The following is a 114460-nucleotide window of genomic DNA, read 5'->3' as shown; positions in this document are numbered from 1 at the left end:
CGCCAACTGGCAGCGCTCTCATGCGAACGCCTCCACGCGGACGCCCGAGTGCTCCAGCCGGTCGCGCACCCTGCGGGCCAGCTCCACCGCGCCCGGCGTGTCCCCGTGCAGGCACAGGGACCGGGCGCGGACCGGGACGCGCTCCCCGGAGTGCGAGGTCACCACTCCGAAGCGGGCCAGGCCCACCGAGCGTTCGACGACCGCGTCCGCGTCCGCGATCACCGCGCCGGCCTGGGTACGCGGCACCAGGGTGCCCTCCTCGGTGTACGCGCGGTCCGCGAACGCCTCGGTGACGGTGGGCAGTCCGGCCTGCTCGGCCAGTTTCAGGAAGCGGGAGGAGGGCAGGCCGAGGACGGGCAGGGTGGCGTCCGCCAGCCGTACGCCCTCGACGACCGCCCCCGCCTGCTCCTCGTCGTGCACGACGCGGTTGTAGAGCGCGCCGTGCGGTTTCACATACGACACGCGCGTGCCGGCCGCGCGGGCGAAGACCTCCAAAGCGCCGATCTGGTACGCCACTTCTGCGGCCAGCTCGTCGGCCGGTACGTCCATCGCGCGCCGCCCGAACCCCGCCAGGTCCCGGTAGGAGACCTGGGCGCCGATCCGTACGCCGCGCTCGGCCGCCAGCTCGCACACCCGCCGCATGGTGGCCGCGTCCCCGGCGTGGAAACCGCAGGCCACATTGGCGCTGGTGACGACGGACAGCAGCTGTTCGTCGTCGGTCAGTCGCCAGCGGCCGAAGCCCTCGCCGAGGTCGGCGTTGAGATCGATCGGGGTCATGAGGTGCGGTCTCTCCTGTATCTCCGGATCGGGTCTTTCCGGGTCAAGTCTTTCCTGTTCAGGCCACGCGGTACTGCTCGTCGCGGGTGTCCGTGAGAAACATCTGGCCGGGCGCGTGGGTGATCGCGAACGGTGGGCGGGACGCCATCACGGCGGCCTGGGGTGTCACTCCGCAGGCCCAGAACACCGGGATGTCGTCCGGCGCCGCGTCCACCGGATCGCCGAAGTCGGGACGCGAGAGATCCTCGATGCCCAGCCCCGACGGCTCACCGCAGTGCACCGGGCTGCCGTGCACGGCGGGCAGCAGACTGCTCTCCCTGATCGCCGCGGCCAGGTGCTCGGGCGGGACCGGGCGCATCGACACCACCATCGGTCCGTGCAGCCGTCCGGCCGGACGGCACTGGCGCCCCGTCACGTACATGGAGACGTTGCGCCCCTGCTCGATGTGGCGCATGGGGACGCCCGCCTCGCTCAGCGCCCACTCGAAGGTGAAGCTGCACCCGATGAGGAACGACACCAGGTCGTCGCGCCAGCGGTCGGTCACGTCCGTGGGTTCGTCGACCAACTCGCCGTGTTCCCAGACCCGGTAGCGCGGCAGATCGGTGCGCAGGTCCGCGCCCTGAGCCAGCGGAGTGGTCCAGGAACCGGCGTCGGTGACGTCGAGGACCGGGCAGGGTTTCGGGTTGCGCTGGCAGAACAGCAGCATGTCGTACGCCCAGTCGGCGGGCACCGAGATCAGGTTCGCCTGGGTGTGACCCGCGGCGACTCCGGCGGTGGGGCCCGACACGCCTGAACGGAACTGGGCACGCGCCTTCTTGGGGGTCCACGCGTGCGCGTGGCCGTTGATTTCCAGCAGGGGCGACGGGCGGTCCTGGGCGAGGCTCAACGGTGGGTCCTGGACGGTGTCGTTCACAGGAGCTCCTTGCCACGGGTCTCGGGGAGTCCGATCAGTGCCAGCGCGGCGAGGGCGTAGCCGATCGCGCCGAAGACCAGCGCGCCGCCGACGCCCCAGCTGTCGGCCAGGAAGCCGACCGTGGTGGGGAACGCGGCGCCCACGGCGCGCCCCGTGTTGTACGTGAAGCCCTGTCCCGTGCCGCGCACCGCCGCCGGGTACAGCTCGCTGAGGAACGAGCCGAAGCCGCTGAAGATCGCCGACATACAGAAGCCGAGCGGGAAACCGAGCACAAGGAGAAGGGCGTTGGCGCCGCTGGGGATGTTCGCGTAGGTGAGGATGCAGGCCGCCGAGAGGATCGCGAAGAGCAGGATGTTGCGCTTGCGGCCCAGTTTGTCGGTGAGATAGCCGCCCGTGAGGTAGCCGATGAAGGCTCCGGAGATCAGGAACGTGAGGTAGCCGCCGGTGCCGACGACCGACAGGCCGCGCTCCGTCTTCAGGTACGTCGGTACCCAGGTGGCCAGCGTGTAGTAGCCGCCCTGGACACCGGTGGAGAGCAGGACCGCGAAGAACGTGGTGCGCAGGAGGCCGGGAGCCTCGGCCGTACCCGGCTTGAAGATCGCCGTGAACGAACCCTTCTGGGCGCTCTTCTCGCGCTCGGCGGCCGCCTCGGGAGCGTCCTGCACCCGGCGCCGCACCCAGAGGACGAGCAGCGCGGGCAGCGCGCCGGTCCAGAACATCACGCGCCAGGCCAGGTCGGCGCTGACGAACTGGAAGACCAGCGTGTAGACGACCACCGCCAGTCCCCAGCCGACGGCCCAGGAACTCTGGACCGCGCCGAGCGTGCGGCCCCGGTGCTTCGCGCTCGCGTACTCGGCGACCAGGATCGCGCCGACCGCCCATTCGCCGCCGAAACCGAGGCCCTGAAGGGCGCGGAACACCAGCAGCGTCTCGTAGTTGGGCGCGAAACCGCAGGCGACGGTGAACACCGCGTAGGTGATCACGGTGATCATCAGCGCCTTGACGCGACCGAACCGGTCCGCGGCCACGCCGGCGACGGCGCCACCGATCGCCGAGACGACCAGCGTGACCGTAGTGAACAGGCCGGTCTGGCCGCTGTCCAGACCGAAGTACGCCGCCAGCGCGACCATGCTCAGTGGCAGCGTGAAGTAGTCGTACGAGTCGAGGGCATAGCCGCCGAACGCGCCGGCGAAGGCGCGGCGGCCGCGCGGACCGAGCGCGTGCAGCCAGGCGAACGCGCTTTCCTGGGTGGTGAGTTGTTCCGTGCCGGGCCGGGCGTCGGCCGTCAGGGCCTGGGATGGAGGGGTCGTGCTCATGGGCACCTCACAGTGAGGGACGGAGGGTGCTTGAGGACTGAGCCGTGCCGTGCGGAAGCGGTCGGCGCCGGGGGAGCGGATGGCGCCATGAGGAGCAAGGTAGAGGATCGTTGAACGATCCCTCAATACCCATGTTGTTTCGTTCTTGTATCTGCGATTGAATTCCGGGCATGGCAGAGCAGCTGACGGGACTGGCCGACGACCGCGCCCTGCTGGGCCGCACCAGCACCGCCGAACGGGTCTCCGACATCCTCCGGAGCCGTATCGCCGAGGGGTACTTCCCGCCCGGTACACGGTTGTCCGAGGACAGCATCGGCGGGGCGCTCGGCGTCTCGCGCAACACGCTGCGCGAGGCGTTCCGGCTGCTCACGCACGAACGTCTGCTCGTCCATGAACTGAACCGGGGCGTCTTCGTGCGGGTGCTGACCGTCGAGGACGTCGAGGACATCTACCGCACCCGCGGCCTCGTCGAGTGCGCCGTCGTACGCGGCCTCGGTGAGCCGCCGTACGCACTGGAAGGCCTCGCCGCCGCGGTCACCGCAGGGCAGCTGGCGGCCGTCCAGAATGACTGGAAGGGTCTGGCTACGGCCAACATCCACTTCCACCGGGAGCTGGTGGCGCTGGCCGGCAGCGCCCGGACCGACGAGCTGATGCGCAGCGTCTTCGCCGAACTGCGACTCGCCTTCCACCTCGTGGACGAGCCGAGGCGGCTGCACGAGCCGTACCTCGCGCGCAACCGCCAGATCCTCCAGGCCTTGCAGGCCGGGGACCGGGGTGAGGCCGAGAGACTGCTCGCGGTCTACCTGGGCGACTCGCTGGACAGGGTCGTCGAGGTGTACCGGCGACGGGTGGCTGAAGGCGGCCAGGGCCTCGGCTGAGCCCCTCTCGCGCGGGTGTGACGGTAGTCGCTTCTGCGTCGTTTGGGTCGTTGTCAGACCGAGGACCTAGTCTGTGCACCGTGACTTCGCCTGCATCGACGGACAGCGTTCCGCCCCAGCTCAGCGCGGGGCCGCGCCCCGCGCCGGGCCCGGCCGCCGACGAGGGCCTGGCGCGGCGGCTGCGCGCGCTCGCCTGCACGGCGCCGCTGCACGACCTCGATGTGCGCAAGGCGAACCTCGCGGGTGAGTACACCGTGTATGGGATGGCGGAGGTCGCCCTCGCCGCCATCGACCTGGTCACGCTGAACATGGACTTCGACACGGGCGCCGACCACGACCAGATAGTGGCCAGGCTCATTCCGCGCATCGCCGCCCAGGCCCCGCGGCGGCCCGTCGCCGAGCACGAGCGCGTGGCCCGCTGGGTCCTCGAGAACCTGATCAACGTCGGCAGCGTCGACCGCGGCTTCCGGGCCGTATACGGCACCTTCGCGCCCGACGGCTCCTATGTGCGCCGCGACTACGACTTCAAGCTGATCGAGGAGGTGCCCGGCTACGGAGGGAGCGTCTATCTCCGTACGACCGACGAAGCGGTCAACGTCCTAGTCGGCGCCCTCGACACCGACGTCACCAGCGCGCAGATCGCCGCCGAGGTCAAGCTGGAGGTGCTGATCAGCCGCGGTCGGCTCGCCGACGCGCAGCTCGCCGCCGAGCAGGCCCGCTACCGGACGGTGCAGTACTCGGAGACGCTCCGCAGGGCGCTGGACGCGACCCGGCGCAATGTGCGGGCCGTCGACTGGCTCCAGGCCGTACCCGACATGATCGCCGAGGCCCTGGACCACGTCGCCGACCGCTACCGGCACGAGAACGCGATCCTCACCAACATCCGCAAGGCCCGTGACGAGTCCGAGGACCCCGAGCAGAAGCGCCGCGCCGCCGAGCTCGTCGACATCGTGAAGGACTGCATCCGCAGGCATACGCAGCTGCAGTCCCGCCTTCTGGAGGCGGGCCCGCTCTTCCGCGCCGAGCAGGACCGGCAGGCCTTCGCCACGCCCATGACGACCTCGGGGATAGACCTCTACGGGCATCTCGTCGCGCCCGTGCTGCCGCTGCCCGTGGAGCAGGCGCTGCGCGTGACGGACGCGTTCTTCGCGCGCGGAACGGGTCTGCGCACGCCTGTGGCCGTGCGCGTGGGGGACCTGGTCGACATACTGCTGACGCCGCCGGTGGAGCGGGAGCACCTCGGGGCGGAGATGCCCGAGCCGGACCTCATTGCCACGCCGGACGACAGCCGGTTCAGCGAGGAACAGCTCGCTTCCGCGATGGAACTGCTGGATCTGCCTTCGGACGCGCCCCGGCGGTTGTCGGGGCTGCTCGCGGAGGCGCGCCGCCGGGATCCCGAACTTCCCTACCTGGTAGCTCTGTTGGCTGTTCACGCGGCCAGTCCGCCGGTCGGCACCGCGTATCGGCAGGGCGAGGAGAAGCTGCTGTTCGCCGTGGACGACGGGGCCGAGCTGGATGATCCGGAGTTCGGCGGGGCCGATCTGATCGTGGGGATGGCTCTGCTGGATGCGGTCGGGATGGCGGCGGATCGGCAGTGAGCATGTCATTGGAAGAGCTGGGGAAGAGCGGGTTGTCTGTGACCTGCGGCTGGTCCGTGCTGGTCGCGCCCACCCGGCGGAGCCGCACATGACACAGCCCCGCGCCCCTTTCAGGGGCGCTCTTGTCCCCGTATCGCTGAACAAGGAGCCCCAGTCGTGACCGAGCACGTCGAGTGGAGTGAACCGGAAGCCGCCGCCGTACCGGCGAACGCGCCCGTCACGCCTGCCGACGCCGCCGACGCGGCGCGTCTCGTCGCCTTTGGGCTGCAGCCCAAGTTGCAGCCCGCGCGGGATCAGGAGTACGCGGAGCTGTTGCGGCGCTACCGGGAGGACCCGCCCTTCGCGCGGCTTGCCGACGCTGTGGCCGCCGGGCTCGGGCTGGTCGTCCTGGAGGTGTCACCGCGCGCGGGGATGGCGGTGACCGCCGCCGAGGACTCGGTGTTCGCCGTGCGTATGGGCGACTACGCGCGTCGTGCGTCGTCCGACTCGGGGGACCGTTTCCTGCACGGGCTCGCGCATCTCGCCGTCGCCGCCATGGCGTTCCCGCGCCCCGAGGACCTCGCGGACGACGGGTACATCGGGCGTGTCTCGGTCAACGGCGTCGATGCCTTCGTACGTCAGGCCTGCCATCGCCTCGAGGAGCGGGCCGAGGAGCAGGGCGAGAACACCGACCCGGCGACCGAGGCGCCCGGGCTTGAGTCGGCCTGGCGGATCTGGGCGCGGCGCAGCTCCACCGGGGCCACCAAGGACGCGCGAAGACTGGCCGGCTCGACCACCGGCATCGTCGGCAAGGCCGTCGCGTTCCTCACCGACTCCGGATTCCTGCAGCGCACCGGCGACGACTCCGGAGGGACATACCGGACGACGGCCCGCTATCAGCTCCAGGTCCGTGACATGGCGGGCAGCGCGGCGATGGCCGAGCTCCTTGAGCTGGGCATCGTCCCGGTGACCGACGGCACCGCGACTCTGCTGCCCGCCGAGGACACCGACGACCTGGAGCTGGCGGCCGACGCCGGACTGCCGTTCCACTCCTGACCGCCTGAACTTCGTTTACGACTACGAGAGTCCGCCGCCATGTACGAGCTGTCCCGGGTCCGCCTCTACTCCATCGGGCCTGCCGGTGCGCGCTATGCCGACACCGTGCTTGACCTGCGGGGTGTCGGCGAGCCCGTGCCCGACCCCGCGCCCACCCAGGCGGAGTTCTTCGAGGAGGAGCCCGTCGGGCCGCCGCGCCGGCCCGCGCCCGCGGGCGTGCTCTTCCTGGAGAACGGCGGCGGCAAGTCGGTGCTGCTCAAGCTGATCTTCTCGGTGATGCTGCCGGGCCACCGCAACACGCTGGGCGGCGCCAGCTCCGGTGTGCTGCGCAAGTTCCTGCTCGCCGACGACTGCGGGCATGTCGCGCTGGAGTGGCAGCACACGCTGACCGGCGAGTGCGTCGTGGTCGGCAAGGTGAGCGAGTGGCGGGGGCGGCAGGTCTCCAACGACCCGCGGAAGTTCGCGGAAGCCTGGTATTCGTTCCGGCCCGGTCCCGGGCTGAGCCTGGACAACCTGCCCGTCGCCGAGTCCACCGCCGTACGGCCGTCCGTCGAGGGCGCATCCGGCGCGCAGGGGCGGCGGCGCACCATGAAGGGCTTCCGGGACGCGATCACCGAGGCCGGCAAGGCGTATCCGCACCTCGAAGTGCACTGGGAGGAGATCCACGACCGCTGGAACGAGCATTTGACGGATCTCGGCCTGGATCCCGAACTCTTCCGCTACCAGCGGGAGATGAACGCCGACGAGGGCGAGGCCGCCGGTCTCTTCGCGGTCAAGAAGGACTCCGACTTCACCGACCTGCTGCTGCGCGCGGTCACCGACACCCGGGACACGGACGGACTCGCCGATCTGGTCGGCGGCTTCGGCAACAAGCTGGGGCGGCGCGCCGAGCTCATCGCCGAGCGGGACTTCACGGCCGGGTCCGTGGATCTGCTCGGCCGGATCGTCGAGGCCGCCGAGGCGAGGGCACGCGCGCGTGACATCCACGCGGGCGCCGAGCGGCGGACGCGGACGCTGGCGCGGCGGCTGTCCGCGCGGGCCGTGCAGGAGCGCGTGCGCGCCGGTGAACTCGCGCAGCGGGTGACGGCCGCCGCGTACGCCGTGACTCATGCGGAAGGCGCCCGTGAGCGCAGCTCCCTGATCGCCGCCGAACTCGCCTACCGGCACGCCTCGTTGGCACTAGCCGGGGCGGAGAAGTCCGCAGCCGCGCAGAAGCGCGAGCTGGCCGACGCCCGCACACTGCACTCGGCCTGGCAGGCCGCCGAGGCCGTGCTGCGGCACCGCGCCGCCGCCGACCGCTCCGCGCGCGTGGCCGCCGCGATTCTGGAGGCCGAGCGGGACGCCGCGCCCGCGCTCGCCGCGCGCGCGAGGGCCGCCGTCGACCTCGTACGCGCCCTGCACCGCGCCGCCGAAGGCGCCGAGGCACTCGCCAACGAGGAGGAGGAGCGGTCCGCCGGGCTCCAGGAGATCGGCGAGACGGCGTACGCGGACTCGACCGCTGCGGCCACCGCAGCGCAGCGCGCCCGCAGCGAGGTCGGGCATCTGCGCCAGCGTCTGAGCGAGGTCGAGCAGGAGACCGCCGAGGCGGTCCGTGCCGGCTGGCTCGACGACAGCGCCCCCGACGCCGACCCGGCCCGCGCCGCTCTCGCCGCCAGCGACGCCGAGAAGACGGCCGTCGCTGCCTGGGACACCGCGCGGGAGGCCTCGCGGCGCGCTTCGGAGCATGCTCGGGAGGCTGCGTCCGCCGAGTCGCGCGCCGAGCTCACGGCGGCGCGCGCGGCGGACGCCGCGACCGCGGCGGAGCTGGCCTACGACGGGGAACGGCGTACGGCCGAGGCGTTGGCGGGAGAGGAACGGCTCGCGGAACTGCTGAGCCTCCCCGGCACCGGCGTTCGCCACGGAGTTCCGCAGCCGCGGCGTGATGAGGAAGCCGACAGCTCCGCCAGTCCTTCCGGTGGCGCCCCGTTCACTCCCGAAGAGCTGGACAACTACGCCGACGAACTCCGCGAACTCCTCGACGACGGCGTAGCCTCCGCCGAACGTCAGCTCTTCGAGCTGCGCACCGCCGCGGCCGATGACGCACGCATCCTCGGGGCGCTCGGTGACGGAGGGCTGCTGCCCCCGGGGCCGGACGTGCTGGCCACCGTCGAGTACCTCGGCGAGCACGGGATCCCCGCACTGCCGGGGTGGCGCTACCTCGCGCAGGCCGTCGACCCCGTCGACCACGCGCGCGTGCTGGCCGCGAGGCCGGAGCTGGTCGACGGTGTGATCATCACCGACCCGGACACGCACGCACGGGCCCGCGAGGCGCTCAGCGACGCGGCACTGCTGCCGCGGTCCGCCGTGGCCGTGGGCACCGCGGCCGCGCTGCTCGCCCCGACTCCGGCCCCCGACGCGGGCGACGGCGACGTGTTCCTCGTACCGCCGAACCCGGCCATGCACGACGAGCACGCCGCCGACGAGGAACGGCAGGCGCTGCGCACCCGTGCGACCCAGCGGGACGAGGAGATCCGCACCCTCGCGGCACGGCTCGGCAAGGACCGTGAGCTGGCGGCGCGGCTGGCGTCCTGGCGGACCGGCTGTCCGGCGGGGCGGCTCGTCGAGCTCGCCACGGCCGCCCACGACGCGCGCGCGTTCGCCGAGGAGACCGAGGCCGAGCTGGCCGAGGCGCGTACCGTCCGGGCGGAGGCCGACGAGGCGGCGGCCGAGGCGGCCCACGTACGGGACGAGCGGCAGGAGGCCGCCCAGCGGGCCCGGCGTGCCGCCGACGCGCTCGCCGGACTCGCCTACCGGCTGCGCGAGCGCGCCGGCTGGCAGGTCAAGGTCCGCGAACTCGCCGATGAGGCAACGGAGTCGGAGGCCCGCGCCCAGGTCTGTCTGGAGCGCGCCCGCGCCGCTGACGAGGACCGCCGGGCCGCTCAGCGCGCCGCCGACGACGCCCGCCGCACGGCCCGCGCGCTGCGTGCCGAGCGCGCGGAGATCGCGGGCGCCCCCGACGACGTACCGGAGGACGAGACAGGCGCGTCGAAGTCGTCGCTGCCCGCCTTGCGTGAGGCCTACCGGGCCGCCTCCCAGCTGTACGAGAAGGTCGGCGTCGGCGCCGACCTGCGGGCCGAGCAGGCGCGGGCCGAGAGCGACGCGAGCGCGGCGCTGGCCGAGTGGGACCGGCTCAGCAACAAGGTGCGGACACGGGCGGCGCAGCTCCTGGAGTCGCCGGACGGTTCCGACGGGCCCTCCCGGCAGGCCGCCGCCGCGCGTGCGGAGGAGCTTGTGCAGCTCCTGGAGACCCGGATGTCCACGGCGAGCGAGCAGCTCGGACGCCTGCGCGGCGAGGCCGAGCGCCACGCACCCGAGGACGGCGAGGCCCACACCGAGCTTCCGGAGGAGCTGCTTCCGCGCGATGCCGAGCACGCGCAGAGCCTGCTGCGTACCGCCACCGCCGAACTCGCCTCCCGTACCGAGGCGTTGAGCCAGGCGCGCGAGGCCCACGCCGAACTGCTCGACGCCCACCGTGCCGCCGAGGATGCCGCCGGTGGCTTCGACGAGACGGCCGCCCTGCTCAGGGACCTGCTGCGGGAGCACGCCGACGAGGAGCAGGAGGAGCCGGAGCCCTATCCCGGCACCCTCGAAGAGGCCCGGCACTCCGCCGCAGAGGCGCGCCGCTCGCTGCGCGGCTGCGCCGCCGACCTTTCCGCCGCCGAGGGCGCCGTGCGCGAGGCGAGCGACATCCTCGTCCGGCATGCCAACTCCACGCGCTACGAGCAGGTGCGCACCCCGGCGCGGCAGCAGATCCGTGAGTTGCCCGCCTCTGCGCTGCCCGAGCACGCCCAGAAGTGGGCGGACGCGTTCGCGCCCCGACTGCGGGTGCTGACGGACGAGTTGGAGCAGCTGGAGCGCAACCGGGACTCGATTGTGGACCGGCTGCGCGGGCTGGTGGAGTCGGCTCTCGCCACGCTGCGGTCCGCTCAGCGGCTCTCCCGGCTTCCCGAGGGGCTCGGCGAGTGGTCCGGGCAGGAGTTCCTGCGCATCCGCTTCGAGGAGCCCGACCAGGCGACGCTCACCGAGCGGCTCGGCGAGGTCGTCGACGAGGCCACCCGCGCGGCGGTCAAGAAGAACTCCGACATGCGGCGTGACGGGATGTCGTTGCTGCTGCGCGGGGTCAGCGCCGCGTTGCAGCCGAAGGGCATCGCCGTGGAGATCTTGAAGCCGGATGCCGTACTGCGTGCCGAGCGCGTCCCCGTCGGGCAGATGGGCGACGTCTTCTCCGGCGGCCAGCTCCTCACCGCGGCCATCGCGCTGTACTGCACGATGGCCGCGCTGCGCAGCAACGACCGGGGCCGCGACAAGCACCGCCATGCCGGCACGCTCTTCCTCGACAACCCCATCGGGCGCGCCAACGCGACGTACCTGCTGGAGTTGCAGAGGGCCGTGTCCGACGCGCTCGGCGTCCAACTCCTCTACACCACTGGTCTGTTCGACACGACCGCGCTCGCCGAGTTCCCCCTCGTCATCCGGCTGCGCAACGACGCGGACCTGCGCGCCGGGCTGAAGTACATCAGCGTCGAGGAACATCTCCGACCGGGACTGCCGCAGCAGTCCCCGGCCGGGGAGGATGATTCGGTGCACAGCGAGATCACGGCGACGCGGATGTTCAAAAGGCCCGCGCCAAGCGCCTCGTAAGGGGGCGCGGGGAGCTGCCCGCCCAGCCACAAGCGGCCCGCGGGGCAGGCTCGTTGGAGCCGGCGGCACTGTGACGGCGTAACCGGGGATGCCCCCTTGGCCGTGACGAGAGCGGCAGCTCTTGGTCGTGGTCAAGAGGGGCGCCCCCAGGTCGTGCCTAGGAGTGCGACAACTGTCCGGCCCCGCCGCCCTGGCGACGTATCCGCTCCTGCGCGCGCTCCGCGGCCCGCGCCTGTCGCTTGGCCTTGCGTCGCTCGCGTCGCAAGGCCCGCGCGGTGCTGCTCGGTTCCGACACCACTCCGTTCCGCTGGTTCCACACCTGTCGTGTGACCCAGACGTCGAGGGCGGCCCAGGTGGCCACAACCGTGCTGCCCACGCTGCTCAGGACCATGGGGAAGGCCAGCCACGATCCCGTGACGGTGCACAGGAAGGCCACCACCGCCTGCGTGAGCGTCACGGCGATGATGATCACCGCGCGCACGGCCGCCGTACGCACCGGATCGGGCAACCGCCGTCTGCGCGCGGGCTCCTCGATCCACAACGGCCGGTAGTACCCCTCCTCTTCGTACCCTTCCGCCGCGACGCCTTGCTCAGGAGCCCGGCCGTGCTCGCTCATGGCGGCGCCCTGTCCGTCCGGCTCGTCGCGACCGCGCGTCGCGTCGCGTCGCTCAGTCAGCTGACCGCGTCCGTCCGCCGGAATGTCGCGATCCGGTGCCTGAGTGGCCGGTCGTGCCACCTCGGGCGTTGCCACCCCTGTCCCGAGCGCCCCGTGCCGCTCCGCCGTGCCCATCAACTCGTCACTCCCCACCGCCCAGCAGGCCCCTCGCACTGGTGTCATGCGACACCGGCTCCCCAGTGGCTGCCCGGCTTGCACTGTTTTACGCCGCCTGGACGCGGCATGCGGCCCCTGCGGCCGATTCCGCCCCCATTTCCCGTACAGAAAGACGAACGGAGTGCCTCGAAGATTCCCAACGAGCGAAAAAATCCGGCCAACTGACCAAGTTCACCGCTCCGATGGGATCCGGCCCCAACTGCCGGTTTCGGGGAGGCAATCTCCCCCAATGAACGGACAACTGCCCATGTCTCGTTCCCATCCCGGCGGAGCTGCGTCCGGACAGCGCTTCGAGTTACCTGTGCGTCAGTAGTAGGCTCACGCCGTTTGTTGACGCACATGTGTACCCCCCGGGCCGGAGGGGGTCGAGCTGGGGGAGGCCATGCGCTTTCGCGGGAAGTCCATCCGCCGGAAGATCGTGGCGCTGCTCCTCGTGCCGCTGGTGTCCTTGACCGCGATCTGGGCCTTCGCGACCGTGCTCACGGGGCGCGCGGCCAACCAACTGTTCAACGTGGCCGACATCGTGGAGAAGATCGGCTATCCCACCGAGGACGCCGTCCGGGTCCTCCAGCAGGAACGCCGCCAGACTCTCGTCTATCTGGCCGATCCGCGCGCCTCCGACGCGCTCGCGGCGCTCAAGCGCAGCCGGACCGCCACTGACAGCGTCGTGGCGAAGGTCCGCAAGAACTCCAAGGACGAGGACCTGCGCGAGGAGATGGGCGGGGGCACCTCGGAGCGCCTCACCGCCATCCTGGACGCCGTCGACGGAATCGACTCGCTGCGCCACAGCGTCGAGGAGGGCACCGTCAACCGGTCCCAGGCCCTCGACCAGTACAACCGTCTGATCGACCCCTGTTACGTCCTGATGGCCAACCTTCATGTGCTCGACGACGTCGAGATGGACAAGCAGGGCCGCGCCCTCGTCAACGTCGCCCGAGCCCGCGAGCTGCTCTCCCGCGAGGACGCCCTCCTCGGCTCCGCGCTCGTCGCGGGCCGCATCACCCGCGACGAGATCCGCGACATCTCCGACCTCGTCGCCCAGCGCACGCTGCTCTACGACACCAGCCTGCCGCTGCTGCCCTCCTCGGAACGCGATCGCTTCCAGCGCTACTGGAAGAACGCCGACACGGCGCCCCTGCGCGTCGCCGAGCAGTCCGTCGTCAACTCCGCCGCCGGCTCGCCGCGTGGCGTCACCGCGAAGAGCTGGGACAACGCGGCCGGACATGTGCTCGACGACCTCGCCAAGCTCGACGACAAGGCGGGCGACCGCTACCAGGACCGGGTCCGGCCCGTGGCCATGGCCGTCATCGTCAAGGCGGTCATCGCGGGCGTCATCGGGCTCATCGCTCTGCTGGTCTCGCTCGTGATGTCCGTACGCATCGGCCGGAGCCTCATCCGCGACCTGCGCCGACTGCGACTGGAGGCCCACGAGGCGTCCGGTGTCCGGCTGCCCAGCGTGATGCGCCGTCTGTCCGCCGGCGAACAGGTCGACGTCGAGACCGAGGTTCCGCGCCTGGAATACGACAAGAACGAGATCGGCGAGGTGGGCCAGGCCCTCAACACCCTCCAACGCGCCGCCGTCGAGGCCGCGGTCAAGCAGTCCGAACTGCGCGACGGCGTCTCCGAGGTCTTCGTCAACCTCGCGCGCCGCAGTCAGGTCCTGCTCCACAAGCAGCTCACCCTGCTCGACACCATGGAGCGCAGGACCGAGGACACCGACGAACTCGCCGACCTGTTCCGCCTCGACCACCTGACCACCCGCATGCGCCGCCATGCCGAGGGCCTGGTCATCCTCTCCGGCGCCGCCCCGTCCCGGCAGTGGCGCAAGCCCGTACAGCTCATGGACATCGTGCGCGCCGCCGTCGCGGAGGTCGAGGACTACGAGCGCATCGAGGTACGACGGCTGCCGCGCGTCGCCGTCACGGGACCCGCGGTCGCCGACCTCACCCACCTCGTGGCCGAACTCCTGGAGAACGCCACGGTGTTCTCGCCACCGCACACGGCCGTTCAGGTCCTCGGTGAGCGCGTTGCCAACGGCTTCACCCTGGAGATCCACGACCGCGGCCTGGGCATGGCCGCCGAGGCGCTCCTCGACGCCAACCTGCGGCTCGCCGAGACCCCCGAGTTCGAACTCTCCGACACCGACAGGCTCGGCCTCTTCGTGGTCAGCCGGCTCGCCCAGCGGCAGAACGTCCGCGTCTCCCTCCAGCCCTCCCCGTACGGCGGTACCACCGCGGTCGTGTTCATCCCCGACGTGCTCCTCACCGACGACGTCCCGGACACCAACGGCATCGGCTTCCGCCTCGACCGCACGCTGCCCACGAAGGAGGGCGAGACCGAGGAGGGCCGCAAGGCGGCGCTCTCCCAGGTGCCGGTACGGCTCCCGGGCCTGCCCGCCTCGATCCTGGACGGTCCGGTCGAACTGGAGGCGCCGGTCGACCTGGACACCCTCACCGGATTCCCGGGCGCCCTCGACGACGAGGACAGCGAGCGCGGCGGTCTGTTCCGGCCTCGTCGCTCCATAGCCGGTGTTCCGGGCGAGCTGCAGCAGACCCACGACGGCCTCGGCGAGCCCGCCCGCTCCGGCGACGACGACCTTCCGGCTGCCGCGCCGGTCCCGCTGCCGAGGCGCAGGACACCCAAGCTCGTCAGCTCGCACGGGCGCCCTGTGACCCAGACGAGGTCCCGGCGCGACGAGGCGGACGGGGAGTTCGCCGAGGACTTCGACTCGCTGCAGAGCCTGGAGCCGGTGCAGAACCTGGGGCCCGTGGGGAGCCCGGAACCGGTGGAGCGCGGCGCGGTGGACCTCGGCGGTGCGAAGCCGCTGCCGGCCCGCCGCGGAGAGCGTGGTGAGACCCCGGCCCGGCGTGGCGGCGAGCGCCCCGAGGCCTCGGGCCTTCGCGAAGCTGCGGGAGTGCGAGAAGCGGCCGGCCTTCGCGAGGCGCCCGCTCTCCGTGAGGCGCGCGGCCATGGAGACGCCCCCGCCCTCCCCCGGCGCACCCGTCGCACCACCGCGTCGCCGAGCACGGACGAGACCACCCCGCGCTCCGACGCCGCGACGGGAGAGGCAGAATCAGGCGTGGGCCCGCTGCCCCGCCGCGTCCGACAGGCCAATCTGGCCCCGCAGTTGAAGGACGGCCCCGAGCGGCGCACCGAGCGCGACAAGGCCCGTACCGGCACAGGAGCGGACCTCGCCGAGCGCGACGCGGACGAGGTGCGCAACCGGATGGCCTCGCTCCAGCGGGGCTGGCAGCGCGGCCGCGAGGAGAACGCCGCGGGCGACGACGCCCAGGACGGCACAGCAAGAGGAACGACAAAGGGGGACGGTCGATGACCGCACCGAAGGCCGCAGGGCCCACCACGACCAGCAAGGCGACAGGCGAGCTGAACTGGCTTCTCGACGAACTGGTGGACCGCGTCGCCAGCATCCGCAAGGCGATCGTGCTCTCCGGCGACGGCCTTCCCACCGGGGCTTCCAAGGACCTGACCCGGGAGGACAGCGAGCACCTGGCCGCCGTCGCGTCCGGCTTCCACAGCCTCGCCAAGGGCGTCGGCCGCCACTTCGAGGCGGGCAGCGTCCGGCAGACCGTCGTCGAACTCGACGAGGCCTTCCTGTTCGTCACGGCCGCCGGTGACGGCAGCTGCCTTGCCGTCCTCTCGGACGCCGACTCCGACGTCGGGCAGGTCGCGTACGAAATGACGCTCCTGGTCAAACGGGTCGGCGTACATCTGGCCGCCGCTCCACGCACCGATCTGCCTTCGGGCGGGTAGTGGGATGACATGAGCGTGAGCGGAGACGGTCAGGGAAGACGCCACTGGTTCGACGACGAGGCCGGACCGGTGGTCCGGCCGTACGCGATGACACGGGGCCGCACCACCAGTCCGGCCCAGCACCGCCTCGATCTGATCGCGGTGGTCGTCACCGAACCGCACGCCGACGACCCCGAAGCGGACCAGACGCTGTCCCCGGAACACGTGGACATCGTCGAACTCTGCCGCGACGCCCCCCAGTCGGTCGCCGAACTCGCCGCCGAACTCGACCTGCCCATCGGAGTGGTCCGGGTCCTCATCGGAGACCTGGTGGACGACGAAATGGTCCATGTGACACGTCCCGTACCCCCTGCCGAACTGCCGGACGAGAGTATTCTGCGCGACGTGATCAACGGCCTCCGGGCGCTCTGAGCAGGGCGGAAGCGGGGAACAGACGTGACAGGCTGGCAGTTCTGGGTCGATCGAGGCGGCACCTTCACCGATATCGTCGCGCGCCGCCCGGACGGCCGCCTGCTCACGCACAAGCTGCTCTCGGAGAATCCGGCCAGATACGCCGATGCGGCGGTCGCGGGCGTGCGCGAGCTCCTCGATGGCGAGGGTGGCGCGGGCGGTGACGGCAAGGGCTCCGAGGGTGCGCACATCGAGGCCGTCCGTATGGGCACCACCGTCGCCACCAACGCCCTCCTGGAACGCAAGGGTGAGCGCACCCTCCTCGTCGTCACCCGCGGCTTCCGTGACGCCCTGCGCATCGCCTACCAGAACCGGCCCCGCATCTTCGCCCGGGCGATCGAACTGCCCGAGCTGCTGTACGAGCGTGTCGTCGAGGTCGACGAGCGGATCGCCGCCGACGGTACGGTGCTGCGCGCCCCCGACCTGGAGGCACTCGCAGGGCCCCTCCAGGAGGCCTACGACTCCGGGATCCGCGCCGTCGCCGTCGTCTGCATGCACAGCCACCTCCACCCCGCCCACGAACAAGCCGTCGGCGAGCTGGCCGCCCGCACCGGGTTCCCGCAGATCTCGCTCTCCAGCGAGGTCAGCCCGCTGATGAAACTCGTCCCACGCGGTGACACGGCCGTCGTCGACGCCTATCTGTCGCCCGTGCTGCGCCGCTACGTCCAGCGCGTCGCCGACGAACTCCAGGGCGTGCGGCTGATGTTCATGCAGTCCAATGGAGGGCTCGCCGAAGCGGGCCAGTTCCGGGGCAAGGACGCCATCCTGTCCGGGCCCGCCGGCGGCATCGTCGGCATGGCCCGGATGTCGCAGCTCGCCGGCTTCGACCGCGTCATCGGCTTCGACATGGGTGGCACGTCCACGGACGTCTCGCACTTCGCGGGCGAGTACGAGCGGGTCTTCACCACCCAGATCGCCGGGGTCCGGCTGCGCGCGCCCATGCTGGACATCCACACCGTCGCCGCGGGCGGCGGCTCGGTGCTGCACTTCGACGGCTCCCGCTACCGCGTGGGCCCCGATTCGGCGGGCGCGGCCCCAGGGCCGGCCTGCTACCGCGGCGGCAGCCCGCTCACCGTCACCGACGCCAACGTCACACTCGGCCGTATCCAACCCGCCCACTTCCCGGCGGTGTTCGGCCCCCATGGCGACCAGCCCCTCGACGACACCCTGGTCCGCGACCGGTTCACCGCCCTCGCGCGCGAGATCCGGGAGCAGACCGGCGACGACCGTACCCCTGAGCAGGTCGCCGAGGGCTACCTCCAGATCGCCGTGGCCAACATCGCCAACGCCGTCAAGCGGATCTCGGTGCAGAAGGGCCACGACGTCACCCGGTACGTGCTGACCACCTTCGGCGGCGCGGGCGGCCAGCACGCGTGCATGGTCGCCGACTCGCTCGGCATCCGTACCGTCCTCGTTCCGCCCATGGCCGGTGTCCTCTCCGCCCTCGGAATCGGACTCGCCGACACGACGGCCATGCGTGAACAGTCCGTGGAAGCGCCCCTGGAAGCTTCCTCGATGCCCGGCGTCCTCAAGACCGCCGACGACCTGGAGGGCGCCGCCCGCGCCGAACTGCTCGCCGAGGACGTGCCCGAGGACCGCATCCAGGTCACCCGCCGCGCCCAACTCCGCTATGACGGCACGGACACAGCGCTCACCGTCGAGCTCAGCGAGCCCGACACCATGACCCACGCCTTCGAAGAACGCCATCGCGCCACCTACTCCTTCACCCTCGACCGCCCGGTCGTCGTGGAAGCCCTCTCCGTAGAAGCCACCGGTCTCACCGAACCCCCCGATCTCTCTGCCCTCGCGCCCCATGAAGCCGTCGTCGAAGGCAGCTCCGCTGCGCAAGGCCCCTACGCAGCCCCGGAGACGGTGAGCCTCCACACGGGCGGCGCCTGGCGCGACGTACCCCTGCACCGCCGCGAGGAACTCCCGCCCGGCGAGACCGTGAGTGGACCCGCGATCATCGCCGAAGCCGGTGCGACGACCGTCGTCGACGACGGCTGGCGGGCCGCGACGACCGATGACGGGCATCTGGTCATGGAACGCGTCGCGGTTACGCAGAGTTCCGATCTCGGCACGGAAGCGGACCCGGTTCTCCTGGAGGTCTTCAACAACCTCTTCATGTCCATCGCCGAACAGATGGGCGCCCGCCTGGAGTCCACCGCCCAGTCGGTCAATATCAAGGAGCGCCTGGACTTCTCCTGCGCCCTCTTCGATCCCGACGGCAGTCTTGTCGCCAACGCCCCGCATATCCCTGTCCACTTGGGCTCGATGGGCACGAGCGTCAAGGAAGTCATCAGGCGGCGCGGGGACAGCATGCGGCCGGGCGACACCTACGCGGTCAACGACCCGTACCACGGCGGCACCCACCTCCCCGACGTCACCGTGATCACCCCGGTCTTCGACACGGAGGGTGAGCGAATCCTCTTCTACGTCGCCGCGCGGGGTCACCACGCCGAGATCGGCGGCATCTCTCCGGGCTCCATGCCCGCGAACAGCCGCACCATCGACGAGGAGGGCATCCTCTTCGACAACTGGCTGCTGGCCGAGAACGGCCGCTTCCGCGAAGCCGAGACCCTGGCCCTGCTCACCGCGGCGCCCTACCCCTCGCGCAATCCGAAGACCAACCTTGCCGACCTGCGCGCCCAGATCGCCGCCAACCAGAAAGGCGTCGACGAAGTCGCCCGCATGATCGAGGACTTCGGGCTCGATGTCGTCCAGGCGTACATGAAGCACGTCCAGGACAACGCGGAAGAGGCGGTGCGGCGCGTCGTCGACGCTCTTGAAGACGGTGAGTTCGCTTACGAGACCGACTCGGGGGCCGTCATCCGCGTCCGCGTCTCCGTAGACCGCGAAAAACGCTCCGCCACCGTCGACTTCACGGGCACCTCCCCGCAGCTCACCACCAACTTCAATGCCCCGTTCGCGGTGGTCAACGCAGCCGTCCTGTACGTCTTCCGCACGCTCGTCGCCGACGACATTCCGCTCAACGACGGCTGTCTGCGACCCCTGGACATCGTGGTGCCGCCGGGATCGATGCTCGCTCCCGAGCCTCCGGCCGCAGTCGTCGCGGGCAACGTGGAGACCTCTCAGGCGATCACCGGCGCCCTGTACGCGGCCTTGAGCGTGCAGGCCGAGGGCTCCGGCACCATGAACAACGTCACCTTCGGCAATGAGCGGTACCAGTACTACGAGACCGTGGCTTCCGGATCGGGCGCGGGCGACGGCTTCCCCGGCGCGCCCGTCGTGCAGACCCACATGACCAATTCGCGGCTCACCGACCCCGAGGTCCTGGAGTGGCGACTGCCCGTCCAGCTCGACGAGTTCGCGGTCCGGCGCGGAAGCGGTGGCGCAGGGCGCCGGCGCGGCGGAGACGGCGCCGTGCGCCGCCTCCGGTTCCTCGAGCCGATGACCGTCTCCACGCTCTCCCAGCACCGCAGGGTGCCGCCCTACGGCATGGCGGGCGGCGCGCCCGGAGCGCTCGGCGCCAACCGGGTGGAGCGCGCGGACGGCACGGTCACCGAACTTGGCGGAAGTGACTCGACAGACGTCGGCCCCGGCGACGTACTCGTCATCGAAACCCCCGGCGGCGGGGGCTACGGTCCACCGCCGCACGACCCCCATCAAGCAGGAGAAGAGATCGATGATCTTCGGGCGTTCTGAGCGCGGCAAGCCCCCGGTCGAGCCCGTCACGCTCAAGATCCTGGTGGCCGGCGGCTTCGGCGTGGGCAAGACGACCCTCGTCGGCGCGGTCAGCGAGATCAAGCCACTGCGCACCGAGGAGGTGCTCACCGAGGCGGGCCGGCCCATCGACGACACCAGTGGGGTGGAGGGCAAGCACACCACCACCGTCGCCATGGACTTCGGCCGCATCACGCTCCGCGAGGACCTGGTGCTCTACCTCTTCGGGACGCCCGGGCAGGACCGCTTCTGGTTCCTGTGGGACGAGCTTGCCACCGGCTCGCTGGGCGCCGTCGTGCTCGCCGACACCCGCCGCCTGGAGGACTGCTTCGCCGCCGTCGACTACTTCGAGCGGCGTTCCATACCGTTCGTGGTCGGCGTCAACTGCTTCGAGGGCGCGGCCCGCTATCCCGCCGACGACGTCCGCCAGGCCCTCGACCTCGACCCCGCCGTGCCGGTCGTCATCTGTGACGCGCGGGACCGGGAGTCGGTCAAGGAGGTCCTCATCGGAGTCGTCCAGCACGCGATGGCGCACGCGGCCGACCGCCGCCAGACCGTCACCACCTGACGCAACAGGTACGGCCCGTACCCCCGCCGACTGGGGTACGGGCCGCAGTCATGCACGCGCGCGTGCTTCATGCGAGACGCACGCACGCGTGGACCCCTGTTTCAGCTGACGTCCTCCTCGTGCCAGCCGAAGCTCTTCTCCACTGCTTTGCGCCAGTTGTGGTACTCACGGTCGCGCACGGAGGCCTCCATTGCCGGTGTCCACTCGACGTCCTTCTGCCAGTGCGATTTCAGCTCGTCGAGGTCGTTCCACACACCGGTCGCGAGCCCGGCAGCGTACGCCGCGCCCAGGCAGGTCGTCTCGGAGACCTTCGGACGGATCACCGGCACCCCGAGAACGTCCGCCTGGTGCTGCATCAGCAGATTGTTCTTGGTCATGCCGCCGTCCACCTTCAGGGTGGTGATCTGCACCCCGGAGTCCTGGTACATGGCGTCGACGACCTCGCGCGTCTGCCAGCTGGTCGCCTCCAGAACCGCCCGGGCGAGGTGCGCCTTCGTGACGTACCGCGTGAGCCCGGTGACGACACCGCGCGCGTCGGAGCGCCAGTACGGGGCGAACAAGCCCGAGAACGCGGGCACGATGTACGCGCCGCCGTTGTCCTCGACACTAGCCGCCAGCGTCTCGATCTCGTCGGCGCTGCGGATGATGCCGAGCTGATCGCGGAACCACTGCACCAGCGCCCCGGTGATCGCGATCGACCCTTCGAGGCAGTAGACCGGCGCCTCGGTGCCGATCTTGTACCCCATGGTCGTCAGCAGCCCGTTCTTCGAAGGAACGGGCCGGTTACCGGTGTTGAGCAGCAGGAAGCTTCCCGTGCCGTATGTGTTCTTCGCCGTCCCCACGTCGTAGCAGGCCTGCCCGAACACCGCCGCCTGCTGGTCGCCCAAGGCCGACGCGACGGGGACGCCCGCGAGCTGGCCCACGGCGGTGCCGTACACCTCTGCGGAGGACCTGATCTCGGGGAGGACCGCTTCGGGGACGTTCATCGCGGAGAGGATGGACGGGTCCCACTGGAGCGTCTCCAGGTTCATCAGCATGGTGCGGCCGGCGTTGGTCACGTCGGTGACGTGCTGCCCGCCCTCCGTGCCGCCGGTCAGGTTCCAGATCAGCCACGAGTCGATGGTGCCGAAGGCGATCTCGCCGCGCTCGGCACGCGCGCGCAGCCCCGGAACGTTGTCGAGCAGCCAGGCCGCCTTGGGCCCCGAGAAGTAGCTGGCCAGCGGCAGACCGGTCTGCTCGCGGAAACGGTCCTGCCCGTCCGAACCGCCCAGTTCGTTGCAGAGCGCGGACGTACGGGTGTCCTGCCACACGATCGCGTTGTGCACGGGCTTGCCGGTGGCGCGGTCCCACAGGACCGTCGTCTCGCGCTGGTTGGTGATGCCGAGCGCGCTGACCTGGTCGGCGCGCAGCCCGGCCTTGGCGATGGCGCCCGCGACCACCGCCTGCACCTTGGACCAGATCTCGGTGGCGTCGTGCTCCACCCAGCCCGGCTTCGGGAAGATCTGGCGGTGCTCGCGCTGATCGACGGCGACGATCGCGCCGTCATGGTTGAAGATGATGCAACGGCTTGAGGTGGTGCCCTGGTCGATTGCGGCGACGTACTTCTCGGCATGATCCGTCATGACGTCCCCTTCGTCAGAAGGCTGCGTTGTAGATCGCGGCCCCGATGGCGGCACCCGCGATCGGGCCGACCACCGGGATCCAGGAGTAACTCCACTCAGAGGTGCCCTTGTTGGGAATCGGCAGCAGCGCGTGGGTGAGGCGCGGTCCCAGGTCGCGCGCCGGGTTGATGGCGTACCCGGTGGGGCCGCCCAGTGAGAGGCCGATGCCGACGACGAGGAGGGAGATGAGCAGGACGGGCAGGCCCGCGTCGCCGATGCCCGCGACGTGCTTGTCCCCGCCGACCAGCCCGAGGATGGGCAGCATCAGGGCGGCGGTGGCGATGATCTCGGTGATCAGGTTCTGTACGGGGTTGTTGATCTCGGGCCGTGTCGAGAAGATCCCCAGCGTCTCGATGGCCTTGTCCTCCTCGGCGTTGAGGTTGAACTGGCCGAGGTAGAGCAGCCAGCAGAGCGTGGCCCCGATCATGGCTCCGGCGAACTGCCCCAGGATGTAGAAGGGCACGTCCTCCCACTTCGTGGAGCCCTCGATCGCGAAACCGATCGTCACGGCGGGGTTGATCTGCCCGCCGGACAGCGGTGCCGCGGTGTATGCGCCGGCGAGCACGCCGAAGCCCCACCCGAAGGCGATGACCACCCACCCCGCTCCCTGCGCTTTGGACTTGTTGAGGGTGACCGCGGCACACACTCCCGCGCCGAACAGGATCAGAATCGCTGTGCCGATCAACTCGCCGACAAAGATGTCTCCGTTGCTCATGGCGGCTCCTAGGCCCTCGCCCGAGGCGATCCGCCCCGGGCCACCGTGCAGGGTGCGTTTCCCATGGCTACTTCAGCCGAAGGCAGGGAGGTCCCGCGCCCCGCCCGGCGTCCGTGACGAGCGTGCCGTCGCAGCGGAATCGCCCGTGGGGACGGCCCGTGGTACAGGTCGGAAACCCGAGCGGCGCGGTGCCTGAAGACGCCCGAATGCGGCGATGCCGACTGACACCCGGAAGTGTTCACCGGTGCCCAGGGGGCGTCAAGGTCGCGGACCGCAACGGTTCGAAGGCCACGAATAGGACGCGCGTTGCGGTGGGTTGTCGGGGGCGGGGACGGGGTGGGCGTGCGGACGGCGATCCTCGCGCCCGTGGCCTGGCGGCCCCTGCCTCGCCCGCGGCGGCCCGGCGGCCGCGTTCGGTCTGGGACTGGGAACCGCTCACCACGGGACGGGATCCGTGCTTCGCCTGGATTGCTATGCGTTGTGCGCCCTGGAACCGGTATCCGCGCCTCGCCCAGGTACGGGCCCCGATGCCTCGTCCGGGTAGGGGTACGGGCGCCTTGTCCGGTTACGGGTACAGACGCCTTGTCCGCGGACGCTACGGGGATCAGAGCCTCCTCCGCGGAACTGGCCGTTCACCGAAGCCGCCCAGGCAGCAGCAATTTGCGATCCCGCCTCCTGCGACCGCTGAGGCCCGCGGACTGGCGTCGACGCCCGGGATCGGCCGTTGCCGGGTCGTGCGTACCCCCGCCGGGCTCCGATCGCCGGGTCAGGCCTCCAGTGGTCAGCCGGTCAGCGTCTGCCCGGACGGCTGCGCCGGTGCCGCGCCCGAACCGCGGCGGATCTCGTGGCCCGGCAGTCCCGCACGCCCCAGCACCCAACTCGCCCCGGTCAGGGCCTTCGCGGCCTGCTTGAGGGGCGCCAGGCACGCCGCCGCCTGCCGGTGGTCGGTCACACTGCCGGGCGCGCACAGCACCGTCGCCAGCGACAGCGTGACGGTCCGCCCGCCCGCCGACCAGGGCGTGTCGAGCACCGAGGTGGCCAGCGGGTCGAGGGTGTCCGGGTCCGCCAGCACCAGGAAGTCGTCCCCGCCGATGTGCCCGACATGCGTCGCCCCGGATGCCGCGTGCTGCAATGCCCGGCCGACCGCCCGGATCAGGTCGTCGCCCGCCGCGAACCCCGCTCCGTCGTTGACCTGTTTGAAGTGGTCGACGTCCAGCCAGGTCAGCGCGAACATCCTGCCGTCCGCGATCCGCCGGTCCACCTCGCCGGTGATCGCGTCCGACCCGGGCAGCCGGGTCAGCGGGTTGAGCCCCGCAGCCTCCTCCACCCGGCTCTCGGCCAGCGCTCGTACGAGATCCGCCAGCCGTACGACGCCCACGCATCGCCCGTACCGGTCGACGACCGCGACATCGTCGGACGTACGGTCCCGCTCCCCGTCCGCCACCACGTCGAGCACTTCCCACGCGGTGGCGTCGACGCCGACCGTGCGCGGCGGATCGCCGAGCTTGGCGGCAGGCCGGTCGGCGTACAGCGCATGCCCGTAGCGCCCCGACAACGACAACAGGAACCGCGACCGGTGCACTGAGCGGACCGGAATACCGGAGGGATCCACGAGCAGTACCCCGGACACGTCGGGCGAGCCGGTGAGCAGCGCCCGCACCCGGCCCGCGGACGCCGTGGCGGGCAGCAGCGCCGCCGGCCGTACGAACTGCCGTACGGACGGACCCGACCGCGGCGTCGACGCGACGCCGCGGGAGAGGGCCGGAACGTATACGTCCGCTGCGGGCAGCCGGGCGGGCGGCGCGAACAGCTCGCCCTGCGCCAACTGAGCGCCCGCCGACACCGCGGCAGCGCACTGCGACTCCGTCTCGACCCCCTCGACGGACAGCAGCGCGCCCAACTGCTCGCACAGCGTCCGCATCGCCCGCACCGCCGCGGGCCGCGTCAGCAGGGACACATCGAGCTTCATCAGCTCGGGCGCGAGGTCCGTGAGCAGACGCAGGGGTACGTCGCCGTCACCCACCCCGTCCGCACAGATCCGGAAGCCCTCGCGCCGCAGCGCGGTCACCGCCTCCAGCAGGGCGTGCTGGGGCACGTGTGTGTACGGCGGTCCGATGTCGATCGTCACCTCCCACGGCAGCCGCCCGGCCTCACGCACCGCCTCGCGCAGCGCCGCGAGCCCGCCGAGATCGGCCAGGGTTCCGGCGAACACGTTGACGTGCAACGGCAGCAGCGTCTCCTTGTGGGCCGCCGACCGGATCGCCAGCGCGGCCAGGCGGCCGTCGAGTTCGGGGTCACGGCGGGCCTGCGCCAGGATGTCACCGGCCTCCGGACGGGCGAGTATCTCCAGCGCCGCGACCCCTCCGGTCGTCAGATTGACGACCGGCTGGAAGGCAAAGCGGACAGTATCCGTCCAGGAGGGCACAGCAGCATAGTGGCGCCGCCCGCGCACGCCCGGGCGCGATTCATGAGCTGTTCACGCAGCATTCCGAGGTCGTCACACCGAGTGGGGACGGCCGCGGTACGAGCCACGCGGACGACGGACGACGACGGCACGCGCACGGCAGCCGGGATCACCGGACGGCGATGACCGACGAGCCGTGTCCGAACAGCCCCTGGTTCGCGGTGATCCCCACCCGTGCCCCCGCGACCTGCCGGTCACCCGCGCTGCCCCGCAGCTGCCATGTCAGCTCGCACACCTGGGCGATGGCCTGCGCCGGAACGGCCTCTCCGAAGGAGGCGAGCCCGCCGCTCACGTTCACCGGTATGCGTCCGCCCAGCGCCGTCGCGCCCTCCCGCAGCAGCTTGGCCGCCTCGCCCTCTCCGCACAGCCGCAGATCCTCGTACCACTGCAACTCCAGGGCGGTGGACAGGTCGTACACCTCGGCCAGGGAGAGATCCTCGGGACCGACGCCCGCCTCCTCGTACGCCGCGTGCGCGATCGATGCCCGGAAGGAGTCGGCCGCGGGCTCAGCCGCCACCGCTGAGTCCGTGGCGATGTCCGGCAGGTCCAGCACCGTGTTGGGAAAGCGCGGCGTCACTGTGGACACGGCGCGGATCCGTACGGGGTCCGCCTGTCCGTGCACACGCGCGAACTCCATGCTGGACAGCACCACGGCCGCGCCGCCGTCAGAGGTCGCGCAGATGTCGAGCAACCGCAGCGGATCGGCGACGACCGCGGAACCGGCGACCTCCTCGGCGGTGACCCTCTTGCGGTAGCGCGCATGGGGATTCAGTGCCCCCAGGGCGGCGTTCTTCACCTTGACCTGCGCGAAGTCCTCCAGCGTGTCCCCGTGCACCACCATCCGCCGCCGTGCGTACAGCCCGAAGTACGTCGGATTCGTCGCCCCGAGGACGCGGAACCGCAGCCAGTCCGGATCGTCCTGTCTGTCCCCGCCCGCCGGGCGGAAGAACCCCTTGGGCGCCGCGTCCGCGCCCACCACGAGCACGACGTCCGTGAGGCCCGAAAGGATCTGGGCCCGCGCTGTGTTGAGGGCCTGCGCTCCCGACGCGCACGCCGCGTACACGCTCGCGACCCGCGCCCCCTGCCAGCCCAGCGCCTTGGCGAACGTCGCCCCCGCCACGTATCCGGGATAGCCGCCGCGCACGGTGTCCGCGCCCACGATCGAGCCGATGTCCCGCCAGTCGACCCCCGCGTCGGCCAGCGCCGCCCGCGCCGCCATGACCCCGTACTCGACGAATCCGCGCCCCCATTTGCCCCAGGGGTGCATGCCCGCGCCGAGCACCGCCACGTCACCGGTCATGCGCTCACCCCCGTATGCCGCAGGCCCCTCAAGCTCCTCACGCTCCTCAAGCCGTCACCCCCGTCGGCCGCCAGTGCCACGTCGTCCAGGTCGTCTCCGCGTCCTCGTTCAGCACACCCGGGACGACCTCCACCTCCATGCCCACCGTCAGGTCGGCGACGGTGATCCCGGGAACTGCCTGGCCGAGTACCACAATGCGCTCGGATTCCAGCTCCACAGCGATCAACGCGTAGGGCTCCCAGGAGAGTTCCGGATCGGTCACATAGGGTGACGGAGGTCGGTACTGGCTGTCCGTGTACGACCAGACGCGGCCGTGCCGGGACAACGGCACCTCGGCCAGCTCGCCGCCCTGGCATCCCGGATTGCGGCAGAAGGCGTCCTCACGGGGGAAGAAGACGGAGGCGCACGCCGAGCAGCGCGTACCGAGGAGACGGAAGTCGTCGCCTTCCCCGGCGAACCACCCGGCGACCACAGGTGTGCGTGTACGCGACAAGGCCCCTCCATGACACTGGATCTGACGGAACGTCAGAAGTGTGTCACGGGCAGCGGGAATTGGGCAGGCGTCGTGGTGAACCACAGGGGCCGCTCGGGCGTCGGAGTACCTGTGGGGACGGCCGGGGCCCACGGGGGTGGATCCGGCCGTCCCCAAGTGATCGGATACAGTCCGCGGCGTGTCCGCAACCCCGCACCCGCCCGCCGACTTCGCACCCGACTCGCACTGTTCGAGCTGCGGCGCACCCTACGGAGAGGGCATCTCCGGCTGGCCCCGCACCTGCGCCGCCTGCGGCACCGTGGCCTACCGCAATCCGCTGCCGGTCGCGGTGGCCCTGCAGCCCGTGTACGACGCCCGGGGAACCGCTCTGGTCGTCATCACCCGGACCATTGCCCCCGCGCGCGGGGGCATCGCCCTGCCCGGAGGGTTCATCGACCACCGTGAGGATTGGCGGCACGCCGTCGTCCGCGAGCTCAAGGAGGAGACGGGCATCGACGCGGCGAGCCGGGAAGTGCGGCTCGCCGACGCGATGAGTTCTCCCGCCGGGCATCTGCTGCTCTTCGGACTCCTCCCGGAGCGCCCGGCCGCCGAACTGCCGCCGTCCGCCTCCACGGACGAGACGGAGGGCTGGCACCTGCTGCGCAGGCCTGCCGAACTCGCCTTCCCATTGCACACCTTGGTGGTACAGGCATGGTTCGAGGGGCGGTACGTCTGAGGGGCTCGTGGTCCTGAAGACGCGCTCAAGATCCGTGTGTCATCGCCTGCCATCCGTACGCCGCAAGGCTCACCTGGGATGCTCAGGGATCCGTCAGCCGGCCCCGAGCCCTCGCACACGCACGGGATACGGCGGCTCGCTCAGGCCGCCCTCTCCCTCCCGGTACACCACCACGTGCCGCCCCTCCCAGCGCGTCACATAGCGCTCGATCTCCGGTTCGTCCCACCCGTCGCCCGCGTCCGGCACGACGAGCCCGCCTCCGCTGCGTCCGCGCGCGGGAGCCCACACCTCCAGCTCCAGACCGCCGTCGGCTCCCCGTACGGGCATGACGGCACCCGCGCGCGCCAGCACCGGAATCCGCGACAAGGGGGCATCGACCAGCACCTGCGCCGGCCCCTCGTAAGCCGTCTCGGTGACCGTGTCGTACCAACGCCCCCGCGGCAACTGCACGGCCCGTCGGTCGGCCCCGTGGTCCAGTACGGGCGCCACCAGGAGACAGTCGCCGAGCAAAAAGACGTCCTCGCAGTCGCGCAGTGCCCGGTCCTCGGGCGCGCCCCACCACACCGGCCGCACATACGGCGCACCGGTGCGGCGCGCCAGATGCGCCAGCGTCATGAAGTACGGGAGCAGACGCCGCCGCTCGACGAGCGCCACGCGCGCGTGCTCCAGGACGGCGTCACCGAACTCCCAGGGCTCTCTGCGCCCCGCCCGCAGACTGGCGTGCGTACGGAACAGCGGCAGGTACGCGCCCAGCTGGAACCACCGCAGATACAGCTCGGGCGACGGGCTCCCGTCGAAGCCGCCCACATCGGGTCCCGAATACGGCACCCCGCACAGCCCGAGCCCCATCACCAGCGACAGCGACGCCCGCAACCCGGGCCAGCCCGTCGCCACATCCCCGGACCAGGTCCCTCCGTAGCGCTGCATTCCGGCCCACCCGGAGCGTGAGAAGAGGAACGGCCGCTCCTGGGGCGCAAGTTCACGAAGACCCTCGTACCCGGCCCGCGCCATGCCCAGCGCGTACACGTTGTGCGCCTCGCGATGGTCTCCGCCGTGCCCCTCCAAGGAGTGCCGGGCCGAACGCGGCAGCGTCGACTCCCCGAACGCCGTGAACGACGTCGGCTCGTTCATGTCGTGCCAGAACCCGGCGAAGCCCTGCGCGAGCCGCTCCTCGTACAGCCCGCCCCACCAGCGCCGCACGCGCGCGTGCGTGAAATCCGGATAGACCGACTCCCCAGGCCATGCGACACCCCGCACGAGCCGCCCCGAGGCATCCCGTACGAAGGCGTCCTTGGCGAGGCCACTGTTGTACACGGCGTTGCCCGGCTCGGCCTTGACCGCCGGGTCGACGATCGACACCAGGCGGATGCCGTCGCGGCGCAACTCCTTGGCGAGCACGGGCAGCTTGGGGAAGTGCTCCCGGTCGACCGTGAACACTTGGTGCGCGTCGTAGTGGTCGATGTCCAGGTGGACCGCGTCGAGCGGAAGACCGCGCTCCTGGTAGCCCGCGACGATCCGCCGCACCTCCTGCTCGCCGCCGAAGCCCCACCGCGCGTGATGGTGCCCCAGCGCCCACGCGGGCGGCAGCGCGGGCGCCCCGGTGAGCGAGGCCCACGCGTGCAGCACGCGCGCGGGGGTGCCCACCATCACCCAGCAGCGCAACGGGCCGCCGTCCATTCGCAGCTCGCACGTCCCGGCCCGGTCGTGCCCGGAGCCGGCCCCCTCCTCGCCCTCACGCAACGTCACCGTTCCGTCCCACGACGTGTCGTGGAACACGAGATGCGTGGCCGCGTCGGCGACCACCATCTGCACGGGCATGGTGATGTACAGCGGATCGTCACCAGGCCCGAAGGCCTGGCCGGGATCCGTGTTCCACAGCCGGTACATCCCGTCGCGCAGCCGGGGTCCCGCCGCGCGCCCGCCCAGGCCGAAGAACCGCGCGTCGGCAGCCACTTCGGAGCGCTGCATCCAGCGGGCCGCGCCGCCGTCGACGGGCTCCCACCAACGGGGCGGCAGATCGCGGCGCAGGATCACACCACCGGGCGTACGCACCTCGACCGCGCCGTGCCGCGAGACCACGACCGTCACCCGTTCGGCCACGACCCGCCAGCCACCGTCCTTGTCGGGCTCCAGGACGACCCGCGGGTCCGGCTCCGGGCAGCGGCCCGCGAGCGCGTACGACGGCTCCGGACCGACCCCGTCCCAGCCCCAGAACACCGCACCGCTCACCGCGACCGTGATCCGCAGCTCGGACCGCGCGAACCGGACGACTCCGCCGCCGGGCTCCGGCTCCACACCTTGCACCGGCCCGGGCACCCGGGCGCGTTCGGCGCCCCGCTGCGGCAACCCGGTGGCGTCGGCACGCCTCCTGCGCCACGCGGCCCGCACGGTGCGCAACCCTTGAGTGGCACCCCCCGAGCCGACTGCCTTCACCGAACGCACCAGGTCACGACCGTCCATGCTGCTCACCCTGCCATTGCCGACGCCAAATGGGTGAGTCGTTCAACTCCCGTTCACCCGTGGCGACGCCACATCTTCACGTCGTCGACTATGTGCGGCGCACCCTGGTGCAGAAGTCGATCACATGGCATCGTCCGTGTCAGCCGCGTGACGCGCACACCCCTGCTCGTGCGCGACAGACGCACACGACGCGCACAGTCCGGGAGCCGCCCCATGTCCACCGCGAACCCCTCACCGCTCTGGCAGCCCACTGAGGAACGCATCGCCCAGGCACAGATCACGAAGTTCCAGGCCTGGGCGGCCGAGCACCACGGAGCGCCGTCCGACGGCGGGTACGCGGCGCTGCACCGCTGGTCGGTGGACGAACTGGACACCTTCTGGAAAGCCGTCACCGAGTGGTTCGACGTACGGTTCTCGACCCCCTACGCGCGCGTGCTCGGCGACCGCTCCATGCCAGGCGCCGAGTGGTTCCCCGGGGCGACCCTCAACTACGCCGAGCACGCCCTGCGGGCGGCCGAGACCCGTGCGGACGAACCAGCCCTCCTGTATGTGGACGAGACCCACGAGGCGACCCCGGTGAGCTGGGCCGAGCTGCGTCGCCAGGTCGGCTCCCTGGCCACCGAACTGCGCGCCCTCGGCGTACGCCCGGGAGACCGCGTCAGCGGCTATCTCCCGAACATTCCGCAAGCTGTGGTCGCTCTGCTCGCCACAGCCGCTGTGGGAGGCGTCTGGACGTCCTGTGCCCCCGACTTCGGCGCCCGCAGCGTCCTCGACCGCTTCCAGCAGGTCGAACCCGTCGTGCTCTTCACGGTCGACGGCTACCGCTACGGCGGCAAGGAGCACGACCGCCGCGACACCGTCGCCGAACTGCGCCGCGAACTGCCCACCCTGCGCGCCGTCGTCCACATCCCGCTGCTCGGCACCGAGGCACCCGAGGGCGCCCTGGAATGGTCATCCCTGACCTCCGCCGACGTGGCGCCCCTCTTCGAGGCGGTTCCCTTCGACCACCCCTTGTGGGTGCTCTACTCCTCCGGCACGACCGGCCTGCCCAAGGCCATCGTCCAGTCCCAGGGCGGCATCCTCGTCGAGCACCTCAAACAGCTCGGCCTGCACTGCGACCTGGGGCCCGAGGACCGCTTCTTCTGGTACACGTCCACCGGCTGGATGATGTGGAACTTCCTCGTCTCCGGCCTCCTCACGGGCACCACGATCGTCCTGTACGACGGCAGCCCCGGCTACCCGGACACGGGCGCCCAGTGGCGTATCGCCGAACGCACGGGAGCGACCCTCTTCGGTACCTCCGCCGCGTACGTGATGGCGTGCCGCAAGGCGGGCGTCCACCCCTCCCGCGACTTCGACCTCGCGCGCGTACAGTGCGTCGCCACCACCGGCTCGCCCCTTCCGCCCGACGGCTTCCGCTGGCTGCACGACGAGGTCCGCGAGGATCTGTGGATCGCCTCCGTCAGCGGTGGCACCGACGTGTGCTCCTGCTTCGCAGGAGCCGTACCCACACTCCCGGTGCACATCGGCGAACTCCAAGCCCCCGGTCTCGGTACCGATCTCCAGTCCTGGGACCCCAGCGGAAAGCCCCTCACCGACGAAGTCGGTGAACTCGTGGTCACCAACCCGATGCCGTCCATGCCCATCCGCTTCTGGAACGACCCCGACGGCAGCCGCTACCACGACAGCTACTTCGACACCTATCCCGGAGTGTGGCGCCACGGCGACTGGATCACCGTCACCTCACGCGGCTCCGTCGTCATCCACGGCCGCTCCGACTCCACGCTCAACCGCCAGGGCGTGCGCATGGGGTCGGCCGACATCTACGAAGCCGTCGAACGACTCCCCGAGATCAAGGAGTCGCTCGTCATCGGCATCGAACAGCCCGACGGCGGCTACTGGATGCCCCTCTTCGTGCACCTCGCCCCCGGAGCCACACTCGACGATGCCCTCCTGAACCGCATCAAGCAGACCATCCGCGAACAGCTCTCCCCGCGCCACGTTCCCGACGAGGTCATCGAGGTCCCCGGAGTACCCCACACCCTCACGGGCAAGCGCATCGAGGTCCCGGTCAAACGCCTCCTTCAGGGCGCCACCTTGGAGAAGGCGGTCAACATCGGCTCCGTGGACAACGTCGAACTGCTGCGCTTCTACGAAGACCTGGCCCGCAAGCGCGCCTGATCAATCCCTCCGCAGGTGGCCTCGGACTCGCCGAGCACGACAGCGAAGTCCGAGGCCAGGCGCACCGCGTCGGCGGGTTCGATCTCCGCGATCGAGAGGCACACACCAGGCTCGCCGACGAGCCGGAAGTGTGCACCCGCCGCGACCCACCATCCGTACGTCCGCAGTCCCTACATGACAGCCGACTCGTCCCGCACTCGCACCCAGAGGTTCATCCCGCTCACACCACGGGCCTCGATCCCGCGCCCTCCAGCCGCGACACCAGACAGGGCATCAGCTCGGAGTCCGAGTGCCCGCCCGTCCAGTCGCGCTCGACGGCCGCCGCAGCTACGTCACCGGCTCTCTCCGCGCGATGCGGCATCGGGCCACTGGCCGTCACCACGGCCATCGCCACCGGCCCCCTCGGCAGGACCGCGTTTGGCGCGACCATCGCCGTGACCTGCTTGTTTCAGCGCCGCGTCGTGCGTGATCGCCTCGTCCGTCCGGCATTGTCAGTGCCGCCAGTTACTGTGAGTGAGCATTGATCGACTGCGCACAGGGGGAAACATGGCGCACATCCAGCACCAGACGATGCGACGCGTCCTGCGCCGCGAAATCGCCGGCACCATCGGCCTGTTGACCGACGAACAGGACTTCACGGAGATGCGGCGCTACCGCACCTTCGCCTTCGACGACCACACGACCTACCTCCAGCAAGTGGAATCCCTGCTCAGGACCCTCGCAGCCCAGGGCAGCCACACCACCGTGGCACTCTTCGACCCCGAGGAATACGCCGAATTCTGCGCCGAAAGCGGCCTGGAACCCGACGCTCCCGCCAGCCGCTCACGCTTCACCGCTGAACTGGCGGCCACGGGCTCCACGGTTCTGTACGACGGACAGCCCCTCGACGAACTCGTCCCGGCCCTGGTCGACGAGGCCGTCCGCAAGGCCACTTGGGAGTACGCGACCACACTCCTGGCCCGCATCGGCAACTGCGCATCCTGCGGCGAGGACATCGGCCGAGCGTCCTTCGCCCGCGCCTCCCACCTGCTATCCCGCATCATCGACACCGCGGGGCGCGGCCACCTGCACCTCGTCTGCAGCGTCTCGGCAGCGCCCGAGACGCTCGTCGCCGTACTCCACGCCGATGACGACCTGCCGGGCACCAAGTGCCTCGACGCGTCAGAGGCTCTGGAATTCAGCACCGTGCTGGCCCTGGGCATCGCGACTGGGAGCGCCGGGGGACTGGTCATGCGCACCACCGCGGCCGACGCCACCGACCGTGTCTACGGATGGCGCCTGCGCGAGGACGACCTGGAACCCTTGACCGCCGCGGAGGTCTTCGACGCCTACTGCACGGACGCCGACTCCGGAGACCTCGTCTCCCCGGAATCGGGTGTCGACTACTGCGTGCCACCCGACCTCGGAGAAGAAGGAGAGAGGACGGGCCACACGCACTGAACGCGCAAGGGGTGCGCCACCCGCAGGTGGCGCACCCCTGGACACCGGTCGATTCAACGACCTTGCCCGGTCACTCGCCGGACAGCACCGCCTGTGCCGCCGTACGCGCCTCTTCGGCCGTGTCCGCGGCACGCGCGGCCGCGGCGGCACGCTTGCACTGGGCCAGCGTGTACTTGACGAGCGTCGCCCGGACATAAGGAATCGACGCGGCGCCCATCGACAGGGAGGTGACACCCAGACCGGTCAGCACACACGCGAGCAGCGGGTCCGATGCGGCCTCACCGCAGACACCACAGCTCTTGCCCTCGGCCTTCGCCGCCTCGGCGGACAGCGCGACCAGGTCGAGCAGCGCGGGCTGCCACGGGTCCTGCAGGCGGGACACCGCACCCACCTGCCGGTCGGCGGCGAAGGTGTACTGCGCGAGGTCGTTGGTCCCCAAGGACAGGAACTCGACCTCCTGCAGGATCGACCTCGCCCGCAGCGCGGCCGACGGAATCTCCACCATCGCGCCGAACTTCGCCTGCAGCCCGGCCGCACGGCACGCGTCCGCGAACGCCTTGGCGTCAGTGCGGTCAGCGACCATCGGAGCCATCACTTCGAGGTAGACCGGGAGGCCCTCCGAAGCCTTCGCGAGCGCCGTCAGCTGCGTACGCAGTACGTCGGGGTGGTCGAGCAGCGACCGCAGACCCCGCACACCCAGTGCCGGGTTGGGCTCGTCGGCCGGAGTCAGGAAGTCGAGCGGCTTGTCCGCGCCAGCGTCGAGCACGCGCACCACGACGCGGCCCTCGGGAAAGGCCTCGAGTACCTGCCGGTACGCCTCGACCTGCTTCTCCTCGGACGGCGCCGTCTTGCTGTCGTCCAGGAAGAGGAACTCGGTACGGAACAGACCGACACCCTCGGCACCGGCCTCGACAGCGGCCGGCACGTCCGCGGGACCGCCGACGTTCGCCAACAGCGGCACCTTGTGACCGTCGGAGGTGGCACCCGGACCCGTCGACGCGGACAGCGCCGCCTTGCGCGCCGCCGCCGCGGCCTCCAGCTGCGACTTCTTCTCAGCGCTCGGCTCCACGAAGATCTCACCGGTGCTGCCGTCCACGGCGATCACGGTGCCTTCGGCGAGCTCACCCGCACCGGGAAGCGCGACCACGGCGGGAACGCCGAGAGCACGGGCCAGGATCGCGCTGTGGCTGGTCGGCCCGCCCTCCTCGGTGACAAAACCGAGCACAAGAGTGGGGTCGAGCAGCGCGGTGTCCGCGGGCGCGAGGTCACGAGCAATAAGGACGTACGGCTCGTCGCTGTCCGGGACACCCGGCATGGGCACCCCGAGCAGCCGGGCGACGATACGGTTCCGCACGTCGTCCAGGTCGGCCACGCGACCGGCGAGGTACTCACCGGCGCCGGCCAGCAGCGCGCGATAGGCGGCGAACGCGTCATAGACCGCCCGCTCGGCAGTGCTGCCGACCGCGATCCGTCGATCCACATCAGCCATCAGCTCAGGGTCCTGAGCCATCATGGCCTGAGCCTCGAGTACTGCCTGGGCTTCGCCCCCCGCCAGATTGCCGCGCGCAATCAGGTCGGCTGCCACAGCCTCCACGGCCTGGCGGGCGCGCCCCTGTTCGCGCTCCGCGTCCTCCGCAGGGATCTGCTTGGCAGGCGGCTCAAGAACCGCCGTTCCCATGTGCCGAACCTCGCCGATCGCCACACCGTGGCTCACGCCGACGCCTCGCAGCGTTGTCTCCATCTCACCCGTCTCCGATAGTGCGGCGCGTCCCGCCGCCGCGGTGGTTGTCGAAACTCGCCGTCTACGACGGCATCGATGTCACTGCCAGCCGAAAAGGACGTCGCCGGCCTTCACATCGCCGTCTTCGCGGACATCGGAGAGAGAGTCGCCCGTGGCCTCAAGTGCCACGATCGGGCACACCGGGGACTTGCCGGCCACCTCGACGGCGGCCGGGTTCCAACGCACGACGCCCTGGCCGCGCGTCACGGTGTCCCCTTTATTGACGAGTAGCTCGAAGCCCTCGCCGTTGAGCTGTACGGTGTCGATGCCGAGGTGCGTGAGGACACCGTGGCCCTCGCTGTCGACGACGACGAAGGCATGCGGGTGAAGCGAGACAATGACTCCGTCCACGGGAGCGACAGCCTCCGAGGGCTCACGCACAGGGTCGATCGCCATGCCGGGGCCGACCATCGCCCCGGAGAACACGGGATCCGGTACCGCGGCGAGTCCGATGGCGCGTCCTGCAATAGGGGACGTCACGGTGGTCATGGGAAGCCTCCCAGGGGTGGAGATTCATATGGGCCGTCACTGCCTGTCCCGGACGGCGCACTGTTCAGCAGGGTATGTCATATGAAGTGCCGGTTCCGCATGAGAGGTACCGGTTGGCGGCCGTAGAGCACAGCGCAAACGATTTGCGCCCGCTCCACGCCCGCATGTAGAGTCGTACTCCTGCTTGAGGCCGAGTGACGCGACCAAGCGTCCTTGCCTGGCAGCACCCAACTTGTCAGATCCTATCTCGGGGTCTGGTTCTGCGTGTCTGCAGGACCGTGGTCAGAGAGACGGAAAAACACTGGTAGAGTTTGGAACCGCCGGAAAGGGAAACGCGAAAGCGGAAACCTGGAAAGCGCCGAGGGAAATCGGACCGGAAACGATCTGATAGAGTCGGAAACGCAAGAACGAAACAAAAATAAAGCAAGACCGAAGGGAAGCGCCCGGAGGAAAGCCCGAGAGGGTGAGTACAAAGGAAGCGTCCGTTCCTTGAGAACTCAACAGCGTGCCAAAAATCAACGCCAGATATGTTGATACCCCGTCTCCGGCCGATCGGCTGGGACGAGGTTCCTTTGAAAAAGTCCTGCCGGGCACTGCCTGGTAGGCGCACAGCGAGGACGCTGTGAACCTTCCGATTATTCCTCGGGAGGTTCCGCTCTCGTGGTGTCCACCCGCAGTCTTTAATTAGACGCAGCCGGGAAAACATTCACGGAGAGTTTGATCCTGGCTCAGGACGAACGCTGGCGGCGTGCTTAACACATGCAAGTCGAACGATGAAGCCCTTCGGGGTGGATTAGTGGCGAACGGGTGAGTAACACGTGGGCAATCTGCCCTTCACTCTGGGACAAGCCCTGGAAACGGGGTCTAATACCGGATAACACTCCTGCCCGCATGGGTGGGGGTTAAAAGCTCCGGCGGTGAAGGATGAGCCCGCGGCCTATCAGCTTGTTGGTGAGGTAGTGGCTCACCAAGGCGACGACGGGTAGCCGGCCTGAGAGGGCGACCGGCCACACTGGGACTGAGACACGGCCCAGACTCCTACGGGAGGCAGCAGTGGGGAATATTGCACAATGGGCGAAAGCCTGATGCAGCGACGCCGCGTGAGGGATGACGGCCTTCGGGTTGTAAACCTCTTTCAGCAGGGAAGAAGCGAGAGTGACGGTACCTGCAGAAGAAGCGCCGGCTAACTACGTGCCAGCAGCCGCGGTAATACGTAGGGCGCAAGCGTTGTCCGGAATTATTGGGCGTAAAGAGCTCGTAGGCGGCTTGTCACGTCGGGTGTGAAAGCCCGGGGCTTAACCCCGGGTCTGCATTCGATACGGGCTAGCTAGAGTGTGGTAGGGGAGATCGGAATTCCTGGTGTAGCGGTGAAATGCGCAGATATCAGGAGGAACACCGGTGGCGAAGGCGGATCTCTGGGCCATTACTGACGCTGAGGAGCGAAAGCGTGGGGAGCGAACAGGATTAGATACCCTGGTAGTCCACGCCGTAAACGGTGGGAACTAGGTGTTGGCGACATTCCACGTCGTCGGTGCCGCAGCTAACGCATTAAGTTCCCCGCCTGGGGAGTACGGCCGCAAGGCTAAAACTCAAAGGAATTGACGGGGGCCCGCACAAGCAGCGGAGCATGTGGCTTAATTCGACGCAACGCGAAGAACCTTACCAAGGCTTGACATACACCGGAAACGGCCAGAGATGGTCGCCCCCTTGTGGTCGGTGTACAGGTGGTGCATGGCTGTCGTCAGCTCGTGTCGTGAGATGTTGGGTTAAGTCCCGCAACGAGCGCAACCCTTGTTCTGTGTTGCCAGCATGCCCTTCGGGGTGATGGGGACTCACAGGAGACTGCCGGGGTCAACTCGGAGGAAGGTGGGGACGACGTCAAGTCATCATGCCCCTTATGTCTTGGGCTGCACACGTGCTACAATGGCAGGTACAAAGAGCTGCGAAGCCGCGAGGCGGAGCGAATCTCAAAAAGCCTGTCTCAGTTCGGATTGGGGTCTGCAACTCGACCCCATGAAGTCGGAGTTGCTAGTAATCGCAGATCAGCATTGCTGCGGTGAATACGTTCCCGGGCCTTGTACACACCGCCCGTCACGTCACGAAAGTCGGTAACACCCGAAGCCGGTGGCCCAACCCCTTGTGGGAGGGAGCTGTCGAAGGTGGGACTGGCGATTGGGACGAAGTCGTAACAAGGTAGCCGTACCGGAAGGTGCGGCTGGATCACCTCCTTTCTAAGGAGCATCTAGGCCGCCAAGCTTGCTTGGTGGTCCAGGGCCATTACGTCGGCACACGTCCGACGGTGGTTGCTCATGGGTGGAACGTTGATTATTCGGCACCGTCAGTCATCTCGGGCTGTGAGTACTGTCCTTCGGGGCGTGGAAAGCTGATCATGAGTGGCGAGGGTGTCGGGCACGCTGTTGGGTGTCTGAAGGTACGGCCGATACGGCTGCCTTCAGTGCCGGCCCCAGTGAACTTGCCCAGTAGGGCAGGGTGATGGGTGGTTGGTCGTTGTTTGAGAACTGCACAGTGGACGCGAGCATCTGTGGCCAAGTTTTTAAGGGCGCACGGTGGATGCCTTGGCACCAGGAACCGATGAAGGACGTGGGAGGCCACGATAGTCCCCGGGGAGCCGTCAACCAGGCTTTGATCCGGGGGTTTCCGAATGGGGAAACCCGGCAGTCGTCATGGGCTGTCACCCATACCTGAACACATAGGGTATGTGGAGGGAACGCGGGGAAGTGAAACATCTCAGTACCCGCAGGAAGAGAAAACAACCGTGATTCCGGGAGTAGTGGCGAGCGAAACTGGATGAGGCCAAACCATATGCGTGTGAGACCCGGCAGGGGTTGCGCATGTGGGGTTGTGGGATCTCTCTTTCACAGTCTGCCGGCTGTGAGGCGAGTCAGAAACCGTTGATGTAGGCGAAGGACATGCGAAAGGTCCGGCGTAGAGGGTAAGACCCCCGTAGTCGAAACATCAACGGCTCGTTTGAGAGACACCCAAGTAGCACGGGGCCCGAGAAATCCCGTGTGAATCTGGCGGGACCACCCGCTAAGCCTAAATATTCCCTGGTGACCGATAGCGGATAGTACCGTGAGGGAATGGTGAAAAGTACCGCGGGAGCGGAGTGAAATAGTACCTGAAACCGTGTGCCTACAAGCCGTGGGAGCGTCGGGCAAGCACTTGTGCTTGCCTCGTGACTGCGTGCCTTTTGAAGAATGAGCCTGCGAGTTTGCGGTGCGTTGCGAGGTTAACCCGTGTGGGGAAGCCGTAGCGAAAGCGAGTCCGAATAGGGCGATTCAGTAGCGCGCTCAAGACCCGAAGCGGAGTGATCTAGCCATGGGCAGGTTGAAGCGGCTGTAAGAGGTCGTGGAGGACCGAACCCACCAGGGTTGAAAACCTGGGGGATGACCTGTGGTTAGGGGTGAAAGGCCAATCAAACTCCGTGATAGCTGGTTCTCCCCGAAATGCATTTAGGTGCAGCGTCGTGTGTTTCTTGCCGGAGGTAGAGCACTGGATAGGCGATGGGCCCTACCGGGTTACTGACCTTAGCCAAACTCCGAATGCCGGTAAGTGAGAGCGCGGCAGTGAGACTGTGGGGGATAAGCTCCATGGTCGAGAGGGAAACAGCCCAGAGCATCGACTAAGGCCCCTAAGCGTACGCTAAGTGGGAAAGGATGTGGAGTCGCACAGACAACCAGGAGGTTGGCTTAGAAGCAGCCACCCTTGAAAGAGTGCGTAATAGCTCACTGGTCTAGTGATTCCGCGCCGACAATGTAGCGGGGCTCAAGCGTACCGCCGAAGTCGTGTCATTGCAGCAATACGCCCAACGGCGGCTGTGATGGGGAGGGGAGCGTCGTGTGCCGGGTGAAGCCGCGCCGGAAGGCAGTGGTGGACGGTTCACGAGTGAGAATGCAGGCATGAGTAGCGATACACACGTGAGAAACGTGTGCGCCGATTGACTAAGGGTTCCTGGGTCAAGCTGATCTGCCCAGGGTAAGTCGGGACCTAAGGCGAGGCCGACAGGCGTAGTCGATGGATAACCGGTTGATATTCCGGTACCCGCTGTGAAGCGTCAAACATTGAACCAGGCGATGCTAAGTCCGTGAAGCCGCCCCGGAGCCTTCGGGCAAAGGGGAGTGGTGGAGCCGACGGACCAGACCTGCAGTAGGTGAGTGATGGGGTGACGCAGGAAGGTAGTCCATCCCGGGCGGTGGTTGTCCCGGGGTAAGGGTGTAGGCCGTGCGATAGGCAAATCCGTCGCACATGAGGCTGAGACCTGATGCCGAGCCGATTGTGGTGAAGTGGATGATCCTATGCTGTCGAGAAAAGCCTCTAGCGAGTTTCATGGCGGCCCGTACCCTAAACCGACTCAGGTGGTCAGGTAGAGAATACCGAGGCGTTCGGGTGAACTATGGTTAAGGAACTCGGCAAAATGCCCCCGTAACTTCGGGAGAAGGGGGGCCATCACCGGTGAGAGGACTTGCTCCTTGAGCTGGGGGTGGCCGCAGAGACCAGCGAGAAGCGACTGTTTACTAAAAACACAGGTCCGTGCGAAGCCGTAAGGCGATGTATACGGACTGACGCCTGCCCGGTGCTGGAACGTTAAGGGGACCGGTTAGTCACTCTTCGGGGTGGCGAAGCTGAGAACTTAAGCGCCAGTAAACGGCGGTGGTAACTATAACCATCCTAAGGTAGCGAAATTCCTTGTCGGGTAAGTTCCGACCTGCACGAATGGCGTAACGACTTCTCGACTGTCTCAACCATAGGCCCGGTGAAATTGCACTACGAGTAAAGATGCTCGTTTCGCGCAGCAGGACGGAAAGACCCCGGGACCTTTACTACAGTTTGATATTGGTGTTCGGTTCGGCTTGTGTAGGATAGCTGGGAGACTTTGAAGCAGGCACGCCAGTGTTTGTGGAGTCGTCGTTGAAATACCAGTCTGGTCGTGCTGGATGTCTAACCTGGGTCCGTGATCCGGATCAGGGACAGTGTCTGATGGGTAGTTTAACTGGGGCGGTTGCCTCCTAAAGAGTAACGGAGGCGCCCAAAGGTTCCCTCAGCCTGGTTGGTAATCAGGTGTTGAGTGTAAGTGCACAAGGGAGCTTGACTGTGAGACCGACGGGTCGAGCAGGGACGAAAGTCGGGACTAGTGATCCGGCGGTGGCTTGTGGAAGCGCCGTCGCTCAACGGATAAAAGGTACCCCGGGGATAACAGGCTGATCTTCCCCAAGAGTCCATATCGACGGGATGGTTTGGCACCTCGATGTCGGCTCGTCGCATCCTGGGGCTGGAGTCGGTCCCAAGGGTTGGGCTGTTCGCCCATTAAAGCGGTACGCGAGCTGGGTTTAGAACGTCGTGAGACAGTTCGGTCCCTATCCGCTGTGCGCGTAGGAATATTGAGAAGGGCTGTCCCTAGTACGAGAGGACCGGGACGGACGAACCTCTGGTGTGCCAGTTGTCCTGCCAAGGGCATGGCTGGTTGGCTACGTTCGGGAGGGATAACCGCTGAAAGCATCTAAGCGGGAAGCCTGCTTCGAGATGAGTATTCCCACCTCCTTGAGAGGGTAAGGCTCCCAGTAGACGACTGGGTTGATAGGCCAGATCTGGAAGCCCGGTAACGGGTGGAGGTGACTGGTACTAATAGGCCGAGGGCTTGTCCTCAGTTGCTCGCGTCCACTGTGTTGGTTCTGAAACCACGAACAACCGTCGTAGCTATGCCACGGCTCCGGTTGACAGTTTCATAGTGTTTCGGTGGTCATAGCGTGAGGGAAACGCCCGGTTACATTCCGAACCCGGAAGCTAAGCCTCACAGCGCCGATGGTACTGCAGGGGGGACCCTGTGGGAGAGTAGGACGCCGCCGAACTCCTTTTAGAGCTCCGGCTCTTGGGCATAACGCCCAAGAGCCGGAGCTTTTTTGTTTTCCAGGGAGAGTCCTCCCGATGATGCCTCCCCCCTCCGCATCGCAGCGTGAAGGCTGCGGGTAGGGTCAGGGGGCATCGTTGGCTCATTTCCCACAGGAGGCCCCCGGGTGGAGGTCCAGGAGACCCGCGTCCAGACGGACCGGGTCCTCACCATCCCGAACATCCTCAGCATGGCGCGCCTTGCTGGCGTGCCCATCTTCCTGTGGCTGATCCTCAGGCCGGAGTTCGGCGGTCCCAAGAGCGACGGTTGGGCGCTGCTCGTACTGATGCTGAGTGGTATCAGCGACTATCTGGACGGGAAGCTCGCGCGGCGCTGGAACCAGATCAGCAGCCTCGGCCGGCTTCTCGATCCCGCAGCCGACCGGCTCTACATTCTGTCCACTCTCGTGGGCCTCACCTGGCGCGAGATTCTTCCGCTGTGGTTGACGGCTGCACTTCTGGCGCGTGAGCTGGTTCTGCTGGTGGTCGTGGCCGTCCTCCGGCGTCACGGCTATCCGCCCCTCCAGGTGAACTTCCTGGGGAAGGCGGCCACCTTCAACCTGATGTATGCCTTCCCGTTGCTGCTGCTCAGTGACGCAAGCGGATGGATCGCGACACCCGCTGCTATTTTCGGATGGGCGTTCGCCGGATGGGGTACAACGCTCTACTGGTGGGCAGGAATCCTCTACGTGGTTCAGGTCCGCCGTCTTCTCAGGGCGGACGCCATGGCCGATTGAGCTCGCCGATTGCGCGGCTGTAGTGGCTCGATGGCCCGCGGACGAAAAGTGCGGGACAATCTGGACGGGTGAAGTCGGCTAGACCGTCTCTTCAAGGAGGACGCTTCCGACATGAAGGCCGTCGTGATGGCCGGAGGCGAAGGCACACGCCTTCGTCCTATGACCTCAAGCATGCCCAAGCCGCTCCTGCCGGTGGTGAACCGCCCGATCATGGAGCACGTGCTCAGGCTGCTCAAAAGGCATGGGCTCAACGAGACCGTCGTTACTGTCCAGTTCTTGGCATCGCTGGTCAAGAACTACTTCGGTGATGGCGAGGAGCTCGGGATGGAGCTCACCTATGCCAATGAGGAGAAGCCACTCGGTACTGCTGGGAGTGTCAAGAACGCCGAGGAGGCGTTGAAGGACGACACCTTCCTTGTGATCTCCGGTGATGCCCTGACTGACTTCGATCTCACCGACCTCATCAATTTCCACAAGGAAAAGGGTGCTCTGGTCACCGTCTGCCTGACGCGCGTACCGAACCCTCTCGAATTCGGTATCACCATCGTGGACGAGGAGGGCAAGGTCGAGCGCTTCCTGGAGAAGCCGACCTGGGGCCAGGTCTTCTCGGACACGGTGAACACGGGTATCTACGTCATGGAGCCCGAAGTCTTCGACTACGTGGAAGCCGATGTCTCCGTCGACTGGTCCGGCGATGTCTTCCCTCAGCTGATGAAGGAGGGCAAGCCGGTCTACGGCTATGTCGCCGAGGGCTACTGGGAGGATGTCGGCACCCTTGAGAGCTATGTGAAGGCGCAGGCCGACGTCCTGGAGGGCAAGGTTGACGTCGAGATCGACGGCTTCGAGATCTCCCCCGGTGTATGGGTCGCCGAGGGCGCCGAAGTGCACCCCGACGCCGTACTTCGCGGGCCGCTCTACATCGGGGACTACGCCAAGGTCGAGGCCGGCGCCGAAATTCGCGAGCACACCGTCGTCGGCTCCAATGTCGTCGTCAAGAGCGGCGCATTCCTGCACAGGGCCGTCGTTCACGACAACGTGTACGTCGGCCAACACAGCAATCTGCGTGGCTGCGTCGTCGGGAAGAACACCGACATCATGCGGGCCGCCCGCATCGAGGACGGCGCCGTCATCGGCGACGAATGCCTCGTCGGCGAAGAATCGATCATCCAGGGCAACGTACGCGTCTACCCGTTCAAGACCATCGAGGCCGGCGCCTTCGTCAACACCTCGGTGATCTGGGAGTCGCGGGGCCAGGCGCATCTCTTCGGCGCCCGTGGTGTGTCCGGCATCCTGAACGTGGAGATCACCCCGGAACTCGCCGTGCGCCTCGCGGGGGCGTACGCGACGACACTCAAGAAGGGCTCCACCGTCACCACGGCCCGCGACCACTCCCGAGGCGCTCGTGCGCTGAAACGGGCGGTCATCTCGGCGCTGCAGGCCAGCGCCATCGAAGTACGCGACCTGGAGAACGTACCGCTGCCGGTGGCCCGGCAGCAGACCGCCAGGGGCAGTGCGGGCGGGATCATGATCAGGACGACGCCCGGTGTGCCGGACTCCGTCGACATCATGTTCTTCGACGGGCAGGGCGCCGATCTGTCGCAGGCAGGGCAGCGGAAGCTGGACCGGGTGTTCGCGCGGCAGGAGTACCGGCGCGCGTTCCCTGGAGAGATCGGGGACCTGCACTTCCCGGCCAGCGTCTTCGACTCGTACACGGGTTCGCTGCTGAGGAATGTCGACACCACCGGGATCGCGGAATCCGGGCTGAAGGTGGTCGTGGATGCCTCGAACGGCAGCGCCGGGCTCGTGCTGCCCAGCCTGTTGGGCAAGCTCGGGGTCGACTCGCTGACCATCAATCCCGGTCTCGACGAGTCCAGGCCGACGGAGACGGCGGACACGCGGCGGGCCGGTCTGGTGCGGCTCGGTGAGATCGTCGCGTCCGCGCGGGCCGCGTTCGGCGTGCGCTTCGACCCGGTGGGTGAGCGGCTGTCGCTCGTCGACGAGAAGGGTCGGATCGTCGAGGACGACCGGGCCCTGCTCGTCATGCTCGACCTCGTGGCCGCGGAGCGGCGCAGTGGGCGGGTGGCGCTGCCGGTGACCACCACGCGGATCGCCGAGCAGGTGGCGGCGTACCACGGGACGCAGGTGGAATGGACGACCACCTCTCCGGACGATCTGACGCGGGTCGGGCGCGAGGAGTCGACGATCTTCGGTGGTGATGGCCGTGGAGGGTTCATCATCCCCGAGTTCAGCGGCGTGTTCGACGGCGCGGCCGCCTTCGTGCGACTCATCGGGCTGGTGGCGCGGACGCAGCTCACCCTCAGCCAGATCGACGCACGGATTCCGCGGGCGCACGTCCTCAAGCGCGATCTCGCGACTCCTTGGGCCGTCAAGGGACTTGTGATGCGCCGGGTCGTGGAAGAGGCCGGAGACCGGTTCGTGGACACGACCGATGGCGTACGGGTCGTGGAGACCGACGGGCGCTGGGTGATGGTGCTTCCCGACCCCGCTGAAGCGGTCACGCATCTGTGGGCCGAAGGCCCGGACGACGCCTCCGCGGAGGCCTTGCTCGATGAGTGGGCGGCCGTCGTGGACAGCGCCGGCCGCTGAAACACCCCGCACGCGTGCGTGCCGGACAAGTGCCCCCAAGGGGGCCTGTCCGGCACGCCGGTGGGGCCATTCGGAGGTAGTGCCCGCGACGTGCGACGATGTGCGGCATGCCGCAGCAGCCCCCCGTTCGGAGTAGCGCTCCGCGCCCCTCGCGCCCGGACGCCTCCATGTCGCTGCTCACCAACGTCATGGATCACAGCCTCGACGACGGATACGCCGAGGCGGCCGCCCGTAAGAAGGCCGAGGGCGCCGGCGGCATGCCGAAGACGGTGCGGGCGAAGCTCGGTCTCGCGGCCGGCCTTGTACTCGCGGCCCTCGTGGTGACCGTGGGAGCGGCGAACGCGCGGATAGCGGCCCCTGTAGTCGCGAAGGAGCGCCAGGAGCTCATCGACCGCATCGAGCGCGAGACCACGGCCGCCGACAAGCTCGAAAGCAATGTGGACACCCTGCGTGCCGATGTGAGCGCGCGGCAGCGTGCGGCGCTCAAGAAGGACGGGGGCGGCGAGCAGGCAGACCTGGTGAGCATTCTGTCGGGTGCCACCGCTGTGCACGGCCCTGGCGTGAAGCTCGTTGTGAACGACTCCAAGGAAGCCAGCACGGGCGGTGACGGCAGCAATCCGCGGGAGACCTCCGGGTTCTCCGACACCGGACGAGTCCGCGACCGTGACATGCAGCGCGTCATCAACGGGCTCTGGGAGTCGGGCGCCGAGGCCATCGCGATCAACGGACAGCGGCTGACAGCCCTGTCGGCGATCCGGGCCGCGGGTGACGCAATACTGGTCGACAACAAGCCGCTGGTGCCGCCGTACACGGTGCTCGCGGTGGGGGACGGCCAGCGTCTCAGCACCAGGTTCCAGAACAGTGCCGACGGGCTCTATCTGCACGCCCTGCAAGAAAACTACGGCATCCGGACCAGCATTTCCGCCGAGGACGATGTCCGGTTGTCCGCCGCACCGAGTGTGATCGTACGTACAGCACAGCCGAGCACAGAGAAGGGCACATCGTGATCGCCGTACTGGGCCTCGTCGTGGGAGTCGTGGCTGGATTGTTGGTCCGGCCCGAGGTTCCAGCGGTCGTCGAGCCTTATCTCCCGATCGCCGTCGTGGCGGCGCTCGACGCCGTGTTCGGAGGGCTGCGCGCGATGCTTGACGGCATCTTCGACGACAAGGTCTTCGTGGTGTCGTTCCTGTCGAACGTGGTCGTGGCGGCGCTGATCGTGTTCCTGGGCGACAAGTTGGGCGTGGGCGCCCAGCTCTCCACGGGCGTCGTGGTCGTGCTCGGCATCCGCATCTTCTCCAATGCCGCGGCGATCCGCCGTCACGTGTTCCGGGCGTGAGGCGGATGAGCAACGAGGACGAGACACCTCAGCCCTCTGAGACCCCTCAGCGCTCCGGGACCCCGGAGAACCGGCTGCGCAAGGAACTGCCCGAAGAGGTGCCCGCCGCGGCTCGCGCGAGTTCCGAGGAAGAGAAGCACGATGCGGACACCGGACCGTCGCTGACCGGCCGTCAGCGGCTGGTCAAGGGCGTGTGGCCGCCGCGCGTCTCGCGCGCGCAACTCATCGTCGCCGTGCTGCTGTTCGGCCTCGGTTTCGGGCTGGCCGTCCAGGTCGCGTCCAACAGCGACAGCGGTAGCGCCCTGCGCGGCGCACGTCAAGAAGATCTCGTACGCATCCTCGATGAACTCGACAACCGTACTCAGCGTCTTGAAGACGAGAAGCAGGGTCTCGAAGATCAGCGTACCGAGCTGGAGAACAGCTCGAACCAGGCCGAGGAGGCTCGCAAGCAGACGGTCGAGAAGGAGAAGCAACTCGGCATTCTGGCGGGCACCGTGGCGGCGCAGGGACCCGGCATCACCCTGACGATCAACGACACGAAGGGGACGGTCAAGGCGGACATGCTGCTCGACGCGATCCAGGAGCTGCGCGCGGCCGGCGCGGAGGCGATCCAGGTGAACGGCGTACGCGTGGTCGCCAGCACCTATCTGACGGACTCCGGCAGCGGAGTGAAGGTCGACGGGAACAAGATCACCCAGCCCTATCGTTTCAAGGTCATCGGCAAGCCGCAGGACCTGGAACCGGCGCTCAACATCCCCGGAGGCGTGGTGCAGACACTGGAGAAGGAGCAGGCCACCGTCACGGTGGACCGCTCGACGAAGATCGTTGTGGACGCCTTGCGACCGGCGAAGCGGCCTGACTACGCTCGGTCGTCCTCCCAGTGAGCCGGCGCCGCATGGGGGGCGCCCGGCCAGGGCATGAGGTTGCGGGGGGTCGGCGCACCGAATGGGTGGTGCGTGGTGGAAACTGTCTGGTGGTTACGGACGTTGTGAGGATGTCCGGGTCGACCGGTGTGTTCAATCAGGGTTCGTCCTGCCCCACGGGCGGGTCTGTTTCGGTCAAGGGGAATCGCCCGTGAAGTTGTTTGCGAAGTTGTTCGGCAAGAGCGCGCGAGAGGGCAGCGGCGACAATGCGACTGCCCGGCACCGTGCACCACGCCATGGAGACGCGGAAGGCCAGGGCGGCGACCGCCCGCTGTTCCGGGACCAGGTCGGTGACATTTCCGGTGGTCAGGGCGCGCCGTCTGTTGACCCTGCCCAGTCCGGCCGCATAGGTTTCGGGGAACCGTCAACCTCAAGTACGGGTGGAGGGTTCGCCTCCGATCCGTACGCGTCCCATGCCCCTGGGGGGCAGCCGCGGCAGGAGGATCCGTCCATGTCGGCCCTGGTGTGTACGAGGTGCGGTAACCGCAACGCGGAGAACAGCCGCTTCTGTTCCAACTGCGGTGCGCCGCTGCGGGGCGGGGCGGAGCGTCCGTCCGAGACGACGTCCACGATCTCCATTTCGGGCCTTGAGGCCTATGACGCCGAGGTGACGGGCCAGACCCTGTCGCCGATGCTCTCCCCGGAGGCGCAGGCGGCCGTCGACGCGCTGCCGCTCGGCTCGGCGCTCCTGGTAGTGCGCCGTGGCCCGAACTCGGGCAGCCGCTTCCTGCTGGACGGCGAGCTGACCACGGCCGGGCGTCATCCGCAGAGCGACATCTTCCTGGACGATGTGACCGTGTCGCGCCGCCATGTGGAGTTCCGTCGCGTCGCGGACGGCTCGTTCACGGTCGCCGACGTCGGCAGCCTGAACGGCACGTACGTCAACCGTGAGCGGATCGACCAGGTCGCTCTGTCGAACGGTGACGAGGTGCAGATCGGCAAGTACCGGCTGGTCTTCTACGCGAGCCAGCGGGGCATCTGACCCTCCCCCAGACTCCGTCCGGGGGGACTCCCAGGGAATGTCCATGCTTCAAACACCGAGCGGCGGTGCCGGCAGCGGTACCGCCGCCGCGGACAGTGGGCTGATGAGCATCGGCGTGGTGCTGAACGCGCTGCGCGACGAGTTCCCCGAAGTCACCATCTCCAAGATCAGGTTCCTGGAGTCGGAGGGGCTCATCGAGCCGCAGCGAACCCCTTCGGGGTATCGCAAGTTCAGCGCGCACGACGTCGAGCGCCTCGGCCACGTTCTGAGAATGCAGCGGGACCACTATCTGCCGCTGAAGGTGATCCGCGAGCATCTGGACGCCCTGGAGCGCGGTGAGCCGGTGCGGCTGCCGTCCGTGGGGCGGCAGCGCGACTCCGGCGAGGGGGAACCGCTCGGGGACCTTTTCGGGGAGCCGGAGGCGCCCACAGCGGCCCGCGTGGGCCGTGCCGAGCTGCTGGCGGCCGCCGAGATCGGCGAGCAGGAGCTCGAGGAATGGGAGTCGTACGGGCTGATCGCGCCCCTGCCCGACGGTGTGTACGACGCCGAAGCCGTGACCGTCGCCGCGCTCGTGGTCGAGCTGGGGCGGTTCGGGATCGAGCCGCGTCATCTGCGGGCGATGAAGGCCGCGGCCGAGCGTGACGCGGGCCTTGTGGACCAAGTGGTGGCCCCGCTGCGACGTCACCGTAACCCGCAGACCAGGGCGCACGCGGAGGCCCGTACGAAGGAGCTGGCGGGGCTCACGGTGAAGCTGCACGCGGCACTGGTGCAGACCGCGCTGGGCGTGCGACTGCCCTGACCCGGGGCGCTCGCCCAGGCTGTGGATCGTCCACCCGTTCTGTGCCCGACTACCCAAACGTCCCGGGCACGGCCTAGGGTTGCTGTGTGAACGAGCTCGATGTCGTAGGTGTCCGGGTCGAAATGCCCTCCAACCAACCGATCGTGCTTCTGCGTGAAGTGGGAGGCGACCGCTACCTCCCCATCTGGATCGGACCGGGGGAGGCGACGGCGATCGCCTTCGCCCAGCAGGGCATGGCCCCCGCACGACCGCTGACCCACGACCTGTTCAAGGACGTGCTGGAGGCCGTCGGCCAGGAGCTCACCGAAGTGCGCATCACGGACCTGCGTGAGGGTGTCTTCTACGCGGAACTGGTGTTCGCCAGTGGGGTCGAGGTGAGTGCGCGGCCCTCCGACGCCATAGCGCTGGCCCTGCGCACAGGCACGCCGATCTACGGCAGCGACGGGGTGCTCGACGACGCCGGCATCGCGATCCCGGACGAGCAGGAGGACGAGGTGGAGAAGTTCCGCGAGTTCCTCGACCAGATCTCGCCCGAGGACTTCGGTACCAACAGCCAGTGACGCCCTGGAGCGTCAGGCAGCTCCGGGCGGCAATTGCCTGCGGCGCGTGTGGTGCGCCGCGGTCCACCCCGAGAGCATTCGGCTAGCCTTTCCCCGCGGTGGGGCACGGGAAACCACTCTTAGGGTGATTATCACTCGGCGTGCCGAGTGTGGCGATCGTTGACGCGCCCCTGGTGACTGCCTACCGTCGAGAAGGCAGGTCAAGGACGGAGGTCGGCGTGAGAAGCAGCGGCGACGGTACGGCTGGGGGTGCCCCCGGACGCGGTCTGGGGGAGAGCGGCCCGTACCCGCTTCACGGCAACGCGGCCGATCACGTTCCGCGGCGGCCGACGGCAGTGCCGGGCGAGGGAGGGGCGGATTCCGAGGAGATCGGTTACCGCGGTCCCACGGCGTGCGCGGCCGCGGGCATCACCTACCGGCAGCTGGACTACTGGGCGAGGACCGGTCTGGTCGAGCCGAGCGTGCGGCCCGCCCATGGCTCGGGGACGCAGCGTCTCTACAGCTTCCGGGACGTCGTCGTCCTGAAGATCGTCAAGCGGTTCCTCGACACCGGGGTCTCGCTGCAGAACATCCGCACCACCGTCCAGCACCTCAGGGAGCGCGGCTTCCGGGACCTGGAGCGGATGACGCTGATGAGCGACGGCGCGACGGTCTACGAATGCACGTCCCCCGACGACGTGCACGCCCTGCTCCAGGGCGGCCAGGGGGTCTTCGGGATCGCCGTCGGCGTGGTGTGGCGGGATGTCGAGAGTGCCCTGTCACAGCTGCACGGGGAGCGCGTGGACACGGGCGAGACGCTCGTCGGACACAACCCCACGGACGAGCTGGCTCGGCGGCGCAACCGAGCCGTCTGAGGGCCTGGCGGGGGCCGCGCGGGACCTTGTCGTCCGGGCGAGGCCCAAGGGGAGCGGGCCGTACCGGGGCATTGTCAGTGGCGTAGGGCAGCATCGGACATGTGAGAACCGCGCCCACGATCCTGCATCTCGACATGGATGCCTTCTTCGCCTCGGCGGAGCAGGCGTCCAAGCCGAGCCTGCGCGGGAAAGCCGTCGTGGTGGGCGGGCTCGGACCACGCGGAGTCGTCGCCACCGCCTCGTACGAGGCACGCGTCTTCGGAGTGCACTCGGCGATGCCCATGGCCCAGGCACGCCGGCTCGCGCCGAACGCCGCGTATCTCGTGCCGCGCTTCGGGCTCTACCGGGAGGTCAGCGAGCAGGTGATGGGGCTGCTGCGGGCCCTGTCGCCTCTGGTGGAGCCGTTGAGCCTGGACGAGGCCTTCGTGGACCTGGAGGCGGGTGAGACGGCCTGGGACGAGGGCTCGGCACGGCTGACCGGGGAGAAGCTGCGCGCGGACATCCGGGCCGTCACGGGGCTCACCGGGTCGGTGGGGCTCGCCGCCTCCAAGATGCTCGCGAAGATCGCCTCGGAGCAGGCCAAGCCCGACGGCCTTGTGCTGATAGAGCCGGGGACCGAGCGCGCGCTGCTCGGGCCGATGTCGGTGCGGACGCTGCCGGGCGTGGGGCCCGCGACCGGTGACCATCTGCGGCGGGCCGGGATCACCACCGTAGAGGAGCTCGCCGAGGCGGGCGAGGACGAGCTCGTACGGCTGCTGGGGAAAGCGCACGGGCATGCGCTTCACGCCATGGCGCTGGCGCATGACGAGCGGCCCGTGGTGGCCGAGCGGGAGACCAAGTCGGTGTCGGTCGAGGACACCTACGACGTGGACATCCATGACCGGGTGCGGGTCGGCCTGGAGGTGCAGCGGCTCGCGGACCGGTGTGTGCGGCGGCTGCGGCGGGCCGGGCTGTCCGGGCGGACCATCGTGTTGAAGGTTCGGCGGTACGACTTCTCGACGCTGACCCGGTCCGAGACGCTGCGGGGGCCCACGGACGATCCAGCGGTGGTGCGGGAGGCTGCCGCGCGGCTGTTGGAGGGGGTGGACACGACCGGGGGTGTGCGGTTGTTGGGGGTGGGTGTGTCGGGGCTTGCCGATTACACGCAGGAGGATCTGTTCGCGCAGGCACGGGCCCAGGCCGAGGCCGCCGCAGGGGAATCGGCGGATCAAGAGGAGGCGGAGGAGGCGTCGGAGGAGTCCGGCGCCGAGCAGGTGCCGCCCGTCGAGCGGCGGTGGCCCGCGGGGCATGACGTGCGGCACGCCGAGTTCGGGCATGGGTGGGTGCAGGGGAGTGGGCTGGGGAGGGTGACTGTGCGGTTCGAGACGCCTTACTCCGAGCCGGGGCGTGTGCGGACGTTCCGTACGGATGACTCGGCGTTGGAGTTGGCGGATCCGTTGCCGTTGGTGGTGGGGGCCGTGTGCGATCGCCGTGGGGGGTGAGGTCGGTTTGGTCGTGCGGGTTGTCTGTGGCTGGTCGCGCCCACGCGGCGGAGCCGCATGATGTCAGAGCCCCGCGCCCCTTACGGGGCGCTTGAGCGGGGGTCAAGCAGTCTCATCACCCCTCGTCCGTTCCCGCCAAGTGGCCGAAATCCCGGTCCGGGGGCGGAGGCGGGGCTGCGACATCCAGGCCGTAGTGGTGGTAGAGCTGGAGTTCCTGTTCGGGGGAGAGGTGGCGGCCGACGCCGAAGTCGGGGGCGTCCTTGATCAGGGCTCGGTCGAAGGGGATGCGCAGGGCGCCTTCGACGAGTTCACTGGGCTCCAGGGGCACGAAGGCGTCCCTGCCGAACAGGCCGGTGCGTATGGCCGCCCACTCCGGGACCCCGGTCGCGTCGTCGAGGTAGACCTCGTCGATCGTGCCGATCTTGGTGCCATTGCGGTCGAACGCCTTGCGGCCGATCAGGTTGCGCGGATCGATGTCGGTCTGCACGGGCCCTCCTCTTGGTCGCAACTCATTCGTAAGCACTACAAAAGAGCACATTCAGGAAGGCGGCCACTCGAAGGCTTGGGTCTTGTCCTCGCTGGTAGGCTGGCAGGCGGCTGCTGACCCCGTGCGGGAGAGTCCTCCAGACTTCATCGGAGGCGCCGAAGGAGCAAATCCTCCCCGGAATCTCTCAGGCTCACGTACCGCACGGACGAGGTCACTCTGGAAAGCAGGGCGGGTGTCGATGGCCCCTGCCCTCACCGACGGTGAAAACCGGGTCGTCAGCGGACGAGCCGGTGAAGCTCTCAGGTTGAGATGACAGAGGGGGAGGCCGTCGGGGTACCCGTGCCGGGGTGCCCCTCGAAGGTCGCGTCAGACCAGGAGGCCTCCGCAATGACCGCCAGTCGCATTCCGCTCTCCGAACTCGAACAGGGAATCCCCTTCGAGCAGCGCCACATCGGGCCCGACTCCGAGGCGCGGGCCAAGATGCTCGCACAGGTCGGATACGGCTCGCTCGACGAGCTGACGGCCACCGCGGTGCCGGACGTCATCAAGAACGCCGAGGCGCTGAAGCTGCCGGGCGCGCGCACCGAGGCCGAGGTACTGGCCGAGCTGCGCTCCCTCGCGGACCGCAACCAGGTGCTCGACCCGATGATCGGCCTCGGTTACTACGGCACCTTCACGCCGCCGGTGATCCTGCGCAACGTCATGGAGAACCCGGCCTGGTACACCGCGTACACGCCGTACCAGCCGGAGATCTCGCAGGGCCGTCTCGAGGCGCTGCTGAACTTCCAGACCGTGGTCGCCGAGCTGACCGGGCTGCCGACCTCCGGCGCCTCGCTGCTCGACGAGGGCACCGCCGCCGCCGAGGCGATGGCGCTGTCCCGGCGCATGGGCAAGAACAAGAAGGGCCTCTTCCTGGTCGATGCGGACGCGCTGCCGCAGACCATCGCCGTCATCGAGACCCGCGCCGAGCCGACCGGCGTCGAGGTCGTCGTCGCCGACCTCAGCGAGGGCATCCCGGCCGGGATCGCCGAGCGCGAGATCAACGGCGTACTCATCCAGTATCCCGGCGCCTCCGGTGCCGTGCGCGACCTCAAGCCGATCGTCGAGCAGGCGCACGAGCTGGGCGCGGTCGTCACCGTCGCCGCCGACCTGCTCGCCCTGACGCTGCTCACCTCGCCGGGCGAGCTCGGCGCCGACATCGCCGTCGGTACGACGCAGCGCTTCGGTGTGCCGATGGGCTTCGGCGGGCCGCACGCCGGATACATGGCGGTGCGCGAGAAGTTCGCGCGCAGCCTGCCGGGCCGGCTCGTGGGTGTGTCCGTCGACGCGGACGGGCACAAGGCGTACCGGCTCGCCCTGCAGACGCGTGAGCAGCACATCCGCCGCGAGAAGGCGACCAGCAACATCTGTACGGCTCAGGTGCTGCTCGCCGTGATGGCCGGTATGTACGCCGTCTACCACGGTTCCGAGGGTCTGAAGACCATCGCGCGGCGTACGCACCGCTACGCCACGATCCTCGCCGCGGGCCTGCGGGCGGGCGGGGTCGAGGTCGTGCACGGCGCGTACTTCGACACGCTGACCGTGCGGGTGCCGGGCAAGGCAGCCGACGCCGTGGCCGCCGCGCGCGAGGGCGGGGTCAACCTGCACCTCGTCGATGCCGACCATGTGGCGATGTCCTGCGACGAGACCACCACGCGCAGGCAACTGAGCGCCGTGTGGGCCGCGTTCGGCGTCGAGGGCGATGTCGAGGCGCTGGACGCGACGGCACAGGACACACTGCCGGCCGCGCTGCTGCGCAGCGACGACTACCTCACGCACCCGGTCTTCCACCAGCACCGCTCCGAGACCGCGATGCTGCGCTACCTGCGCAAGCTCTCCGACCGCGACTACGCGCTCGACCGCGGCATGATCCCGCTGGGCTCCTGCACGATGAAGCTCAACGCGACCACGGAGATGGAGCCGGTCACCTGGCCCGAGTTCGGCCAGCTGCACCCCTTCGTGCCCGCCGAGCAGGCGCAGGGCTACCTCACGCTCATCCGTGAGCTGGAGGAGCGGCTCGCCGAGGTCACCGGGTACGACAACGTGTCGCTGCAGCCCAACGCCGGTTCGCAGGGCGAGCTGGCCGGTCTGCTCGCCGTGCGCGGCTACCACCGGGCCAACGGCGACGAGCAGCGCACCGTCTGCCTGATCCCGTCCTCCGCGCACGGCACGAACGCCGCGAGCGCCGTGATGGCCGGCATGAAGGTCGTGGTCGTGAAGACCGCGGACGACGGCGAGATCGACGTTGAGGACCTGCGTGCCAAGATCGAGCAGCACCGCGACGAGCTGGCGGTGCTGATGATCACGTATCCCTCGACGCACGGTGTGTTCGAGGAGCATGTCGCCGACATCTGCGCGCAGGTGCACGAGGCGGGCGGCCAGGTCTACGTCGACGGCGCCAACCTCAACGCGCTGGTGGGCCTCGCCAAGCCGGGTCACTTCGGCGGCGACGTCTCGCACCTCAACCTGCACAAGACGTTCTGCATCCCGCACGGCGGCGGCGGCCCGGGCGTCGGCCCGGTCGGTGTGCGCGCGCACCTGGCGCCGTACCTGCCGAACCACCCGCTGCAGCCCGCGGCCGGTCCCGAGACCGGCGTCGGCCCGATCTCGGCCGCTCCGTGGGGCTCCGCGGGCATCCTGCCGATCTCGTGGGCGTACGTCCGCCTGATGGGCGGCGAGGGCCTCAAGCGCGCCACGCAGGTGGCGGTGCTGTCGGCGAACTACATCGCCAAGCGCCTGGAGCCGCACTACCCGGTGCTCTACACCGGCCCGGGCGGGCTCGTCGCGCACGAGTGCATCATCGATCTGCGTCCGCTGACCAAGGCGACCGGCGTCACCGTCGACGACATCGCCAAGCGGCTGATCGACTACGGGTTCCACGCGCCGACGATGTCCTTCCCGGTGGCGGGCACGCTGATGATCGAGCCGACCGAGTCCGAGGACCTCGGCGAGATCGACCGGTTCTGCGAGGCGATGATCGCCATCCGCGCGGAGATCGAGAAGGTCGGCTCGGGCGAGTGGGCGGCCGACGACAACCCGCTGCGGGGCGCGCCGCACACCGCCGCCGCGCTCGGCGGGGAGTGGAAGCACGCGTACACGCGCGAGGAGGCCGTGTTCCCGGCCGGAGTCTCGGCGGACAAGTACTGGCCGCCGGTGCGCCGTATCGACCAGGCGTACGGCGACCGGAACCTGGTCTGCTCCTGCCCGCCGCTGGACGCCTACGAGGACTGATCAGCGCTCGGGACTTGGACGCCTACGGGGAGTAATCGCCCTCGGACATGCGTCGGGGCCGGTTCGGAGAGTACGTCTCCGGGCCGGCCCCTCATGTGTCTGGATGGCTGTGTGGGCCATCCGGTTGTGCGGCTCAGGCGGCCGTCATCGCGTATTCGCTGCCTCGTGGGCGGTGCGGGGCGATGATCTGGCCGTCGGGCAGGAGCTCACCGGTGTCCTCGAAGAGCAGAACGCCGTTGCACAGCAGGCTCCATCCCTGCTCCGGGTGGTGCGCCACAAGGCGGGCGGACTCCCGGTCGGCTGATTCGGCTGACGGACACGGTGGCTGGTGCTGGCACATTGATGGGATCTTTCGCTGGGTTGAGAGGTGAGTGATGGCTGTGGTGTCTGTCCCGCGGCTCGATGTGGTCATGGCCGCCCCCCGTTGGTGTGTGGTCTGGAACCCAGTGTTGCCCTACGGGCGTCAATCCGCAGGGATTTAGCGGCACCGCTTCTCACAGGTTGATGACGCATCACCCGTGCGGACGGTTCATTCCAACTGCACTGTCACTTCGGGTGGTTTGACGTGGCCGAATGGGGCTAGTCCGGTCGGGCCGACGGGCGCGTTTCCCCTCGTACGAGCGGGGTGCGGCCCTAACGAGCAAAGTGCCCCGCGGCCGAATGAACGGCGGCGGGGCACGGTTGCTTTCGCTTACGCGGGGGAGCTCAGCAGCGGGGCCGGCGTGACCCGGTGGGTGAGTACGGGCAGCAGTTCGGCGACGCGGTGTGGACGGTGTGCGGCGATGCCGGGCGGGGCGGGCGCCAGCGGCACCAGGAGGTCGGTGGCGGCCGGGTGGCCGGTGCTGCCGTCCGCGGCGGTGTCGCCGTGCAGCCAGAGAGTGAGCATGTACAGCTCGGGCACGGACAACAGGCGTGCCTGGTACGACTGCTGCATGCTCTCCGCCTGGCGCAGGGCGCGTTCGGTGGCGGTGATGTACGGGCCCTCGAAGAAGTGCGAGAAGGCCCAGCCGTCGGGGGTCAGCATGGTCTCGGCCGCGGCCACCGCGCGGTCGCCGCAGCGGATCAGGAAGCGCCACCCGGCGAGCCGGGTGGCGGACGCGCCCGCGGGGGTGATCCGGTCCAGGACGTGTACGGGCAACGGGAGTTCGGGTGTGGCGGGTCCCTGGGCCATGCGGAGGGACGGAGTACGGGCCTCGCGGACAGCGGTGGGGGAACCGAGTGCCGTGAGGACGGAGCGCAGGGCGGGCGCGGGAGCCGGGGGTACGTGCAGCGGCATGGTGGGTCGCCTCTCATTCGACAGGCATGGTGGCGCGAGGGCGGGGGCGGACGGCGCTGTCAGCTCTCGGGGTCGGAGGGGCGAGGGGGTCTGGATCTGCCGACAAGGTGTCGCCTGCCGTACATCACCTGGACGACAGGACCTAGGACCGCGAGCGCCAACTCTCTGCCTCGTTTGCGGAGTTTATACGACACGTGTTCAGACGGTGTTTCGTCTAGCCGTGCCGAATATGAAGAGCAAGGCACTATTCGGTCGGTGAAACGCGAGGTTCATCCCGGTTCTGGGAGGAGGCGCCGCGATGACCTCGGAATACTTCGCCGGAGCGGTCGGCCGATTCTCGTCGGCGTTTTTCACGAGATCATGTCGGGCGGTAACTTGCGTAATGTACCTTGCCCGGTGAATGTGCCCGCCGACCCGGATCCAGGGTAGCGGGCGGCGCCCTTGCGCAGGGCGTTATCGATCGCGTTGCCTGGGCATCATCCCCGGTGACCCGGGACGCCAGGGGCCGGAGCATCGGCCTGCCCATCCGAGGAGGGACACTTCGATGGGGGAGAAGGTCGTGGCAGGGCCGTTCGACCTGTCCGATCGCCAGCACTACCGCGGAAAGCTCCGGCAGTGTCTGACGGGGCTGGAGCGGCTGCTGGAGGAGAAGAGGTTCGATCGCCCGAAGAATCTCATGGGTCTGGAGATCGAGTTGAATCTCGCAGGACCCGACGGCATGCCCAGAATGATGAATGCGCAAGTTCTCGAAAGGATTGCGAGCCGCGATTTCCAAACAGAACTCGCCATGTTCAACCTGGAAGTCAACATAGCCCCCCATCGATTGGGCGGCCGGGTATTCGACCGGCTCGCCGAGGAGCTGCGCACCTCGCTCGGGTATGCCCATCGGAAAGCGAGCGAAGTCGACGCCGGAATCGTCATGATCGGCATTCTGCCGACGCTCGGCCAGGACGACCTGGTCTCCTCGAACCTGTCGGACGTCGACCGCTACACCCTGCTCAACGACCAGATCGTGGCCGCCCGCGGCGAGGATTTCGCCCTCGACATCGACGGCGTGGAGCGCCTCGTCTGTACATCGAAGTCCATCGCGCCCGAAGCCGCCTGTACTTCCGTGCAGTTGCACCTCCAGGTCACCCCGGGCCGGTTCGCGGACGTGTGGAACGCGGCACAGGCGGTGGCCGCCGTGCAGGTCGCGGTGGGTGCCAACTCGCCGTTCCTGTTCGGCCATGAGCTGTGGCGCGAGTCGCGGCCCCCACTGTTCCAGCAGTCCACCGACACCCGGCCGCCCGAGTTGCAGGCGCAGGGCGTCAGGCCGCGTACCTGGTTCGGTGAGCGGTGGATCTCGTCGGTGTACGACCTCTTCGAGGAGAACCTGCGCTTCTTCCCGCCCCTGCTGCCGATCTGCGACGAGGAGGACCCGCTCGCGGTCCTCGACGAGGGAGGCATCCCCAAGCTCGCCGAACTCGTGCTGCACAACGGCACGGTGTACCGGTGGAACCGGCCCGTGTACGGCATCGCCGACGGCGTCCCGCATCTGCGCGTCGAGAACCGGGTGCTGCCCGCGGGCCCCACCGTCACCGACGTCATCGCCAACGCGGCCTTCTACTACGGGCTCGTGCGCGCGCTCGCCGAGGAGGCGCGGCCCGTGTGGACCCGGCTGTCCTTCGAGGCCGCCGCCGCGAACTTCGACGCCGCCTGCCGGCACGGCATCGACGCGCGCCTGGAGTGGCCGCGGCGCGGGCGGTACGGCGGGACCGCGCGGGTGGACGCCGTGAACCTGGTCCGCGACGAGCTGCTGCCGCTCGCCGCCGCCGGGCTGGACGCATGGGGTGTGGAGCCCGTCGACCGGGACCTCTACCTGGGCGTGATCGAGGACCGGTGCCGACTGCGCGTCAACGGCGCGACGTGGCAGGCGGCCACCTTCCATCGGGCTCTGGAGAAGGGGCTCGGGCGGGATACGGCGCTGGCCGCGACGACCAGGCGGTACGGAGAGTTGATGCATCTCGGGGAGCCGGTGCACACCTGGCCGGTGGGTCTGCCGGAGCCGGTGCCGCTGGGGTGAGCGGCGGGAGGGTCAGCTCTGGCTGCCCGCCTCCACGATCGCCTTGAGGATCACCGAGTGGATCTGCGAAGGGTCGTTGACCTGGTGGCCCGAGCCGCCGGTCGCCTTGGCGATCTGCTCGATCTCCTCCTTGTCGGCGTCCGGGCCCACCGCGATCGCGATCAGCGGTACCGGACGCTGCGGGTCGGTGAGCTTCTGCAGTTCGGCGACGAGGCTGGAGCGCGAGATGCTGCCCGGGTCCTGGTTGACGCCGTCGGTCAGCAGGACCAGCGCGTTGAACTTGCCCTTCACGTACGAGGAGGTGGCCGCCTTGTACGCGGCCAGCGTGGTGTCGTACAGGCCGGTCGCCCCGCCGGGGACGGGCGTCAGGGCGCTGAAGGCCGCCGACAACTTGTCCCGCTGGGTGCCGGCACCCTTGCTGTCGCCGAGCCGCTCGGTCGGCACGAGCACGCGGTAGTCCTTGTCGCCGTCGAGTTTCGTGGCGAACTTCCACAGCCCGATCTCGTCCTCGGGTGTGAAGGTGGCGAGGGCCTGCAGCAGGGACGCCTTGGTGACGTCCATGCGGGACTGGTCGGTGCCGGGTACCGGCTCGGACATGGACGCGGAAGCGTCCACGACCGTGGTGATCCGGGCGCTCTGCACCGTGATCGTCCACATGCCGAGCGCCTCCTGGAGAGCCTTCGCCGACGTGGGTTCGGCCGAGGCCTGGGCGTACGGCTGCGGGGAGCGGCCGCCGGCCTCGGTGACCAGCCCGTCCGAAGGGTTCTCGTCGTTCGTGCGGAAGCCGTGCTCCTCCAGCATCTTCTGCGGCTCCGACTCGCCCAGCAGCGTCATGAACCGCAGGGCGGCGCGACTCTCGTCTGTGCTCATCCGCTCCTCGTCGACCAGGGTGAACGGGTAGTCGAGCTGGGGCGATCCGTCCTTGGGGTAGAAGAGGTCGAGTCCGTCGCCGTCGTCGGCGGAGGAGTTGTACGTGAACGCCGCCTGCTCGGACAGGATCAGCGCCTGGTTGCGCTTCGGGTTGCCCTGCTCGGCGCCGGACGAGTCACGGGGGAGCGTGTCCAGGACCTGGCTGTCGCTGTCGGAGGTGCGCTGCGAGAGGGCTTTCGCCATCGCGGCCGCCTGGGTGTCCCCTCCCTTGGTCCGCGCCGCGGCGGTGCTGAGCTGCGTCAGCGCGAGCAGGCCAGTCGCGCTGCGCGTCGGGTCGGCCGCGCCGAGCTTGAGCTGATCGCTCGTCATGGTGGCGCCGGCCAACTCGGTCCAGGTGTACGTCTTGTCCGGCCACCCCAGCGTCTTCGCGGCCGACGGGACCATGGCGACGCCGACCGGTGAGTACGCGACGTTGCCCGCGTTGGTCACCTTGGTCGCGGTGCTGTCCGCGGTGAGGCGCTGCACCCAGATGTCGGAGTCCGGTACCCACACCTGGACGTCGGACTGCTTGTCCGACCTCAGCGAGTCGGCGAACTTGTACGACTCGCGCGCGGTCACGCTGACGTCGAGGCAGCGGCCGTCGGAGGTGATGTTGTGCTTGCGGGCGTGGTCGGCGGTGGCCCTGAGCGCGGGCGCCACATCCGGCGACGCGGCGACCTCGAGGTGGACGGCGTCGTCCTGGCAGGAGGTGCCGAAGGAGAGCAGGCCACCGCGGACCGCGGCCGCCGTGCCCGCCGCGACGGTGAGCACGAGCACCGTCGCGATGGCCACATTGCGGCGGCGCGCGCGAGGTCGGGGGTCGGCGGCGCCCGCCCCGTACTCGTCGGGCAAGCTGTGACGTCCCATGACGGTGGTGCCCCTCCCTGTTGAGCCCTGAGCCGTGAGACAGCCGTAAGACAGACAAAGGGGAGGTACGCCCCGTACGGCGTCCGTCCCCCAACGGCCTGTCGCGCACGATCTTCGTAACTTCTTTCGAGACCCTAGCGGGGCGAAGATGGGGATGAGGCGGGATTACTCAACTGGAGGCGGGAGTGCAGGTGGAGGCGGGGTCGGTGGCCGATTCTTTTCCGAAGGAGGTGCTGACACGACGGATTCTCCGGGACGAGACGCTGCTCGTCCTGGCGCTCTCGCTCGGTGCGAGCGGGGTGTCCGCGCTGATCAGCTTTGTCGGATCGGTCACCAAACCGGGGGGTCTCAAGGACCAGGCGGCCACCCTGAACGCCTCGGCCGCGCCAGGGCGACCCTGGCTTGATCTGGCCTGGCAGTTGTTCGGCATCGCGTCGGCTCTGGTGCCGGTCGCGCTGGTCGCGCACCTCCTGCTGAGGGAGGGCGTGGGGCTGCGAGTGATCGGTTTCGACCGTACGCGCCCCTGGCCGGACCTCGGGCGCGGGGCGGCGATCGCGTCGGTGATCGGCAGCACGGGCATCGCCTTCTATCTGGCGGCCCGGGGGCTCGGCTTCAACCTCACCGTGGTGCCGGAGGCGCTGCCCGATGTGTGGTGGAAGTACCCGGTGCTGATCCTCTCGGCCGTGCAGAACGCCGTGCTGGAGGAGGTCATCGTCGTCGGGTATCTGCTGCGCCGGCTCGGCCAGTTGGGCTGGACGCCGGGCACCGCGCTGATGGCGAGCGCGGTGTTGCGCGGCTCGTACCACCTCTACCAGGGCATCGGCGGCTTCGTCGGCAACATGGCGATGGGTGTGGTCTTCGCCTATCTGTACCGGCGTTGGGGCCGGGTCGGGCCGCTCGTGGTGGCGCACTCGTTGCTCGACATCGGGGCGTTCGTGGGGTACGCGCTGCTGGCGGGGAAGGTGGGGTGGCTGCCGACGGCGTGAGCGGGGCCTTGAGGGGCGTACGAGATTGCCGTACGCCCCCTTCGTGTGCCGTGCCCCGACTTTCGTGAGCCGCTACGCGAGCAGCTCGCCCTCGATGACCGTGACCGCGTGGCCCGTGAGGAGGGTGCGGTCGCCGCGCAGTTCGGTACGGACGAGGCCGGAGCGCGGGGAGGCCTGGAGGCCGGTGAGACCGGGGCGGCCGAGGCGCTCGGACCAATAGGGGGCGAGGGCCGTGTGGGCGCTGCCGGTGACCGGGTCCTCGTCGATGCCGACGTTCGGGAAGAAGCAGCGGGAGACGAAGTCGTAGCCCCGGGAAGGGTCTTCGGCGCGGGCTGTCGCGATGATGCCGCGCGTGGAGTACCGGGCGAGCGCCTTGTGGTCCGGGGCGAGGCCCAGGACCGTCTTCTCGTCGGCGACTTCGATCACCAGGTCGCCGAGGTTCGGCCCGGTGTCGAAGGCGGTGAGGGGCTCCGTGCCCAGCGCCTCGGCGACGCCGTCCGGGACCTCGACCGGGGTGAGGGGCGCGGTCGGGAAGTCCAGCGTGATCGAACCGTCCGCGTGGGGCGTGGCGATGAGCACGCCGCTGAGCGTGGCGAACCGTACGGGTCCCTCGTGGGCGCCCGTGGCGTGCAGGACGTGCGCGGTCGCCAGCGTCGCGTGCCCGCACATCGCGACCTCGGTGGCGGGGGTGAACCAGCGCAGCGCCCAGTCGGCCTCGCCGCCCTCGGGAAGCCGCCGGGCGAACGCCGTCTCGGCGTGGTTGACCTCCAGGGCCACGTTCTGGAGCCAGGCGTCGTCGGGGAAGGTGTCGAGGAGGAGGACCCCGGCCGGGTTACCGGCGAAGGGGCGGTCGGTGAAGGCGTCGACGATACGAATCCGCATGGGCCGAAGCTAGCTGTCACGTGGAGTGGCGGGCCAAGGCCAATTCGGGGGAGGTGGACCGATTGCAGCCTTACTCGGGCCGACTTTCAGCCGCCAGCAATCGCACCAGGGCGGCGACAGCGGCGTCCGCGTCCGGGGTGACCAGTTCGAGTACCGGGTCGGGGGTTCCGAGCAACTGCCCGCTCCACACGCGGAAGGCCGGGTTGTCGTCCGGGCCGCCCTTCTCGAAGGAGATGGCCCCAGGCAGGATCCCGGCGGCTGCTTCTGCGGACACCCAGAAATCGGGGTCAGCCGCGAACCTCAGGTAGTTGTGACTGGTGAACGGGTACCACCGGCTCAGCTCGCTCGCCCGCGCGGCCACCACCAGTTCCTCCTCCACCGGTGGCACCCAGGATTCGTGGCTGCGGACCCAGGCGTCCGCGAGACGGGCGCCCTCGGTCATCCAGTCCCAGGCGTCGTCCAGCGGCCACGTGCCGTTGTGTCCCATGCCCCGAGTCTGATGCACGCGTCCGGACCTGCTGTCCTGTCTCAGCGAAGTTCGACCAGTCTCAGTGAAGTTTGACCGTCGCTTCCAGTCAGGCCGGATGCAGCACCGCCGTGGCAATCTCACGCACGCGGTCCAGTGTGATCCCGGTGCGCTGTTCGACGGCGAGGGGGTGGTCGGTGGGCTCCAGCTCGATGAAGGGCCGCTTGCCGACCGGCCGCGTGTGGGCGTTGGTCTTCAGGTTGATGGTGCCCTCGGAGTAGAGCGCGAGCTCGGTGCTGAGCCAGCCGAAGTACGGCTTCTCGGCCTCGCGGCCCTCCGTGTTCCACACCTCAAGGGCACGGGCGAAGTTTTCCTTGCTCAGAGAGACCCAGACGCCCCAGGAGAAGACGTCCTGGCTGCCGATCACAGGTATCTCGATCAAGCCCCTGATGAAGAAGTGCTGGCCCTTGATCACGCACTGGTCGGACGACAACATGCTGTCCGGATCACTCTCGAAGCCGGGATCCCAGACGTCAGGGGCCATGGTCGAGTAGCTCATGGGGAGCTCTGCGTGGTGGTCGCCGCAGCATGAGCACGTGAAACCGAGATCGTTAGACATGGCGCGAGCCTAGCGAGCACCCGAACAGGGGTTTCCCCGGGCCGTCCAACAGCCGCTGATGGCACGCTGCCGCCATCATCCAGGCCCGGCTCGCCGGTCCCGTCCGGTGAAACTTCGATGAGACGAACAGGCCGGTCGTCAATCTTCAGTGAGACCGGTGCATCTTCGCTGAGACAGGTCACCTGCCCAGATCCTGGGGGTTGCCATCCGAACGCTTCCGATATATCGTTGACGCATCGCGACCGATCAACGATGGAATGGAGTGATTGCGATGCGTTCCCGTGGAGAAGACTTCGGATACGAACACGGACATGGACACCACGGCGGACCCGGTCCTCGTGGTCGGGGCGGCTTCGAGGGGCGGCGTGGGGCTTTCGGGCCCTTCGGGCCGGGTGGACCCGGTGGCCCCGGCTTCGGTGGACCCGGCTTCGGCCCGGGCCCCTGGGGCGGGCGTGGCGGTCGGGGCGGGCCCCGGGGGAGGGCGCGGCGCGGCGACGTGCGCGCGTCGATCCTGGCTCTGCTCAAGGACCGGCCCATGCATGGTTACGAGATGATCCAGGAGATCGCCGAGCGCAGCGGCGGGGCGTGGAAGCCCAGCCCGGGTTCGGTGTACCCGACCCTTCAGCTGCTGGAGGACGAGGGCCTGATCACCAGCGCGGCCGAGGGCGGCAAGAAGCTGTTCTCGCTCACCGAGTCCGGCCGCAGCGCGGCCGACGAGGGTCCCGACGCGCCTTGGGAAGAGGCCGGGCGCGGGGTCGACTGGGAGACGCTGCACGAGATCCGGCAGGCCGGCTTCGGCCTCATGGAGGCCTTCGGCCAGGTCTGGAAGACCGGCAGCAAGGACCAGCGCGACAAGGCGGTGGCGGTCATCAACGAAGCCCGCAAGAAGCTGTACCTGATCCTCGCCGACGAGGACTGACGGCGTGCTGTGGTACCTGACGGCGCCCCGCGGAAGTGTTTCCGCGGGGCGCCTTTCCGCGTACGGGTGCGGCGCGCTGGGCTCAGGCCACCAGTCCGGCCAGCTTGCGCAGCGACTCGTTGAGGGCGGCCGTCGCCGAGTCCTTGAGCTTGCCGGCCATCAGGGAGACGGCCGCGCCGGTGAACTCCCCGTCGATCCGCACAGTCGTGGCGTCGCCGTCGGGGGTCAGGGTGTAGCGGGTGGCGACGTTCACCGCCATCGGGCCCTTGCCGCGGATGGCCAGGGTGCGGGCCGTCTCCAGCTCCTCGATGGTCCAGTTGACCTCGGCCGGGAAGCCCATGAGCTTCATGTTCTCCTCGAAGGTGCCGCCGACCTCGAGTGACGCGGGGCCGCCCTTCGGGAAACTGGTGTGGGTCGAGTTCCACTCGCCGTACGAGGAGAAGTCCGTGAGCTGCGCCCAGACCTTCTCGGCGGGTGCCTCGATACGTGCCTCCGCGCTGACTTCGGCCATGCGACCACCCCTTCGTGTCGGGCGCTGCGCCCGGCGCAGCTACGGTGTCGCGGAACGTAGCCGCAGGCCCTGGAACATTCAATACTGATGAACCGTCAGGAATTGTGGAGGGTCGAACAGGGGCCTCGCAGAGTGGCGTCGAGCAGAGTCGTCGAACGGTGGAGTCGAACGGGCGCGCGGTCGCGGGCGGTCAGCCCACCCGTCGTATCACCGCCGTGTCGAACAGGTCCCACGCCCGCGGGTGGGGACCCTCGTCGTGACAGTGCCATGCCTCCCAGAACAGGTCGGCGAGCAGCGCGTCCTCGGGGGCGTACACCCGGTATACGTACTGCCTGCCGTCGACCGCCGGCAGCGCCACCAGCCAGCACCTGCTCTCCATGTTCCGAGGGACGAGCGCCGGAGCGGCACGGTTGCGTGCGGGGCGCGAAGCAAGGCGGCGCGCGCCCCAGGGGGAAATCGGCGCGAAGTCATCCGTAAGGAGGAGAACCCGCTCATGGATGCCCACCCTGTGTCGGACGCGAAAATGCTGCCCGCCGCGGATGACCCGGCTCGAAGAGACTGATGGGGTAGGGGTTGTGCCATCCCGTATTCCCCAGCAGTCCGCCGCCGAGAGCGGCTCGAACCGTACGGACATCGATGTCGGGCTCAGTGCCGAGCTGACGTCGGTGGTCTCCGGTGCGCGCAGGAGGGCGCTGCGGGACGGGGACCGGCAGATCGACACCGCCCATCTGCTGCACTCGCTGCTGGAGTCCGACCCGGAGGTGCGCGCGGTCTTCGACGGCGGGCAGCAGGTCGCCCGACTGCTCGGCTATCTCGTGCAGCGCAGCATCGGATACGGACTGCGCTGGCAGAGCACCGTCGAGGACTCCGGCGCCGTGCGGGTGGTGACCGGGGCGGGCTGGTCCCCGGTGGCGGCAGGCGCCATGGAGGACGCGTACGAGCGCGCCGTGCTGCGGGGCGACGAACAAGCCAGCGGTCTCGATCTCCTCGCGGCGCTCGTCGCCGATCCCCAGTCGCGGGCCGTCGAGGTCCTCGGGCGTGCGGGAGCCGACGCGCGAGTGGTGCTGCGGCGGATCGAGGCGGGCTTGGAGGAGTGCGTCGGCGGGGGCGACGCCGACTGCTGAGCGCGGTGGCGGGCCGGCCGCCGAGTCCCAGTCATTGAGACAGGTGTCATTGGGGATGACGCTCATGTCGTCGCCTGTCATCATGTGCCGGTGCATACGTCTCAGGGCAGTCAGGGCAACCGCGGAAGGGGCGTCGGCCTGGGCCTCGCGCTCGCGTCGGCGGTGGCCTTCGGCGGATCGGGTGTCGCGGCCAAGCCGCTGATCGAAGCGGGGCTCGACCCGCTCCACGTGGTGTGGCTGCGCGTCACGGGCGCCGCGCTGGTGATGCTGCCGCTGGCCGTACGCCACCGGGCGCTGGTGCGCCGCCGCCCCGCGCTGCTCGCCGGCTTCGGACTGCTCGGCGTGGCCGGTGTCCAGGCCTTCTACTTCGCCGCGATCTCCCGTGTCCCCGTCGGCGTCGCCCTGCTCGTCGAGTACCTCGCGCCCGCGCTCGTGCTCGGCTGGGTGCGCTTCGTGCAGCGCCGGCCCGTGACGCGCGCCGCGGCCCTCGGGGTCGTCCTCGCGGTCGGCGGACTCGCCTGCGTGGTCCAGGTGCGGTCCGGGCTGAGCTTCGACGTCGTCGGACTGCTGCTCGCACTGGGCGCCGCCTGCTGCCAGGTCGGCTACTTCGTCCTGTCCGACCAGGGCAGCGACGCCGGCGACGAGGCACCGGACCCGCTCGGCGTGATCGCGTACGGGCTGCTCGGCGGCACGCTCGTACTGACCGTCGTCGCGCGCCCCTGGACCATGGACTGGTCCGTGCTCGGCGGCAGCGCGGACATGAACGGGACGTCCGTGCCCGCCGCGCTGCTCCTCGGCTGGATCGTGCTGATCGCGACCGTTGTCGCCTACGTCACCGGAGTGGTCTCCGTGCGCCGGCTCTCCCCGCAGGTCGCGGGCGTCGTGGCCTGTCTCGAAGCGGTGATCGCGACCGTCCTCGCCTGGGTGCTGCTCGGCGAACACCTCTCGGCACCGCAGATCATCGGCGGTTCGGTGGTGCTGCTCGGCGCGCTCATCGCGCAGTCGTCGGCGCCCGCGAAGCCCTCGGACGGGCCGGTCGCCAGCGGCGGGAGCGACGCCGAAAGGGAGTTGTCGGCCCAGGGGACCGCCGCCTAGGGTGCTGATCATGCCTTCGACGCTCGTTCTTCCGCCTCCGGCCGCCTGAGGCGGGCCCTCCGGAATCCACGCCCGGCCCGGTGCCGGGCGGAACGGTGCTGCCCGCAGAAGAAGTCCGAGGACCTTTCCGTACGCCCCTGCCCTCGCGGCATGGGCGGCGACGTGGTCCCTTCCTGAACTTCTGCGTATCTGCGGAGAGAACACGTGTCGAATGCTGCTTCAGGCCTGCCCATCGGGCGAGGCCTCCTCTATCTGATCGTCGCCGGTGCCGCCTGGGGCACCGCGGGTGCGGCCGCGTCGCTGGTCTACCGGGCCAGCGACATGGGACCGATCGCCCTCTCCTTCTGGCGCTGCGCCGGCGGACTCGTGCTGCTGCTCGCCGTACGGCTACGGCGGCGTCGGCGGGTCGCGCCCGCCGTCCGGGAGCCGCTCGGCCGCAAGGCCCTGCGGATCGGCGTCACGGGCCTTGGGCTCGCCGTCTTCCAGACCGCCTACTTCGCCGCCGTCGAGGCGACCGGCCTCGCGGTGGCAACCGTCGTCACGCTGGGCGCCGGGCCCGTGCTCATCGCGCTCGGCGCGCGGCTGACCATGGGGGAGCGGCTCGGGCAAGGCGGGACCGCCGCCGTCGCCGGGGCACTCGCCGGGCTCGGGGTGCTGGTGCTGGGCAGCGGGGGTGCGACGGTGCGCCCCGGGGGCGTCGTGCTCGCGGTCGTGTCCGCGGCCGGGTACTCGACGATGACGCTGCTCACCCGGTGGTGGGGCCGCGACGGCCGAGCCGACGGGTCCGGCGCGACGGTGTGGATGTTCGCCGTCACCACCGTCTGCCTGCTGCCGCTCGGCCTGGCCGAGGGTCTGGTCCCGCACGCTGCCCAACCGGTGCACGTCCTGGCCCTGTTGGCGTACATCGCCGCCATTCCCACCGCGCTGGCCTACGCCCTGTTCTTTGCGGGTGCCGCTGCCGTCCGTGCCGCGACCGTCTCCGTGATCATGCTCCTGGAGCCGGTGAGCGCGGCAGCACTGGCCGTCGGGCTGCTGGGCGAACGACTCACCGTGGCGACCATCGCGGGCACCTTGCTGATGCTGGGCTCGGTCGCGGGGCTCGCAGTGGCGGAGACGCGGGGCGTGAGGGTCGGTGGGCACGCGGAGCCCGAGGAGGAAGCGGTGCTCGTCTGAGGCGTGGGGCGCGGGCTCGCTCGGGCCTGCGCCCCCCCAGATCCCCCGTATCGGCCTGAAACGGCCTGGTCCTCAAATGCCGGACGGGCTGAAAATCAGCCCCGCCTTCGCATCTGATGCTCCCGAGCCGCAGCGTCCCCCGGTCCGCCCCGCGCGGCCAGCCCGGCCGCGATCCGCTCCTGAACCTCCTCCGGTTTGTGGCTCGCGTACTTGAACTTCGCCCGTACGTCGGTCACTTCGAGGCGGAGGCCGCGGATGCCGGAGAGGAGACGGCCGTACGGAGCCTCGCCGACGGCGGCGGTCGCGGAGCCGCCGTCCGGCTGGAAGTGGCCGACCTGGCGGTTCAGCAGATCGGCCTTCTCCTCCGGATCGTCCACGAGGTGGGCGGTGCAGCGGAGTTGGACGGCCGTGTAGAAGCTCGTCGGCGTGCCGTGCTCGGGCGGCGCGTCCGGCGGGGCCTGCCAGGGGCCGGGGATGAAGGTGTAGTCGTCCACCACGCTCAGCAGCACGACCGGGTTCGCTTCGAGCGCGGGCCACAGCGGGTTCGGGCGCGCCAAGTGGGTCAGAGCCTCTCCCCGTTCGGCGTCGTACGCGAAGTGCAGTGGCTGCACGTGCGGCGGCTCGCCGGGCAGGGCGTTCACCGCGAGCTGCCCGAAGTCGTGGGTGGCGAGCCACCGCTGCCACTCGGCCTCGTCGCGGGGCGCGTCCCAGGGGTGGATCAGCATCAGAGGGTCGTCAGGTAGTCGGGGAGTTCGATGCCGGGGGCCAGGTCGTCGGCCGGGATCGGGGCGCCGTACCCCTTGGCCAGCGGGAGGACTCCGGTCCAGTGGGGGAGCGAGAGGTCCTCGGGCTCGTCGTTCGGGCCGCCGGTGCGCAGCTTCGCGGAGACCTCGTCCAGGTCGAGGCTGATCACGGCGGTGGCCGCCAGTTCCTTGGCGTTGGCGGGGCGCGAGTCGTAGGAGCGGCCGGGGACGACGTGGTCGACCAGTGCGTCGAGGGCCGTGCGCTTCTCGTCCGGGTCCGTCACCTGGTGGGCGATGCCGTGGACCACCACGGAGCGGTAGTTGATCGAGTGGTGGAAGGCCGAGCGGGCCAGCACCAGGCCGTCGACATGGGTCACGGTCAGGCAGACCGGCAGCCCGGGATCGGCCTGGCCCGTCATCCGCAGCGGGCGCGAGCCCGTCGAGCCGTGCACGTAGAGGCGCCGGCCGACCCGCCCGTAGAGAGTGGGGAGGACGACCGGGGCGCCGTCGCGGACGAAGCCGAGGTGGCAGACGTATCCCTCGTCGAGTATCGCGTGCACCAGCTCGTGGTCGTACGCGGCGCGGTCCTTGGAACGGGTGGGGACGGTGCGGTCGGTCGGGGTGTAGGCAGCGGGCCGCGTCGTCCCGGGCCGGGTGCTCGTCTCCTGCGTCGTCTCCGCCATCGCGTTCTCCATTGCTTTCCGTATTGCACTAGTGCATAATCTGGTTTGTGCTAGGAGAGTATCGGATCGAAGGGCGTCGCGCAGCCGAGATTGCCGCGAGCGTCGAGCGTGCGGTGGGGTCGGGAGACCTGGAGCCGGGTCAACTGCTGCCGCCGATGCGGGAGTTGGCCGAGCGCCTCGGGGTGAATCCCAATACCGTCGCGGCCGCCTATCGGACCCTGCGCGAGCGGGGGGTCATCGAGACCGCGGGCCGCCGCGGCAGCCGGGTGCGCTCGAAGCCCGCCACCACGGGGCGCGAGTACATCCGGGTCGAGGTGCCGGACGGGGTGCGGGACGTGGCCGACGGCAACCCCGACCGCGGACTGCTGCCCGGTCTCGCCGAGCCGTTCGCGGCGGCCGCCGAGCGGTCGGACCGCGAGGCCGTGATGTACGGGGCGGCGGCTGTCGAACCGGAGCTCGCCCGGCTCGCGCGCGCCGACCTGGACGCGGACGGGGTACCCGGCGGGCCCGTCGTCGTCACCTCCGGATCGCTCGACGCCATCGAGCGCGTGCTCGCGGTCCATCTCAAACCCGGGGACGCCGTCGCCGTCGAGGACCCCGGCTGGGGCAGCCTGCTCGATCTCGCCCCCGCACTCGGGCTGCGCACGGTCGGTGTCGGTGTCGATGATGAGGGCCCGCTTCCCGACGACGTACGCCGTGCGCTGGAGGCCGGAGCGCGGGCCCTGATCGTCACGGACCGGGCACAGAACCCGACCGGCGCCGCGGTGAGCGCCACGCGCGCGCGTGCCCTGCGTTCCGTGCTCGCGGAGTACCCGGAGACCCTGCTCATCGAGGACGACCACGGGCATCGGATCGTCGACCTGCCCCTGCACCCGCTGGCCGGGGTGACGCGCAACTGGGCCTTCGTGCGCTCCGTCGCCAAGGCGTACGGCCCCGACCTGCGGCTCGCCGTCCTCACCGGGGACCCCGTCACCGTCGACCGTGTGCACGGTCGGCAGCGGCTGGGGCCCGGCTGGGTGAGCCATCTGCTCCAGCGGGCCGTCGTCCATCTGTGGGCCGGCGGCGCGGTGGACGCCAAGGCCGTGGCGGCGGCGTACGGACGACGCCGCGACGCGCTGATCGACGCCCTCAAGGAGCGGGGCATCGAGGCGTACGGGCGCAGCGGGATGAACGTGTGGATCCCCGTCCCGGACGAGACAGGGGCGGTTGCGCGGTTGCTGCACTCCGGCTGGGCGGTCGCGCCCGGGGCGCGCTTCCGGATGAGCGCGCCTCCCGGGATCCGGATCACCGTCTCGACCCTGACCCCGGACGACATCGAGCCGCTGGCGGACGCCGTCGCGTCGGCCGTGGGCCCGGCGCCCGCGCGCCGTTACATGTGACCCGGCTCGTGCGCTGTCCGGCGTCAGCCGGCCCGTACGCCGCTATGCGCGGGTCATCGGCGCGGCTTGGCCTGGGTGAGCGCCGCGCCGGCGAGGACGATCACCGCGCCGACCGGAGTCGACCAGGTCAGCGACTCGCCGAGGATCGCGACGCCCGCCGCGGTGGCTATCACCGGGATGAAGTACGTGACCATCTGGGCCGTCGTCGGGCCGACCTCGGCGACGATGCCGTACTGGAGGAGCATGGCCAGGCCCGTGCCGAGGGCTCCCAGGGCGACGATCGCGAGCAGCGGGACCACCGGGAAGTGGCTTGGCATGGTGGTGAACAGCGGGGTGACGAGGGCCAGTTGGGTGGTGGCGAGCAGCAGCTGGGCGCCGGTCATCGACAGGTGCGAGTGGCCGGTGCCGGCCAGCGTGCGGCGGACGTAGATCCAGCCGATCGGGTAGCTCAGCGAGGCCAGCAGGGCCATCGCCGTGCCCGTGGCGTCCAGGCCGTGGAAGCCCTGCCAGACGCCGAGGACCGTCAGGACGCCCAGGAAGCCGATGCCGAGACCCGCCACCCTGCGCCGGGTCGGCCGGTCCTCGGAGAGGGCGACCAGGGACAGGGCCATGCCCCACAACGGCGAGGTCGCGTTGCAGATGCCCGCGAGCGTGGACGGGATCGTCAGCTCGGAGTAGGCGAAGAGCGAGAACGGCAGCGCGTTGAGCAGGAAGGCCGCGACCGCGAGATGCCCCCAGGTCCGGGCCCCGCGCGGCAGCCGCTCCCGCTTCACCGCCATAGCCGCCGCGAGCACTGCCGTCCCGAACAGCAGCCGCCCGAAGGTGACTTGGAACGGCGCGTAGCTCTCCGTGCCGACCTTGATGAGCAGGAAGCTGAAACCCCAGATCAGGGAGAGGACGCCGAAGCGGATCCGCCAGTCGAGGGAGGTGCGGCGGCGGGGGATCGTGGCGGTCGGGGTGTCGGTTCGGGGAGTGGTCACGGCGCTCATGGACACCACGATGAGGCAGAGTGATCTCGTAGCACAAGCGAGATTTTTCAAGCAGTATCTCGTAGCATTGCTTATATGTTGAATCTGGAGCGCCTGCGCACCCTCGACGCCCTCGCCCGGCACGGCTCGGTGAGCGGCGCTGCCGAGGGACTGCACGTCACGACGTCGGCCGTCTCCCAGCAGATGTCCAAGCTGGAGCGCGAGGTGGGGCAGCAGCTGCTTGCCAAGAACGGGCGGGGCGTGCGCCTCACCGACGCCGGGAGACTGCTCGCCGAGCATGCCGCCCGCATCCTCTCCCAGGTCGAGCTCGCGCAGTCCGACCTGGAGGCGCAGCGCGGTCAGGTGGTGGGTGAGCTGCGGCTTTCGGCGTTCCCCACCGCCGCGCGCGGGCTGTTTCCGGCCGCGCTCGCCGCTCTCCGCGCCGACCACCCCGGGCTGCGGGTGCGCTCCAGCGAGCTGGAACCGGAGGCCGGCGTCGCCGGGGTGGTGCGCGGCGATCTCGACCTGGCGGTCGTGCTCGACTGGTACAACAAGCCGATGCCGCTGCCCGACGGCCTCGTGAAGGCGGCGATCCTCGACGACCCGGCCGATGTGGCGATGCCGGTCGGGCACCGGCACGCGGACCGTGCGGAGGTGGACCTCGGCGACTTCGCCGACGACGAGTGGATCACCTGGGGCGAGGGCGAGTTCTGCCACGAGTGGCTGATGTTCACGCTGCGCTCCAAGGGCATCGAACCGCATATCGGCCATCGCGCGGCGGAGACGCACACCCAGCTCGGCCTGGTCGCCGCGGGGCTCGGCGTGTGCGTGGCCCCCCTCCTCGGCCGCAATCCGATGCCCGAGGGAGTCGTCACCGTGCCGGTGCGGCAGCGTGTGCGCCGCCATGTGTACGTCGTGTGGCGGGCCGACGCCGACCGCCGGCCGTCGATCAGGGCGGCGGTGGACGCCTTGCGCAGGGCCGGGGAGGCCGTCAAGTGAGCCGGACGGAAGTGATCTGCACGGACGTGATCTGCATGGAAGTGATCTGCATGGAAGTGAGCTGCACGGAAGCGAGTTGCGCCGACGTCAGTCGCGTCGAAGTGGGCTATAGGGGCGGCAGTTTCCGGAAGTCCCACGAAGCGATCGCTTCCGGCGTCAGCCGCGCCCACGCGTGGCGGCCGTCGTGCGGCATCTCCTCCAGGCCGAAGTTCTTGCGCGCGAACAGGGTCTCCGGGACGTCGAGTTCGGCGCACAGTTCCCCGGTGCGGGGGACCTCGCCCACGAACTCCACGGTGCCGGACAGCTCGACGCCCCGCAGCTCCCCGTACTCCTCGCCGGAGTCGATCACCACGGCGATCCGCGGGTCGCGGCGCAGCTCCGTCCAGCGCTTGCTGCGCACCACGGAGTACAGCCACAGCGAGGTCCCGTCCCAGGCGAACCAGAGGGCGCTCACATGCGGGGCGCCGTCCTTCGACACCGTCGCGACGCGGCAGGTGCGCTGGGTGGTGAGGAACTCGTCCAGTTCGCCGGGAGTCATCATGATCTTCCGGCCTCTGCGCTGAGTGACGGCCATGTGGTCCCCTCTTCTTCTGCGTCGGCCTTCGTCCGGGCCGACAGAGATCTTCTGACATCGCGTCAGAAAAGCATGGGCCGTCTTCCGTCCCCACGCAATGGTCGTTACGCTCGCCCGCTCCGACCTCCGACAACAAGGGGAGCCATGCCGTCGTACGAACAGCTCAGCGAACTCCTCGCGCCCGCCACCACGGTGCTGCTCACCGTCGAGTGCCAGCAGGGTGTCGTGGGCCGGGACAGCGCGCTGCCCGAACTGGCCAAGGAGGCGCGGTCCTCGGGTGCGCTCGCCAATGTCGCCCGGCTGGTGGCCGCCGCGCACGAGAGCGGGGTGCAGGTGATCCACGCGATCGCCGAGCGGCGCCCGGACGGCCGGGGCGCCAACCACAACGCCCGGTTGTTCCGCGCGGCCGAGCGGCTGCCCGTGCAGCAGCTGACGGGAACCACGGCCGTGCGGGTCGCGCCACCCATCGAGGTCGCCGAGGAGGACTTCGTCGTACGCCGGCTGCACGGCCTTTCGCCGATCGCGGGCACCGACGTAGACCCGCTGCTGCGCAACCTGGGCTGCCGCACCCTCGTGGTGACCGGTGTCTCGGCCAACGTGGCCATCCCCAATGCCGTGTTCGATGCCGTCAACCGCGGCTACACCGCCGTGGTGCCCGCGGACGCCATCGCGGGGGTGCCCTCCGACTACACCCCCGCGATGATCCGCAACACGCTCGCCCTGGTCGCCACCATCACGGCGACCGACGACGTGCTGGCCTGCTTCAAGCGACCGCGCCGCTGAACTCCCCCGGGGTCACGCGAGCTTGATCGATTCCCCGCTCACGGTGATGTTCTCGGCGGGCAGCGCCTGGGTCGCGGGGCCCTTCTTCACGCTGCCGTCGGTGACGGAGAACTCGCTCTTGTGGCACGGGCAGGTGATCACCCCGTTGCTGATACCCGACACCGCGCAGCCCTGGTGAGTGCACTTGGACGAGAACGCCTTGAAGGTGCCCGCGGTGGGCTGCGTGACCACCACGCCCTGGTCCTTGAAGATCTTGCCGCCGCCCTCGGGGATGTCGGAGGTCTTGGCGATTTCGGTTCCGGCGGCGGCACCCTGTGCCGTGGACGAGCCCGAAGACGACTTGTCGTCCGATCCGCACGCGGTCAGCGCGACGGCGAGTCCCGCCGCGCCGACCGCCGCCACGACGGTGCGGCGTGCCGGTGCCGGAACGGGGTGAAGCGATTCGCTGGTCATGCCGACTTTCCCTTCAACGGACGTGATGCTGATCTGTAGAGAAGTACGCTCCGGCCGTGTGCCCTGTTCAGGGGGTTGGGGACTTCTTGGCCCAATCGACAGCGGGCCGACAGCCGGTCGGCCCTCATCGACAGCGGGTCGACAGCCGGGCCGGCCCCCTCGGGACGCGGGCGCGGCGGGCCCCCTCGGGTCGCGTCCGATGCCCGTGACCACCCCAGTAGCCTGGGGCGATGCTCAAGGAAGTCATCGCGACCCGCTACATCACGCCGCTGCGTGAGGGCGGCTCGCTGCCGGGGCTCGTCGAGGCCGACGATCTCGGGACGTACGTCATGAAATTCACCGGCGCCGGACAGGGGCGCAAGACACTCGTGGCGGAGGTCGTCTGCGGTGAACTCGCCCGCCGGCTCGGCCTGCGGGTGCCCGGCCTGGTGACGATCGGCCTCGACCCGGTACTGGGACTCGGCGAACCGGACCAGGAGGTCCAGGAGCTGCTGAAGTCGAGCGGCGGGCTGAACCTCGGGATGGACTTCCTCACGCGCGCGATCGGCTTCGATCCGCTCGCCTTCCGGGTGAGTCCCGAGGAGGCCGGGCGGATCGTCTGGTTCGACGCGCTCGTCAACAACGTCGACCGCTCCTGGCGCAACCCCAACCTGCTGATGTGGCACGGCGATCTGTGGCTCATCGACCACGGTGCCACGATGATCTGGCACCACCACTGGCCCGGCGCGGAGGCCTCCGCCGCCAAGCCGTACGACGTCTCCGACCACGCGCTCGTGTCCTTCGGGCCGGACATCCCCTCGGCCGCCGCCGAGCTGGCGCCGATGGTCACCGAGGAGCTGCTCGCGGAGGTGACCGCCGAGATCCCCGACGAGTGGCTCGCGGACGAGCCCGGCTTCGACTCGGCCGACGCGCTGCGCCGCGCCTACGCGCAGCCGCTCCTGGCGCGCGCCGCCGTCATCCACGAGCGGATCAAGGGCATCGACGGCATCGAGGGGGACAAGTGAGCGAGCGGGACGTCTTCGAGTACGCGCTGCTGCGTGTGGTGCCGCGGATCGAGCGCGGCGAGTGCTTCAACGCGGGCGTGCTGGTGTACTGCCGCGCCAAGTCCTACGTCGGGGTGCGTACGCATCTGGACGAGACCAAGCTGCGGGCACTCGACCCGGAGGCGGACGTGCCGGGCGTACGGGCCGCGCTGCGTGCTGTCGAGGGGGTCTGCGCGGGCGGTGAAGCGGCAGGTCAGGCGGCCCGCGACGATGCCGGGCGGCGGTTTCGCTGGCTGATCGCGCCGCGCTCGACGGTCGTCCAGCCGGGGCCCGTGCACACCGGACTGACCGCCGATCCGGAGGCCGAGACGGAGCGGTTGCTCCAGTTGCTGGTCAGGTAATGGATCACACCCGCGCGGTGTGCCGTTGACACCGAGTGCCAGGGCTTCTAGCGTCACGTCTGCTGAAGGTACTAAGCGGTCGCTCACCGCAGGGGCGTACCGTGTGAGCCGCAGGGCATGTCAGGCCGCAGGGCTTTTCAAGGGCGAGGAGAACCAGCAATGTCCACCACTGAGCAGCGCGTCGCCGTAGTCACCGGTGCCGCGCGCGGCATCGGTGCCGCGACCGCCGTACGACTGGCCGCGGAGGGCCGCGCCGTCGCGGTGATCGACCTCGACGAGGCCGCGTGCAAGGACACCGTGGAGAAGATCACCGCCGCCGGTGGCAAGGCCATCGCGGTCGGCTGTGACGTCTCCGACGAGGCCCAGGTCGAGGCCGCCGTCGCGCGGATCGCCGAGGAGCTCGGTGCGCCGACGATCCTGGTGAACAACGCGGGCGTGCTCCGCGACAACCTGCTGTTCAAGATGAGCGTGTCCGACTGGGACACGGTCATGAACGTGCACATGCGCGGCGCCTTCCTGATGGCGAAGGCCGTCCAGAAGCACATGGTGGACGCCAAGTTCGGCCGGATCGTCAACCTGTCCTCGTCCTCGGCGCTGGGCAACCGCGGCCAGGCCAACTACTCCGCCGCCAAGGCCGGTCTGCAGGGCCTCACCAAGACCCTCGCCATCGAGCTCGGCAAGTTCGGCGTCACCGCGAACGCCGTCGCGCCCGGCTTCATCGTCACCGACATGACCGCCGCCACCGCCGCCCGCGTCGGCATGGGCTTCGAGGACTTCCAGGCCGCCGCCGCCACCCAGATCCCGGTCCAGCGCGTCGGCAACCCCGACGACATCGCCAACGCCATCGCCTTCTTCACCGGCGAGGCCGCCGGATTCGTCTCCGGCCAGGTGCTGTACGTGGCCGGCGGGCCGCTCAACTAAGGCCGGGAGGCACGGACATGACCACACTTCCCGAACTCTCGGGCAAGGTCGCGCTCATCACGGGCGCGAGCCGCGGCATCGGCTACGGCGTCGCGGAGGCCATGGTCGCCCGCGGCGACCGGATCTGCATCACCGGCCGCAACGAGGACGCCCTGAAGGAGGCCGTCGAGGCACTCGGCTCCGACCGCGTCATCGGCGTCGCCGGCAAGGCCCACGACGAGGCCCACCAGGCCGTCGCCGTCGAGCGCACCATGGAGGCCTTCGGGCGCGTCGACTTCCTGGTCAACAACGCCGGTACGAACCCTGTGTTCGGGCCGATCGCCGACCTGGACCTCAATGTGGCGCGCAAGGTCTTCGAGACCAACGTCGTCTCGGCGCTCGGCTTCGCCCAGCAGACCTGGAAGGCCTGGCAGAGCGAGAACGGCGGCGCGATCGTCAACATCGCCTCCGTCGCGGGCCTCGCCCCCTCGCCGTTCATCGGCGCGTACGGCATCAGCAAGGCCGCCATGATCAACCTGACCGTGCAGCTGGCGCACGAGTTCGCGCCCAAGGTGCGGGTCAACGCGATCGCGCCCGCAGTGGTGAAGACCAAGTTCGCCGCGGCCCTGTACGAGGGCCGTGAGGCGGAGGCGGCCGCGGCCTACCCGCTCGGCCGGCTCGGGGTGCCCTCCGACATCGGCGGCGCCGCCGCGTTCCTCACCTCGCAGCAGTCGGACTGGGTCACCGGCCAGACGCTCGTGGTCGACGGCGGCATGTTCCTCAACGCCGGAGTGGAGTAGCCCACGCGCCGTCCAGCGGTCCGCGTGGCGTCGAGCACCCCTCAATTTGTGGAGGGTTGACAAAAACTACGACGGCGTCGACCGAGCACCGATTCGACGAAGGCTTCGACAACGGTTCCACAGAAGCCTGACAACGTAGTCACATCCGCGCTGATCAAGTGCCCTGCCGGGAACACGGTTCCACCGGCAGGGCACTGCGGTATGGTCTGCCGACCCTTGGTACGGCAGATCGAGGAGCGTGCGCGTGTTCAACCGGAACCGATGTCTACGACAGCTGGCGGCGATCACGTCCATAACCCTGGTGGCTGGGTGTGGCGTTCTCTCCTCGGGGTCGTCCGACGACAAGGGACCGATCGTGGTGGGCACCACCAGCGCCCCGAGCACGCTGGACCCGGCCGCCTCCTGGGACGGCTCCTGGGAGCTGTTCCGCAACATCTACCAGACGCTGCTCGCCTACCCCGACGGCGCCGTCACGCCTCAGCCCGACGCGGCCGAGAGCTGCGCGTTCACGAACGCGTCCAATCGCACGTACCGCTGTGTACTGCGCCCGGACATGAAGTTCTCCGACGGGGATTCGCTCGACGCGCGGGCCGTCAAGCACTCGATCGACCGGATCAGGAAGATCGCCGTACCCGGCGGTCCGGCGGGCCTGCTCGGCAGTCTCGACCGGGTCCAGGTGCTGGGCGACCGCGAGATCGTCTTCCACCTCAACAAGCCGGACGCCACCTTCCCGTTCGTCCTGGCCACCCCCGCCATGTCGATCGTCGACCCCGACGACTACCCCGCCGACGCCCTGCGCAAGGACGGCAAGGTCTTCGGGTCCGGGCCGTACAGCCTCCGGTCCTACGAGGAGGGCAAGCAGGCCGAACTCGTCAGGAACGACCACTACGACGGCTTCGCCCAGCGCAAGAACGACGCGGTCACCATCCGCTACTTCCCGGACTCGGCCCAGATGGTCAAGGCCCTCAGGGACAAGAAGATCGACGTCACCTACCGCGGTCTCGCGGCCTCGGACATCGTCGCCCTCAAGGGGCCCGACTCCCGGAAGGGCATTGAGCTCCTCGAAGGCGCCGGCACCGAGATCAGCTACCTGGTGTTCAACCCGAAGGACCCGTGGGCCAGGAAGCTCGCGGTCCGCAAGGCGATCGCCCAGGTCGTCGACCGGCCCGCGATCGCGCACAAGGTCTACAAGGACACCGTCGATCCGCTGTACTCCATGGTCCCCGCGGGCCTGACCGGGCACACCACCGGGTTTTTCGACGACTACGGAGAGCCCAGTTCGTCCAAGGCCCGCAAGATCCTCCTGGAGGCGGGCATCAACGAACGCGTCCCGCTGACCCTCTGGTACACGACCGACCGCTACGGCTCCGAGACCGCCCCGGAGTTCCAGGAGCTCAAGAGCCAGCTCGAAGGCTCCGGCCTGTTCAGCGTCGCTCTCCGCAGCCGCCCCTGGAAGACGTACGAAGCGGGCTACCGCAAGGGTGAGTACCCGGTGTTCGGGCGCGGCTGGTTCCCCGACTTCCCGGACGCCGAGAACTTCATCGCGCCCTTCGTGGGCGAGCAGAACGCGCTCGGTACGCCCTATCCGGCCCCGCGGATCACCAACACCCTGCTGCCCGAGTCGCGCGGCGAGAGCGACCGAGGCGCCGTGGTGAAGGAGTTCGAGGAGGCCCAGCAGATCCTCGTCGACGACGCCCGGCTGCTGCCGCTGTGGCAGGGCAAGCAGTACGTCGCCGCGAGCGAGGACATCTCTGGCGGCGAGCGGGCCCTGGACCCCTCGACGATCATGATGATGTGGGAGCTGCACCGCAAAACCAGCTGGTAGCGCACGGCAGGGCGAGCCGGTGGCGGACCGCGAGACCACGTGGTGGACCGGGGGCCGGAGCCGATTGTCAGTGGGCGACGGTAGGTTCTGTGGTCTGGAAGTGACCGCACATCGGAGGAAGTTGACGTGACCGATATCGCCATGCTGCCCGAGTCCTGGCGCGGCGTCCTGGGCGAGGAGCTGCAGCAGCCCTACTTCAAGGAACTCACCGAGTTCGTCGAGGAGGAGCGCGCGAAGGGTCCCGTCTACCCTCCGCGGGAGGAGGTCTTCGCCGCCCTCGACGCGACGCCGTACGAGAAGGTGAAGGTGCTGATCCTCGGTCAGGACCCGTACCACGGCGAGGGCCAGGGGCACGGCCTGTGCTTCTCGGTCCGCCCGGGCGTGAAGACCCCGCCTTCGCTCCGCAACATCTACAAGGAGATGAAGGAGGAGCTGGGCACCCCGATCCCGGACAACGGCTATCTGATGCCGTGGGCCGAGCAGGGCGTGCTGCTGCTCAACGCGGTGCTGACCGTGCGCTCCGGTGAGGCCAACTCGCACAAGGGCAAGGGCTGGGAGAAGTTCACGGACGCGGTGATCCGCGCCGTCGCCGACCGGCCCGACCCGGCGGTCTTCGTGCTGTGGGGCAACTACGCGCAGAAGAAGCTCCCGCTGATCGACGAGGAGCGGCACGTGGTGGTGAAGGGGGCGCACCCCTCGCCGCTGTCCGCGAAGAAGTTCTTCGGCTCGCATCCGTTCACGCAGATCGACGAGGCGGTGGCCCGGCAGGGCCACGAGCCGATCGACTGGCGGATTCCCGACCTGGGCTGACACGGCCGAGGGGCGGCTGGGCCGGGTGGGGGCCGGGTCCGGCCGTCACCGGCCTGGCCCAGCGGCGTACGGGGGCGCCTGAGCGTGATTGTCAGTGACTCCGGTTAGCGTCGTGAGGGACAGTGACGAGCCTGGAGGACGCGGTGGCGGAGCAACAGGAGCAGGCGGCGCCGGACGCCATGATGACCCGGATCGGGCAGGTCGTCATGCTGCACCACGGCGGTGACCGCGAGGAGGCTCGGGGCCGCTTCCTGGACCTGTGGGCGGAGATCGGCGAGGACGGCGACCCCCTGCACCGCTGCACACTGGCGCACTACATGGCCGACACGCAGGACGACCCTTCGGACGAACTCGCCTGGGACCTCAGGGCGTTGTCGGCGGCCGAGGAACTCGGCGACGGGCGGGTCGCCGAGCACCACCAGTCGCTCGCGGTGCGCGCGTTCTACCCGTCGCTGCATCTGAACCTGGCCGCCGACTATGTGAAGCTCGGCCGCTCCGAGGCCGCCCGCAGCCATCTGCGCCGGGCCCGCGGCGCGGTCGGCGCCCTCGGGGACGACAGCTACGGGGACGGTGTCCGCGCGGCGATCGGCCGCCTGGAGCTGAGACTCGGCGGGGACGGGACATCGGGGGAGAGCGGCAGTCCCGATCGCTTCGGGGGACCCGGAGGGGAGACGCTGGGGCCACCCAGACAGCGGCCCTAGGGTGCCCCGGCGCCTGCGGCGCCAGTCCGTCACCCTCGCCTGCTGCCTGCTGCCTGCTGCCTGCTGCCTGCTGCCTGCTGCCTGCTACGGCGGGCATCCGGTGCGGGCTCCACAGGCACCGTGGCGCGCCCTCGCGGCCACGCACCTGTTTGCGGTAGTGGGGCAGGCGCGGCAGGCGCCGACTCCGTCAATTCCCATACGCACCCGTGCAGATGACCGCCTCCGGGCTGTCCGCCTTCCAGCCCCCGTACGTTCTGCCGAGGGCGCACACATCCGGGTTCTTCGGCACCTCGGGGGAGACGGGCGGGACGGCGACGCGGGCCTCCGGGCGCCGGGGCTCGGGATGCGCGGTGGGGTGGCGGCGCGGAGGGATCACCGGTGCGGCGGCTGTCGGCGGGGGAGCCGCCCGGTGCGGCGTCGCCGCGCTCGGCGAGGGTTTACGGGACGGCCCGATGAGCTCCAGCGCCTCCCGCGCCGGTGCCTGCACGATCTGTGGCTCGGCCTTGCCGTCCGTGCGCGGGGTGGAGGGCCGGGACGGCGCGGTCTGCGGGCCGGAGGCGGGCGGTCGCTGGACGGTCACACACCCGGAGAGGGCGGTGACAGCCACGGTGACCAGGAGCGTTGCGGTCGTCGTCGTTCGATGCACCCGCGCAACTCTGCTGTGTCCGGCCCTCTTTGGGGAGCGGACGAGCGAAGGATGCCCCACACGGGTGATCCTTCCGCTCCTCCGGTGGGTGTCGTCGTCGGCAGGGTGACCCGGCGCCGGGTCACTCACTCGCCGGAGGCGCCCTCGATCCGCTCCCGGATCAGATCGGCGTCGTCGATGTGGCGGGCCTACTTCTTGATCATGTGGGTGTACAGCCAGCGCCGGTTCAGTGACTGGCGGCCATCGCCCGGACGGCCGTCCAGATCGCCCGGGTCGACCTGATCAGCAACCGTGTGGGCGTCGCCGTACGCGACACCGTGATCGCCGCGCTGTCCAAGGCCGCACCCGCGCTCTTCCCGCGCAGCTTCGACGGCATGCGGGACTGGTGGCCGCCCGGGCAGCCGTATGCTTCCGACGAGGTCACGTACCCGGAACGCACCCCTTGAGGAGACCCCTGTGAAGGTCGGCTGCATCGGACTCGGTGACATCGCGCAGAAGGCGTATCTGCCGGTGCTCGGTGTGCAGCCGGGGGTCGAGCTGCATCTTCAGACGCGGACGCCGGCGACGCTCGCCCAGGTCGGCGACAGCCTTCACCTTCCTGAGGGGCAGCGTCATACGGACCTGTCGGAGCTGCTGGCGCAGAATCTCGACGCGGCGTTCGTGCACGCGGCCACCGTCGCGCACCCCGAGATCGTCATGCGCCTGCTGGAGGCGGGCGTACCGACGTACGTGGACAAGCCGCTTGCGTACGAACTCGCCGACTCGGAGCGGCTCGTGCGGCTCGCGGAGGAGCGGAACGTCAGTCTCGCCGTCGGTTTCAACCGGCGTTACGCCCCCGGGTACGCGCAGTGCGCCGATCACCCGCGTGAGCTGATCCTGATGCAGAAGAACCGTATAGGGCTGCCCGAGGAGGCCCGCACGATGGTCCTCGACGACTTCATCCACGTCGTGGACACCCTGCGGTTCCTGGTGCCGGGGCCGGTCGACGACGTGACCGTGCGGGCCCGCGTCGAGGACGGATTGCTGCACCATGTCGTGCTGCAACTGGCCGGGGAGGGCTTCACGGCGCTCGGTGTGATGAACCGGCTCAGCGGCTCGAACGAGGAGATCCTCGAGGTCTCGGGCCAGGACACCAAGCGTCAGGTGGTCAATCTCGCCGAGGTGATCGACCACAAGGGGCAGCCGACCGTGCGACGGCGCGGGGACTGGGTGCCGGTGGCCCGGCAGCGCGGCATCGAGCAGGCGGTGCTCGCGTTCCTCGACGCCGTCCGCGCGGGCAAGGTGCTCAGCGCCCGGGACGCGCTGGCGACCCATGAGCTGTGCGAGCGCGTGGTGCGTGCGGTTCAGGAGCGGATCGTCGCAGTCTGAACGCGCGGGTGCCCTCCGTCGCGCAGAGGGCCGCCAGCACCAGCAGGGCCCCGTGCACAGGCCAGTCGCCGAACCGGACGTACGGCGTGACACCCCGGGCCAGCGGCACGTCGTACACCATCGTCGTGCTCGCGTCCGTGCCGAGCCAGGAGCCGATGCGCTCGCCGCTCGGGCCGTAGACGGCGGAGACGCCGGTCAGCGTCGCGTGCACCATCGGGCGGCCGGTCTCGGCGGCCCGCAGCGCGGCGAGCGAGGCGTGCTGCTCCGGCGCCCAGCTCTGCTGGAAAGTCGACGTCGACGACTGGGCGAGAAGCACCTCGGCGCCGTCCTGGGCGAGATGGCGGCTCATGTCGGGGAAGGCCGTCTCGAAGCAGACCATCGGGCCGACGCGCAGCCCGTGCCCGACGTTCATCACGACCTGCTCGGTGCCCTTCCTGCGGTCCTCGCCCGCGGCCTTGCCCACCGAGGTCGCCCAGCCGAGCAGGGAACGCGCGGGTATGTACTCGCCGAAGGGCACGAGCCGCATCTTGTCGTAGCGGGCGCCGGTCGGGCCCTGCGGTCCCACCAGGACCGAACTCTTGTAGATGCCGGGGCGGTCGGAGCGGCGCGCGTCGACGTTCACCATGATGTCGGCGCCGGTCAGCCGGGACAGCGCGGCGAGCCGGTTCGCCAGGTCGGGCCGGTCGGCCAGATCGAAGCCGACGCTGCTCTCGCCCCAGACGACCAGGTCGAGGTGGCGCCCGGCCAGCGTGCGGGTGAGCGCCTCCTCGCGCGCGAAGCGCTTGTCGCCGCTGCCGATGCCGTTCACCACACCGGGCTGTACGACGGCGATCCGGACCCGGCCGTCGACCTCCGGGCGCGGCGACCACACCCACGCCGCCGAGGTCGCGGCGGCCGTCGCGACCAGCCCGGCCACGGCGGGCATACGGGACTCACGCACCGAGACCAGCACGGCGACCGCGACATTGACCGCGACCACCAGGAAGCTCAGCAGCCACACCCCGCCGACCGAGGCCAGCCGCAGCGCGGGCGCCACCTGCCACTGGCTCGACCCGAGCAGACCCCACGGGCCGCCCAACCCCTGCCAGGACCGGACGAGTTCGACCATCAGCCAGCCGGACGGCAGCACCAGAAGCCCGGCACCGACCCGCCCCGGCGAGGGCACACCGGCGAGGAACCGCCGGACGAGCCAGCCCCAAGGGGCCCACAGCACACCGAGCAGCGCCGCAATGACCACGGTGAACACATGCAGGCTCGGCAGCAGCCAGTGGTGCACGGCCAGCATGAAGCCCAGCCCACCGAGCCAGCCGTCGTACGCGGCCCGTCTGCCCGTCGGGGCCGAGCGGACCAGCAGGATCCAGGGCACGAGGGCGACGTAGGCGAACCACCACCACGACGGGGCGGGGAAGGCGAACACGGGCAGCGCGCCCGCCAGCGCGGCGACGACTCCGCGTCGCCAGGGGGAGACCAGCCAGTCTTCGGGCCTCTTCAATGCAGCGCCTCCCTCCCCGGTGCGTGCTTCCAGTGTGCGCGTCGTGGACGATCTCCGACAGAGGGCATCGGCAGGGGGCCCGTTCCGGCGCCGGGCGTCATCGCCGGTCGTCGACGGGTTTCGTCGCGAGACGGTCGGCTCAGGTGGCCGCGGGCTCGTGATGTGCCTGCGGGGTGCGGCGCCACTTCTCCTGGACGACCACATGGCGCAGCCGCCAGCCGTCGTCCGTACGCACCAGTCCGAAGGCGTAACGGCCGCCGCACACGAAGTCGGGCGCGGTGGATCCACCGTCGTGTCCCGCGAACCTCATCGGATTGATGTAGTCCGCCTGGACCCGGGCCGTGTCGCCGGTGTCCTGCTCAAGGACCCCGAACCGCACCCGCCGGTTGACGATCAGATGCTGGCGCATCGGGAACAGCTGCATACTCTGCGCGAGCCACCCCGCGACCTGGTCCGCGTCCCCCTCGATACCGCCGGCCGAGCGGTAGTCCGCCCGTCCGTCCGGCGCGAACAGCCCCCGATACGCCTCCCAGTCGCCGTCGTCCACCGCCACCGCGTACTCGGTGACGAGTCCGTCCACGGCAAACCGGTCCATCACGGTCGCGAGCTCCACACGCTGCGTCATCGGCTCAGTGTTGGCCACGGGGCGAGCCACGCCAAGGGCCGTGCGGTGATATTCGGCGTCTGATCTTCGGTGGCCGCCATGGGTTCACTCGATGGATCCCTGTTGCCCGTGAATGATCAATTGCTTGCGGAGCTCTCGGTGAGCGCGGTGAGCCCGGAGAGCCCGGAGAGCGCGGAGCGCACGGACTTCGCGGAAGGGATCGGCTCCCCCCGCGGCGCGCGACAACCGTTTCCGTCCGCGTGGAAGCGTGAGCGGATGACATGGGCTACCAAGCCGCGTTCACAGCCTCTTCCGTGCTGCGGGCAGCCACCGGCCGAGGCTGCTCGACTCCACGTCGATGCCGTCTCGTGGCAGACGTGCGCAGGGCCGCGTGTCCGGGCCGGCGGCCGCCGTTCGGACCACCCAAGGCGGCCCTTCAGGTGATTGCCAGACGCCTCATGAGCCAGGCAGCCGTCGCAGGGGTACGACGCGTCTCAGCAGAGGACGAACCCAGAACGTGTTGAGGAGCTTGGCGATGTACGCAGCAATCCGGCGGTACGAAGGGGTGACCGATTCGGCCGAGGCCGCACGTCTCGTGAACGAGGGGTTCGTGCCGCTCATGCGCCAGGTCTCCGGCTTCGTGGCCTACTACTGGATCGATACCGGGGACGGAGTGATGGTCTCGACCAGCGTCTTCCAGAACCAGGCCGGTGCCGACGAATCGATCTCGAGGGCTGCAGACTTCGTGCGGGACAACCTTGCGTCACTGCTCCCCAACCCTCCCGAGGTCATGGCCGGCGAGGTGGTGGCTTCCGCATGACAGCGTTCGGACGAGCCACATGAGATGGCCTCCAGGACTGTACCGGCCTGTAGTGCCCACATGCTGCAGTCGTCCGGTCTCGAGGTGACCTTGATACCGGACCGGCTGATCGCGTGGCTGGTGCATGAGGTGTGCCTGGCCGAGCTCAGCTGACTGCCCTGGCGTCGGTCTCGCCCTCGCCGGGGGCTGACGTGAGAGACGACGGGATCGGTGTGAAACTGGGCAGGGAAGGGGTGATCCCCGTGTCGGACCCACCGCACATGTCCTCCGGTCCCGACACCGCCGTCGACGAGAATCGGTTGGAAGAGCTGATCAACGAGGCGCAGACTGCCCTGCCAGTCGAACTGCCCGACCTGGCGAACCGGTGCGCCTCGTCCCTCGGCCTGGACACCGCACTGATCTACCTCGTCGACCTGCAACAACAGCAGCTCATCCCACTCGACGAGGCTTTGGAGCCGCTGCCGGTGGATGGCTCGTCGGGCGGCTGGGCATACCGCACGGTCTCCCCGCGGGTGGCTGAGGCCGAGGACGGCTTGATCCTCTGGATGCCTCTGGTCGATGGTGCGGAGCGGCTGGGCGTGCTGGCGGTGCGGACCGCCTCACTCGACGGCGTGCGGATGCGCCGCAGCCGGATGCTGGCCCATCTGTTCGCCATGCTGATCACCTCCAAGCGTGCCTACAGCGACTGGCTCGCCGCCCGCACTCGCACTGCGCCCATGCGGTTGCCCGCCGAGATGCTGCGGGCCTTCCTGCCACCCCGCACCATCGGCAGCAGCAGGTGCGTATCGACCGCGGTCCTGGAACCGGCGTACGACATCGCCGGCGACGCCTTCGACCACTCGGTGGTCAAGAACATCCTGCACACCATGATCCTCGACGCCATGGGTCACGATCTGACCGCAGGCCTGACCACGTCGGTCGCCATGGCGGCGGCGCGCAACGCCCGCCGGGGCGGTGGCGACCTGGCCGACGTCGTCGGCTCCGTCGACCAGGCGCTCGCCCAGTGGCTGCCCGACCACTTCTGTACCGGCGTGCTGTGTCGGCTCGACGCCGAGACCGGGGTGCTGCGCTGGGTCAATTGCGGTCACCCCCCACCGCTGCTGATCCGTGCCGAGCGGGTGCTCGCCCGGGCGCTGGACAGTCCCCCACAGCCGCCGATCGGCCTGGCTGGTTCACTCGCCCCGGCAGCCAGGCAAGTCCACGAGGCGACCCTGGAACCGGGCGATTGCGTCCTGCTCTACACCGACGGTGTCGTGGAGGCTCGCGACGCGGACGGTGCGGAGTTCGGCCTTGACCGGTTCACTGACTTCATCATCCGCTCCTCCTCCGCCGGACAGCGCCCGGCCGAGGTGTTGCGGCTGCTCATCCACGCCATCCTCGATTACCAGCGCAACCAACTGCGGGACGACGTGACCATCCTGCTCTTCGAATGGCGTCCGCAGCACCGGTGACGCGGTACTGCGCCGAGCCTCGCTGGGCTCGTGCGCGGTCTTCGGCCGGGTCGGGTACTCGGTCGGCACCACCTCACTGGTGTCCGGGCTGGGAATCCGAGGAAAGTCAATGCGTCGCCGTGCGGCGGCCCAGCAGCCGATGCCGCACCGTCCAAACGGTCGCCATTTCAAGCCGCGTTCGAACCTGTTTCAGGCCCGGAGATCATGGGGCCGCCGGGTTGGCGGCCACCGGCCGGGCCAGTCGACGTGGATCTGCCAGACAACCTCCGCGGATCGTCCCAGTCACCACAGCAGCGCAGCACGGACTCTTCGACTGGGCTTCCGCGTGACCGATGCCTCGACGCATGGGCACAATCGGCCAGGAGAGGAGAATCAGCGATGGCCGAGCGCGTGATTGAGGCGGACGGCATCGAGCTGTGCACCGAGTCCTTCGGCGACCCGTCGGATCCGCCCATCCTGCTCATCATGGGCAAGGGGGCTTCGATGCTCTGGTGGGAGGAGGGCTTCTGCCGGATGCTCGCCGGGAACGGGCGGTTCGTGATCCGTTACGACCACCGCGACACCGGCCGATCGGTGACCTACGAGCCGGGCCGTCCTGGGTACACCGCATCGGACCTGGTTGGTGACGCCGCCCGCGTGCTCGACGCCTATGGGATCCCAGCCGCGCACGTCGTGGGTGTCTCGGCCGGAGGGGCGTTCGCGCAACTGCTCGCGCTCGACTACGCCGATCGCACCCTCTCGCTCGTCCTGATCAGCACGTCCTCCGCTGTGCCCGGCGACCGAGAGCTTCCTCCGCCGACCGAGGAGTTCACGCGGTTCGTCTCATCCGCGCACGTTGATTGGTCGGATGCCAAGTCGGTGATCGATTACCTCGTCGCCTACGCGTGCATGCTCGCAGGGGGCCGACGCCCGTTCGATGAGACTGCCGCCCGCAGCCTTGTCCGTCGCGACGTCGAGCGCGCGCACGACTTCGCCGCGGCCCGCAACCACGACGTAGTGCCGGACGGCGAACTCTCACAAGCGCCCCTGTCCTCGATCGCCGTGCCCACGCTGGTGATCCACGGAACCGCCGATCCGATGTTCCCGCTCGGGCATGGTGAGGCACTCGCAGAACAGATCCCCGACGGCACGCTCCTGGCTCTGCAGGACGCAGGCCACGGGGTCGAGCGAGCCGACTGGGCGACGATCGTCCCGGCGATCCTCGAACACACCGCCGCAGACCATGCTGGCTAGTGCTGTGACCGCATTGCCTAGGGACACGCAGGACGGACCATGACCGCGGTAGCGACCCCGAGGCCTGACCGAGCCGGACGGAACCCGTCGCGAGTTGCTTCCAGAGCAGGTCGGTCCGAGTCCGGCCCCGCCCGACAAATCGTCCGGCAGCACGGCTTGATATGGGTCGCCCGGTCGCGATTTGGCGACGGGTCAGTTTCTTGACTGTTCATCGGTGCAGTCTTCGAGCCGGAGTTCGTGCGAGGGGCGTCAGTGCATGTGGCTCAAGAGGGGCGTCACTGGCCCTCTACGTTGAGTGGATGCCCAACGGCCGGGTCGGCTTCGGTGTTCAACAGGTTCGTGCTCCGGTTTCGCCACCACGGCACAAGCTGGACCAGGCCGAACATCACCTCGACGCCGAAGAACAGCCAAAGCAGCCGCGTGGCACCGTGGGCCAGCGCGTACGCCTGCCACGCCGCGAACAGCGTGCGCGCGACGCCGTCGAGCAGTCCGTGCACCGCCAGCGGCCGGACGATGCGCAGGACGGCCCAGACCACCACGACCGAGCCCATCAGATTCGCGTACAGGATCTGCATCGGGTCGAGTTCGGGCAGGGCACCCAGCCCGAGTGCGTTGCCCGACGATGACAGCGCATCGTGCACCAGCCTGTACGTCCACGGCGTCGCGAAGCCCGCGGTGACGACGAGGTCGTACCAGGCGCTTGCACGTACGGCGCGAAGATAGGCGGGGCGTTCGGGGTCGAGGGTCCGGATCACAATGAGGCTCCAACTGGTCTTGGGGCAGCGACGCCTCACGGTAAACAGTGGAGTACGGTCCAAGGTCAAGCCCACCATCCGACGGAGGGTCATGCGTATCGGAGAGCTGGCCGCGCAGGCGGGCATGAGCAGGGACACCATTCGGTTCTACGAGAAACTCGGCCTCGTGGCGGGTCGGCGACTGGCCAACGGTTATCGCGACTTCCCGCCCGAGGCGGTGCCCTGGCTGCACTACATCCGCACTGCGCAGACGCTTGGATTCTCTCTGGCGGAGATCGCGCGGCACGGCGAGGAACTGCGGGAGGCGCCGGACGCTGTGGAGGCGCTGTCTGTGCTGTTCGAGCAGAAGATCCAGGTCATTGACGCCCGTATGGCCGAACTCGCCAGCCTGCGGACCGAACTCGCCACGCGCGTCGACACTGGGTGCCCGTTGCGGGCGGTTGGCCAACCGAGCTGACCGACCGGTGGTATCTGCGGCCGATCCCCCTTGCGCGCAGGGGGAGTTGGCGCTGACGGACGTTTCCTATACTGACCGAATGATCACCGTTCCGCTCAGCGCGCTCGAAGTGGCCATGGTTCAAAGGGGCGCCCGAGCGGCAGACACGCTACGAGACACCACCGAGTTCGCCCGACGCCTTGAGGAACTCGGTTACCTGCGGCTCTGGTACGCCGAGCATCACCATTCTCCGGCCATCGGGGCGTTCCCGCCCGTCGTCCTGACCACCCACGCGGCCGCGTTGACGTCGTCCATCCGTCTCGGCTCCGGCGGCGTTCTCGCTCCGAACCACGCCCCGATCATGCTGGCAGAGCAATTCGGCACGCTGGCCGCGCTGCACGCGGGGCGGATCGACCTGGGCATGGGCCGTGGCCCGGGTACCTTCGACGACTCGACGGCGCGGGCTCTGCGCCGTGGGGCTGGTCCAACAACGGACGAGGAGTACCGCGACGATGTGTCAGCGACTCTGCGTTTCCTGGTGGACGAGGTCGCGCTCGGCCCGTTCCCGGAGCCATGGTTGCTGTCTTCGAGTACGGCCGGTGCGGCGCTCGCCGCGGAACTCGGACTGCCGATCGCCTTCGCCCATCACATTCGGCCTGACAACACCCTGGCCGCGCTCAGCCACTACCGCGAGAACTTCTCCCCCTCCCGCTGGTGCGAGCGCCCGCGCGTGCTGATCTGCGTGGAAACGGTATGCGCCGAGACGGAGACGGAGGCGGCCCGGCTCGCCAGTCCGATGGATGTCGTCAAGGCTGGACTCCTCAAGGGACGGGGCGACATCGCCTTCCCCACGCCCGAAGAAGCAGCGACCCACTCATTCACCGCGGAAGAAGTACAGGCGCTGACGAGCTTCCGTGCCCAACAGGCACACGGCTCACCCGAGACCGTTGCGAAGCAGCTGACGGACCTGGCGGACGTAACGGATGCGGACGAACTCATGCTGGTGACGCCCATCTACGCGTTGGCCGACCGATTGAGGTCGTACGAACTCGTCAAACAGCGCGTCATGATGCCGACGGCGTCATAGCAGTGATCACCACGTGGGCCAGCGTGGACGTGCTGTGACGCAACTGCACGAGGGGGTTGTGAACACGGATTGTCATGGGCGGTCACTTGGAAACTGTCAGCTTGCCGAGCTTCTTCAGCTGTGTCCTGATGATCGCTTCCGGTACGACAGCCGGGTCTTTGCCCCTTGACCCAGAGGGGAGGTTGAATTCGTAGAACATGGCGACTGTCGTCCCTTGCCGAACGGCCACCACCGCGTAGGGAACCCGGATGGGCTCCTCGTCCTCGCTGTCCGCCGCGAGCTGTGTGAGCCGCAGGGACACGGAATCATCACCGTAGCCGGGGTCGGGCTGGAGTTCGGCCTCGCCGTAGCGGAAGTCCGCCCGGATGTCCTTGAAGGTCTTGCACCGCTTGGCGGCCGTGCGGAATGCGTCCATCACCCGCGTGGCGTCCCTGGCGCTGTGTGACGACAGGATCATGGATGCTCCGGGGCCGTGCTTCTTCGAGGAAATCATCCGGCCGGTGCGTGCGGTGGCTGTGAAGCCGCTGCTTCCGCCCAGTGCCTGAACTACGGGCGTGCATTCGGCAGGATCCGCCGTCCTGCGGGACGCCGAGGGAGCAGACAGAATCCGGTTTACTTCGTAGCCGTCGAGATCCGTGTCCGTGATCGCCGCCCGCTCCAGGTCCGCCTCGCTCAACGGCTTGACCTGTGCACCGGCCGTCTTGGTCTCTTCCGACGCTGCGCCTGCCCGGGAATCCTGCCTGGATCCGCATGCGGCGAGCGCCCAGAAGGTCATGAGCATGGCAATAGCAATACCGGCCCGTGATTGGCGAACCACTGTCCCCCCACCCGATTGATTGTTGAGCGGGCGCGCGTTCCCGCCGGCTCAGAAGCTTCGACCGAGCCATCCGCTCCGGCTCAAAGCATTGAGCAGCAGGGTAGATCGTTTGCTTGGGATGCGGGACGGGTTTTGAGGCTGAGGGGCGAGTTGCGGTGAGCCGTTGGGAAACGGGGAACGGGCTGCGAACACCGCTTGACGTGGGTCATCACGCCGCGTTCACGACCTCTTTCAGCGCCTGAAGGCGGGGGACAGGCAACTGAGCGCGTAGGTACGGCGAGCGCTCCAAGCGCTGGTCGCTGGTCTCCTGCGATCACTGATCAGCTGGTCGCCTACCATCACTGATCGCGGCGACCAACTGCCCACTCACCGGGTTGGCATGCCTCCGTGCGGGCTGTTGACCACCAGGGGCAGTGACCCTTCGGCGAGGTAGAAGTGCCCGGGGTAGTAGTCGATGTGGAGGTGACCGCCGTCCTCGGCAGTGGCCATGTCCCGCAGATTCTCCGCGAGTACTGCCCTGCTGGCGGAGTCACCGCTGATCACAAGGATCTGCCGCTCGGTGTCCCGGCGGATGAGGACGCCAGGGCCGGACGTTTCTTTGACCTCGACCCCGGCCAGGGTGTTGCTGCCCGGTGAAGAGGTGGAGCTGAGCAGCCCTTCGCCCTGGGCCACCGCGCTTGCCAACCACGTCAGTTCTTCCGCTGATGCGGAGAGATCCACTTCGCCGTAGCCGGGGTCGGAGACCAGTCTCATGGGCGTCGCTCCTCCAAAGTCGGACTCTCATGATGCCTGCCTACCAAGATCGTCAGTCAAGTCTCCGGGGCAGCGAAGGCGGCCGGAGGCGGCGGCGCACAGCGGAGCTACTCGTCTGGCCATGGGCGCCCACCTCGACGTGGATGCCGGCGGTGGCCGGCCCTGTCCATCAGCGGTCCGAGTCCTTGGTCTGACGATGAGAGACCTGTTCCCGTGCCGAGCGCCAACGTGACCGTGTCTGCTCGACCACGCTGTCCCACTGTCGGCGGACCTCATGGTCGGAAGGGCGGTGGCCCTGACGGATCCGGCTGAGCTCGTCTCGTACTTCTCGTCCCAGTGCCGCCGATGCGACGAGGACGAGCATGGCTCCGAAGAGGGCCGAGATCATCGCGAAGACGGCTCCGACGACCCCGTACCGTGAGGCGGAGGAGTTGAAAAGACGCGGCAGGTAAATGGTTGCGCCCACCGAATAGGCTGCCGTCAGAACGCCCGCGGTGACACCGAAAGGGATCAGGTCAGGCCAGATGATCCGCTTCGCCGACAGCATCCAGCCGCTCCAGACGAGGAACACGGCGGTCACCGGCAGTGTGCACACCGAGGCCGCCAGACCCAGCCCACGCCCGCCGACGACCGCGGAGAGCCACCCGGTGACGACTGCGTAGCCACCAAGGGTGAGGATCCACCACAAGCCGTTGCGCGTGTTGCGCACGCTGAGGGGCTTGAGTTCCCATGTCTGTTCGAAGAGCCGCTGCGAGGCTCGCGCGAAGCTCAGCGCCGAGATCGTCAGGAACACGACCCCGAAGATTCCCACGCTCGCACTCGTGTTCTCGGCGGGGGAGAAGAGGGAGTTGACCGCCTCGGCGCCTGCTCCGGTGAGGCTGTAGCGCCTGATGACCCGCTCCGCGGCGTCATAGTGCACGAAGTTGCTCAGGACCTTGCCGCCGAGGATGGCGAGGGGGATCAGTGCGGTGAGAGCGCTGGACGCCAGGGCCATCGAGCGGTCGAAACCCACAATCTTCTGAAACCGGTTGACGACCCGCAATGCGAAGGCAGGACGCAGCCAGAACGTCAGCGTTCTGACCACGCGCTCGCGATTGATCCCCGCCGTCCTGCCCTCCGTGAAGATCGGAACCTGTGTGGCGGCGCGAGCCTAACGGACGTGCGTGGGGGTGATGGAGGGCGACACGCATGCTCCGCTGAAAGGGCTGTGAACACCGCTTGACATGGATCACCAAGCCGCGTTCACGACCACTTTCGTGGCTGGGGCTGCGGAGGCGAAGCGAGTCGATTCCCCGGAGCTCTGCTCTGCGCCCAGCCCCGCCGGGATCCGCTCACGGAGAGCGCCTATGGGCTGTGGGTCTCGGATCTCTTGAGGTAAGTCAGCCGCCCTCGGTCGCGCTCATTCGTCTCCGCGTCACCGCGGTCGCGCCCGGGATGATCGACGCCGGGATGCACGCGACTCGTCGTGCACGACGGGGGTGGTGCCTCGGGTGTCCGGGGGCGGTGACAGGGCGCCGACTTCAACTGCCGGTCTGCAGGCCCAGTCTGCAGGCCCGGTCTGCAGGCCAGTTGGGCGTCTGTCCCGCGGCTCTCATGCCGCCTCGACGACCTCTCCCCGTATCGCTTGCGCCCACTTCACGACCAGCAGTTCGTACTCCGCCCGCTCCTGGGCGGACAGGGAACCGCCCGCGCGCATCCACAGGGCGCGGATCTGCTCGTTTAACGCCGCAGCGGACCGCACGGAACCAGGGGGAGTGAAATCGGGGGACATGCGCACAAGCCTAGGGGCAAGGACTGACACTGCGCTACCAGTCGGCTACTCATGCCGTATGTGGTTCGTCACGGCCGACGGGGACCGGGCTCAGTCGATCCATACGACGACACAGTGACCGCGCAGTTGGGCGCCGAGGAAGAAGGTGCGCAGCGCGAGGAAGTGCTCGATCAGGTAGTCCCGTACGTTGCCGCGGAACCCCTCGAATCCGATGACGGAGGCCGCCGCTTCCGGGAACTCCGGCAGATCCGTGAGGACTTGGTCGATGTCCACGTCGAGGAGCGCGCCGGCGATCTCGCCGACCGCGGCGGGTGCCAGCAGCCTCGGCGGATCGGTGATGCCGTCGTACACGTCGTCGTGGTCGAGGAAGCCGATGTCGCCTCCGGGATCACTGGACAACGCGCGGTCGAGTATGTCGAGCAGCCGCGAGGCCGGACGCGAGTGGGCGGCTGTCTTGCGGCAGTACCAAGTGAGGCCCCACAACGTCCAGTCGGCGTCGAGGAGGTCCTCGGACGGAGGGTCCCAACCGGGGTCGGCGCGCCAGGCGAGTCGAGGGCCGTCTCGCGGCACCGTGCCAGGTACTCGGGGGAGACACGGGCGAACTGCTGGGTCAAGGACATGGAGGGGAGTATGGCCAGGCCGGAGGAGTGCTGTCGCTCGGCTTTCGCGGCGTCGGCAGGGTGTCACTGTCTCGCGGCCCAGGCGTGGGACCAGTCCAGCAGGGGCCCCATCGCGGTCACCAAGTCGTCGCCCAGCGGGGTGAGATGCCAGGCCGACTGGGCCGTCGACCCGGCGATGCCCGCCTCGCGGAGTTCGCCGAGACGGGTGGACAGCACGCTGGAGGACATGCCGTCGCAACGGCGCTGGAGGTCGCGGAAGCCGATCGGGGCGCCGCCGCGGTGCAGTTCCCAGATGACGCGCAGCGTCCAGCGCCGGCCGAGGAGGTCCAGGGCGGCCATGACGGGACGACCGGTGACCGAACCGCGCACCGGGCGGCCGGGGGCGGGGGTGCCCGGCGCCGGGTTGTCGGGGGCGGTGTGATCCGTCGCACCGCTGTCGGTGGCGGTCCGCTCCGGCTCGGGGATCGTGCCCAAGTGAATACCTCCCCATGGCAGTTGCTCACCCCTCACCCTTGCGCTTCGATTTCCGAAGCGCAAGGCTGCGGGACATGAATCAGCGCATCGACGGCGTCACGCCGCCCTACGAGCCCGAGACTGACCGTGCCTTGCACCGGTGGATGCCGCCCGGCGTCGCGCGTGAGCCCCTCATGCTGTTCAAGGTCCTGGAGCGCTGTCCCGAACTGGCCTCGCGCATGCGGGCGTTGGGTGCGGGCCTGCTGGTCCATGGCCGACTGGGCGACGCCGACCGCGAGTTGGTGATCGCCCGCGTCGCCGCCCGCTCCGGGTGCGCGTACGAGTGGGGCGTCCACATGGCGACGTACGCGGAGACGGCCGGTCTCACCCCGGAACAGGTCGCCCTCACCGCGACCGGTACACCCGACGACCCTGCCTGGTCCGCTCGGCAGACCGCCCTGCTCAGGGCCGTCGACGAACTCCACGCCACCGCGCGCGTGAGCGACGCGGTGTGGAGCGGGCTGCGCGAGCATCTCGACGAACAGGAGGTCCTGGAGCTGCTGGTCCTCGCGGGCTGGTACCGGACGATCGCGTACGTCGCCAACGGGGCGCGGATCGAGGAGGAACCCTGGGCGCTCGCCCTGCCGGAGACGCCAGGGGTGCCAGCGGTATGAAGGGTGTGAAGGGTGTCGGGGATGCCCGGCGCGTCAGCCGTCGTCCCGCCGACTGTGCGGCGTCAGCCGTCAGCCCGCAGACTCCGCCGCGTGCGGGCTCAGTCCGCCCGTCGCGACCAGCGCGATGATGACGATGCCGAGCGCGATCCGGTACCAGACGAACGGCATGAAGCTCTTGTGGGAGATGAACTTCATGAACCATGCGATGACGGCGTAACCGACGGCGAACGCGATGATCGTGGCGAAGATCGTCGGGCCCCAGGAGACATTGCCTTCCGCCGCCGCGTCCTTGAGTTCGAAGGTGCCGGAGGCGAGGACGGCCGGCATGGCGAGGAGGAAGGAGTAACGGGCCGCCGCCTCGCGCGTGTAGCCCATGAACAGACCGCCGCTGATGGTCGCGCCCGACCGGGACACGCCGGGGACCAGCGCCATCGCCTGGCAGGCGCCGTAGAGCAGGCCGTCCTTGACGTTCAGGTCCTCAAGTGTCTTGCGCTGCTTGGCCGCCCGGTGCTTCCCGCCCGTCTCGTCGCGCGCCGCGAGCCGGTCGGCGACGCCTATGACGATGCCCATCACGATCAGCATGGTCGCGGTGATCCGCAGATCGCGGAACGGCCCCTCGATCTGGTCCTTGAGCGTCACTCCGAGCACGCCGATCGGAATCGAGCCGACGATCACGAGCCAGCCCATCTGTGCGTCGTGGTTCCCGCGCATCGCCTTGTTCGTGAGTGAGCGGAACCACGCCGAGAGAATCCGTCCGACGTCCTTGCGGAAGTAGATCAGTACCGCGGCCTCCGTACCGAGCTGCGTGATCGCGGTGAACGCGGCGCCCGGGTCCTCCCAGCCCGCGAAGGCGGCGGTCAGCCGCAGATGCGCGCTGGAGGAGACGGGAAGGAACTCGGTCAGCCCCTGGACAAGTCCGAGGATGAGGGATTCAAACCAAGACATGAAGTTACGTGGTCCAAGTGCTGATCGTGGGAGGGACGACGGGCACGCCGTGCCGCCGGCGGCGGTGATCACGGGTGTTGGTGGCAGCGTAGCGCCCCCCTGTGACAGCCCGGCCATAGGGGTTTCGCAGGCGTACGAGCAGGCGCGCGAGCGGGCGTGAAGGGGCGTACGAGCGGGCGCGAGCAGGCGTACGAGGGTGATCGCGCCCCCGGGTGCGAGGCAACGTTGTCCATCGTGTGACCGGGGTGTTGACCGGCCGCTGGAGCGCCGCATACGTTGCAGTGGAGGAGAAAGCGCTTGCTGCCGCCAGGGTCCGCTCGGTGTCATCATGCGTTGGCCAACGTCTGACGTCACGTCCGGTGGAGCGCTGATCACGTACATGAGCACATCCCGCACCGCAAGCAGCCCCGAGACCTCCCCGAACCGTCCGGTGGACCCGTTCGACGGCCGCCGTATCAAGGCCGCCATCATCGGCGCCGGCGCCATCGCGCGCGGAAGCCACTATCCGGCGCTCGCGCGGCTGGCCGAGGAGGGCGAGACGGAGATCGTCGCCGCGGTCGACATCGCCGAGGGCGCGGTCCGGGAGTTCTGTGCCGAGGCGGGCATCCCGCACGCGTACACCGATCTGGACCGGATGCTCGAAGAGCAGCGGCCCGACCTGGTCGCCATCTGCACCCCGCCGACCCTGCACCGCGAGCAGACCGTCGCCGCGCTGCGCGCCGGCGCCTGGGTCTGGTGCGAGAAGCCGCCCGTACCGACGCTCGCCGACTTCGACGCCGTCGAGGCGGAGGAGGGGACGGACGGGGGCCCGTACGCCTCGATCGTCTTCCAGCACCGCTTCGGCTCGGGCGCGCGACACGTACGGCGGCTGATCGCCGAGCGGGCCATGGGACGTCCGCTGGTCGCGCACTGCCAGACCACCTGGTACCGCAACGCCGACTACTACGCCGTGCCCTGGCGCGGACGCTGGGCGACCGAGGGCGGCGGGCCCGCGATGGGGCACGGCATCCATCAGATGGATCTGCTGCTCGACCTGCTCGGGCCGTGGAGCGAGGTGCGGGCGATGGCCGGACGTCTGGTGCACGACGTGGAGACGGAGGACGTCTCGACCGCCCTCGTCCGCTTCGCGAGCGGCGCGATGGCCACCGTGGTCAACAGTGTCCTGAGCCCGGACGAGGTGAGCCGTATCCGCATCGACTGCGAGCGTGCCACCGTCGAGCTCACCCATCTGTACGGGCACAGCAACGGCAACTGGCGCATCACCCCGGCACCGGACGTGCCGGACGCCGAGGCCGCGGCCTGGCGGGACTTCGGCGCGGACGTGCCGAGTTCGCACCTCGCGCAGCTGCGGGAGCTGGTCGCGAGCATGCGCGCGGGCGAGCGGCCGCGCAGCAGCGGCGCCGACGGGCGGACCAGCCTGGAGCTGATCACCGCGCTCTACAAGTCGGCGTTCACGGACACGACCGTGCGGGCGGGGGAGATCGGCCCGGGGGATCCGTACTACGCGGCGCTGCACGGGGGTGCGCCGGGCTGGGCGCCCGCGGTCGCCGAGGGGTCCGCCGTGGTCCCCCAGGTGTCCGCGTCCGCCGCGGGCCAGGAGGTGCCGGCATGAGTACGTCGTCGGGCGGCGGTCTGCGGGTCGTTCACACACATGGCGAGCGCATCACGATCAGTGAAGTCGCCACCGGCGTCGAGCTGTTGAGCTACGTCTACCGGACCGAGGCCGCCTGGGAGTCCCCGAAGCCGTATCTGCATCCGCTCCGGACACTGGCGAACAACGTCGTCACGGACTACCGGCCCAACGACCACCGCTGGCACAAGGGCCTCCAGATGACGGCCTCCCACCTCTCCGGCCAGAACCTGTGGGGCGGCAACACATACGTCCACGGAAAGGGATATCTCGAACTCCCAGAGCGCGTCGGATCGATGGCGCACGTCACCTTCGACGAGGTCACCTCGTCCGATGGCCGCGCGGTCATCGCCGAGCGCCTCACGTGGCACCCGTACGGCGGTGATCTGTGGGCCGACGAGGTGCGCCGCATCGAGGTGCACGACGTCGATCCCGACGCCGGCTCCTGGGCGCTGACCTGGACCACCGCGGTCACCAACCGCCGCGACGAGCCGCTGCGCTTCGGCAGCCCCACCACCGCGGGGCGGGAGATGGCGGGTTACACGGGCCTGTTCTGGCGCGGACCGCGCGCCTTCAGGGACGGACGGGTGATCGGGCCCGACTCCGAAGGACCCGAGCTCATGGGGCGGCAGGCATCGTGGCTCGCGTACTCGGGGGAGCACGACGGCTCCGACGGACACGCGACCCTCGTCTTCGCGCACGCCCCCGAGAACGACCACTCCGGCTCCCGAGGCGCGCACCCGGCCCACTGGTTCGTCCGCAACGAACCCTTCGCCGCCGTCGCCCCGTCGCTCGCCTTCTACGACGAACTGGAACTCGCGCCCGGCGACACCCTCACCCGCCGCTACCGGGTGGTCGTCGCCGAGGGGGCCTGGGAGCGCGCGGAGGTCACCAAGTATCTGGAGGCGCATCCCTGGTGAGCGACCCCGTCACCGGGTTCACCGGACTTCCGGGAGCGGTCGCCGTCTCGCACCTGTGCGTGTACGACTGGCCGGCGGCCGACGGCGTGTCCGGCGGAACTCCCCATCTGCACCTGACCTGTTCGGAGGCGTACGTCGTCACCGGCGGGCGCGGTGCCGTTCAGACACTGACGACGTCCGGGTACGAGGTCACACCGCTCGTGCCCGGTACCGTCGCGTGGTTCACGCCCGGCGCGATCCACCGGCTCGTCAACGAGGACGACCTGCGCATCACCGTCCTCATGCAGAACAACGGTCTGCCGGAGGCGGGCGACGCGGTCCTCACGCTGCCTCCGGAGTACCTGAAGGACCCGGAGACGTACGCGGCTGCGACCGTGATCCCGGCGGACGTGTCCGAGGAGGAGCAGGCGCGAATTGCCCGGGCCCGGCGCGACCTCGCCCTGGAGGGCTACCGGGCGCTGCGCGCCGCGGACGGGCCCGAGCCGCTCGCCGCGTTCCACCGGGCAGCCGCCGCGCTGGTGCGGCCCCGCCTCGCCGAGTGGCGCGAACGATGGCGGCGCGGCGCCGAGGCGGCCGCCTCGGCCACGGGGGACCAGCTCGACCGGCTGGAGCGGGGCGACACGTCCCACCTCGGCGATGCCGTCGTTCGGGCGGAGCAGCCGTCCGCGTACGGCAAGTTCGGGATGTGCGGGCGGCTCGACGTCTACAAGGGCACTGTCTAGGGAGTGCCGCTTCGGTCGCTTCGGTCGCTTCGGTGCGTACCGGTGAAGACGGTCGCTGACGGCTACGCCGCAGCGGGTCCCGTCGCCGTCCAGCCCGGGGACTGCGGATGGGCGGTCAGGTCGTCGTGCTCGACCTCCTTGCCGCACTCCCTGCAGACGACCTGCGGTACCAGCTCATTGCCGCAGATGTGCTCCAGCACCATCGGGCGGAAGCCGCCCTCCTGGAGATGCCGGTCGCCCCACGCCATGAGCGTCATCAGGACCGGCTCCAGCTCCAGCCCGGCCTGCGTGGGCCGGTACTCGTAGCGCTTGGGGCGGTCGCTGTACTCCACCTTCTTCAGTACGCCGGCGTCGACGAGCCGCTTGAGCCGTGCCGTCAGCACGTCGCGCGGGGCGCCGATGTTGCGTACCAGCTGGTCGAAGCGTGTGGCGCCGAGCGACACCTCGCGCAGCACCAGCAGGGAGTACTTCTCGCCGACGAGGGCGAGCGTGTCGGCGATCGAGCAAGGGCGGGCGTCCTTCATGCCATCAGTCTACGGGGTGGGTTGGTTGTTCCAACCCACTGAGTTACTCTTGAGTCACTTAGCGGGTTTGGAAAGCAAACTCAGTGAGTTTGGAGATCAAACATGCGTGACGCCGTGATCGTCGAAGCCGTACGCACCCCCGTCGGCAAGGGCAAGCCGAACGGCTCCCTCGCCCATGTCCACCCCGTAGAACTCCTCGCCCATACGCTGCGCACCCTCGTCGAGCGCTCCGGCATCGACCCCGCGCTGATCGACGACGTCATCGGCGGCACCGTCGATCAGGTCGGCGAGCAGGCCATGAACACCACCCGGTACGCCGTGCTCTCCGCGGGATTCCCCGAGACGGTGCCCGCGACCACGGTGGACCGCCAGTGCGGCTCGTCCCAGCAGGCCGTGCACTTCGCCGCGCAGGGCGTCATGTCGGGCGCGTACGACATGGTCGTCGCCTGCGGAGTGGAGTCGATGAGCCGCGTACCGATGTGGTCGAACGTGCCGGCGGGCAAGGACCCCTTCGGGCCCGGGGTCGCCGAGCGCTACCCGGAAGGCCTGGTGCCGCAGGGCATCAGCGCGGAACTCATCGCCGCCAAGTGGGGCATCTCGCGCGAGGAGATGGACACCTTCGCGGTCGGCTCGCACCAGAAGGCGGCCGCGGCCTGGAGTAACGGTCTGTTCGAGGCCGAGGTCGCGCCCCTGGAGGGGGTGACCCGCGACGAGTGCGTCCGACCCGCCAGCACCACGGAGATACTCGCCGGGCTCAAGCCCGCCTACTACGACGCCACCTTCGGCGAACGCTTCCCGCAGATCGACTGGTCCGTCACGGCGGGCAACGCGAGCCCCATCAACGACGGCGCCTCCGCCGTCCTCATCACGTCGAGCGAGACCGCGGCCCGCCTCGGACTGCGCCCCATCGCCCGGCTGCACAGCTTCGCCGTCACCGGCTCCGACCCGCTGCTGATGCTCACCGGCGTCATCCCGGCCACCGAGAAGGTGCTGCGCAAGGCCGGCCTGACCATCGGCGACATCGACCTCTTCGAGGTGAACGAGGCCTTCGCGGCCGTCGTCCTCGCCTGGCAGCAGGAGACGGGCGCCGATCTGTCCAAGGTCAATGTGCACGGCGGAGCGATCGCGATCGGCCACCCGCTCGGCGCGAGCGGCACCCGTCTGACGACCACCCTCGTGCACGCGATGCGGGCCCGCGGAGCCCGCTACGCGCTGCAGACGATGTGCGAGGCGGGCGGGCTCGCCAACGCGATGGTGCTGGAAGCGGTGTAGTGCTGAGAGGCGGTGCAGTCCTTCGAGGCGGCGTACCGCTTCAGGGCGGTGTTGTGCTTCGGGGCAGCCCAGTGCCTCAGTGACCGCGCAGGTGGTGGCGCTTGCGCCAGGCCACCACCGTTCCGACCAGCGCCGGTACGGCGATGAAGCCCATCGCGATCAGGAAGGCGGGCGACGTCGGCGACGAGGCACGGGCGCCGGCGACGGCGTACGCGGCGGTGTTCGGGATGGAGCCGAGCGCCGTCGCGACGAGGAAGGGCAGCCAGCCCATACGGGAGACGGCCGCGCAGTAGTTGGCGGCCCAGAACGGCACCCCGGGGAACAGCCGGGCCACCATCATCGAGCGGAAGCCATGGCGGCTGAGCTGTCCGTCCGCCGCCTTTAGCCAGCGGGCGCGCAGCAGCGGGCGCAGCGCGTCCTGCCCGAGGATCCGGCCGAGCCCGAAGGCGACACCGGCGCCGAGCACCGTGCCCGCGAGCGCGGTGCCCAGGCCCAGTTCGGAGCCGAAGAGGGCGCCCGCCGCGAGGTTGAGCAGCGGCCGGGGCACGAACGCGACCGTGCACAGCCCGTACGCCACGGCGAAGGCGACGGCCGCCGCGGCGCCGCCGAGCTGCGGCGGCCAGCCGTCGGCGAGCAGTCGCTGCGGTTCGAAGAGCAGCACGCTCGACGCGGCCGCCGCGAGCAGCACCACGAGCAGGGAGAGCCGCGACCAGGGCGACAGCAGGACTCTCGTGCACCGGGTGGCCAGGCTCACGGGAGCGGCGGCGGCCTCCAAGGCGTCGGCAGCGTGTGCCGCGACGGTGAGGTCCGGTGCGATGGCGAGGTCAGAGGCGATGACGAGCTCCATGGCTGTGGCGCGGGGAGTGGCCGTGGCGGTGCCCCCAGAGCGGGTGGTGGCATCGAGCATTCCGGTGACACTAACCGACCAATGTGTGTGATCGCCGTATGGTTCGTCTCATGGGCGTCACAGCTTCCGGAACGTCGGGTGCACAGTTCGAGGTGCCGAACAGTGCCCTCGCGGACACGGTGCTGGAACGGCTCACCACCACATACGCCGCTGCCGCCGATCCGGAACGGGCCGCGTCGATGCGCGCCTACATGAAGAACATCGCGCCCTTCCTCGGCCTGACCACGCCCGAGCGCCGCGCCCTGTCGCGGACCGTCCTCCAGGACACCGCCCGCCCCGACGAGGCCGACTGCACCGCGCTCGCGCTGCGCTGCTGGGATCTGCCGGAGCGTGAGTACCACTACTTCGCCGTCGACTACCTGCACCGCCATGTGCGGCGTCTGTCGTCGGGCTTCCTGCCCGTGGCCCGCCACCTCGTCGGCACGATCCCCTGGTGGGACACCGTCGACGCAATCGCCTCCCACGTAGTGGGAGGCCTGGTGGCCGCCGACCCGAAGCTGAAGACCGACATGGACGCGTGGAGCGAGGACGACGACCTGTGGGTCGCGCGTACGGCCCTGCTCCACCAGCTCCGCTACAAGGACGCCACCGACACCGAACGCCTCTTCGGATACTGCGTCCGGCAGTCCGGACACCCCGACTTCTTCATCAGGAAGGCGATCGGGTGGTGTCTGCGCGAGTACGCGAAGACGGACCCGCAGGCCGTACGGGACTTCGTCGCCCGGGAGCGGGGGAGGCTCGCGCCGCTGTCGGTGCGCGAGGCGCTCAAGAACATCGGCTCCTGAGGTTCCAGGAAGGTCCCTTCAGCACCCTGAACCCCCGCCGCACCGCCCGAAACACCCCTGCTCGCGGTCACGGAAAACCATTCGACGCGGGCAGACGCGTGGGCAATGATCTCCTCATGTTCCGGTACGCCTTCCTCCTCGCAGCATCCGCAGTCGCGGATGCGCCGAAGGCTGCCGTCCCGATCATCGTGGCCGCCGTCGACGGCGCCCGAAGCTGACCCTTCCCGGATCGTCCGGCGGACCCCGCAGGGGGAGGGTCGGCAAGTCCCTTGGGGTCCCCGTCCCGGCCCGTATGCGCCGGGGCCATCACTCAGTTCCGCTGACACTGAAGAGGCTTCGAGGTACAGCCATGCCCAAGACGGCTTACGTGCGCACCAAACCGCACCTGAACATCGGCACGATGGGTCACGTCGACCACGGCAAGACCACCCTGACCGCCGCCATCACCAAGGTCCTCGCCGAGCGCGGCTCCGGCACCTTCGTCCCGTTCGACCGGATCGACCGCGCCCCGGAGGAGGCCGCCCGCGGCATCACCATCAACATCGCGCACGTCGAGTACGAGACCGACACCCGGCACTACGCGCACGTGGACATGCCGGGCCACGCCGACTACGTCAAGAACATGGTCACCGGCGCGGCCCAGCTCGACGGGGCGATCCTCGTGGTCTCCGCGCTCGACGGGATCATGCCGCAGACCGCCGAACACGTGCTGCTCGCCCGGCAGGTGGGTGTCGACCACATCGTCGTCGCCCTCAACAAGGCCGACGCGGGCGACGAGGAGCTCACCGACCTCGTGGAGCTGGAGGTCCGCGAACTGCTGTCCGCGCACGGCTACGGAGGCGACTCCGTACCCGTCGTACGGGTGTCCGGTCTCAAGGCCCTTGAGGGGGACCCCCGTTGGACCGCGGCGATCGACGCGCTGCTCGACGCGGTGGACACGTATGTGCCGATGCCCGAGCGGTATCTCGACGCGCCGTTCCTGTTGCCGGTGGAGAACGTGCTCACGATCACCGGGCGCGGGACCGTCGTCACCGGGGCTGTCGAGCGCGGCACCATCCGCGTGGGCGACCGCGTCGAAGTGCTCGGTGCCGCCGTCGACACGGTGGTCACCGGTCTGGAGACCTTCGGCAAGCCCATGGAGGAAGCGCAGGCCGGGGACAACGTGGCGCTGCTGCTGCGCGGAGTGCCCCGCGACGCCGTCCGCCGCGGGCACATCGTCTCCGCGCCCGGCAGCGTCGTACCCAGTAGCCGTTTCACGGCGCGGGTGTACGTCCTGTCGACGCGCGAGGGCGGTCGTACGACCCCCGTCTCCACGGGGTACCGGCCGCAGTTCTACATCCGCACCGCGGACGTGGTCGGCGACGTCGACCTCGGTGAGACGGCCGTCGCCCGGCCCGGCGACACCGTCACCATGGCGGTCGAGCTCGGCCGCGAGGTGCCGCTGGAGCCCGGTCTGGGCTTCGCGATCCGCGAGGGCGGCCGGACGGTCGGCGCCGGGACGGTGACCTCGGTCGGCTGACGGCCGGGGGCAGGACGCGGGTGCCCGCTCCGAGGGGAGCGGGCACCCGCTCGTACCGATGTCAGTGCCGTGCGCGAGACTGATCACAGGCGAAAGTCGTGGAGGGGGAAAGCCATGGCGGACAAGGCACTTGTGCTCGGCGGCGGGGGCAGCGGAGGGATCGGCTGGCTCGCCGGGATGCTGTACGGGCTCTTCGAAGCGGGCGTTGATCTGAGCGACGCCGACGTGGTGATCGGTACGTCGGCCGGCTCGTCCGTGGGCGCTCAACTCGCCTCGGGCAGACTGACCCTGCTGGAGCTCTACCAGCGTCAGCTGCTGCCGCAGAGCGCCGAGTCGGCCGGACGCCTGGGCCCGGGCGCCTACGTCCGCTACGCCTGGGCGACGCTGACCTCACGCACCCCCGAGGACTACGGCCGCAAGATCGGCCGGATGGCGCTGGCGGCCCGCACCCAGGACGAGGCGGCGCGTCGTTACGCGATCGAGAGCCGGCTCGCCTCACACGAATGGCCGGTACGGCCGCTGCGCATGCCCGCCGTCGACACGGCCACCGGCGAGCTGCGCGTCTTCGACAAGGACAGCGGAGTGCAGCTCGTGGACGCCATGGCCGCGAGCTGCGCCGTCCCGGGCGCCTGGCCGCCGGTCACCATCGACGGCCGCCGCTGGATGGACGGCGGTACCCACTCACCGGCCAACGCCCACCTCGCCGCCGGGTACGGACAGGTCGTCGTCCTGGCACCCGTCGGTGCGGGCGGCGGCCCGCTCGTCTCAGCCGCCGACCAAGGCCGCAAGCTCGCCGAGGCGGGTGCCCGGGTCACCGTTGTCACCCCTGACAGGGCCGCCAAGCAGGCCTTCGGCCGAAACCCGCTGGACCCCCGGGTCAGAGCGGCCGCCGCCCACGCCGGCCGGACGCAGGCGGTGGCTCACGCCGAGGAGGTCGCAGGGGTCTGGCAGCGCTGACAGCGCCCCTGTAGCCGACCTGGCTACAGCGCCCCGAAGGGGCGCGGGGAACTGCGCGACCAGCCACCTCCGACCCGCGGCCAGACACAAGCAGGGTCGGCACAGCGGCACAATGGACCCGTGGACGAGCCGATACCCGTGACACGGGCCGTGGATCACGGGACCGCCAAGCTGATGCCGGACGTCGACCGGAAGCGGGCCTGGCTGCTGACGGTGGACGGGGCGCCGCAGTCGTACGTCGACCTGGACGCGCCGACGCATCTGGAGTTCGAGTACGCGCGAAGGCTCGGCCATGTGCTGGACACGGTGGCGGAGCCGGAGACGGCCCTGGACGTGCTGCACCTCGGCGGAGGGGCGCTCACCCTGCCCCGCTATGTCGCCGCGACCAGGCCCGGTTCGCGGCAGAACGTGGTCGAGGCCGACCGGGGCCTGCTGTCCCTGGTCGGCGAGTATCTGCCCGTGCCCGACGACGCGGGCATCACCCTGCACGGCGCGGACGCCCGAGCCTGGCTCGAAGCCGCCCCGGCCGACTCCGCCGGCATCCTCATCGCGGACGTCTTCGGCGGCGCACGCGTACCGGCGCACCTGACGTCCACCGCGTACGCGCGTGCCGCCGAGCGCGTGCTGCGCGCCGACGGTGTCTACCTGGCCAACCTCGCCGACGCCGCGCCCTTCGCCTTCCTCCGGTCCCAACTCGCCACGTTCTCGACGGTGTTCGAGGAGCTGGCCCTCATCGCCGAACCGGGTGTCCTGCGCGGCCGTCGCTTCGGCAACGCGGTACTCGTGGCGTCCCACCGCCCCCTCGACACGGCCGCCCTCGCGCGCCGCACCGCCTCGGACGCCTTCCCGGCGCGGGTCGAACACGGCCCCGCGCTGCGGGAGTTCATCGGCGCCGCCGAACCCGTACGCGACGAGAACGCGGTCCCCTCACCCGAGCCGCCCGACGGAGCCTTCAGCATCGGCTGACCCGGGCACGACAGCCGCCGCGGACGAGTCACCCGGCCCGGTCGCCCCACCTCGCGCAGCCGACGCGCCCGGCACGGGCGCCCCCTGCGCCAGCGCCTTCGTCCGCCGCGTCAGATTCCGTACGTCCGGCACACACAGCACCGCCGCCGTGACCACGACGACCAGCGTCGCGCAGCCCCACAGCGCGGTCGTGCGCCCGAGCGCCTGCTCCGCCGGGCCCGCCAGGGCCGTGGCCAGCGGGACCATCGCGATCGAGCCGAACCAGTCGTACGCCGAGACACGCGAGAGCTTGTCCTCGGGGATCTCCTGGTGCAGCGCGGTCATCCACGAGACGCCGAACACCTCGATCGCCAGACCGCTGACGAACATGACGGCGCAGAGGGGGCCCACCGGCACCGGTACCGCGAGCGCGGCGGCGGGGGCGGCGAGCGGGAAGACGCAGAGGGTGCCCGCGAGCAGGAGCCGACGGGGCTTCCAGCGGGTCATGAGCAGCGCGCCGCCGACGGTTCCGGCGCCGAACGCGCCGAGGGCGAGCCCCCACGGCCCCGGCCCGCCGAGGCTGTCCCGGGCGACCAGCGGACCGTACACCGCGTCGGCGGCACCGACGACCGCGACCACCACGGAGAACTGCGCGACGATCGTCCACAGCCACGGCCGCCCGATGAACTCGCGCCAGCCTTCGCGGAGATCGGCGAGTAGGCCGCCGCCGGGTTCGCGCGGCGGTATGTGGCTGACGTCGAGGAACGAACGCAGCGCGCCCGCGACCGCGAACGCCACCGCGTCCGCGGCGAGCACCCAACCCGGCCCGATCACGGCCACCAGGGCCCCGCCGAGGGCCGCGCCGCCGAGGCCCGCGCCCTGCATCGCCATCCGGAACATCGCGAAGGCGCGGCTCGCCTGCTCGCCGCCGACCGAGGACATCAGCATGCCCTCGGCCGCCGGGTTGAAGAACGCCTGTCCCGTGCCGCCGAGCGCGGACAGCAGCATCATCTGCCACAGCCGTGCGTCACCGGCGATGACCAGGACCGCGAACGCCGCCTGCGACACGCAGTTGAGGACGTTGGCCGCGACCATCACGCGATGCCGTGGCAGCCGGTCCGCGACCGCACCCCCGATGAGCAGGAAGAGCACCAAGGGCAGCGTCCGCGCCGCCGCCACCAGGCCGACGTCACCTCCGTCGCCGCCCGCGTCGAGTACCGCGAACGCCGCGGCGATCAGCGCGCCCTGGCTGCCCAGGTTCGTGACGACCGCGGCGGCGGTCAGCAGGGTGTAGTTCCGGCCCGCCCAGGAAGGGCGGCGCGAGCGTCGCGGGAAGTCGGCGGCAGAGGTCACCGAGCGACTATCGCCGCCGGAGCCCCGACTTGCCAAACCAGTTCTACGAGTACCGGACACAGGTCAGGGGCCCTTTGCGCGGCGAGAGGCAAGAGGGGAGCGGTGGGTGGAGGTGGCGAGTGGCGATGCGGAAATCCCACCGCCGTAGCCGGCCCCCTGTGCGCCGTACCCGGCTCAGTCCGCCGTTCCCGGCTCCGTCCCGCCGTACCCGGCTCAGTCCGCCGTACGCCGTTCAGGACTCCGTCGGATCACCGTGCAGCCGTACCGTGCTGAGGATCTTCTGGACGGTCGCGTCCGACACCTCCTCCGACACGCCCTTGGCGCCGTAGAAGGTCCAGGACACGATGTCGCCCGCCGAGTTCTTGAAGGCGAACGTGGTCGCCTTGCCGTCGGAGTCGCACTTGCCCTTCTTGGGGACCCCGGACGAGTACGTCGTCGCGACGCTGCCCTCGACGCCCGACGTCGTCGTGTACGGCTTGGGCTTGCCGATGGTGAGCAGCTTCTTGGAGGCGCTCTTCTGGTCGGTGTAGCCGCCGAAGACCCACCACGCCGAGTCGTTGCGCGCGGGGTCGTCGGTGTTCTTGGCACCGCTCTGGCCCTTGGTGCCCGCGGCGGCCAGCGCCGTGTCGCTCTCGTACCCGTCCTTGTCGTCGTCGGACGTGCACCACTGTTCTTTGAGGAAGGCGGGCGCGGACATGCCGATCAGTGAGGAGCCGTCGCCCTTCTCGTCGTCCTCGAAGCCGATGAAGGTACCGGGAGTCTTGACCTCCCAGTCCGCCGGAACGTCGAAGGCGGTGCCCCACTTCGGGTTCACCACGACCTTCCAGCCCGCGATCGTCGCCTTCTCCTCGTCGCCGCCGCGCGGGTTGTCGTCACCACCGCTCGCGCTCGGCGACGTGGAGGCGGACGCCTTGGGCGACTTGGACGGGTCGCCGCCCGCGTTGTCGTCCTTGCCGCCGCCACCCAGGACGAGGAAGCCCGTGACCCCCGCCGCGATCACGACGGCCGAGGCCGCGACTATCGCGGTGATCTTGGTCTTGTTGCCGCCACCGCCACCACCACCGCCACCGCCACCGACGCCCGGTGCTTGCGGCGCGCCGAGGGGCTCCGGCGGAGCTCCCCACTGCGGCTGCCCGTACTGGTTGGGCTGCTGGTACCCGGGCTGCCCGGGCTGACCGGGCTGCGCGGTCTGCTGATATCCGGGCTGCTGGTACGGATTCGGCTGCTGGTACCCCGGCTGCTGGTACGGGTTCTGGTCCTGCTGGTTCTGCTCGCCCCCGGGCGGCTGCTGTTCTGGCCACATGGCCGGTAACGATAGAGGGGACAGGGACCCGGGTGCCAAGGCGGTCCCAAGAGGGCCGGGCACCCGGGGAGTTGGCTCAGGACGACGTCGGATCCCCGTGCAGTCGTACGGTGCTGAGGATCTTCAGGATGGTCGCGTCGGGGATCTCTTGGTCCACGCCGGTGGCTCCGTACAGATTCCACGCCACGTAGTCGCCCGCCGAGTTCTTGAATCCGAACGTGATGGCCTTGCCGTCGCTCGCGCACTTCCCCTTCTGGGGCGTGTTCTTGGACCTGGCCCAGGCGACGCTGCCCTCGACGCCCGACGTCGTCGTGTACGGCTTGGCCTTCTTGTCGAAGGTGATGCTCTTCTTGTCGGGCTGTGTGTAGCCGCCGTACACCCACCAGGGCACCTGGTTCACGGCGACCTCGTCGGCGTTCTTGGCGCCGCTCGCGCCCTTGGTGCCCACCGCGCCGAGGGGGGTGTCCTCCGTGGTGCCGTCCTTGTCGTCGTCGGACGTGCACCACTTGGACTTGAAGTAGGCGGGCGCCGACATCATGATGATGGGCTTGTCGCCGGCCTTGGCGTTGTGCTTCTCGAAGCCGATCGACGTGCCCGGCGACTCGACCTCCCAGTCCGCCGGAACGTCGAACGCCGTACCCCACTTGGGATTGACGACGACCTTCCAGCCGGCGATGGTCGGCTTCTCGTCGTCGCCGCCGCGCGGGTTGTCGTCCGAGGCCGACGCGCTCGGGTCCTGCGACGGGCTGACCGACGGCTTCGAGTCCTTGCCGCCGTCGGCCTTGTCGTCGTTGCTCCCGCCGAGGACCAGGAGGCCGGTCACACCCGCGGCCACGACCACGGCCGTGGCCGCCACGATCGCGATGACCTTCGTCCGGTTCCCGCCACCGCTCGGGGGCTCGGGCGCTCCCATGGGAGAGGGAGCGCCCCACTGCCCTTGCCCGGGCTGCTGCCCGTACGCGTCGGGCTGCTGATACCCCGGCTGCTGGTACCCGGGCTGCCCCGGCTGTCCGGTCTGCTGATATCCCGGCTGCTGGTACGGATTCGGCTGCTGGTACCCCGGCTGCTGATAGGGGTTCTGGTCCTGCGGGTTCTGCTCGCCCCCGGGCGGCTGCTGTCCTGGCCACATGTGCAGTAACCCTAGTGCCGCCTGTGACACGTTTCGGTCACCGTGAATCTTCAGCCATGTACCGGTCAGGAGTCGGAGGGGGCCTTGAAGAGCCGTACGGTGGCGACGATTTGACGCACCGTCGCGTCCGATACCTCCTCGGACACCCCCTTGGCGCCGAAGAACTCCCACGACACGATGTCGCCCGAAGGGTCCTTGAAGGAGAAGACGGTGGCCTTTCCGTCGGTGGCGCACTTTTTCGTTTTCTTCACACCCGACGACGAGGCGGTCGCCAGGCTGCCCGTGATGCCGGACTTCGTCGTGTACGACTCCACGACAGTGGACGTGACGAGCTTCTTGTCGGGCTGGGTGAAGGCGCCGTAGACCCACATCGCCGCGTCGGCGCGGGCGGCCTCCTCGGGGCTCTTCGCCCCGTTGTTGCCCTTGGTTCCGGCGCCCGCGAGCATCGAGTACTCCTTGGTGCCGTCCTTGTCCTCGTCGGAGCCGCACCACTGTTCCTTGAGGAGGGCGGGGGCCGCGACACCGATGAGGGGCTTGTCCTCGGGGTCGTCGTTCTTCGAGACGTACGTGACCCAGCTGGTCGACTTGAGCCCCCACTCCGCGGGCACGTCGAAGGCGATGCCGCGCTTGGGGTTCACGACGGCCTTCCAGCCGGCCACGGTCGGCTTCTCGGCGTCGTCGGTGCCCCGCGGATCGCTCGCCGGACTCGACTGCTGGGACGGGGACTTGGTCGGCTCGGGGTCGGTCCTGTCGTCCTTGCCGCCGCCGAGCAGGACGAATCCGGTGACACAGGCGGCCACCACCACGGCCGTCGCCGCGACGATCGCGATGACCTTGGTCCTGTTGCCGTCGCCGCCCGTCGGCGGAGGTGCCGCAGGGCCCGCCGCGACCGTCGGGGCGTTCCAGGGCCCCGGCGGCTGCTGATACGGGTTGGGCTGTTGATATCCCGGCTGCTGGTACGGATTCGGCTGCCCACCGCCCCCGTACGGCCGCCCGCCCCCGACGTTCTGCTGCGGATTCTGCGCGCCCCCTGGCGGCTGCTCTCCTGGCCACATGGGGCGTAACGATACGACGATCATCGGCGGGCGCTGGTCAAGAATTGCTACTCACGGGTAACATGGTGCCATGAGCGCAGACCAGATGACGATCGGCGAGATGCTCGCCGCCACCGTGCCGATGGCCCGGACCCTGAACCTCGAGTTCCTGGAGACCACTCCGGAGAAGGCCGTGGTGGCGCTTCCGGACCAGGGCGACTTCCACAACCACGTCGGCGGGCCGCACGCCGGAGCGATGTTCACGCTGGGGGAGTCGGCGAGCGGGGCGATCGTCCTCGCCGCGTTCGGGGACCAGCTGTCGCGCGCCGTACCGCTCGCGGTCAGCGCCGACATCGCGTACAAGAAGCTCGCGATGGGTCCTGTCACCGCCACCGCGACGCTCGGCCGCCCCGCCGCCGAGGTCGTCGCCGAGCTCGATGCCGGTCAGCGCCCCGAGTTCCCCGTCGCCATCTCCATCCAGCGCGGTGACGGTGCCGTGACCGGCGAGATGACCGTCGTCTGGACGCTGCGCCCGAACAGCTGAGCCGAGTGCCCGACACGGGGCCTTGACCAGGGAGTACGACCTGGTCGGGGCCCTTTGTCGTGGGGCGGGGGTATGCGACGGGGTTCGGCGCCCGCCCGTCCCCTGCGCGGATGTGATGGGGTTCGGCGCCGGCGCATCCCCGCGGGCATACGGGCGGGTGTTCCGTCAGTCGTCGCTTCGGTTCTTGTCGGAGTGGCAGCAGTTTCTGTTCACTTCATTGACACGAGTCACCTCCGGTCATAGTTTTCGCGCCGTACCCGTGGTGCCTGACGGCACGTCAAGTCGTCTCTGTCGCAGAGTGTGTTCAAGGGGCGAACGCGACTGCCGTTGGCACGTGTACATGCGGTTCACAACGACGTGCCCGCGCACCGAAGGAGTGACGGCTCATGTCCCACACCTTTTCCCGGCGATCGACCCTGCGGCTTCTGGGCGGCGCCATCGCGGTCGCCGCGGCGGCCACCACTGCCGGTTCCGCCCCGCTCGCCTATGCGGAGTCCAGATCCGGCGCCGGCCCTCGTGTAGAGGGTTTGATCGGCAAACTCACCCTTGACGAGAAGATCTCCCTGCTGCACGGCGCCACCGACCCCAACTCGCTCGGCCAGGCCGGATACGTGCCCGGAGTCCCGCGCCTCGGTATCCCCCCGCTCCGCCTCGCCGACGGCCCGGCCGGCGTCCGTGTCACTCAGCACGCGACGGCTCTGCCCGCCCCCGTCCTGCTCGCCTCGGCCTTCGACCCCGGCCTTGCCCGCAGCTACGGCCAGGTCATCGGGCGCGAGGGCCGCGCCCTGGGCCAGGACGTGCTGCTCTCCCCGATGGTCAACCTCATCCGCACCCCGTACGCGGGCCGCAACTTCGAGACCTTCAGCGAGGATCCGCTGCTGGCCGGCGACCTGGTCGCGGCGGAGATCCGCGGCATCCAGGGCGAGGGACTCATCGCCACCGTCAAGCACTTCGCGATGA

General features: G+C 69.5%; 101 protein-coding genes, 3 rRNA genes and 1 riboswitch (1 of these 105 running past the window's edge). Of the genes, 60 read left to right on the top strand and 44 right to left on the bottom strand.

Translation table 11 applies throughout. From position 1 onward, the window contains the following. Window positions 1–18: 18 nt before the first annotated feature. The 3 genes from AB5J50_RS09125 to AB5J50_RS09115 are packed head-to-tail and all read right to left on the bottom strand — an operon-like array spanning window position 19 to window position 3006. A complete protein-coding gene (locus tag AB5J50_RS09125) occupies window positions 19–777 on the bottom strand; it encodes a LamB/YcsF family protein (RefSeq protein ID WP_369256588.1) in 759 nt (252 codons plus the stop codon). 58 nt (window positions 778–835) lie between these two features. Continuing rightward, a complete protein-coding gene (locus tag AB5J50_RS09120; RefSeq protein WP_369265344.1) occupies window positions 836–1663 on the bottom strand; it encodes a putative hydro-lyase in 828 nt (275 codons plus the stop codon). A gap of 23 nt (window positions 1664–1686) precedes the next feature. Next, on the bottom strand, window positions 1687–3006 hold the full coding sequence (locus tag AB5J50_RS09115) for an MFS transporter (RefSeq protein WP_369256587.1): 1320 nt from the start codon (window positions 3004–3006) through the stop codon (window positions 1687–1689). Window positions 3007–3176: 170 nt separating this feature from the next. Between AB5J50_RS09115 and AB5J50_RS09110 the strand changes: the two genes are divergently transcribed. From AB5J50_RS09110 to AB5J50_RS09095, 4 genes are all read left to right on the top strand, one after another. Next, the gene (locus AB5J50_RS09110) at window positions 3177–3884 is read left to right on the top strand and encodes a GntR family transcriptional regulator (RefSeq protein ID WP_369256586.1); all 708 of its coding nucleotides are present in this window, start codon (window positions 3177–3179) and stop codon (window positions 3882–3884) included. An 80-nt stretch (window positions 3885–3964) separates the two neighbouring features. Beyond that, a complete protein-coding gene (locus AB5J50_RS09105; protein ID WP_369256585.1) occupies window positions 3965–5482 on the top strand; it encodes a hypothetical protein in 1518 nt (505 codons plus the stop codon). A gap of 156 nt (window positions 5483–5638) precedes the next feature. Continuing rightward, window positions 5639–6517 (top strand): hypothetical protein, encoded by an 879-nt coding sequence (locus AB5J50_RS09100; protein WP_369256583.1) that lies wholly within the window; start codon window positions 5639–5641, stop codon window positions 6515–6517. 39 nt (window positions 6518–6556) lie between these two features. Continuing rightward, window positions 6557–11197 (top strand): hypothetical protein, encoded by a 4641-nt coding sequence (locus AB5J50_RS09095; protein ID WP_369256581.1) that lies wholly within the window; start codon window positions 6557–6559, stop codon window positions 11195–11197. Window positions 11198–11354: 157 nt separating this feature from the next. Here the strand turns inward: AB5J50_RS09095 and AB5J50_RS09090 are convergent, their stop codons facing one another. Further along, window positions 11355–11987, bottom strand: a complete 633-nt coding sequence (locus tag AB5J50_RS09090; RefSeq protein ID WP_369265343.1) for a hypothetical protein — start codon at window positions 11985–11987, stop codon at window positions 11355–11357. 424 nt (window positions 11988–12411) lie between these two features. On the opposite strand from AB5J50_RS09090, the gene AB5J50_RS09085 reads away from it, so the two are divergent. The 5 genes from AB5J50_RS09085 to AB5J50_RS09065 are packed head-to-tail and all read left to right on the top strand — an operon-like array spanning window position 12412 to window position 20502. Further along, window positions 12412–15363 (top strand): nitrate- and nitrite sensing domain-containing protein, encoded by a 2952-nt coding sequence (locus AB5J50_RS09085; RefSeq protein ID WP_369256579.1) that lies wholly within the window; start codon window positions 12412–12414, stop codon window positions 15361–15363. Then, window positions 15360–15800 carry a roadblock/LC7 domain-containing protein gene (locus tag AB5J50_RS09080; RefSeq protein WP_327427156.1) on the top strand — a complete coding sequence of 147 codons (441 nt, stop codon included), beginning with the start codon at window positions 15360–15362 and terminating at the stop codon, window positions 15798–15800. The genes AB5J50_RS09085 and AB5J50_RS09080 overlap by 4 nt, the downstream gene beginning before the upstream one ends. A gap of 15 nt (window positions 15801–15815) precedes the next feature. Beyond that, on the top strand, window positions 15816–16211 hold the full coding sequence (locus AB5J50_RS09075; RefSeq protein WP_327434910.1) for a DUF742 domain-containing protein: 396 nt from the start codon (window positions 15816–15818) through the stop codon (window positions 16209–16211). Between the two features lie 24 nt (window positions 16212–16235). Continuing rightward, window positions 16236–19916, top strand: a complete 3681-nt coding sequence (locus tag AB5J50_RS09070) for a hydantoinase B/oxoprolinase family protein (RefSeq protein ID WP_369256577.1) — start codon at window positions 16236–16238, stop codon at window positions 19914–19916. Then, entirely contained in the window at window positions 19897–20502 is a 606-nt protein-coding gene (locus AB5J50_RS09065; protein ID WP_327427154.1) for an ATP/GTP-binding protein, read from the top strand. Before AB5J50_RS09070 ends, AB5J50_RS09065 begins: the two co-directional genes overlap by 20 nt. Before the next feature lie 101 nt (window positions 20503–20603). On the opposite strand, the gene glpK is transcribed toward AB5J50_RS09065, so the two are convergent. The 5 genes from glpK to AB5J50_RS09040 all read right to left on the bottom strand — a co-directional run bounded on the left by glpK (window position 20604) and on the right by AB5J50_RS09040 (window position 27114). After that, a complete protein-coding gene (gene glpK / locus AB5J50_RS09060; RefSeq protein ID WP_327427153.1) occupies window positions 20604–22124 on the bottom strand; it encodes a glycerol kinase GlpK in 1521 nt (506 codons plus the stop codon). Between the two features lie 13 nt (window positions 22125–22137). Continuing rightward, the gene (locus AB5J50_RS09055; RefSeq protein ID WP_369256575.1) at window positions 22138–22878 is read right to left on the bottom strand and encodes an MIP/aquaporin family protein; all 741 of its coding nucleotides are present in this window, start codon (window positions 22876–22878) and stop codon (window positions 22138–22140) included. Between the two features lie 781 nt (window positions 22879–23659). Then, window positions 23660–25303 (bottom strand): EAL domain-containing protein, encoded by a 1644-nt coding sequence (locus tag AB5J50_RS09050; RefSeq protein WP_369256573.1) that lies wholly within the window; start codon window positions 25301–25303, stop codon window positions 23660–23662. A 148-nt stretch (window positions 25304–25451) separates the two neighbouring features. Continuing rightward, window positions 25452–26642 carry a lipid-transfer protein gene (locus AB5J50_RS09045; protein WP_369256571.1) on the bottom strand — a complete coding sequence of 397 codons (1191 nt, stop codon included), beginning with the start codon at window positions 26640–26642 and terminating at the stop codon, window positions 25452–25454. 46 nt (window positions 26643–26688) lie between these two features. Further along, the gene (locus AB5J50_RS09040; protein WP_369265342.1) at window positions 26689–27114 is read right to left on the bottom strand and encodes a Zn-ribbon domain-containing OB-fold protein; all 426 of its coding nucleotides are present in this window, start codon (window positions 27112–27114) and stop codon (window positions 26689–26691) included. A 199-nt stretch (window positions 27115–27313) separates the two neighbouring features. On the opposite strand from AB5J50_RS09040, the gene AB5J50_RS09035 reads away from it, so the two are divergent. Beyond that, complete coding sequence (locus AB5J50_RS09035) at window positions 27314–27850, top strand: NUDIX domain-containing protein (RefSeq protein ID WP_327427149.1); 537 nt, start codon at window positions 27314–27316, stop codon at window positions 27848–27850. A gap of 93 nt (window positions 27851–27943) precedes the next feature. Here AB5J50_RS09035 and AB5J50_RS09030 read toward each other — a convergent pair whose 3' ends face one another. Continuing rightward, on the bottom strand, window positions 27944–30310 hold the full coding sequence (locus AB5J50_RS09030; RefSeq protein ID WP_369256569.1) for a TIM-barrel domain-containing protein: 2367 nt from the start codon (window positions 30308–30310) through the stop codon (window positions 27944–27946). 213 nt (window positions 30311–30523) lie between these two features. On the opposite strand from AB5J50_RS09030, the gene AB5J50_RS09025 reads away from it, so the two are divergent. Next, on the top strand, window positions 30524–32491 hold the full coding sequence (locus AB5J50_RS09025) for an acetoacetate--CoA ligase (RefSeq protein WP_369256567.1): 1968 nt from the start codon (window positions 30524–30526) through the stop codon (window positions 32489–32491). A 220-nt stretch (window positions 32492–32711) separates the two neighbouring features. Here AB5J50_RS09025 and AB5J50_RS09020 read toward each other — a convergent pair whose 3' ends face one another. After that, window positions 32712–32921, bottom strand: coding sequence for a hypothetical protein (locus AB5J50_RS09020; protein WP_369256565.1), 210 nt, complete (start codon window positions 32919–32921; stop codon window positions 32712–32714). A 116-nt stretch (window positions 32922–33037) separates the two neighbouring features. Here AB5J50_RS09020 and AB5J50_RS09015 point away from each other — a divergent pair, with 116 nt between their 5' ends. Continuing rightward, a complete protein-coding gene (locus tag AB5J50_RS09015) occupies window positions 33038–33931 on the top strand; it encodes a hypothetical protein (RefSeq protein ID WP_369256563.1) in 894 nt (297 codons plus the stop codon). A gap of 70 nt (window positions 33932–34001) precedes the next feature. Here AB5J50_RS09015 and ptsP read toward each other — a convergent pair whose 3' ends face one another. Together ptsP and AB5J50_RS09005 are read right to left on the bottom strand one after the other, a co-directional pair. Continuing rightward, window positions 34002–35672 carry a phosphoenolpyruvate--protein phosphotransferase gene (gene ptsP, locus AB5J50_RS09010; RefSeq protein ID WP_369256561.1) on the bottom strand — a complete coding sequence of 557 codons (1671 nt, stop codon included), beginning with the start codon at window positions 35670–35672 and terminating at the stop codon, window positions 34002–34004. A gap of 78 nt (window positions 35673–35750) precedes the next feature. Next, the gene (locus AB5J50_RS09005) at window positions 35751–36200 is read right to left on the bottom strand and encodes a PTS glucose transporter subunit IIA (RefSeq protein ID WP_330303075.1); all 450 of its coding nucleotides are present in this window, start codon (window positions 36198–36200) and stop codon (window positions 35751–35753) included. A 705-nt stretch (window positions 36201–36905) separates the two neighbouring features. Here AB5J50_RS09005 and AB5J50_RS09000 point away from each other — a divergent pair. The 13 genes from AB5J50_RS09000 to AB5J50_RS08940 all read left to right on the top strand — a co-directional run bounded on the left by AB5J50_RS09000 (window position 36906) and on the right by AB5J50_RS08940 (window position 52383). Continuing rightward, window positions 36906–38431: ribosomal RNA gene (locus AB5J50_RS09000) — 16S ribosomal RNA — on the top strand. A 313-nt stretch (window positions 38432–38744) separates the two neighbouring features. Beyond that, window positions 38745–41864 (top strand): 23S ribosomal RNA (locus tag AB5J50_RS08995). A gap of 86 nt (window positions 41865–41950) precedes the next feature. Continuing rightward, a 5S ribosomal RNA gene (gene rrf / locus AB5J50_RS08990) occupies window positions 41951–42067 on the top strand. Together the 16S, 23S and 5S rRNA genes form the textbook arrangement of a ribosomal RNA operon. Window positions 42068–42232: 165 nt before the next feature. After that, on the top strand, window positions 42233–42841 hold the full coding sequence (locus AB5J50_RS08985; RefSeq protein WP_327427142.1) for a CDP-alcohol phosphatidyltransferase family protein: 609 nt from the start codon (window positions 42233–42235) through the stop codon (window positions 42839–42841). Window positions 42842–42952: 111 nt separating this feature from the next. Beyond that, window positions 42953–45448 carry a sugar phosphate nucleotidyltransferase gene (locus tag AB5J50_RS08980; protein ID WP_369256558.1) on the top strand — a complete coding sequence of 832 codons (2496 nt, stop codon included), beginning with the start codon at window positions 42953–42955 and terminating at the stop codon, window positions 45446–45448. Between the two features lie 98 nt (window positions 45449–45546). Beyond that, on the top strand, window positions 45547–46455 hold the full coding sequence (locus tag AB5J50_RS08975; protein WP_369256556.1) for a DUF881 domain-containing protein: 909 nt from the start codon (window positions 45547–45549) through the stop codon (window positions 46453–46455). Further along, complete coding sequence (locus AB5J50_RS08970) at window positions 46452–46784, top strand: small basic family protein (RefSeq protein WP_003988855.1); 333 nt, start codon at window positions 46452–46454, stop codon at window positions 46782–46784. Before AB5J50_RS08975 ends, AB5J50_RS08970 begins: the two co-directional genes overlap by 4 nt. A gap of 5 nt (window positions 46785–46789) precedes the next feature. Further along, window positions 46790–47668 (top strand): DUF881 domain-containing protein, encoded by an 879-nt coding sequence (locus AB5J50_RS08965; RefSeq protein WP_369256554.1) that lies wholly within the window; start codon window positions 46790–46792, stop codon window positions 47666–47668. Window positions 47669–47729: 61 nt separating this feature from the next. Further along, window positions 47730–48689, top strand: a complete 960-nt coding sequence (locus tag AB5J50_RS08960) for an FHA domain-containing protein (RefSeq protein ID WP_369256552.1) — start codon at window positions 47730–47732, stop codon at window positions 48687–48689. 43 nt (window positions 48690–48732) lie between these two features. Then, window positions 48733–49488, top strand: a complete 756-nt coding sequence (locus AB5J50_RS08955; RefSeq protein WP_369256550.1) for a MerR family transcriptional regulator — start codon at window positions 48733–48735, stop codon at window positions 49486–49488. Between the two features lie 86 nt (window positions 49489–49574). Beyond that, the gene (locus tag AB5J50_RS08950; RefSeq protein ID WP_006123076.1) at window positions 49575–50048 is read left to right on the top strand and encodes a bifunctional nuclease family protein; all 474 of its coding nucleotides are present in this window, start codon (window positions 49575–49577) and stop codon (window positions 50046–50048) included. Window positions 50049–50266: 218 nt separating this feature from the next. After that, on the top strand, window positions 50267–50902 hold the full coding sequence (locus AB5J50_RS08945) for a MerR family transcriptional regulator (RefSeq protein ID WP_369256548.1): 636 nt from the start codon (window positions 50267–50269) through the stop codon (window positions 50900–50902). Between the two features lie 101 nt (window positions 50903–51003). After that, window positions 51004–52383, top strand: a complete 1380-nt coding sequence (locus AB5J50_RS08940; protein WP_369256546.1) for a DNA polymerase IV — start codon at window positions 51004–51006, stop codon at window positions 52381–52383. Between the two features lie 115 nt (window positions 52384–52498). Here AB5J50_RS08940 and AB5J50_RS08935 read toward each other — a convergent pair whose 3' ends face one another. Beyond that, the gene (locus AB5J50_RS08935; protein ID WP_369256544.1) at window positions 52499–52870 is read right to left on the bottom strand and encodes a PRC-barrel domain-containing protein; all 372 of its coding nucleotides are present in this window, start codon (window positions 52868–52870) and stop codon (window positions 52499–52501) included. A 114-nt stretch (window positions 52871–52984) separates the two neighbouring features. Beyond that, window positions 52985–53080, top strand: a riboswitch (glycine riboswitch). A 177-nt stretch (window positions 53081–53257) separates the two neighbouring features. On the opposite strand from AB5J50_RS08935, the gene gcvP reads away from it, so the two are divergent. Further along, entirely contained in the window at window positions 53258–56140 is a 2883-nt protein-coding gene (gcvP, locus tag AB5J50_RS08930) for an aminomethyl-transferring glycine dehydrogenase (protein WP_369256542.1), read from the top strand. 133 nt (window positions 56141–56273) lie between these two features. Here the strand turns inward: gcvP and AB5J50_RS08925 are convergent, their stop codons facing one another. Together AB5J50_RS08925 and AB5J50_RS08920 are read right to left on the bottom strand one after the other, a co-directional pair. Continuing rightward, complete coding sequence (locus AB5J50_RS08925) at window positions 56274–56480, bottom strand: DUF5999 family protein (protein ID WP_327427132.1); 207 nt, start codon at window positions 56478–56480, stop codon at window positions 56274–56276. Between the two features lie 351 nt (window positions 56481–56831). After that, window positions 56832–57416 (bottom strand): hypothetical protein, encoded by a 585-nt coding sequence (locus AB5J50_RS08920; protein ID WP_327427131.1) that lies wholly within the window; start codon window positions 57414–57416, stop codon window positions 56832–56834. Window positions 57417–57960: 544 nt separating this feature from the next. Between AB5J50_RS08920 and AB5J50_RS08915 the strand changes: the two genes are divergently transcribed. Further along, a complete protein-coding gene (locus AB5J50_RS08915) occupies window positions 57961–59478 on the top strand; it encodes a glutamate-cysteine ligase family protein (RefSeq protein ID WP_369256540.1) in 1518 nt (505 codons plus the stop codon). A 12-nt stretch (window positions 59479–59490) separates the two neighbouring features. On the opposite strand, the gene AB5J50_RS08910 is transcribed toward AB5J50_RS08915, so the two are convergent. Next, the gene (locus AB5J50_RS08910) at window positions 59491–61254 is read right to left on the bottom strand and encodes a substrate-binding and VWA domain-containing protein (protein WP_369256538.1); all 1764 of its coding nucleotides are present in this window, start codon (window positions 61252–61254) and stop codon (window positions 59491–59493) included. Window positions 61255–61439: 185 nt separating this feature from the next. Here AB5J50_RS08910 and AB5J50_RS08905 point away from each other — a divergent pair, with 185 nt between their 5' ends. After that, window positions 61440–62240 carry a type II CAAX endopeptidase family protein gene (locus AB5J50_RS08905; RefSeq protein WP_327427128.1) on the top strand — a complete coding sequence of 267 codons (801 nt, stop codon included), beginning with the start codon at window positions 61440–61442 and terminating at the stop codon, window positions 62238–62240. Between the two features lie 72 nt (window positions 62241–62312). Here the strand turns inward: AB5J50_RS08905 and AB5J50_RS08900 are convergent, their stop codons facing one another. The 3 genes from AB5J50_RS08900 to AB5J50_RS08890 all read right to left on the bottom strand — a co-directional run bounded on the left by AB5J50_RS08900 (window position 62313) and on the right by AB5J50_RS08890 (window position 64147). After that, window positions 62313–63122: a PhzF family phenazine biosynthesis protein gene (locus AB5J50_RS08900; RefSeq protein ID WP_369256536.1), complete on the bottom strand. Its 810-nt coding sequence runs from the start codon at window positions 63120–63122 to the stop codon at window positions 62313–62315. Window positions 63123–63192: 70 nt separating this feature from the next. After that, window positions 63193–63609, bottom strand: a complete 417-nt coding sequence (locus AB5J50_RS08895) for a hypothetical protein (protein WP_369256534.1) — start codon at window positions 63607–63609, stop codon at window positions 63193–63195. 88 nt (window positions 63610–63697) lie between these two features. After that, window positions 63698–64147 (bottom strand): DUF2199 domain-containing protein, encoded by a 450-nt coding sequence (locus AB5J50_RS08890; protein ID WP_369256532.1) that lies wholly within the window; start codon window positions 64145–64147, stop codon window positions 63698–63700. Between the two features lie 331 nt (window positions 64148–64478). Between AB5J50_RS08890 and AB5J50_RS08885 the strand changes: the two genes are divergently transcribed. After that, on the top strand, window positions 64479–65126 hold the full coding sequence (locus tag AB5J50_RS08885) for a PadR family transcriptional regulator (RefSeq protein ID WP_327427125.1): 648 nt from the start codon (window positions 64479–64481) through the stop codon (window positions 65124–65126). Window positions 65127–65208: 82 nt separating this feature from the next. Here AB5J50_RS08885 and AB5J50_RS08880 read toward each other — a convergent pair whose 3' ends face one another. Both AB5J50_RS08880 and AB5J50_RS08875 read right to left on the bottom strand, forming a co-directional pair. Then, entirely contained in the window at window positions 65209–65637 is a 429-nt protein-coding gene (locus AB5J50_RS08880; protein WP_327427124.1) for an SRPBCC family protein, read from the bottom strand. Between the two features lie 190 nt (window positions 65638–65827). Continuing rightward, on the bottom strand, window positions 65828–66016 hold the full coding sequence (locus tag AB5J50_RS08875) for a hypothetical protein (protein WP_369256530.1): 189 nt from the start codon (window positions 66014–66016) through the stop codon (window positions 65828–65830). 160 nt (window positions 66017–66176) lie between these two features. Here AB5J50_RS08875 and AB5J50_RS08870 point away from each other — a divergent pair, with 160 nt between their 5' ends. From AB5J50_RS08870 to AB5J50_RS08860, 3 genes are all read left to right on the top strand, one after another. Beyond that, window positions 66177–66761: a Clp protease N-terminal domain-containing protein gene (locus AB5J50_RS08870; protein WP_369256528.1), complete on the top strand. Its 585-nt coding sequence runs from the start codon at window positions 66177–66179 to the stop codon at window positions 66759–66761. A gap of 84 nt (window positions 66762–66845) precedes the next feature. After that, window positions 66846–67856, top strand: coding sequence for a DMT family transporter (locus tag AB5J50_RS08865; protein WP_369256526.1), 1011 nt, complete (start codon window positions 66846–66848; stop codon window positions 67854–67856). A 204-nt stretch (window positions 67857–68060) separates the two neighbouring features. After that, window positions 68061–69029, top strand: coding sequence for a DMT family transporter (locus tag AB5J50_RS08860; RefSeq protein ID WP_369256524.1), 969 nt, complete (start codon window positions 68061–68063; stop codon window positions 69027–69029). A 95-nt stretch (window positions 69030–69124) separates the two neighbouring features. Here AB5J50_RS08860 and AB5J50_RS08855 read toward each other — a convergent pair whose 3' ends face one another. Continuing rightward, complete coding sequence (locus AB5J50_RS08855) at window positions 69125–69754, bottom strand: FMN-binding negative transcriptional regulator (RefSeq protein WP_369256522.1); 630 nt, start codon at window positions 69752–69754, stop codon at window positions 69125–69127. Beyond that, the gene (locus AB5J50_RS08850; RefSeq protein WP_369256520.1) at window positions 69754–70455 is read right to left on the bottom strand and encodes a pyridoxamine 5'-phosphate oxidase family protein; all 702 of its coding nucleotides are present in this window, start codon (window positions 70453–70455) and stop codon (window positions 69754–69756) included. The genes AB5J50_RS08855 and AB5J50_RS08850 overlap by 1 nt, the downstream gene beginning before the upstream one ends. Before the next feature lie 47 nt (window positions 70456–70502). Between AB5J50_RS08850 and AB5J50_RS08845 the strand changes: the two genes are divergently transcribed. Continuing rightward, entirely contained in the window at window positions 70503–71834 is a 1332-nt protein-coding gene (locus AB5J50_RS08845) for an aminotransferase class I/II-fold pyridoxal phosphate-dependent enzyme (protein WP_369256518.1), read from the top strand. 53 nt (window positions 71835–71887) lie between these two features. On the opposite strand, the gene AB5J50_RS08840 is transcribed toward AB5J50_RS08845, so the two are convergent. After that, entirely contained in the window at window positions 71888–72823 is a 936-nt protein-coding gene (locus AB5J50_RS08840; RefSeq protein ID WP_369256516.1) for a DMT family transporter, read from the bottom strand. A gap of 75 nt (window positions 72824–72898) precedes the next feature. On the opposite strand from AB5J50_RS08840, the gene AB5J50_RS08835 reads away from it, so the two are divergent. Continuing rightward, window positions 72899–73801, top strand: a complete 903-nt coding sequence (locus AB5J50_RS08835) for a LysR family transcriptional regulator (protein ID WP_330303050.1) — start codon at window positions 72899–72901, stop codon at window positions 73799–73801. A gap of 106 nt (window positions 73802–73907) precedes the next feature. Here the strand turns inward: AB5J50_RS08835 and AB5J50_RS08830 are convergent, their stop codons facing one another. Beyond that, entirely contained in the window at window positions 73908–74375 is a 468-nt protein-coding gene (locus tag AB5J50_RS08830) for a pyridoxamine 5'-phosphate oxidase family protein (protein WP_327427114.1), read from the bottom strand. Between the two features lie 144 nt (window positions 74376–74519). Here AB5J50_RS08830 and AB5J50_RS08825 point away from each other — a divergent pair, with 144 nt between their 5' ends. Further along, the gene (locus AB5J50_RS08825) at window positions 74520–75158 is read left to right on the top strand and encodes a cysteine hydrolase (protein ID WP_369256513.1); all 639 of its coding nucleotides are present in this window, start codon (window positions 74520–74522) and stop codon (window positions 75156–75158) included. Window positions 75159–75170: 12 nt separating this feature from the next. Here the strand turns inward: AB5J50_RS08825 and AB5J50_RS08820 are convergent, their stop codons facing one another. Beyond that, window positions 75171–75611 (bottom strand): Rieske (2Fe-2S) protein, encoded by a 441-nt coding sequence (locus AB5J50_RS08820; protein WP_327427112.1) that lies wholly within the window; start codon window positions 75609–75611, stop codon window positions 75171–75173. A 230-nt stretch (window positions 75612–75841) separates the two neighbouring features. Between AB5J50_RS08820 and AB5J50_RS08815 the strand changes: the two genes are divergently transcribed. The 7 genes from AB5J50_RS08815 to AB5J50_RS08785 all read left to right on the top strand — a co-directional run bounded on the left by AB5J50_RS08815 (window position 75842) and on the right by AB5J50_RS08785 (window position 82031). After that, entirely contained in the window at window positions 75842–76615 is a 774-nt protein-coding gene (locus AB5J50_RS08815; protein ID WP_369256510.1) for a HipA family kinase, read from the top strand. Further along, on the top strand, window positions 76612–76995 hold the full coding sequence (locus AB5J50_RS08810) for a DUF3037 domain-containing protein (RefSeq protein WP_369256508.1): 384 nt from the start codon (window positions 76612–76614) through the stop codon (window positions 76993–76995). The genes AB5J50_RS08815 and AB5J50_RS08810 overlap by 4 nt, the downstream gene beginning before the upstream one ends. 159 nt (window positions 76996–77154) lie before the next feature. Further along, on the top strand, window positions 77155–77916 hold the full coding sequence (gene fabG / locus AB5J50_RS08805; RefSeq protein WP_369256506.1) for a 3-oxoacyl-ACP reductase FabG: 762 nt from the start codon (window positions 77155–77157) through the stop codon (window positions 77914–77916). Between the two features lie 17 nt (window positions 77917–77933). Continuing rightward, window positions 77934–78695: an SDR family oxidoreductase gene (locus tag AB5J50_RS08800; protein WP_327427108.1), complete on the top strand. Its 762-nt coding sequence runs from the start codon at window positions 77934–77936 to the stop codon at window positions 78693–78695. A 244-nt stretch (window positions 78696–78939) separates the two neighbouring features. After that, window positions 78940–80520, top strand: coding sequence for an ABC transporter substrate-binding protein (locus AB5J50_RS08795; RefSeq protein WP_369256504.1), 1581 nt, complete (start codon window positions 78940–78942; stop codon window positions 80518–80520). 126 nt (window positions 80521–80646) lie between these two features. Continuing rightward, the gene (ung, locus tag AB5J50_RS08790) at window positions 80647–81330 is read left to right on the top strand and encodes a uracil-DNA glycosylase (RefSeq protein ID WP_330303042.1); all 684 of its coding nucleotides are present in this window, start codon (window positions 80647–80649) and stop codon (window positions 81328–81330) included. Between the two features lie 143 nt (window positions 81331–81473). Next, on the top strand, window positions 81474–82031 hold the full coding sequence (locus AB5J50_RS08785) for a hypothetical protein (protein WP_369256502.1): 558 nt from the start codon (window positions 81474–81476) through the stop codon (window positions 82029–82031). A 187-nt stretch (window positions 82032–82218) separates the two neighbouring features. Here AB5J50_RS08785 and AB5J50_RS08780 read toward each other — a convergent pair whose 3' ends face one another. Continuing rightward, the gene (locus AB5J50_RS08780) at window positions 82219–82677 is read right to left on the bottom strand and encodes a hypothetical protein (RefSeq protein ID WP_369256500.1); all 459 of its coding nucleotides are present in this window, start codon (window positions 82675–82677) and stop codon (window positions 82219–82221) included. A gap of 293 nt (window positions 82678–82970) precedes the next feature. On the opposite strand from AB5J50_RS08780, the gene AB5J50_RS08775 reads away from it, so the two are divergent. Then, window positions 82971–83123 carry a hypothetical protein gene (locus AB5J50_RS08775; RefSeq protein WP_369256498.1) on the top strand — a complete coding sequence of 51 codons (153 nt, stop codon included), beginning with the start codon at window positions 82971–82973 and terminating at the stop codon, window positions 83121–83123. A 10-nt stretch (window positions 83124–83133) separates the two neighbouring features. Further along, on the top strand, window positions 83134–84045 hold the full coding sequence (locus tag AB5J50_RS08770; protein WP_327427102.1) for a Gfo/Idh/MocA family oxidoreductase: 912 nt from the start codon (window positions 83134–83136) through the stop codon (window positions 84043–84045). Here the strand turns inward: AB5J50_RS08770 and lnt are convergent. Both lnt and AB5J50_RS08760 read right to left on the bottom strand, forming a co-directional pair. Continuing rightward, window positions 83963–85537 (bottom strand): apolipoprotein N-acyltransferase, encoded by a 1575-nt coding sequence (gene lnt / locus AB5J50_RS08765; protein WP_369256496.1) that lies wholly within the window; start codon window positions 85535–85537, stop codon window positions 83963–83965. The two genes, AB5J50_RS08770 and lnt, sit on opposite strands and share 83 nt — an antisense overlap. A 139-nt stretch (window positions 85538–85676) precedes the next feature. Next, window positions 85677–86162, bottom strand: a complete 486-nt coding sequence (locus AB5J50_RS08760; protein WP_369256494.1) for a nuclear transport factor 2 family protein — start codon at window positions 86160–86162, stop codon at window positions 85677–85679. Window positions 86163–86676: 514 nt separating this feature from the next. Here AB5J50_RS08760 and AB5J50_RS08755 point away from each other — a divergent pair. From AB5J50_RS08755 to AB5J50_RS08745, 3 genes are all read left to right on the top strand, one after another. Continuing rightward, window positions 86677–86961, top strand: coding sequence for a hypothetical protein (locus tag AB5J50_RS08755; protein WP_369256492.1), 285 nt, complete (start codon window positions 86677–86679; stop codon window positions 86959–86961). 260 nt (window positions 86962–87221) lie between these two features. Continuing rightward, a complete protein-coding gene (locus tag AB5J50_RS08750; protein WP_369265341.1) occupies window positions 87222–88412 on the top strand; it encodes a PP2C family protein-serine/threonine phosphatase in 1191 nt (396 codons plus the stop codon). Between the two features lie 378 nt (window positions 88413–88790). After that, window positions 88791–89645 carry an alpha/beta fold hydrolase gene (locus AB5J50_RS08745; RefSeq protein ID WP_369256490.1) on the top strand — a complete coding sequence of 285 codons (855 nt, stop codon included), beginning with the start codon at window positions 88791–88793 and terminating at the stop codon, window positions 89643–89645. A 275-nt stretch (window positions 89646–89920) separates the two neighbouring features. Here AB5J50_RS08745 and AB5J50_RS08740 read toward each other — a convergent pair whose 3' ends face one another. Beyond that, window positions 89921–90400: a hypothetical protein gene (locus AB5J50_RS08740; RefSeq protein ID WP_369256488.1), complete on the bottom strand. Its 480-nt coding sequence runs from the start codon at window positions 90398–90400 to the stop codon at window positions 89921–89923. Between the two features lie 91 nt (window positions 90401–90491). On the opposite strand from AB5J50_RS08740, the gene AB5J50_RS08735 reads away from it, so the two are divergent. Together AB5J50_RS08735 and AB5J50_RS08730 are read left to right on the top strand one after the other, a co-directional pair. After that, window positions 90492–90857: a MerR family transcriptional regulator gene (locus AB5J50_RS08735; RefSeq protein WP_369256486.1), complete on the top strand. Its 366-nt coding sequence runs from the start codon at window positions 90492–90494 to the stop codon at window positions 90855–90857. 79 nt (window positions 90858–90936) lie between these two features. Then, on the top strand, window positions 90937–91923 hold the full coding sequence (locus AB5J50_RS08730) for an LLM class flavin-dependent oxidoreductase (protein ID WP_369265340.1): 987 nt from the start codon (window positions 90937–90939) through the stop codon (window positions 91921–91923). Between the two features lie 82 nt (window positions 91924–92005). On the opposite strand, the gene AB5J50_RS08725 is transcribed toward AB5J50_RS08730, so the two are convergent. The 6 genes from AB5J50_RS08725 to AB5J50_RS08700 all read right to left on the bottom strand — a co-directional run bounded on the left by AB5J50_RS08725 (window position 92006) and on the right by AB5J50_RS08700 (window position 96223). After that, on the bottom strand, window positions 92006–92698 hold the full coding sequence (locus AB5J50_RS08725) for a hypothetical protein (protein WP_369256484.1): 693 nt from the start codon (window positions 92696–92698) through the stop codon (window positions 92006–92008). A 408-nt stretch (window positions 92699–93106) separates the two neighbouring features. Beyond that, window positions 93107–93493, bottom strand: a complete 387-nt coding sequence (locus tag AB5J50_RS08720; RefSeq protein WP_369256482.1) for a hypothetical protein — start codon at window positions 93491–93493, stop codon at window positions 93107–93109. A 169-nt stretch (window positions 93494–93662) separates the two neighbouring features. Then, the gene (locus tag AB5J50_RS08715) at window positions 93663–94577 is read right to left on the bottom strand and encodes a hypothetical protein (protein ID WP_369256480.1); all 915 of its coding nucleotides are present in this window, start codon (window positions 94575–94577) and stop codon (window positions 93663–93665) included. A gap of 507 nt (window positions 94578–95084) precedes the next feature. Continuing rightward, window positions 95085–95264 carry a hypothetical protein gene (locus AB5J50_RS08710; RefSeq protein WP_369256478.1) on the bottom strand — a complete coding sequence of 60 codons (180 nt, stop codon included), beginning with the start codon at window positions 95262–95264 and terminating at the stop codon, window positions 95085–95087. 90 nt (window positions 95265–95354) lie between these two features. Then, the gene (locus tag AB5J50_RS08705; protein WP_369256476.1) at window positions 95355–95834 is read right to left on the bottom strand and encodes a DUF1877 domain-containing protein; all 480 of its coding nucleotides are present in this window, start codon (window positions 95832–95834) and stop codon (window positions 95355–95357) included. Between the two features lie 113 nt (window positions 95835–95947). Then, the gene (locus AB5J50_RS08700) at window positions 95948–96223 is read right to left on the bottom strand and encodes a winged helix-turn-helix transcriptional regulator (RefSeq protein WP_369265339.1); all 276 of its coding nucleotides are present in this window, start codon (window positions 96221–96223) and stop codon (window positions 95948–95950) included. A 209-nt stretch (window positions 96224–96432) separates the two neighbouring features. Here AB5J50_RS08700 and AB5J50_RS08695 point away from each other — a divergent pair, with 209 nt between their 5' ends. Next, on the top strand, window positions 96433–97011 hold the full coding sequence (locus AB5J50_RS08695) for a carboxymuconolactone decarboxylase family protein (RefSeq protein ID WP_369256474.1): 579 nt from the start codon (window positions 96433–96435) through the stop codon (window positions 97009–97011). Window positions 97012–97080: 69 nt separating this feature from the next. Here the strand turns inward: AB5J50_RS08695 and AB5J50_RS08690 are convergent, their stop codons facing one another. Then, on the bottom strand, window positions 97081–97956 hold the full coding sequence (locus AB5J50_RS08690; RefSeq protein WP_327427092.1) for an undecaprenyl-diphosphate phosphatase: 876 nt from the start codon (window positions 97954–97956) through the stop codon (window positions 97081–97083). Between the two features lie 379 nt (window positions 97957–98335). On the opposite strand from AB5J50_RS08690, the gene AB5J50_RS08685 reads away from it, so the two are divergent. From AB5J50_RS08685 to AB5J50_RS08675, 3 genes are read left to right on the top strand one after another with little or no spacing between them, the layout of a single operon-like run. Next, the gene (locus AB5J50_RS08685; protein ID WP_369256472.1) at window positions 98336–99568 is read left to right on the top strand and encodes a Gfo/Idh/MocA family protein; all 1233 of its coding nucleotides are present in this window, start codon (window positions 98336–98338) and stop codon (window positions 99566–99568) included. Further along, window positions 99565–100506 (top strand): PmoA family protein, encoded by a 942-nt coding sequence (locus tag AB5J50_RS08680; RefSeq protein WP_369256470.1) that lies wholly within the window; start codon window positions 99565–99567, stop codon window positions 100504–100506. The genes AB5J50_RS08685 and AB5J50_RS08680 overlap by 4 nt, the downstream gene beginning before the upstream one ends. After that, entirely contained in the window at window positions 100500–101228 is a 729-nt protein-coding gene (locus tag AB5J50_RS08675; RefSeq protein ID WP_369265338.1) for a cupin domain-containing protein, read from the top strand. Before AB5J50_RS08680 ends, AB5J50_RS08675 begins: the two co-directional genes overlap by 7 nt. A 62-nt stretch (window positions 101229–101290) precedes the next feature. Here AB5J50_RS08675 and AB5J50_RS08670 read toward each other — a convergent pair whose 3' ends face one another. Next, window positions 101291–101752 carry a winged helix-turn-helix transcriptional regulator gene (locus AB5J50_RS08670; RefSeq protein ID WP_369256468.1) on the bottom strand — a complete coding sequence of 154 codons (462 nt, stop codon included), beginning with the start codon at window positions 101750–101752 and terminating at the stop codon, window positions 101291–101293. 102 nt (window positions 101753–101854) lie between these two features. Between AB5J50_RS08670 and AB5J50_RS08665 the strand changes: the two genes are divergently transcribed. Further along, complete coding sequence (locus tag AB5J50_RS08665) at window positions 101855–103024, top strand: acetyl-CoA C-acyltransferase (protein WP_369256466.1); 1170 nt, start codon at window positions 101855–101857, stop codon at window positions 103022–103024. Between the two features lie 76 nt (window positions 103025–103100). Here AB5J50_RS08665 and AB5J50_RS08660 read toward each other — a convergent pair whose 3' ends face one another. Beyond that, on the bottom strand, window positions 103101–103931 hold the full coding sequence (locus AB5J50_RS08660; RefSeq protein ID WP_369256464.1) for a TVP38/TMEM64 family protein: 831 nt from the start codon (window positions 103929–103931) through the stop codon (window positions 103101–103103). 50 nt (window positions 103932–103981) lie between these two features. Here AB5J50_RS08660 and AB5J50_RS08655 point away from each other — a divergent pair, with 50 nt between their 5' ends. The 4 genes from AB5J50_RS08655 to AB5J50_RS08640 all read left to right on the top strand — a co-directional run bounded on the left by AB5J50_RS08655 (window position 103982) and on the right by AB5J50_RS08640 (window position 108158). Further along, window positions 103982–104716, top strand: coding sequence for a DNA alkylation repair protein (locus tag AB5J50_RS08655; protein ID WP_369256462.1), 735 nt, complete (start codon window positions 103982–103984; stop codon window positions 104714–104716). Window positions 104717–105065: 349 nt separating this feature from the next. Then, on the top strand, window positions 105066–106235 hold the full coding sequence (gene tuf / locus AB5J50_RS08650; RefSeq protein ID WP_369256460.1) for an elongation factor Tu: 1170 nt from the start codon (window positions 105066–105068) through the stop codon (window positions 106233–106235). Window positions 106236–106349: 114 nt separating this feature from the next. Continuing rightward, window positions 106350–107192 (top strand): patatin-like phospholipase family protein, encoded by an 843-nt coding sequence (locus AB5J50_RS08645; protein WP_369256458.1) that lies wholly within the window; start codon window positions 106350–106352, stop codon window positions 107190–107192. Window positions 107193–107312: 120 nt separating this feature from the next. Next, complete coding sequence (locus AB5J50_RS08640) at window positions 107313–108158, top strand: spermidine synthase (protein WP_369256456.1); 846 nt, start codon at window positions 107313–107315, stop codon at window positions 108156–108158. Here the strand turns inward: AB5J50_RS08640 and AB5J50_RS08635 are convergent. The 4 genes from AB5J50_RS08635 to AB5J50_RS08620 form a co-directional block, all read right to left on the bottom strand. After that, window positions 108120–109490 (bottom strand): MFS transporter, encoded by a 1371-nt coding sequence (locus AB5J50_RS08635; protein WP_369256454.1) that lies wholly within the window; start codon window positions 109488–109490, stop codon window positions 108120–108122. The two genes, AB5J50_RS08640 and AB5J50_RS08635, sit on opposite strands and share 39 nt — an antisense overlap. Before the next feature lie 232 nt (window positions 109491–109722). Continuing rightward, window positions 109723–110793 (bottom strand): hypothetical protein, encoded by a 1071-nt coding sequence (locus AB5J50_RS08630; RefSeq protein WP_369256452.1) that lies wholly within the window; start codon window positions 110791–110793, stop codon window positions 109723–109725. Between the two features lie 76 nt (window positions 110794–110869). Then, on the bottom strand, window positions 110870–111922 hold the full coding sequence (locus AB5J50_RS08625) for a hypothetical protein (protein ID WP_369256450.1): 1053 nt from the start codon (window positions 111920–111922) through the stop codon (window positions 110870–110872). 65 nt (window positions 111923–111987) lie between these two features. Beyond that, a complete protein-coding gene (locus tag AB5J50_RS08620) occupies window positions 111988–112977 on the bottom strand; it encodes a hypothetical protein (protein WP_369256448.1) in 990 nt (329 codons plus the stop codon). 85 nt (window positions 112978–113062) lie between these two features. Between AB5J50_RS08620 and AB5J50_RS08615 the strand changes: the two genes are divergently transcribed. Beyond that, window positions 113063–113500 carry a DUF4442 domain-containing protein gene (locus tag AB5J50_RS08615; protein WP_369265337.1) on the top strand — a complete coding sequence of 146 codons (438 nt, stop codon included), beginning with the start codon at window positions 113063–113065 and terminating at the stop codon, window positions 113498–113500. 386 nt (window positions 113501–113886) lie between these two features. Beyond that, a protein-coding gene (locus tag AB5J50_RS08610; RefSeq protein WP_369256446.1) for a beta-glucosidase crosses the window boundary here: on the top strand, window positions 113887–114460 show its start. The gene runs 1895 nt beyond the window's last position; 574 of the gene's 2469 nt are visible here — the first part of the coding sequence; the start codon lies at window positions 113887–113889; the stop codon falls past the right edge of the window.

The organism is Streptomyces sp. R35, assembly GCF_041053035.1.
Classification (GTDB): domain Bacteria; phylum Actinomycetota; class Actinomycetes; order Streptomycetales; family Streptomycetaceae; genus Streptomyces; species Streptomyces lutosisoli.
Note: the sequence above shows the minus strand (reverse complement) of the source record. Positions and strands in the feature narration are given on the sequence as shown.

Excerpts from the sequence above, each read along its gene's own strand:
- AB5J50_RS09125 (WP_369256588.1), bottom strand. The coding sequence starts at position 777 with ATGACCCCGATCGATCTCAACGCCGACCTCGGCGAGGGCTTCGGCCGC.
- AB5J50_RS09115 (WP_369256587.1), bottom strand. The coding sequence starts at position 3,006 with ATGAGCACGACCCCTCCATCCCAGGCCCTGACGGCCGACGCCCGGCCC.
- AB5J50_RS09110 (WP_369256586.1), top strand. The coding sequence starts at position 3,177 with ATGGCAGAGCAGCTGACGGGACTGGCCGACGACCGCGCCCTGCTGGGC.
- AB5J50_RS09095 (WP_369256581.1), top strand. The coding sequence starts at position 6,557 with ATGTACGAGCTGTCCCGGGTCCGCCTCTACTCCATCGGGCCTGCCGGT.
- AB5J50_RS09090 (WP_369265343.1), bottom strand. The coding sequence starts at position 11,987 with ATGGGCACGGCGGAGCGGCACGGGGCGCTCGGGACAGGGGTGGCAACG.
- AB5J50_RS09085 (WP_369256579.1), top strand. The coding sequence starts at position 12,412 with ATGCGCTTTCGCGGGAAGTCCATCCGCCGGAAGATCGTGGCGCTGCTC.
- AB5J50_RS09080 (WP_327427156.1), top strand. The coding sequence starts at position 15,360 with ATGACCGCACCGAAGGCCGCAGGGCCCACCACGACCAGCAAGGCGACA.
- AB5J50_RS09065 (WP_327427154.1), top strand. The coding sequence starts at position 19,897 with ATGATCTTCGGGCGTTCTGAGCGCGGCAAGCCCCCGGTCGAGCCCGTC.
- glpK (WP_327427153.1), bottom strand. The coding sequence starts at position 22,124 with ATGACGGATCATGCCGAGAAGTACGTCGCCGCAATCGACCAGGGCACC.
- AB5J50_RS09055 (WP_369256575.1), bottom strand. The coding sequence starts at position 22,878 with ATGAGCAACGGAGACATCTTTGTCGGCGAGTTGATCGGCACAGCGATT.
- AB5J50_RS09045 (WP_369256571.1), bottom strand. The coding sequence starts at position 26,642 with ATGACCGGTGACGTGGCGGTGCTCGGCGCGGGCATGCACCCCTGGGGC.
- AB5J50_RS09030 (WP_369256569.1), bottom strand. The coding sequence starts at position 30,310 with ATGGACGGTCGTGACCTGGTGCGTTCGGTGAAGGCAGTCGGCTCGGGG.
- AB5J50_RS09025 (WP_369256567.1), top strand. The coding sequence starts at position 30,524 with ATGTCCACCGCGAACCCCTCACCGCTCTGGCAGCCCACTGAGGAACGC.
- AB5J50_RS09020 (WP_369256565.1), bottom strand. The coding sequence starts at position 32,921 with ATGGTCGCGCCAAACGCGGTCCTGCCGAGGGGGCCGGTGGCGATGGCC.
- AB5J50_RS09015 (WP_369256563.1), top strand. The coding sequence starts at position 33,038 with ATGGCGCACATCCAGCACCAGACGATGCGACGCGTCCTGCGCCGCGAA.
- ptsP (WP_369256561.1), bottom strand. The coding sequence starts at position 35,672 with ATGGAGACAACGCTGCGAGGCGTCGGCGTGAGCCACGGTGTGGCGATC.
- AB5J50_RS09005 (WP_330303075.1), bottom strand. The coding sequence starts at position 36,200 with ATGACCACCGTGACGTCCCCTATTGCAGGACGCGCCATCGGACTCGCC.
- AB5J50_RS08980 (WP_369256558.1), top strand. The coding sequence starts at position 42,953 with ATGAAGGCCGTCGTGATGGCCGGAGGCGAAGGCACACGCCTTCGTCCT.
- AB5J50_RS08975 (WP_369256556.1), top strand. The coding sequence starts at position 45,547 with ATGTGCGGCATGCCGCAGCAGCCCCCCGTTCGGAGTAGCGCTCCGCGC.
- AB5J50_RS08965 (WP_369256554.1), top strand. The coding sequence starts at position 46,790 with ATGAGCAACGAGGACGAGACACCTCAGCCCTCTGAGACCCCTCAGCGC.
- AB5J50_RS08960 (WP_369256552.1), top strand. The coding sequence starts at position 47,730 with ATGGGTGGTGCGTGGTGGAAACTGTCTGGTGGTTACGGACGTTGTGAG.
- AB5J50_RS08955 (WP_369256550.1), top strand. The coding sequence starts at position 48,733 with ATGCTTCAAACACCGAGCGGCGGTGCCGGCAGCGGTACCGCCGCCGCG.
- gcvP (WP_369256542.1), top strand. The coding sequence starts at position 53,258 with ATGACCGCCAGTCGCATTCCGCTCTCCGAACTCGAACAGGGAATCCCC.
- AB5J50_RS08925 (WP_327427132.1), bottom strand. The coding sequence starts at position 56,480 with ATGTGCCAGCACCAGCCACCGTGTCCGTCAGCCGAATCAGCCGACCGG.
- AB5J50_RS08920 (WP_327427131.1), bottom strand. The coding sequence starts at position 57,416 with ATGCCGCTGCACGTACCCCCGGCTCCCGCGCCCGCCCTGCGCTCCGTC.
- AB5J50_RS08915 (WP_369256540.1), top strand. The coding sequence starts at position 57,961 with ATGGGGGAGAAGGTCGTGGCAGGGCCGTTCGACCTGTCCGATCGCCAG.
- AB5J50_RS08910 (WP_369256538.1), bottom strand. The coding sequence starts at position 61,254 with ATGGGACGTCACAGCTTGCCCGACGAGTACGGGGCGGGCGCCGCCGAC.
- AB5J50_RS08900 (WP_369256536.1), bottom strand. The coding sequence starts at position 63,122 with ATGCGGATTCGTATCGTCGACGCCTTCACCGACCGCCCCTTCGCCGGT.
- AB5J50_RS08895 (WP_369256534.1), bottom strand. The coding sequence starts at position 63,609 with ATGGGACACAACGGCACGTGGCCGCTGGACGACGCCTGGGACTGGATG.
- AB5J50_RS08890 (WP_369256532.1), bottom strand. The coding sequence starts at position 64,147 with ATGAGCTACTCGACCATGGCCCCTGACGTCTGGGATCCCGGCTTCGAG.
- AB5J50_RS08885 (WP_327427125.1), top strand. The coding sequence starts at position 64,479 with ATGCGTTCCCGTGGAGAAGACTTCGGATACGAACACGGACATGGACAC.
- AB5J50_RS08880 (WP_327427124.1), bottom strand. The coding sequence starts at position 65,637 with ATGGCCGAAGTCAGCGCGGAGGCACGTATCGAGGCACCCGCCGAGAAG.
- AB5J50_RS08875 (WP_369256530.1), bottom strand. The coding sequence starts at position 66,016 with ATGGAGAGCAGGTGCTGGCTGGTGGCGCTGCCGGCGGTCGACGGCAGG.
- AB5J50_RS08870 (WP_369256528.1), top strand. The coding sequence starts at position 66,177 with ATGACCCGGCTCGAAGAGACTGATGGGGTAGGGGTTGTGCCATCCCGT.
- AB5J50_RS08855 (WP_369256522.1), bottom strand. The coding sequence starts at position 69,754 with ATGCTGATCCACCCCTGGGACGCGCCCCGCGACGAGGCCGAGTGGCAG.
- AB5J50_RS08850 (WP_369256520.1), bottom strand. The coding sequence starts at position 70,455 with ATGGCGGAGACGACGCAGGAGACGAGCACCCGGCCCGGGACGACGCGG.
- AB5J50_RS08840 (WP_369256516.1), bottom strand. The coding sequence starts at position 72,823 with ATGAGCGCCGTGACCACTCCCCGAACCGACACCCCGACCGCCACGATC.
- AB5J50_RS08835 (WP_330303050.1), top strand. The coding sequence starts at position 72,899 with ATGTTGAATCTGGAGCGCCTGCGCACCCTCGACGCCCTCGCCCGGCAC.
- AB5J50_RS08830 (WP_327427114.1), bottom strand. The coding sequence starts at position 74,375 with ATGGCCGTCACTCAGCGCAGAGGCCGGAAGATCATGATGACTCCCGGC.
- AB5J50_RS08825 (WP_369256513.1), top strand. The coding sequence starts at position 74,520 with ATGCCGTCGTACGAACAGCTCAGCGAACTCCTCGCGCCCGCCACCACG.
- AB5J50_RS08820 (WP_327427112.1), bottom strand. The coding sequence starts at position 75,611 with ATGACCAGCGAATCGCTTCACCCCGTTCCGGCACCGGCACGCCGCACC.
- AB5J50_RS08815 (WP_369256510.1), top strand. The coding sequence starts at position 75,842 with ATGCTCAAGGAAGTCATCGCGACCCGCTACATCACGCCGCTGCGTGAG.
- fabG (WP_369256506.1), top strand. The coding sequence starts at position 77,155 with ATGTCCACCACTGAGCAGCGCGTCGCCGTAGTCACCGGTGCCGCGCGC.
- AB5J50_RS08800 (WP_327427108.1), top strand. The coding sequence starts at position 77,934 with ATGACCACACTTCCCGAACTCTCGGGCAAGGTCGCGCTCATCACGGGC.
- AB5J50_RS08760 (WP_369256494.1), bottom strand. The coding sequence starts at position 86,162 with ATGACGCAGCGTGTGGAGCTCGCGACCGTGATGGACCGGTTTGCCGTG.
- AB5J50_RS08755 (WP_369256492.1), top strand. The coding sequence starts at position 86,677 with ATGTACGCAGCAATCCGGCGGTACGAAGGGGTGACCGATTCGGCCGAG.
- AB5J50_RS08750 (WP_369265341.1), top strand. The coding sequence starts at position 87,222 with ATGTCCTCCGGTCCCGACACCGCCGTCGACGAGAATCGGTTGGAAGAG.
- AB5J50_RS08745 (WP_369256490.1), top strand. The coding sequence starts at position 88,791 with ATGGCCGAGCGCGTGATTGAGGCGGACGGCATCGAGCTGTGCACCGAG.
- AB5J50_RS08735 (WP_369256486.1), top strand. The coding sequence starts at position 90,492 with ATGCGTATCGGAGAGCTGGCCGCGCAGGCGGGCATGAGCAGGGACACC.
- AB5J50_RS08730 (WP_369265340.1), top strand. The coding sequence starts at position 90,937 with ATGATCACCGTTCCGCTCAGCGCGCTCGAAGTGGCCATGGTTCAAAGG.
- AB5J50_RS08725 (WP_369256484.1), bottom strand. The coding sequence starts at position 92,698 with ATGACCTTCTGGGCGCTCGCCGCATGCGGATCCAGGCAGGATTCCCGG.
- AB5J50_RS08720 (WP_369256482.1), bottom strand. The coding sequence starts at position 93,493 with ATGAGACTGGTCTCCGACCCCGGCTACGGCGAAGTGGATCTCTCCGCA.
- AB5J50_RS08710 (WP_369256478.1), bottom strand. The coding sequence starts at position 95,264 with ATGTCCCCCGATTTCACTCCCCCTGGTTCCGTGCGGTCCGCTGCGGCG.
- AB5J50_RS08700 (WP_369265339.1), bottom strand. The coding sequence starts at position 96,223 with ATGGCCGCCCTGGACCTCCTCGGCCGGCGCTGGACGCTGCGCGTCATC.
- AB5J50_RS08695 (WP_369256474.1), top strand. The coding sequence starts at position 96,433 with ATGAATCAGCGCATCGACGGCGTCACGCCGCCCTACGAGCCCGAGACT.
- AB5J50_RS08690 (WP_327427092.1), bottom strand. The coding sequence starts at position 97,956 with ATGTCTTGGTTTGAATCCCTCATCCTCGGACTTGTCCAGGGGCTGACC.
- AB5J50_RS08685 (WP_369256472.1), top strand. The coding sequence starts at position 98,336 with ATGAGCACATCCCGCACCGCAAGCAGCCCCGAGACCTCCCCGAACCGT.
- AB5J50_RS08680 (WP_369256470.1), top strand. The coding sequence starts at position 99,565 with ATGAGTACGTCGTCGGGCGGCGGTCTGCGGGTCGTTCACACACATGGC.
- AB5J50_RS08670 (WP_369256468.1), bottom strand. The coding sequence starts at position 101,752 with ATGAAGGACGCCCGCCCTTGCTCGATCGCCGACACGCTCGCCCTCGTC.
- AB5J50_RS08665 (WP_369256466.1), top strand. The coding sequence starts at position 101,855 with ATGCGTGACGCCGTGATCGTCGAAGCCGTACGCACCCCCGTCGGCAAG.
- AB5J50_RS08660 (WP_369256464.1), bottom strand. The coding sequence starts at position 103,931 with ATGCTCGATGCCACCACCCGCTCTGGGGGCACCGCCACGGCCACTCCC.
- AB5J50_RS08655 (WP_369256462.1), top strand. The coding sequence starts at position 103,982 with ATGGGCGTCACAGCTTCCGGAACGTCGGGTGCACAGTTCGAGGTGCCG.
- tuf (WP_369256460.1), top strand. The coding sequence starts at position 105,066 with ATGCCCAAGACGGCTTACGTGCGCACCAAACCGCACCTGAACATCGGC.
- AB5J50_RS08645 (WP_369256458.1), top strand. The coding sequence starts at position 106,350 with ATGGCGGACAAGGCACTTGTGCTCGGCGGCGGGGGCAGCGGAGGGATC.
- AB5J50_RS08630 (WP_369256452.1), bottom strand. The coding sequence starts at position 110,793 with ATGTGGCCAGAACAGCAGCCGCCCGGGGGCGAGCAGAACCAGCAGGAC.
- AB5J50_RS08625 (WP_369256450.1), bottom strand. The coding sequence starts at position 111,922 with ATGTGGCCAGGACAGCAGCCGCCCGGGGGCGAGCAGAACCCGCAGGAC.
- AB5J50_RS08620 (WP_369256448.1), bottom strand. The coding sequence starts at position 112,977 with ATGTGGCCAGGAGAGCAGCCGCCAGGGGGCGCGCAGAATCCGCAGCAG.
- AB5J50_RS08615 (WP_369265337.1), top strand. The coding sequence starts at position 113,063 with ATGACGATCGGCGAGATGCTCGCCGCCACCGTGCCGATGGCCCGGACC.